Source organism: Paeniglutamicibacter gangotriensis Lz1y (genome assembly GCF_000348945.1).
Lineage (GTDB): Bacteria > Actinomycetota > Actinomycetes > Actinomycetales > Micrococcaceae > Paeniglutamicibacter > Paeniglutamicibacter gangotriensis.
In genome coordinates this window covers 1-115,343 of record NZ_AOCK01000007.1, presented here as the reverse complement: position 1 = coordinate 115,343, position 115,343 = coordinate 1, and the positions used below count along the sequence as shown (strand labels likewise).

Sequence of the window (115,343 nt, the reverse complement as noted above, 5' to 3'; positions counted from 1 at the left end):
CGTGCCCGACGCAGTGATCGCCATGGGGCAGATCGCCGCCGCCATCGTGTCCCGACTCAAGGCCGCCAACGGCATGCGCGTGGTGGGTATCACCGGTTCGGCTGGGAAGACCACCACCAAGGACCTGCTCGCCGCGCTGCTGAGCGAACTGGGCCCGACCATCGCACCGGTGGGCTCCTACAACGGAGAGGTCGGCGTCCCGCTGACGGTCTTCCGGGCCACCGCAGAGACCAAGTACCTCATCGTGGAGATGGGTGCCACCGGCATCGGACACATCCGCTACCTCACCGACATGGTCCACCCCGAGGTGGGGGTGGTGCTGGGCGTCGGTTCGGCACACGCCGGGGAATTTGGCGGAATTCAGAACATTGCCAAGGCCAAGGGCGAAATGGTCGAGGCACTATCGGCCACTGGACTGGCGGTGCTGAACAACGACGACAACCTGGTCGCCGCGATGAAATCTCGCACCAGCGCCCCCGTGCTGCGCTTCGGCATCCAGCGCACTGCCACCGACACTCCAGGGGTATGGGCCCAGGACCTGGACGTCGATGCCGACGGCCACCCGGTGTTCACCCTGGTCTCGGCCGACTCCTCGAAACACCACGTCGTCTCCGGGCTCATCGGACGCCACCACGTGGCCAACATCTTGGCGGCCGCCGCGGTGGCCGAATACTTGGGCTTGGATGCCGCCCGCGTCGCAGCGGTGCTGCAGGGCCTTGGTCCGAGTAGCCGCTGGCGGATGGAACGCATCGAGCGGGCCGACGGGGTGAGCATCATCAACGACGCCTACAACGCGAACCCGGATTCGATGCGCGCCGCGCTTGTCACGCTGGCCGAACTCGGCCTGCCCGACGCCCACGGCAACGCCCGGCGCACCTGGGCGGTACTGGGGGAGATGCTGGAACTCGGCGATGAATCCCGCCACGAACACGACATGCTCGGCCGTATCGCGGTGCGCATGAACATCAAGAAACTGCTTGTTGTGGGTCGCGGCGCGAAGTTGGCTTACAACTCCGCGGTGCTTGAAGGTAGCTGGGGAGACGAGGCGTACTACGTCGAAGACACCCAGGCCGCAGCCCGCATCCTGAAAGAAAACCTGCTCCCGGGGGACATCGTGCTGTTCAAGTCCTCCAACGGATCGGGATTGCGCTTCCTGGGCGACCAGATCGCTGAAACCACTAGCGGCCCAGCCGCCGCAAAGGAGGGCTCCGCGCAGTGATTGCCCTCATCCTGGGATCCGGCATTGCCTTGATCTTCACAATGGTCACCATGCCGTTGTTCATCCGCCTGCTCAAAAGCAAGCAATACGGCCAAGTCGTCCGCGACGACGGGCCGACCAGCCATGCCACCAAGTCCGGCACCCCCACCATGGGCGGGGTCGTGGTCATCGCCGCGGTGATCCTGAGCTACTTCGTGACCCACGGGCTCCTGAGCCTGATGGGCCGGCCCTCTTACGGGATTACGGCCAGCGGGCTGCTGGTGCTGCTGCTCTTCGGCGGCATGGGCGTGGTCGGGTTCCTCGACGACTTCATCAAGATTGCCAAGAAACGCTCCCTGGGCCTGCGTGCCTGGGAAAAGATCGTGCTGCAGGCCGTGGTGGGCATCGGCTTCGCCGTGCTGGCCCTAAACTTCCCCAACGGTCAAGGTCTGACGCCCGCGTCCACGGCGATCTCGTTCCTGCGCGATACCAACATCGATCTCGCCTTTGCCGGCCCGGCCCTGGGCCTGGTGCTGTTCGTGATCTGGTCCAATCTGATCGTCACGGCCACCACCAACGGTGTGAACCTCACCGACGGGTTGGACGGGCTGGCCACCGGCGTTTCCATCATGGTCTTCGGCGCCTACACGCTCATCGGCATTTGGCAGCAGAACCAGGCCTGTGGCCTGGATATGTCAGCCAACGTTTGCTACACCGTGCGGGACCCCATGGACTTGGCACTGCTCGGGGCCATCCTCAGCGGCGCACTGATCGGCTTCCTCTGGTGGAACGCGAAGCCGGCAAAGATCTTCATGGGCGATACCGGTTCGCTGGCCATCGGCGGGGCCGTGGCAGCGTTTGCCATACTTTCACGCACGCAGATCCTGTTGCTCGTGCTGGCCGGCCTGTTCGTGATGATCACCCTCTCGGTGATCATCCAGGTCGGGTTCTTTAAACTCTCCGGCGGCAAACGCGTCTTTAAGATGGCGCCGCTGCAACACCACTTCGAACTCTCCGGCTGGGCCGAGGAGAACGTCGTGGTCAGGTTCTGGATTCTCGGCGGGCTCTTCGTGGCCGCCGGGCTTGGTATCTTCTACTCCGAATGGGTTGTTGCACTGTGACACACACCAATCTCGATCACCTCGTGCGCTGGGAATCTGACTGGGCCGGACTGCGTGTGGTGGTCGCAGGCCTGGGCCTGAGTGGGTTCTCCGCTGCCGACACCCTGATTGAACTCGGAGCCAAGGTTCTCGTCGTGGACGGTTCGGACACCGAGGTAAACCGCGCGCGGGCCGATACCCTGAAAATCGTTGGAGCCACCGACGTGCTGTTGGGCGGCGCACACAACGATGCTCTGCCGCTCATTGACGGGCAAGCACCGCAGCTAGTCATCGCTTCCCCGGGCTGGAACCCGCGCCAGCCGCTGCTGGCCGCCGCCGCCGAGGCAGGGATCGAGATCTGGGGGGATGTCGAGCTGGCCTGGCGCGTACGCGAAAAAGAGGGGCGCAAGCTCGCCGAATGGGTGGTCATCACCGGCACCAACGGGAAAACTACCACCGTGGGCATGACCGAGTCGATCTTCCGCGCCGCCGGCCTGCGTTCGATCGCCGCCGGTAACGTGGGCACCCCCATCCTGGATGCGATCCGGGACCCCGAGGGCTTCGACGTCATTGCCGTGGAACTCTCCTCCTTCCAGCTGCACTACACCCACAGCATGTCGCCGCTGGCCTCCGTGGTGCTGAACATCGCCGAGGACCACGTGGACTGGCACGGCGGGTTCGAGAACTACAAGGCCGACAAGGCCAAAATCTACGAACGCACCCGCCTGGCGGCCATCTATAACGCCGAAGAATCGGTGGTGGAGTCAATGGTGGAGAACGCAGACGTTGTTGAGGGCTGCCGCGCCATCGGATTCACCACCGGGGTCCCGTCTCTGAGCATGGTCGGGATCGTCGAGGATCTTCTGGTGGATCGCGCCTTCATCGAGGACCGCAAGAACTCAGCCACAGAACTTGTGCCGCTGGACTCCATCGGTGAGATCGTTCCCCGGCACACCGCCGCTAACGCCGCCGCCGCAGCGGCGCTGGCCCGGGCCTTCGGGGTTGAACCCGAGGCAGTTGCCAAGGGACTGTCCGGCTACGATGCCGGGGACCACCGCATCCAAGCAGTGGCGCGCCGCGACGACGTGCTGTGGATCAATGATTCCAAGGCCACCAACCCGCACGCTGCCAATGCCTCGCTCGGTGCCTTTAGCTCGGTCGTGTGGATCGCCGGCGGCCTGTCCAAGGGCGTTGACTACAACGAGCTGGTCTCGAGCAATGCGACGCGGCTCAAGGCCGTGGTGCTGATCGGCACCGACACCGCGGGACTACGCGAAGCCCTTCAGCGACACGTGCCGCAGGTACCGGTGATCGCGGCCGATGTGCGAGAAACTGAAGAAGAGGCAGTAGCAGGCGCGGGCGCCGGCTGGTCCGTGATGGCAGCTGCTGTCAGGGCCGCTGCGGAAATTGCCGCCCCGGGGGACACGGTGCTGATGGCACCAGCAGCTGCCTCAATGGACCAATTCACCTCATACGCCCAACGCGGAGAGGCCTTCATTGGCGCCGTCGGTGCGCTCATGGGGGAGACCAGTAAGTAAGGAGAAACCATGAGCGGCACATCCCGGACCCCGCGCGGCAAGGGCGCCAAGGCTGGCGCCCCCGGCCGCAAGCGCGGCCGGGGCGCTGAAGCACGCGGTGTCGCTACCTGGTTCAGCCGACTCGAGGACCCGTCGCTGCGTGGGGCCCAGATCAACTACTACGTGGTGCTCGGCACCACCCTGGCGTTGGCGTTCATGGGCCTGATCATGGTGCTGTCTTCCTCCTCGGTCGAGGCCATTGCGCGGAACGAATCTGCCTTCTCCGACTTCTCCAAGCAGTCGCTCTGGGCACTGGTCGGCGTTGCCTGCATGCTGGGTATGCAACAAGTTGCCCCCAAGGTGCTTAAGTCGCTGGCATGGCCGGCGATCATCGGCGCCATCGCCCTGCTGATCCTGGTGCTGGCCATCGGCACGGAGATCTACGGCAACAAGAACTGGATCCGCTTCGGCGCCTTCTCTGTGCAGCCCTCGGAATTTGCCAAGGCCGCGCTGGCGCTGTGGGGGGCAGCGATCGTCGAGCGCAAGACCAAGCTGATGGGCCACTGGAAGCATGCGCTGGTCCCGCTGCTGGTCCCTGTCGGCGGGCTGGTGCTGCTACTGGTGTTGATCGGCAAGGACCTGGGTACCGCCCTGGTCCTGGGCTTGGTCCTGGTCGTGGTGTTGTTCGTCGGCGGTGCGCCCCGGAAGATTTTTGTCATCGGCGCAGGGCTTGCCGCGGTCGGGTTGACAGCTGCGGTGCTGCTGGCTCCCACGCGCCTGGGCCGCGTCACGGCCTGGCTCTTTGGCTGTGCCGCCGGCCCGCCGGCCGCCGGCTCCCAGGACTACTGCTACCAGGCACAGCAGGGCATCTACGCGCTGGCCTCGGGCGGTTGGTTCGGCGTGGGCCTGGGCCAGTCGCGGCAGAAATGGTCGCACATCCCCGAGGCGCAAAACGACTTCATCTTCGCGGTGCTCGGCGAGGAACTGGGCCTGCTGGGCACGCTCTTCGTGATCGTGCTCTACGGGATGCTGGCCGTGGCCATGTACCGGATCGCGGTGCGCACCGGAACGATCTTCGGCCGGGTGGCGATCGCCGGCATTATGTCCTGGATCATCGGCCAGGCATTCATCAACATCGGGATGGTCATCGGCCTGCTGCCGGTCATCGGCGTCCCACTGCCCTTCATCTCCTCCGGCGGCTCGGCGCTTCTTGCCACGTTCCTGGGCATCGGGGTGGTACTGTCCTTTGCCCGGGAACAACGTGTTCGGCTGCAGCCGGCAGGAACGCCGCGCGGCATCGCCGCCCTGCTGGCCAGACGCCGTACGCGATAGCCGCAGCACCGGAAAATCAGATCCTTTTTGTGAAAGTGGTACAGGTATCCAAATGAACGACGCCTTACGCGTGGTGGTTGCCGGCGGCGGCACCGCCGGACACATCAACCCGATGATCGCCATTGCCGATGCACTGCGCCAGGTCGAGCCCGACACGCAAATCACCGCCGTGGGGACACCCGGGGCACTAGAAACCACCCTGGTGCCCGAGGCCGGCTACGAGCTGCGCACCATCAATAAGGTCCCGATGCCACGGCGGCCCTCGGTGGACCTGCTCAAGCTGCCCTTCCGGTTTTGGTCGGCGATCAAGGCCGCAGGGAAGATCCTTGATGAGACGCAGGCCCAGGCGGTGCTTGGGGTCGGGGGATATGTCTGCACGCCGGTCTACCTGGCGGCCAAGATGCGTAAGCTGCCGATCTTCGTGCACGAGGCCAATGCCCGGGCCGGGCTGGCGAACAAGGTCGGCGCCCGCTGGGCCGCCGGCGTGGGTGCAGCCTTCAGCGGCACGTCCCTGCCCGGGGCCCAGGTCGTGGGCATGCCGATGCGCGGGTTCGTGGCCACCATGGACCGTCAGGCCCTGCGCGAAAGCGCCCGTGCTGCGATGGGCTTCAGCGCTGAGGGGCCGGCGCTGGTTGTCACCGGTGGTTCTTCAGGTGCTGCATCGATCAACTCCACCATCGCCGCAGGGCTCGAAACGCTCATCGCGGCGGGAGTCCAAGTCCTGCACATCACCGGTCGAGGCAAGACCATCGCCGACGCGCATGGAAACCCGTTGACTGCCGAGGGCTACCGACAGGTCGAATACGTGGATTCCATGGACCAGGCCTACGCCGCTGCTGACCTGTTGGTGGCCCGTTCCGGGGCCGGCACGGTGTGCGAGCTCGCGGTGGCAGGAACCCCTTCGGTGCTTGTTCCGCTGCCCATCGGCAACGGGGAGCAGCGGCTCAACGCCGCCGACCTGGTGGCCGCCGGGGGAGCGGTGCTGGTGGAAGACTCGAAGTTCACCACGCAATACCTCGCCGACACGGTGCTGCCACTGCTGCAGGACCCGGCGGCGTTGGCCGCCATGGGTGCGGCGGCCAAGACCCAAGGTAAAACCGACGCCGCCGAGGTCATGGCGGAGATGATCCGCCGCACGCTGGGCCGCGCGACACCGCAACATGGAACGGGAAGCTAAGGGACATGCAGGAACTACACACACTCGAGAACCTGGGAAACGTCCACCTGATGGGCATCGCCGGGGTCGGGGTATCGGCCGTGGCACGACTGATGCTGGCCCGCGGGCTGAAGGTCTCGGGCACCGACGCCAAGGAACTTCCCGTGCTCACGGATCTGCGGGAGGCAGGGGCCCGGATCTGTGTGGGATACGACGCGAAGAACCTGGGTGATGCCGACACCCTGGTGATCTCGTCGATCATCAAGGAAGGCAACCCGGAATATGACGAGGCGGTGGCCCGCGGGCTGCGCATCCTGCACCGTTCACAAGGCCTTGCCGCGACCATGGAGGGCCACCGGGTGATCACCGTGGCAGGAACCCACGGCAAGACCACCACCACCTCGCTGATCGCCTTCATGCTGCGCGATGCCGGGCTGTCCCCGACCTTCGCGGTCGGGGCGAACATCGCCTCGCTGGGCGTGAATGCCGAATATGGGCAGGGCGGACTGTTCGTGGCCGAGGCCGACGAATCCGATGCCTCGTTCCTGAACTATTCCCCGGATGTCGCGGTCATCACCAACATCGAGGCCGACCACCTCGACCACTACGGGTCGGTGGAAGCGGTGCACCAGGCTTTTTATGACTTTGCCTCGCTGCTTCCGGAATCCGGGCTGTTGATCTGTTGCGCGGATGATCCCGGTTCCCGGGCCCTGGCCGTGCGGATGCGCAGTGAACGTCCGGACCTGCGCGTGCAGACCTACGGTTTCTCCGAACAGGCCGACCTCCGACTGGCCAACGCCCACCCGCGCGGCCAACGATTCGCCTGCGATCTGCACTGGGGCAGCGCAGAAGCAGCCGAGCTCGAACTCGCCCTGCCGGGAAACCACAATCTGCTTAATGCCGCTGCCGGCTTTGCCGTGGGCCTGGATTGTGGAATGGATCCCGCGGCGGCAGTGGCCGGACTCGGTGCCTTCAGCGGTGCTGCGCGCCGCTTCGATTTCCGCGGCGAGTCCGCCGGGGTGCGGGTCTACGACGATTACGCCCACCATCCCACCGAGGTGTTGGCAGCCTTGCGCGCCGCCCGCGCAGTGGCCGGGGAAGGTGCAGTTCATGTGCTGTTCCAGCCGCATCTGTTCTCCCGCACGCAGGAATTTCACCGCGAATTCGCTTCCGCATTGTCGTTGGCCGATTCGGCCCACGTGCTGGAGATCTATGCCGCGCGCGAATCCCCGATCCCGGGAGTGACCAGCGAATTGGTGACCAGTGAACTGGATACCGCAGGTGGCCCGGTGTCGATGGCCGAGGCTGCCGTCGTGCTGGCTGCCTCGGCGAAAGCCGGGGACGTGATCATGACCATTGGTGCCGGGGACGTCACCGAGCAGGGCAGCGCCATCCTGGCAGCTCTGGAAGAACGCCTGGTCCGCTGATGATGGCAAACGCTTCGCGCCGCCCAGGATCCAGCAATGTTCTGGACCTGCCCGAAGATCCTGCGCTGCGTACCAAGAAGCGTTGGCTTATCGGCGCCGGTGTGGTGGCCGGATTGGTGATCACGCTGGTGCTCGTGCTGACGTTTTCCCCGATCCTGGCGATCAAGTCGATCACCGTGAGCGGTAATTCGTTGGTCAGTGAAAAGAAGATCCAGACTGCGTTGGAGCCGCTGCACGGGGTCCCACTCTCACGGGTCGGCACCGGCAAGGTGATGGAACTGCTCTCTGGAGAGCCCGGGGTTAAGGACGCGATTGTCCAGTCCGAGGCGGAGAACGTGTTGCACGTCCAGATCGTGGAACACGTTCCGGTAGCGGTGTTGCTTGAGGGGAAGAAGCGTTCGCTGGTCGGCCCAGAAGGGCAGCGGTTGGCGGTGTTGGGTGGCAAGGACAAGCCAAAGCTTCCTACTATTCGCTCCTCGAAGGCGGCCAAGGACCCCAAGGTGTTCTCGATGCTCACCAGCGTTCTCTCGGAACTACCGGATAAGCTGTTGAAGTCGGTAGACCACGCATCGGCCTCGAGCAAGGACTTTGTTGAGCTCAAGCTTAAGAGCGGGACACGGGTGATTTGGGGTAACGACCAGGATCCTGCGCTCAAGGCCAAGGTCTTGGAGGCGCTTCTGGCAGCCCCCAAGGACAAGAGTTCACCGATCAAGGTCTACGACATTTCCAGCCCGAACCACCCAGTGGCTCGGTAATGGTGCGCCCAAGGCGTAATTACAGGATTAAACAACGACTTTGCGGCGACACGCGGCCGTGGTCGTTGCATGTAAGGACTACGAAACATAGCGTTTTCATAGCGGTTGCTTGACATAACTATAACCTTCCAGTTGAGGGTTAGGGTTGGTCCGGTTGAGCTTCCTCGGTCAGCAGCACATCGAACAAGGGAAACAGGACGTGGCAGCTCCACAGAACTACCTCGCCGTCATCAAGGTCGTCGGCATCGGCGGTGGTGGCGTCAACGCCGTCAACCGCATGATCGAAGTTGGCCTGCGAGGCGTCGAATTTATTGCAATTAACACGGATGCGCAGGCATTGCTCATGAGCGATGCCGACGTCAAACTCGATGTGGGACGCGAACTTACCCGTGGCCTCGGCGCCGGAGCGAACCCCGATGTGGGTCGCCAGGCGGCAGAGGATCACGCGGAGGAAATCGAGGAAGTGCTTCGCGGGGCCGACATGGTCTTCGTGACAGCAGGCGAAGGCGGCGGCACCGGCACCGGTGGCGCACCTGTCATCGCCCGCATCGCCCGAGGACTCGGCGCGCTGACCATTGGTGTGGTCACCCGCCCGTTCACCTTCGAGGGACGCCGCCGCGCCACGAGTGCCGATAACGGCATTGAGGCGCTGCGCGACGAGGTCGACACTCTCATCGTCATCCCCAACGATCGACTGCTCTCGATTTCCGACCGCAACGTCTCGGTGCTTGACGCATTCCGTCAAGCCGACCAGGTGCTGCTTTCCGGCGTTCAGGGCATCACCGACCTGATCACCACCCCGGGTTTGATCAACCTTGACTTCGCGGACGTCAAGTCCGTCATGCAGGGTGCAGGCTCGGCCCTCATGGGTATCGGTTCGGCTCGTGGCGAGGACCGCGCCGTCAAGGCCGCGGAACTGGCCATCGCCTCCCCGCTGCTTGAAGCATCCATCGATGGCGCCCACGGCGTCCTGCTGTCCATTCAGGGCGGCTCGGATCTGGGTCTGTTCGAAATCAACGAGGCGGCCCGCCTCGTTCAGGAAGTGGCCCACCCCGAAGCCAACATCATCTTCGGCGCCGTCATCGACGACGCCCTGGGTGACGAGGCCCGGGTGACGGTGATTGCCGCAGGCTTCGATCAGGTTGATGCCACCAGTGCCGCACCGGCACCGGTGCATGTGCCGCGCTCGGCTCCGGCGGCACCTGCAGCAGCTCCAGCGGTACCGGCCTCGGCTCCGGCCCCTGCTCGTGAAGAGGCCCACGCGGCCGTCGCCACGGCAGAGTCCGGTTTTGAGGAACTGCCGGCCATCGTTGAGCCGGACCTCTCGGCAACCAATGACGACCTGGATGTCCCTGACTTCCTGAAGTAGGAGTCAAACACCTGGAGAAGGGTTCCCCGAGGCCGACCATGTTGCGATATCAATCCACGCTCGCACCGAGCGTGAACATTGCCTTCACTTCCGTGGCCGAGGGGAACCTCGCCTTCCACGTCCCGGATGATCGCGACGCCGTGCTGCTGCGGCGTCGCGACCTGGAAGATGCGTTGGAGCTGGGCCCGCAGCGGTTCAGCTACATGGACCAAATCCACACGGCCACGGTCCTCGAGGTGAATCGGGCCCCGGAGGAATCCGTGATCCCCACCTGCGATGCGTTATTCAGTGCCGATGCCAGCCAGCCGCTGGCCGTGATGGTCGCCGATTGCGTGCCGGTCGTGTTTGTTGGAACGGCGGGAGAGCGCACCATCAGTGCTGTCGCTCATGCCGGCCGCCGCGGTCTGCTCGACGGAATCCTTTCGGCCACCATCGAGAGCATGCACGCCGCCGGGGCAACACGCCTCGAGGCGTGGATCGGGCCAGCGATTTGCGGGCGCTGCTACGAGGTCCCGGCCGAGATGGCCGCCGACGCCGAAGCACAGCGACCCGGAATCGCATCGAGAACCACCCAGGGAACCTCCGGACTTGATCTGCCGGCCGCTGCGGCCGCAGAACTGCGAGAGCAGGGTGTGGCGGTCACCGAGTCCGGGATCTGTACCCTGGAGAACAAAAACTACTTTTCCTATCGCAGGGATCCTGCCACCGGACGGTTGGCGGGACTGGTCTGGGATAGGATAATCACCACTTTGCACGCAGCCCCGGAGTACACGACCGATCTGCAGCACCCAAGCCCCTAGGGGCGACACACCGCGCTAAACGTCTCGATGTCCTCGGGCACCATCACATGGTGCTGTAGCGTCGAGTTAGCGGAGAGACTTGCGGTACGGCACATCCGTCGACCGCGCACGATTAAAGGAGAAGACCATGGCTGGCGCATTGCGCAAGACAATGATCTACCTGGGACTCGCCGAGGGTGACGAGAACTTCGAGGCCGAAAAGCACGACATTGAAGCGCGTGAAGAAGTGCGCGTCGTCGAGCCGGTCCGCGAAGAACCGGTTGCCGCACAGCCTGCTCCGGTAGCACCAGTGGCACCACGCCCTGTCATCGATAACGAATACCGGGCTCCGGTAACACCCATCAAGCGCGCTCCTTCAGCACGGGACGAGGACTCTTCATTGCGTCAGATCACCACCGTTCATCCACGGTCCTACAATGATGCAAAAATCATTGGGGAGAATTTCCGTGATGGCATTCCAGTCATCATGAACGTCACGGACATGGGTGAAGGCGACGCGAAGCGTCTGGTCGATTTCTCGGCTGGCCTCGTCTTTGCCCTGCATGGCAGCATCGAGCGAGTCACCAACAAGGTGTTCTTGCTCTCGCCGTCCTCCGTGGAGGTCCTGGGTGAGGACAAGAATCAGTCCGAAGACCAGGCCACCTTCTTTAACCAGAGCTAAGTCCAAGGGTTCTAGGCATAGTGGAGCTTATTTTCGCACTGCTGTATGTGGTGCTGACGGTCTTGCAAATCATGTTGCTTTTGCGCATAGTGCTGGATATCACGGAGTCCTTTGCCCGCTCGTGGCGGCCCAAGGGCATGGCATTGGTTTTGGTCTCGATGATCGCCAAGACCACCGATCCGCCAATGCGTTGGTTGCGATCCCGCATTAAACCCCTTGATTTCGGGGGAATACGCCTTGATTTGGCGTTCATCATTTTGTTCTTAGCCGTCATTGTTCTCAAGATCCTGGTCAACAACCTGGGCATTGGCGCAATGAACGGATAGGCCTTGCAAGAGGCATGAATTAGGTTGCGACAAGGGTTGAAGCAAGAGGATTTCCACAAGAAACTCTCCGTCCTTTAGCCTTTATCGGTTCAGTCGTTATAGTGTTGTCACATTAGGCGTAACGACTGCACCGGGTTACGCACCAGTAGACGGTAAGTGTACTCGGGCCGCACTTCAGCGGTTCGAGGATAGAACCAAGTATTCGAGGTGACCAGATGGCTCTCACGCCAGAAGATGTAGTCAACAAGCGATTTCAGCCGACGAAGTTTCGTGAAGGCTACGATCAGGATGAAGTTGACGATTTCCTAGACGAGATCGTTGTCGAGCTACGTCGTCTGACGCAGGAGAACGACGAACTGCGTCGCCGCCTGTCGGAAGCCGGCATCAGCGAAGGCGATCAGGCAGTTCCAGCTCCTGTGGCAGCTGCCCCGGCAGCCAAGCCGGCAGAGGCCGAGAAGCCCAAGGAAACAAAGGCTCCCGAGGTCAAGAAGGAAGAGACCAAGGCCGCCGAAACTCCGAAGGCAGCAGAGCCAGCCAAGGTTGTTGCAGCAGCCCCGGCAGCAGCTCCCGCATCGGGTTCCACCGCAGAATCCGCAGCCGGCGTTCTTGCCATGGCCCAGCGTTTGCACGACGAATACGTCTCCGCAGGTGTTGAACAGCGTGACAAGATCATTGCCGAAGCTCAGGTCGAGGCCACCGGCCTCGTCACCGATGCTGAGGAGAAGAGCCGCAAGACCCTGTCGGCCCTGGAACAGCAGAAGACCGTTCTGGAGCGCAAGGTCGAGCAGCTGCGCGGCTTCGAGCGCGACTACCGTGCCCGTTTGAAGACCTACATCGAAGGTCAGCTACGCGACCTCGAAGCCAAGGGCTCCATGGACACGACAGAAGCCAAGGACAACGGCTAATCTGCTTCACCACACGCCTCATAAATTGATGGCTTAGGATTGTTGGCGGTCGGGTAACCGGCCGCCAACAATGCGTTAAAGGACATGATGGACTACAGCTCTGAACCACCGGCTTCGCAGGATGCTGCCCCACACGCGAGGGGCGGCGAGCTCCGGCGACGTATGGTGCTTGTCACGGTGCTTCTTGCCGCCGTGGCACTGGTCCTGGACCAGCTCACCAAACGCGTGGTCGAGACCACCATGGAGGTGGGGCAGTCCATCGATGTTTTCGCGCCGCTGTTGCGTTGGTATTACATCAAGAACTCCGGTGCAGCCTTTTCCATGGGGGAGGGCTTCACCTGGATTTTCACCATCATCCAGGCAGCGGTATTGATCTATGTCGCGGTGTTCTTGGTACGCAAGATCCGTGTCTGGCCCTGGGCGCTGGCCCTGGGTGGTCTCATGGGCGGGGTCGCCGGAAACCTTACCGATCGGCTCTTCAGGGAACCGTCCTTCGGCAACGGGCACGTGGTCGACTTCATCGCGCTACCCAACTTCGCCATCTTCAACGTGGCAGATATGTTCATCGTGTGCTCGATGATTGGCATCTGCCTGTTGCTTTTCACCGGCAGAGAGCTTGATGGCAGCAAAAGCGGGGCCGTGAAACCGAACCCAAAACTTAACGGAAACGACGGGCAGGAAACGCCGTGAGCGAACCACGCACCGAACAGCTGGTGGTCTCCCCTGACGAAGCAGGGACCCGGATCGATGCCCTCCTGACGCGTCGACTCGGGCTCTCCCGGGTCCAGGCGGCTTTACTGTGCACCGAAGGCAACGTCACGCTGGCCGGAAAGGCACTGGGCAAATCCCGTAAGGCCCCCGCCGGGGCGACCATCGAAGTCTTCATCCCACTTCGTCCGGACCCACTGGAAATTAGGGTAGAAATCGTGGAAGACCTCAAGATCATTGCTGACGAGGATGACTACGTGGTCATCGACAAACCCGTCGGAGTCGCAGCGCATCCCTCGCCGGGCTGGGTCGGGCCCACAGTAGTCGGCGCGTTGGCCGGGGCGGGCTACCGCATCTCGACCTCCGGCTCCGCCGAGCGCCAAGGCATCGTGCACCGCCTCGATGTGGGAACCAGCGGACTGATGGTGGTCGCCAAGAGCGAACGAGCCTACACTGCGCTCAAGCGCGCCTTCAAGGAACGAACCACGAAGAAGATTTACCATGCGGTGGTCCAGGGCCTTCCAGACCCGCTCGAAGGCACCATCGACGCACCCTTGGGCCGGCACCCAGGTCACGACTGGAAGTTCGCTGTCCTGGAGGACGGGCGTGCCTCGGTCACCCACTACAAGGTCCTTGAAGCCTTCGGCCGTGCCTCATTGGTGGAGGTCGTCTTGGAAACCGGGCGCACCCACCAGATCCGCGTACACTTTTCCGCGATGCGTCACCCCTGCGCCGGAGACCAGACCTATGGGGCAGATCCAAAGCTTTCCGCGGCACTCGGGCTGACCCGGCAATGGCTGCATGCCCAGCGTCTGGGCTTCAACCACCCGGTCACCGGCGAATGGGTCGAATACACCAGCGACTACCCGGTGGATCTTAATAGCGCCTTAGAAAAGCTCCGCGACGGAGAATTCTAGAACGCACCCGCACGCCCTGCACCTGGTGTGCGGGTGCTGCTGTTCACATCACCTGCATGCGGCGGGCAACGCTTGACGAGACGGCCTAGACTGGATCGGTGGCTAGCTCTAATCGCGATGGATTCGTACACCTTCACACGCACACCGAATACTCAATGCTTGACGGTGCTGCACGACTAACAGAACTCTTTGAAGAGACCAACCGGCTCGGGATGACCGCCCTGGCCACTACCGATCACGGGTATCTCTTCGGAGCCTTTGATTTCTGGAACAAGGCGACCCAAGCCGGCGTCAAGCCGATCATCGGCATTGAGGCCTATGTCACCCCAGGCACGGCTCGGGACGACAAGACACGCGTGAAGTGGCGCACCGATGAGAGCCAGAAACGAGATGACGTCTCAGGTGGTGGCCTGTATACGCACATGACGCTGCTGAGCTACAACAACACCGGGATGAAGAACCTCTTCAAGGCCTCCTCGATCGCCTCGCTCGACTCGGTATTTGGCAAGTACCCGCGGCTGGACCGCGATCTGCTGGACACCTATCACGAGGGCGTCATCGCTACCACCGGCTGCCCCTCGGGCGAGGTGCAGACCAAGCTCCGACTGGGCCAGTATGCCGAGGCTAAGGCCGCCGCCGCCGATTATCAGGACCTCTTTGGCAAAGAAAACTACTACTGCGAGTTCATGGATCATGGACTGGACATTGAACGCCGGGTCACCAAGGACCTGCTGCGACTGGCCAAGGAACTGGACATCCCGCGGCTTGCCACCAATGACCTGCACTACACCCACGAACATGACGCCCCGGCGCACGAGGCATTGCTGGCCATCAACTCCGGCTCCACCCTCGATGAGCCGACCTACGATCAGGGCGGTTCGCGCTTCGCGTTCTCCGGAACAAGTTTCTACCTCAAGTCGCCGGCGGAAATGCGGCACCTGTTCAGAGAAATGCCCGATGCCTGCGACAACACCTTGGAAATTGCCGACCGTGCCGAGGTCTCCTTCGACACCAGCGCCAACTACATGCCGCGTTTCCCCTGCCCACCGGGCGAGGATGAGACGAGCTGGCTCATCAAGGAAGTCGAGACCGGGCTGCACTACCGCTACCCCAACGGCATCTCCGACGATGTGCGCCGCCAGGCCGACTACGAACTCGATGTCATCATCAAGATGGGCTTCCCCGGATACTTCCTCGTGGTGGCGGACTTCATCAACTGGGCCAAGAACAACGGCATCCGTGTGGGTCCCGGACGCGGCTCCGGTGCAGGATCCATGGTCGCGTACGCCATGCGCATCACCGACCTGGACCCCTTGCACCACGGGCTGATCTTTGAGCGCTTCCTGAACCCCGAACGTGTCTCCATGCCCGACTTCGACGTCGACTTCGATGATAGGCGCCGCTCGGAAGTGATCAAGTACGTCACCGAGAAATACGGTGACGAGCGCGTGTCGATGATCGTGACCTACGGGTCGATCAAGACCAAGCAGGCGCTGAAGGACTCCTCTCGTGTGCTCGGCTACCCGTTCTCCATGGGCGAGCAGCTCACCAAGGCGCTGCCCCCGGCAGTGATGGCCAAGGACATCCCACTCAACGACATCGACGACCCCAAATCCAAGCGTTACTCCGAAGCCGGGGACTTCCGCCAACTGGTGGCCACCGATCCGGAGGCCGCCCGCGTCTTCGAGACCGCCAAGGGTATCGAGGGGCTTAAGCGCCAGTGGGGCGTGCACGCCGCCGGGGTCATCATGAGCTCGGACCCGATCATCGACGTCATCCCGATCATGCGCCGCATCCAGGACGGCCAGGTCATCACCCAGTTCGACTACCCGACCTGTGAAGGCCTGGGGCTGATCAAGATGGACTTCCTGGGGCTGCGAAACCTGACCATCATTTCCGACGCGCTGGACAACATGAAGGCGAACCAGGATGTCGACCTGGACCTTGAGGTCCTGCCCCTGGACGATCCGGGCGCCTACGAGCTCATGGCTCGCGGCGACACCCTGGGCGTGTTCCAGCTGGACGGCGGGCCCATGCGCGCACTGCTCAAGCTCATGCGCCCGGATAACTTCGAAGACATCTCCGCGGTGCTCGCGCTGTACCGTCCGGGCCCGATGGGCGCGAACTCGCACAACAACTACGCGCTGCGTAAAAACAAGCTCCAAGAGGAAACACCGATCCACCCCACGCTCCTGGAGCCACTGCGGGAGATCCTGGGCGGGACCTACGGCCTGATCGTGTACCAGGAGCAGGTCATGTCCATCGCGCAGAAACTAGCCGGCTTCTCACTGGGCCAGGCCGACATTCTGCGTCGCGCGATGGGAAAGAAGAAGAAGTCCGAGCTGGACAAGCAGTTTGTTGGCTTCTCCCAGGGCATGATCGATAACGGATACACCAAGGAAGCCATCAAGGCCCTGTGGGATATTCTGCTGCCGTTCTCCGACTACGCCTTCAACAAGGCGCACTCGGCCGCCTACGGGGTCATCTCCTACTGGACCGCGTACCTCAAGCACCACTACCCGTCCGAATACATGGCGGCGCTGCTGACGTCGGTGGCCGACGACAAAGACAAAACGGCCATGTACCTCAACGAATGCCGGCACATGGGCATCACCGTGTTGGCCCCGGACGTCAACGAATCCGCACTGAACTTCACCCCGGTGGGCAAGGACATCCGCTTCGGCATGGGCGGAATCCGCAACGTCGGCGCCAACGTGGTCAACGCACTGGTCGAGTCCCGGACGGAAAAGGGCAACTTCGAGAGCTTCGCCGACTTCCTGCAAAAGGTCCCCGCGGTGGTCTGCAACAAGCGCACCATCGATTCCCTGATCAAGGCCGGGGCCTTCGACACCATGGGACACGCCCGACGTGCCTTGGTGGCCATCCACGAGGAAGCCGTGGACTCGATCATCACGGTCAAACGCAACGAGGCGGCGAACCAGTTCGACCTCTTCAGCGCGTTCGATGACCCCACGGCGGCGGCAGGCATGGCGGTGTCGATCCCCGATCTGCCCGACTGGGACAAGAAGGACAAGCTGGCCTTCGAACGAGACATGCTCGGGCTCTACGTCTCGGACCACCCGCTCAAGGGCCTCGGCGGGCTGCTGGCGCAAAACGCCGACCTGTCCGTGACCCAGGTGCTCTCCGATGACGGGCCGCAGGACGGACACAACGTGACCATCTGCGGCATGATTACCTCGTTGCAGCGCCGGATCGCCAAGAAGAGCGGTAACCCCTACGCGCGCTGCGAGATCGAGGACCTCTCCGGCTCCATGGAGGTCATGTTCTTCGGCAATGCCTACGCGCCGATCGCCAACGTGCTGGCCGAGGACCTCATCGTGGTCGTCAAGGGCCGGGTCCAGAAGCGCGACGACGGTTCGATCACGCTCAACGCGCAGGAACTCACCGTCCCGGAAATCAGCGAGGACGGCGAGGGTGGACCGGTGGTGATTTCCATGCCCAACCACAAGGCCACCGAAGAAGTCATCAGCGCACTCGGAGACGTGCTGCGCGTGCACCAAGGCACAACCGAGGTGCGGGTGAAGCTGCACAGCACCCGCGGGGTCTCGTTGGTGCGCCTGGGCATCGAGTATCGGGTCAACCCGAACTCCGCGCTCTTCGGCGACCTGAAGGTGTTGCTGGGCCCCACCTGCCTAGACGGTTAAGCGCACACCTATTGCACTGCGTCCCGGAAGGCTACTGCTTTCCGGGCGCGGGGGAGTCGGCGGCGGCCAACTCCGGATGGAAGTCTTCCCACCTCACCGAGTCGGGATCAACACCCAGCGTGAATTCGATGGCCGGTTGACGGGCGTACGTCCGGTCCGGGCGCCTGATGCCCGAAGCAGTGCGCAGCAGCCCGATCCAGTTGGTCCACATGAGCCTGGATGTGTGGCCGGGTTACGGCCTCCGGAGCCCGTATGGCAGCCAAGGCCGGCGGGAGCGTGCACCCGCGATAAACTGGTGCGGTGACTTCCAACGTGAGCCCCCAGATATTTTCCGCCCTCCAAGATCTCGATCTGCGCGGCGCGGCACTGAACCATGCAAGCCTCAAGGCGGTGCTGCCGCGCCCGGAACTGGACTTCTCCACCGCCGCAGCGGCCGTGGAGTCGATCATTGGGCGGGTGCGCACCGAGGGGTTCACCGCGCTAGCGGAGCTGGCTCAGAAATTTGACGGCGTTCTCCAGAGCCACACCCGGGTCCCGGCCGAGGCCATGGAACGCGCCCTGGTCGAACTTGACCCCGAGGTCCGTGCCGGGTTGGAGGAATCCATCACCCGGGCACGAGCCTTTGCCGCAGCCCAGGTCCCCGGGGACACCGTGGTCGAATACGGCGTCGGTGCCACCGTCACCCAGCGCTGGGTTCCGGTGCGCCGGGTGGGCCTGTACGTGCCCGGCGGATTGGCCGTCTACCCCAGCTCGGTAATCATGAACGCCGTGCCCGCCTTGGCCGCAGGCGTCGGATCCCTGGCCATAGCCTCGCCGCCGCAAAAGGAATTCGGCGGCCTGCCGCACCCCACGATCCTGGCCGCTGCCCTGCTGCTGGGTGTGACGGAGGTGCATGCGATCGGCGGCGCACAGGCCATAGCGGCCTTCGCCTACGGCGTTCCGGTCGGCGAAGGCATGGACCCGGCCCTGGCCATCGAGCCGGTCGACGTGGTCACGGGCCCCGGCAACCTGTTTGTGGCAACCGCCAAGCGCCTGGTCAAGGGCGTGGTCGGCATCGACGCGGAGGCCGGCCCCACCGAGATCGCGATCCTGGCCGACGCCGCCGCCAACCCTGCCTTCGTGGCGGCGGACATGATTTCCCAGGCCGAACACGACCCGAACGCCGCGGCGGTGCTCATCACCGACTCTCCCGAGCTCGCCGAGTCTGTGCGCAACGCGTTGGAGGACCAATGTGCCACCACCAAGCACTCCGAACGCGTGCGCGAGGCCCTGGGCGGCAATCAGTCGGCCATCATCCTGGTTGACGACGTGGAGGCGGGGATCGCGGTCTGTAATGTGTACGCCGCCGAGCACCTGGAGATCCATACGCGCGATGCCGCGGCCGTCGCCGCCAGGATCACCGCGGCCGGCGCCGTGTTTGTGGGTCCCGACGCCCCGGTGAGTCTGGGGGACTACTGTGCCGGCTCCAACCACGTGCTGCCCACCAGTGGAACCGCCGCGTTCGCCTCGGGCCTGAACGTGAACACTTTCCTCAAGGCCATCCAGGTCATTGACTACGACCGCGGCGCACTTTCCGTGGTGGCTCCGCACGTGATCGCGCTGGCCAACGCCGAGGACCTCCCGGGGCACGGCGACGCCGTGGCCCTGCGCTTTTCCTAGCCCGGTCTGGCATCGTCATGAACGCTGATATGTGACTTGACCACGAGTTATGGTATTGGCTTTGTTGTGAATAAACTGTAGGTGGCCCTAAACTAATCCTCAGCACAAGTGTGCTTTGTGAAAGACCCGAGGAAGGGGTGCCATGTACTGTCCCTATTGCAGGCACACCGATTCGCGTGTTGTAGACAGCCGCCTCACCGACGACGGAACCGCGATCCGGCGACGCCGCCAATGCGCAGCATGCGGTCGGCGATTTAGCACCGCGGAAACCACCAGCCTGAATGTGCTCAAGCGTTCCGGGGTGGCCGAGCCGTTTAGCCGCGCCAAGGTCATCAACGGTGTGCGCAAGGCCTGCCAAGGGCGGCCCGTCACCGACGACGATCTGGCGATGTTGGCCCAGGAAGTTGAGGAAGCGGTGCGCTCCAGTGGGGCCGCGGAGATCAACGCCCGCGAGGTCGGGCTGGCGATCCTGGCGCCGCTGCAACGCCTCGACGAGGTCGCCTACCTGCGCTTCGCCAGCGTCTACCAGGACTTTGAATCGCTCAAGGACTTTGAAAGTGCGATCGCGAAGTTGCGCGCCGAGCGTGATACCCGGCCGGTGGGCCATCAGCGTCCATTGGGCGCACATTAGCTTTCGGCAGATTTATGGGCTCCGGCGCCCAACAGAAACGGCGGGTTCCCCGCGCTTGGTCCAGTAGTGGACAGCGCAGCGGGAACCCGCCGTTTGGCTTTGCGAATACGGCTAGGAGACCGCCGACTGCAAGGCTCCACCCACGATTCCGGCATTGTTCTTCGACTTCGCCACGGTGATTGGGGTGTTGATCGAGAGCTGGGGCAGATAGTCTTCGGCCCGCTTGGAGATCCCGCCGCCAATGACAAACAGGCTGGGGGAGAAGAGGAACTCCACGTGGGAGAAGAAGCGCTGCAACCGTTGCGCGTATTCGTCCCAGGACAGGTTCTCGCGTTCGCGTGCGGAGGCCGAAGCGCGGGATTCGGCGACGGCCGAGTCTAGCTCCAGGTGTCCGAGTTCCAGGTTCGGGACCAGCACGCCGTTGTGGATCAACGCCGAGCCGATGCCGGTGCCCAGGGTGATGACCAGTACCGTGCCGTCGACCCCCACCCCGGCACCGAAGTGCACCTCGGCCAGGCCTGCAGCATCGGCATCGTTCATCACATGCACCGGGCGACCCAACTGGTTGGTGAACAGTGCATCGACGTCGGTGCCGATCCAGGACTTGTCCACGTTGGCCGCGGAGCGGGCCACCCCGCGGTGGATGATTGCCGGGAAGGTGACGCCCACCGGGGAAGCGGTTCCCGGGGCGTCTTCGCGGGCATCGAGCTGCTCCACGATCTGCGCCACGACCTGGGCGACGGCCGGCGGGGTCGCTGGCTTCGGGGTGTCGATGCGGACGCGTTCCCCGACCAATTTCCCGGTGGAGAGGTCGACGATGCCTCCCTTGATTCCGGTGCCGCCAATGTCGACCCCGATGGCAAGGGAAGCGGCCGGGAGGTTTGCGCTATGTGACATGCAGTGATGTTTCCTTCTCGAACGGGACTATTGGCAGACGGCCAGCAGCTAGGGCAGGGTGAGTATTTCTGCGCCGTCCTCGTTGACGAGCAAGGTGTGTTCAAACTGGGCGGTCCGTTTCCGGTCCTTGGTGGTGGCGGTCCAGCCGTCCTCCCACATGTCCCACTCGATGGTGCCCAGGGTCAACATGGGCTCGATCGTAAAGGTCATGCCTTCCTCGATGAGCTGGCTGTAGGCCGGTGCGGCGTCGTAGTGCGGGATGATCAAACCTGTATGAAAGGATTCTGCCACGCCATGCCCTGTGAAGTCACGCACCACGCCGTAACCGAAGCGCTTGGCATAAGCGGAGATGGTGCGGCCGATGACGTTGATCTCCCGGCCAGGCATCACCGATTTGATGGCTCGACGCAGCGATTCCTGGGTGCGCTCCACCAGCAGGCGGGAATCCTCATCCACGTTTCCGGCCAGGAATGTCGCATTGGTGTCCCCATGCACCCCGCCAATGAACGCGGTGATATCGATGTTGACGATGTCCCCGTCCTGCACCACGGTGGTGTCGGGGATGCCGTGGCAGATGACCTCGTTGATCGAGGCACACAACGACTTGGTGAAACCGCGGTAGCCCAGGGTTGAGGGGTAGGCCTTGTGATCCAGCAGGAACTCGTGACCGACCCGATCCAACTCATCGGTGGTGACCCCCGGGACTACGGCCTTGCCGACCTCAACCAGCGCCTGCGCGGCGATTTTCGAGGCCACGCGCATCTTAGCGATGATCTCCGGCGACCTGACTTCCGGGGCATCTGACTTGCGTGGGGCCGGGCGCCCGACGTACTCGGGGCGGGGGATGGAATGCGGGACGGTTCGTTGGGGCGTCGGGGTCCCGGGGGTCAGGGAGCCGATGGGTGCTGTTGTTGCTGAAGACATGGTTTCCATTCTAGCGCCGAGAACACGGCCTCGGACCATGGGGAACTATCGTTTCGCACGGACCAAGAGGCCCGCCCGACGGTAGGGTAGGTGGCACAAGGATCTAGGCACTAACGAAAGGTGGGTCAGTCCCGATGAGTGGAGCATTGCCCGGCGAGGGCGAATTCTGGTTCAACATCACCACCGGCCAGGTCGAGTCGGGCCCGATGGCCGACTGGTCGAAGCTGCTGGGCCCTTACAAGTCCCGTGCCGAGGCCGAACTGGCCATGTCCAAGGTGCGCGAACGCAACGAACAGTGGGATGAAGAGGACGAGGAAGAAGAGGACTAGCTGCGAGTTAGCTACTGCCCGAACTCGTGCTCGGCGGAGGGAAATGCCCCGTCGAGCACCTCGCGGTGGTAGGCGGCGGCTGCGCCGGCGACCACCGAGCGCAGGTCCGCATACTTCTTCACAAAGCGTGGGCTCTTGCCCTCACCGAGCCCGAGCATGTCCTGCCACACCAGCACCTGGCCGGTCGTGGCGCCGCCGGCCCCGATGCCCACGGTGGGCACGTGCAGGGCCGCATCGACCCTGGCCGCGGTGTCGGTGGGAACCATTTCCATCAGCACCGTGAAGGCGCCGGCCTCTTCTAAAGCGCGGGCATCGGCGAGCATCGCCTCCGCGGCATCCCCACGGCCCTGCACCCTGTAGCCGCCCAGGGCGTGCTCGGCCTGCGGGGTGAAACCGATGTGTGCCATCACCGGCACACCGGCAGCGACCATCGCCCGCACATGCGGGGCGTAGTAGGCCCCGCCCTCCATCTTCACCGCGTGCACCCCGCCCTCTTTCATGAGCTTCACCGCGGAGGCCACTGCTTGTTCGATGGAGACCTCGTAGGAGCCGAAGGGCAGGTCACAGACCACCAGGGCACGCTTGGCACCGGAGACCACGGACTTGGCAAAGACCACCATCTCCTCGAGCGTGATCGGCAGGGTCGAGGAGTAGCCCATGACGGTGTTCGCCGCAGAATCGCCCACCAGCAGCACCTCGATACCCGCGGCATCAAAGATGGAAGCCATCATGGTGTCGTAGGCGGTGAGCATCGCGAATTTCGTCCCCTCGTCCTTGGCCTTTTGCAAGTGGTGCAGCCTGATGCGGGGGCCCGAACCGGTGCCGGGGGTGGGAGGAATGACGGGTGTGGAAGGATGAGCACTCATGGGCACGAGACTAATGCACTTTCCACCGAAGTTGTGGTTCTGTGTCGCCCAGCCAAAGCGTATAAAGTGAGTCAGTGGGGGCGGGAACCGTCGCCAGATAACCCCTTGTGGAAGGACCCTCCGTGGATCGTCAGCAGGAATTCGTCCTAAGGACCATCGAAGAGCGCGACGTTCGCTTCGTGCGTCTGTGGTTCACCGATGTCGTGGGTTCCATGAAATCCGTGGCCTTGGCGCCGGCCGAGGTCGAGGGGGCCTTCGAAGAAGGCCTGGGATTCGATGGTTCCTCCATCGAGGGTCTGTCGCGCATTTACGAATCGGACATGCTGCTGCAGCCCGATCCCTCCACATTCCAGATCCTGCCGTGGCGCGGCGAGGTGGAACCCACCTCCCGGATGTTCTGTGACATCCTCACCCCCGACGGACTGCCCGCCGTGGCCGACCCGCGCCACGTTCTCAAGCGTCAGCTGGCTGCCGCCTCGGAGATGGGCTTCACCTGCTACACCCACCCGGAGATCGAGTTCTACCTGCTGCGTTCTTCCGAACTGGGCCCCGACGGCTACCCGGTGCCGGTTGACCGCGGCGGATACTTCGACCACGTCACCGGCGGGGTGGCCCAGGATTTTAGGCGCACCGCTGTCACGATGCTCGAGGCCGTGGGGATCTCGGTGGAATTTTCCCACCACGAAAGCGGTCCCGGGCAGAACGAGATCGACCTGCGTTACGCCGATGCGCTGCAGACCGCCGACAACGTGATGACCTTCCGGACGGTGATCAAGGAAGTTGCGATCCAACAGGGTATCTATGCCACGTTCATGCCTAAACCGTTCTCCGATGAGCCAGGCAGTGGCATGCACACCCATTTTTCGCTCTTTGAGGGCGACACCAATGCGTTCTTCGAGGCCGGACGTGAATTTCAGCTCTCGGACACTGCGCGGCAGTTCATTGCCGGGATCTTGCACCACGCCCCGGAATTTACGGCCGTGACTAACCAGTTTGTGAACTCCTACAAGCGTCTCTGGGGCGGGGGAGAAGCCCCCAGCCACAGGTCCTGGGGCCACAACAACCGTTCGGCACTGGTGCGTGTGCCGCTGTACAAGCCGGGCAAGGGGCAGAGCGCCCGCGTGGAATACCGCGGAATCGACTCCGCCACCAACCCCTACCTGGCCTACGCCTGCCTGCTGGGTGCCGGACTAAAGGGCATCCAGGAAGGCTACGAGCTGGAGCCACAGGCCGAGGAAGACGTTTGGGGGCTCAGCAGCGCTGAACGTCGGGCCTCCGGGCACGACCCGCTGCCCGGCTCACTGCACGATGCCATCCGCGCCATGGAAGAATCCGAGCTGGTCGCCGAGATCCTGGGCGAACAGGTGTACACCTCCTTCCTGCGCAACAAGCGCGATGAGTGGGAGGGCTACCGGCAGAACGTCAGCCCGTTCGAGCTGCGCCGCTACCTGGGGATCCTCTAGAACCGAAAGGAGGGTGCAATCCACGTGCAGATTTCCACGCGGCAACTGATCTCCTCCGGGTTTGACGACCTGAAGCGGGCCAAACGGTTCCTGGAGGACCAGGAGCTGGAGGGCATCGACCATGCAGCCTTGGTGCGCCACCTGGCCTACGCCGCGGACCCGGACCAGGCGCTGCTGGCGCTGATCCGGATCATCCCGCATGCACCCGCGGCCCTGGACCTGGCGAAGAATGCGCCTACAGCCCCGGGCTTCCTGCGGCTGCTGGGCGCCTCCGACGCACTGGCCAACTTCCTGATCCGTGCCCCCGAAGCCCTGGAAATCTTCGAAAAACCCGCCCCGGCAGAAATCGTCGGGCGCGACGGACAACAACTGCGGGCCCAGATGCTGCGGGCCGTGGGCGCCGATCCGGCATCGGGTATCCCACCGGTCGCCACGGTGAGCGGCGAGGAAGCCTACCGGACGCTGCGTGTGGCCTACCGTACGGCCCTGCTGTCCCTGGCCCACCGCGACCTGGGCGCCGCCGACGCGCTCGCGGCGATGCCGGTGGTGGGTCGGGAACTGGCGGACCTGGCGGCAGCCGCGCTCGATGGCGCGCTGGCCATTAGCCGGGCGGAGGCAGCCGGACGCTTCGAGGCCCAAGACATTGCCGAGGTGCGCCTCGCGGTGATCGGCATGGGCAAGTGCGGGGCCAGCGAACTGAACTACGTCTCCGACGTTGATGTCATCTACGTCCACTCCAGTGAAGGCCTTGAAGAGCAGCTGGCCTTGGGCATTGCCCGGGAACTGGCCACCGGGATCTCGCGCGCCATCGATGCCCCGGGCATCGAGCCGGGGTTGTGGGAAGTGGATGCGAACCTGCGCCCCGAGGGCAAGGATGGGGCGTTGAGCCGGACCCTTGAATCCCACGCCGCCTATTACGCTCGCTGGGCGGCCTCCTGGGAGTTCCAGGCGCTGCTCAAGGCCCGGGCCATCGCCGGGGATGCGGAGCTCGGTGCCGCGTATGAGGCCATGGTGGCGCCGCTGATCTGGAACTCCTCGGAACGCGAAGGCTTTGTGGAATCCGTGCAGCGCATGCGCCGGCGGGTCACCGCAAACATTAAGCCGGCCGAATTGGCGCACCAGCTTAAGCTGGGCCCCGGAGGGTTGCGCGATGTCGAATTCACCGTGCAGCTGCTCCAGCTGGTGCACGGACGCATTGATGAAACCCTGCGGGTGCGCTCCACCACCGGGGCCATCGCCGCGCTGTCCCTGGCCGGGTACATCGGTCGTGACGATGCCGCGAAGTTCGATGATTCCTACCGTTTCCTGCGGGTCCTGGAGCACCGCATCCAGCTGGTGAACCTGCGCCGGACCCATCAGATGCCTCACAAGGAGTACGGGCAGCGGGTGCTGGCGCGCGCGTTGCGCTCCACCCTGGGCGTGGAACTGTCCACGGCTGCCGGGTTGCTGGCGCGCTGGGGCGAGACCAAGCGCCTGGTCCGCCAGCTACACGAACGGATCTTCTACCGCCCGCTGCTGAGCAACGCCTCAAACCTCTCGGCCGATGAGGTGCGGCTCTCGCCCGAGGCCGCCCAGTCGCGGCTGCGTGCCCTGGGATACATCGACCCCAAGGCAGCGATGCGGCACATCGAGGCACTCACCGGCGGCATGCGCCGCCGCGCCTCCCTGCAGCGGCAGCTGCTGCCGGTGTTGCTGGGCTGGATCGCTGAGGGGGTGGATCCGGATGCCGGCCTGCTGGGCTTCCGGCGGTTGAGTGAATCGCTGGGGGAGTCGCACTGGTACCTGGGGATGCTGCGTGATTCAAAGGGCGCGGCCGAGCGATTGTGCAAGATGCTCTCCAACTCCCGCTTCGTCACTGACCTGTTGGAAGTCTCCCCGGAGTCGACGGCGTGGCTGGGGGACGACAAATTGCTGCGTCCTTTGAGCTATGAGGCGCTCTCGACGGAGATCTCCTCCAAACTGAAGCGCAATCTCGCTCCCGAGCAGGCGATCCGGTTGATCAGGGTGATTCGTCGCCGTGAGATCCTGCGGATTGCGCTGGCCGATGGTGCGGCGGTCGTCGACCTGGAACAGATGGGCCGGGCCCTGGCTGATAACGACCGTGCCGCGGTGCGCGGCGCGTTGGAGGTGGCTCAACGCACCGAGTTTGCCGTGAACCCGCAGTTGGGCGAGTTTTTGGTGGTGGCCATGGGGCGGCAGGGCGGGCACGAAATCGGTTATTGCTCGGATGCCGATGTGCTGTTTGTGCAACGGGCCTTTGACGGTGCCGACCCCCAGGCTGCCCAGGAACAGGCCATCCGCATCGCGACCTCGCTCGGTCCACTGCTGGGCAGACCCATGGTCCCGGCGATCCAGGCGGAGCCGCGGCTGGAGATCGATGCTGCGCTGCGCCCGGAGGGCAAGAGCGGCCCGCTGGTGCGCTCTCTTGACGCTTATGCAGAGTATTACCGGCGTTGGTCCCAGCTCTGGGAACAGCAGGCCTTGCTCCGGGCCACCCCCATGGCCGGTTCCGAGGAACTGGGAGTGGACTTCATGGCCTTAGTTGATCCGCTGCGCTACGAACAGCATATGGGCCCGGAGCAGGTCACGGAGATCCGCCGGATCAAGGCCCGAGTAGAGGCCGAGCGTCTGCCGCGAGGTGCGGAGCCCGAACGGCACCTGAAGCTGGGGCGCGGCTCGCTGAGCGATGTCGAGTGGCTGGTCCAGCTCATGCAGCTGCAACATGCCAAGGTCCATCCGGAGTTGCGCACCACTTCCACGTTGCCGGCCCTGGCGGCGATTGCCGAGGCCGAGATTATTCCGGCGGACGAGGTGGAGCTGCTGGAACAGGCATGGTCGCTGGCCAGTCGGATCCGGAGCGCCGGGCTGATTTGCACCGGCAGGATCAGCGATGTGTTGCCCAAGTCTTGGCGGGACATGGAAGCCGTCGCCCGTTGGTGCGGTTACGCGCCGGGGGAGGCCTCGGTGATGGAGGATGATTACTTCAAGGCCACTCGCCGGGCACGGCAGGTCTTCGAACGGTATTTTTACGGATTTGAAGATTAAGGATCCGGGGCCGGAACATCCGGCCCGGGGCAGGAATTTATTGTTGTTTTTTGAAGGGACAGGAAATAGCCATGCATCTCACCATCGCCGAACTTGATCAGATGGTCGCCCAGGAATGGGCGAAGGCTTCTGCTTCGAATAATGGGCGCAGCGCCATTGCCGTGCTCAAGGACGGGCGACTGCGCCATACCCTGATCACCTTGCTGACCGGCTGCAAGATGAATGACCACGAGAAGCCCGAGTCGGCGACCTTGCAGGTGTTGCGCGGAACCATCGTGGTCAGCTGGGGCGGGGAGTCGAAGACCATCGAGCACGGCGGTCTCTACGTGCTCCCGGATGCAATTCACAATGTGGTGGCCATCGAAGACAGTGCCTTCCTGCTGACTTCCCTGGCTGGCTAGGTACCCGCAAAGATACTTTCTGCACAAAATGCGTCAAGAAACCTTGACACAGATTTTGTTGTCAAGATAAGTTGACGCATGGAGGGTGATGTGTGCGATGGACAAGACCAGTCTCGAGCAAGCCGAGGGCGGACCGATCAAGGCGCTGCAAGCCGTTGCAGAGCTGCAACGCGATGCTAGACGGCAGGAATCGGTCCTGGTGCGCCGGGCACGCGCCGAGGGCTTGTCGTGGGAAGCCATAGCCCAATCGCTCGGGGTCAGCCGCCAGGCGGTCCACCAGCGCTACGGCAAGAAGTCCTAGGCAGCCCGGTAGTTCGGGAAACCGAATAGTCACTCCGCGATGGACTCACTCCTCAGGTTTCGTCAGATGCTCGCGAAGACATCGCGAGCACTAACTTCATGCGTTGAAACGATGGGCGTCGACGCTAGTCCCCACCCCATGCCTATCGCACTACTGCCACCATCTGGGCCCAGCGCTACCTTGCGTTTTGCCGGCCAGCTATGCCCGGGCATGGAAAAGTCCGCACGTGCCGCCTTCGAAAACGTTCTGGCGGCCCGTGCGGACTTTACGTGGACTAAAGACGAATCAGCCCCATGACGTGGCTAGCAGCCGTAGTAGAGCTCGAACTCGTAGGGGTTCGGACGCAGCGACAGCGGCTTGATCTCGTATTCGCGCTTGTAGTCGATCCAAGTACGGACCAAGTCCTCGGTGAACACGTCGCCCTCGAGCAGGAAGTCGAAGTCGGCTTCCAGCGCTTCGAGTGCCTCGTCCAGCGAACCCGGTGCCTTCTGGATGTCCTTGGCCTCTTCGGCCGGGAGCTCGTAGAGGTCCTTGTCGATCGGGTCTGCCGGCTCGATGCGATTCTTGATGCCGTCAAGGCCAGCCATCAGCTGGGCTGCGAAGGCTAGGTACGGGTTCGAGGCGGCATCCGGTGCGCGGAACTCGATGCGCTTGGCCTTCGGGTTCGAGCCGGTGATCGGGATACGGATACCGGCGGAGCGGTTGCCCTGCGAGTAAACCATGTTGACCGGAGCCTCGTAGCCCTTGACCAAGCGGCGGTAGGAGTTCACCGTCGGGTTGGTGAAGGCCAGAACGGCGGAAGCGTGCTTCAGCAAGCCGCCGATGTACCAGCGGGCGGTATCCGAGAGGCCGGCGTAACCCTTCTCGTCGTAGAACAGCGGGACGCCGTTGGCCCACAGCGACTGGTGGCAGTGCATGCCCGAGCCGTTGTCACCGAAGATCGGCTTCGGCATGAAGGTCGCTGACTTGCCCCAAGCGTCGGCCACGTTCTTGACGATGTACTTGAACTTCAAGAGGTCATCGGCCGAGTGGGTCAGCGTATTGAACTTGTAGTTGATCTCGGCCTGGCCGGCGGCGCCGACTTCGTGGTGGCTGCGCTCGACCTCTAGGCCGGCTGCCTCCAGCTCGAGGCAGATGGCGTCGCGTAGGTCGGCCTGCTTGTCGGTGGGGGAGACCGGGAAGTAGCCGCCCTTGAAGGGGGTCTTGTAACCCTGGTTGCCGCCCTCTTCCTTCTTGCCGGTGTTCCACGGAGCCTCAATGGAATCCACCTTGTAGAAGGAACTCTGCGGCTTCGACTCGTACTGCACGTTGTCGAAGATGAAGAACTCGGCCTCGGGGGCGAAGAATGCAGTGTCGGCGATGCCGGTGGAGGACAAGTAGGACTCGGCGCGTTCGGCCACGCCACGTGGGTCGCGGTGGTACGGCTCGCCGGTGCGGGGGTTCACGATGGAGAAGTTGAACGCGAGGGTCTTCTCGAGACGGAACGGATCGATGTATCCGGAAGTGACATCGGGGATCAGCTGCATGTCGGAGTCGGAGATTCCGGCAAAGCCATGGATCGAGGACGCATCGAAGAGCTGCCCGTTGACGAAGAAATCCGCGTCGACGGTGCGTGCCGGGACGTTGAAGTGCTGCTGAATGCCGGGGAGATCGGTGAACCTGACGTCAACGAATTTGACGCCTTCTTCGGCAATATATGCGATGACTTCTTCTGGACTCTTGAACATGCTCAGGGACTCCTGTGTGGGATTTCTGCCAGGCAGGCTTGGATGCCATGCCGTGAAACGTTTACCAACGTTTATTTCCTGTGTTATCAACACTATCCCGAAGCGATTACTCTGCTGTGTCTCGATTGTTTCCATTACGTTACATAGTCGGGGAATTCGCCTTAAGTGACGTTGGCTAAATCACATCCTATGGGGGCTGCGCGCCTAAGGGCTCTGTGCCGGGCGCGAAAGCGATTGCGGGGCGGGGCGGTCGGTCGTTTGCCCCGGTAAGCTGGGGCTGTGGAAAGAAAAGATTTCGGCTCGTGGCTCGAGGGCCCACCGCAGCTAAGCAACCAGGAATGGCCCGGCAAGAGAATGGGGCGCCCCGAAAAGGGGGCTGGTTCCGTTGCGCGCATCGGTCGGCGTGTCGCGGCCATTGCATTGGATTGGGGTATCGCGATGCTGATCTCGATGTTCTTCTTCAACTCCGATCCCACCGCGAATATGATCATCTTTGCGGCAACCCAGATGCTCTTTGTCGGGGTCACCGGACACTCGATCGGGCACCGCGTCTTTGGCATGCAGGTCCAACGTCTCGATGGTACCGCGATCAAACCACTCGGAGGGGTCGTGCGCACGCTGCTTTTGTGCCTGATCATCCCGGTCTTGTTCAGCGACTCCGACCAGCGCGGCTATCACGATCGGGTCGGCCAGACGATCCTGGTACGCATCTGATTCCCTCTGCGCAGCGGGCAAGGTTGACCGCTGCGCAGAGGCAGGTACTTCGGGGATGAAAGAAGGTGGGTGTTGGAACCATATGGTTCCAACACCCACCTTCTTTATTGGTGGTTCTATATGTCTAGCGTCCGCGCATTGACTTGCGGTCCGGGCGTGCCCGGTTCGGGTCGATGCCCTTCGGGATCGGGAGCCGTGCGCTGCCCAAGGTGGCTAGGCGCTTGTCAACGGCGCCGATCTCCAGCTTGGTGATCGACTTCGGGAGCTTCTTCATCTTCTTGCCGACTTCTGCCAGGGGGACCTGGCCTTCGTCGCTTCCTGCGTTGATGACGTGGATCGGGACATTGGGCAGGACGCGGCCCATGCGCTTGCGCTCCGCGTCGACCAAGGCGCGAACGCGGGTGCTCGGTCCTTCGGACACCAGCACCACACCTGCGCGGCCAATGCCCATGAAGACTAGGTCCTTGGTGCGCGGGTTCACGGCAACCGGTTCGTCCTTCAGGATCCAGCCGCGGCGCAACACGCTCATGGCGGCGCCGGCGGCGCCGGGGCGTCCCTCCAACTGTTTGAAGGCAGCCTTTTCCGCGCGGCGGGAAAGAATCATGGTCGCTGCCAGCAATGCCAGCGGAAGCGAGATCAAGACCGTGGTGATCCAGTTCTTGATCAGCAGACCGACCACCAGACCCACGACAATGATGCCAAGGGCAGCCAGAAGCATCAGCCAGACGACCATCGGGTCGTTCTTCCGGGTCATCTGGAAGACTTCGCCCAGCTGTTTCAGCCGACCCGGCTTCTTAGGGGCCTTGTCGGCCTTCGGCTTGCGCGAGAACAGTCCGCGCTTAGGACTTGCAGCCTCGGACGAGGCGTTATCGGTGTTTTTGGCCATAGTGATTCAATTCTACCTTGATGTCGAGAGCCTCGCGTGAACCATCGGGATTCTTGGCTCAGCGCGAGCGGCGCCTCAACGGCCTCGGAAATATTCTGCGGCCATGAGTGTGCTCCGGCAGCTACCAGCGAAGCGTTAACGATCCGGACCGCCGCGCAAGCGGCGGCCCGAAGTTCCCCTGCCAAATCAGCAGCAGGGGAAGGTATTTCAGTTGGTTCGGTGGATGGCTAGGAGCCGACCAGCGATGAGGCTTCCTGCCGAGTGTCGCCGGAGCTGGCGATGTGGGACAGTTCCTCGGGAATCGGCAAACCCTTGCGGCGCATGGCGCCAGCCCACAGCCGGCCGGCGCGGTAGGAGGAACGCACCAACGGGCCGCTCATGACACCGATGATGCCCAGCTCTTCGGCTTCCTGCTGGAGATCCACGAATTCCTGCGGCTTGACCCAGCGATCCACCGGCAGGTGGCGCTCGGTGGGGCGCAGGTACTGCGTGATGGTCAACAGGTCGCAGCCCGCCTCGACCAGATCCTTGATGGCCTCGGTGATTTCCTCGCGTGTTTCGCCCATGCCCAGGATCAGGTTCGACTTGGTGATCATGCCATTGGCCCGGCCCTGCGAAATGACATCCAAGGACCGTTCGTAGCGGAAGGCCGGACGGATGGACTTGAACAGGCGCGGCACGGTTTCGAGGTTGTGTGCATATACCTCGGGGGCGGAGGCGCAAATTTCGTCCAGGTGTTCAGGCTTGCCGGAGAAGTCAGGAATCAGCAGTTCCACACCGGTGCCGGGATTCAGCTGGTGAATGCGGCGCACCGTCTCGGCGTACAGCCAGGTGCCCTCGTCTTCGAGATCATCGCGGGCCACGCCGGTGACGGTTGCGTAGCGCAGGCCCATTTTCTTCACGCTCATGGCGACCTTGAATGGTTCGGCACGGTCGATGGCTTGGGGCTTGCCGGTGTCGATCTGGCAGAAGTCGCAGCGACGGGTGCACTCGGAGCCGCCGATCAAGAAGGTGGCTTCCTTGTCTTCCCAGCACTCGAAGATATTCGGGCAGCCTGCCTCTTCGCAGACCGTGTTCAGCCCCTCGGACTTGACCAGCTTCTTCATTGCCACATATTCGGGGCCGATGTCGATCTTTGCCTTGATCCATTCAGGCTTGCGCTCGACCGGGGTTTGGGTGTTTCGCTGCTCAATGCGCAGCAGGCGGCGACCTTCGGGTGCGGCACTCATGATCGGGCTCCTTCGAGGGTGGTAGCAGTCGACGCCACGAGGGGGCCGAGCAGGGATTCAAGTTCTTGTTCGACACGCTCAAGCACGTCGGCCGGATCGATGGTGGTTCCGGTCTCCATGCTGAGGGTTGTGACCCCTGCGTCAGTGATCCCACAGGGGATGATCTGGTTGTAGGGTGCCAAATCGTTGGAGCAGTTGAGCGCGAAACCATGCATCGTGACACCGTGGTCCACACGGATCCCGATGGCGGCCAGCTTGCGGTCCTGGGAACCGTCGCTGCCCGCGACCCATACTCCGCTGCGGCCCTTGATGCGGACCGCGGGAATGGAGTACTCCACCGCGACGTTGATCAGCGCTTCTTCGAGGGTCCAAACGTATTCGCGAATTCCCTTCATATCGAGCAGCCGCACGATCGGGTAACCGACCAACTGGCCTGGACCGTGCCAGGTGAGCTTTCCGCCGCGATCGACATCGATCACGGGTGTGCCGTCGATCGGAAGATCCTCTGGCTCGGTTCGCCGTCCTGCCGTGTAAACGGCCGCATGTTCCAGTAGGAAGACCTTGGGACCGGCTTCGCCCGCGGCCACTTCATCGTGGACACGGCGCTGCAAATCCCAGGCCTCTTGATAATCGACCAGCTCCGGGGCATGACCGATTCTCTCGAAATTGATGCTCATGGCGACAACAGTACGCCGTTGACAGGGCCCTTTCGAATCGTGAAGCGGATTGTTGCTTGTGGATAACTTAAGCACGCTATTTCTATGAGGCGTAGAAAAGGTTCATGGAATCTTTTGAAGAATCAATGGTATTCCCGATCATTGGCGGGTTTCGTACCGTTAGACATCTGGATGAGGGATCGGGCAGTACGGTTTGGGTGGTTGAAGACGACTCCACGAAGGAAGAATTCGCCCTCAAGATCCTGCCACGCGGGGCGACGGACGAAGCCGCGGCAGCGGAATCGCCGGCTCTGCGACATGAATTTCTGGTCGACGGTCTCGGTCTAGTGTCCACCTCGTTGGGACCAGGAATACTCATGGAGTACTGTCCGGCCGGGTCTGCGGCACAGGTGGTGGCGGTCCGCGGGCCATTGGGCGTAGGAGAAGTCATCACCGTCATGGCACCTATCGCGGCGGCACTGGCCTTCCTGCATGAGCGTGGGCTCATGCATGGGGATCTGAGTCCACGCAATATATTGTTTACCGCCGAGGGGAAACCCAAGCTCTGCGACTTCGGGACACATCGAATCGTCGGGCAGTCGCCCACGGAGTTCGGCACCCAGGGTTTCTGTGCTCCGGAAACCGCCTCCGAAGGCGCGGCCGGAACCATTGAACCCGCGCGTGATATCTATGCTCTGGCGGCGTGCACTTGGTACCTGCTGACCGGACGGCCACCCAATGCAACGGCCAGCAGGGTACCGCTGGGCTCCATGGTTCCCGAAGTCAACGACGAATTTGCCAAGCTGCTCGAACAGTCGTTGGCGCAAGATCCCGCCATCCGTCCCAGCGCCGAGCAGTTTGGACAACGGATCTTTGTTGCCGGGGAACCCCTGCCGGTGGAGCTGACCGATGCCGTTGAGCATGATGCGCTCAAGCACATGCTCACCACCCGGCAAACCCCGAAATCAGGCGGTCCTCGACGCCGCGGCGCGCCGAGCGCAGCAGACAAGCAACTGCTCAAGGAACGCAAAGTCCAGATCAAGGCGCAGCAGAAACCCGTTCCTCGTAAACTGCGTGCTGCATTTGCCGGTAACGGCACAGCGGAGTCCACAAGTCAGCGGAGCAGCGCCGCGGAATGTTGGGCCAGCGGGCACCGCATCCACAGGTTGAAGCGCGGAAACCGCCGAATCCTCGTTGCACTGGGTAGCGGTGCCCTGCTGGTGGCGGTTTCGGCCGGGGGAGCGGTCTGGATCAACGGCAACGCCGCGTCCACCACTGCCCGGGAAACGCAGGCACTGGTGGACGCGGCGGCCGTGGCACCAGTGACCAGCGAACCGCGAGGGGATCCGGCCTTGGGGCAAACGGACCGCGAGTTGGTGCTGGTGGCCGCAGATCTGTCTGCGCGTCGCGACAGTGGCTTGATGAATGGAAAAATGGCCGCGCTCAGCGAGGTCCATGCACCGGGCTCACCGTCGCTCGGAGTCGACGAAAAGGTCATGGCCGCGATGAAGAAGATGGGGTTTCGATTGGAAGGGTTGGAAACACGGCTGATAAATGTTCAGGTGCTACCGGGAGACGTGCAGGGACGCGCGACGCTGCAAGCAGACAGCCAACAAGCTGGATACCACTACCTCGATGCCACGGGCGCGGTGGTGGTCAGTGCCGGGAAAACCGAGAGTCAACGAATACAGATGGTCCTGAAGCTGACCGATGGAAGCTGGCGGCTGTGGGAAGTTTCGGCTGTCGAATGAAGGATCGCCGGGGCGGTGTGTGGGCGCCTGCCCGCACACCGCACCCGATTAGACCCCTAGCTGAGGCTTGCCGTCAAGGTGATGGATGGGACTGAAGCCAGAGCGACCGAGACCGGGCACCCTTCCTTGGCTGCCTGGGCGTGCTTCTGGAACTCGGTGTCCTCCAGCCCCGGGACGGTTGCCTTGAGCGTGAGCCGGATTGCGCTGATCTTCGGTCCATCACTGGTGTCAAAATCCACTTCGGCCGTTGTCTCCAGTTTTTCGGGGACGTGGCCTGCCTCCTTCAGGACGTTGCTCAATGCCATGGTGAAACAGGAGGCATGTGCGGCGGCGATTAATTCTTCGGGGCTGGTCTTGCCCTCTGCAGCCTCGGCGCGGGCCCGCCAGGTCACCGGGAATGTGCCGATTCCTGAGGTGTCAAAGGTGGTTTCCCCTGAACCTGAGACCAGATCGCCGGACCAAACGGTGCTTGCGTTTCGTGTTACTGCCATGGTGACAACTCCTTGAACGTGCAGCGTGATGGAGGCAGATGCCTCCACTACTCATCCTAGGGCGGGCAGCGGGCGAATCGAAGCCTAGGGGTTAAACACGCATGCGGTGCTTCGCCAGAAATCCTGGCGGAGCACCGCATGAGCACCGGCCTTGGCCGGGATGCACGGTTGTTGGGTCTAGACCCAGAGGACCGCGACGGCGATGGCGATCAACGCGGTGCCGCCGGTGCCGTGTGCCAGTCCGGTCGGAACCTCGAGGCCGTTCTTGATCTTCTTGCGGCCCAGCAGTGCTGCCACGAAGATGCCAATGGCCAGGAGGGCCTTGACGCCGATCTTCACGTGGTTGACGTCGCCGTCGCCCATTTCGGCCATGCCCACCAGCAGCAGGCCGGTGACTAGCTGGGAGATGGCTCCGTACCACTGCCAGATGTTCACGGTGGGGGTCTTGAAGTTGGCGAGCCAGCCACCGAAGATTGCGGCTGCGCCCAAGATGTGCAGGAATACGAGGATTGCAGTCAAGAAAGTCATGATGCAAGCCTAGTGGAGATTTGACGTGTTGTAGAACTTTGCTCAGTCCTTGGTGGTGGAGAACATACAGGTGAGGGCGGCACTCTCCGTGGAGTACCGCCCTCACCTTGACTGCCTAGGGCTTAGCGGCCCAGATCGGCTTCGAAGGCGCCTTCCTCAAGGCGTGCCTTCAGCGTCTGCAGGAAGCGTCCTGCATCGGCGCCGTCGACCAGACGGTGATCGTAGGTCAGCGACAGGTACATCATGTGACGGATGGCGATGGTGTCGTCTCCGTCAACGCCGTTCACAACAACCGCACGCTTCACGATGGCGCCGGTGCCCAGGATAGCGACCTGAGGCTGGTTGATGATCGGGGTGTCGAAGAGTGCGCCAACCGAACCGATGTTGGTGATCGAGAAGGTTCCGCCGGACAACTCGTCCGGACCGATCTTGTTGTTGCGCGTGCGCGAAGCAACATCGGCGATCTTACCGGCCAGGCCAGCAAGGTTCAGGTCTCCAGCGTTGTTGATCACCGGAACCAGCAGGCCCTTGTCGGTGTCGACCGCAATCGCCAGGTGCTCGGCGTTGTGGTACGTGATCTCCTGCTTTTCCTCGTCGTACTCGGCGTTCAGCTTCGGGTGCTGCTTCAGGGCCTCGGCCACTGCCTTGGCGATGAACGGCAAGAAGGTGAGCTTGGAACCGTTGATGGCAGCGAACTCGGCCTTGGCAGCGTTGCGCAGGTTGAACACGCGAGTCATGTCGACCTCGTGGACCTGGGTCAGCTGAGTGGAGGTATCCAAGGACTCGCGCATACGGCGGGCAATAACCTGGCGGATGCGTGGTGCCTTGGCAACGGTGCCGCGCAGCGAGGAAGCCTCGACTGGTGCGGCAGCCTTGGCAGCCGGTGCTGCAGGTGCAGCCGCGGCGGCCGGAGCGCTGGAGGCTGCAGCAGCCTCAACGACGTCCTGCTTGCGGATGCGTCCACCAACGCCGGTGCCGGTCACGGTGGACAGGTCGACGTTGTTCTCCTTGGCCAAGCGGCGAACCAGCGGCGTAACGTAGCCGTCGTTGCCAGTGGCAGGAGCAGGTGCAGCTGCGGCAGGAGCCTGTGCCGGAGCTGCTGGAGCTGCCGGAGCTGCTGGAGCTGCCGGAGCGGCGGCGGCAGGAGCCTGTGCCGGAGCTGCCGGAGCGGCGGCGGGTGTAGCAGCCGGTGCAGGTGCAGCAGCTGGCTCGGCAACAGGTGCGGCAGCGGCTGCCTCGGGTGCTGCAGGGGCAGCTGCGCCCGCGGCACCGATGACGGCCAGTACTGCGCCAACTTCGGCGGTATCGTCTTCCGGAACACGGATTTCCAGCAAGGTTCCGGCCACGGGGGACGGGACCTCGGTGTCGACCTTGTCGGTGGAGACCTCGAGCAGTGGCTCATCCATGGCGACTTCGTCGCCCACGGCCTTGAGCCAGCGGGTGACGGTGCCTTCGGTGACGGATTCGCCCAAAGCCGGGAGAGTGATCTCGGTACCGGAAGCCGGATCGGCATCGGCGGCAGGTGCGGCAGGGGCCTCTTCGGCGGCAGGCGCTGCCTCGGCCGGGGCTTCTTCAGCCGGGGCCTCTGCGGCGGGTGCTTCAGCTGCGGGTGTCTCTTCTGCAGGTGCTTCGGCGGAGCCGGAGCCATCGCCGATGCGCACCAGTGCGGCACCGACTTCTGCGGTCTCATCCTCGGCGACGAGGATCTCTTCGATAACACCGGCCACCGGCGAAGGGATTTCGGTATCGACCTTGTCGGTCGATACTTCCAGCAGCGGCTCGTCGACCTCGACGCGGTCGCCGACCTGCTTCAACCAGCGCGTAACGGTGCCTTCGGTGACGCTTTCACCCAGTGCGGGCAAGTTCACGGTTTCAGACATCTTGTTCCCGTTCTCCTAAAACTAAAAAATTTGTGTGCGAGAGATCCGCGGTTTCCCGCACATCCCATGGGAGGTCAGTGCCTCCGAGCTTAGTGCACCGGGCACGCATTCCTGCAGGGAATGCGTGCCCGGCCATGCAAATGTGACTAACCGTGCAGCGGCTTGCCGGCCAGAGCCATAGCGGCCTCGCCGAGCGATTCGTTCTGCGTCGGGTGTGCGTGGATGAGCTGAGCAACATCCTCCGGGTAGGCTTCCCAGTTCACGATGAGCTGTGCTTCACCGATCTGCTCGCCGATTCGTCCGCCGATGCCGTGGACACCGACGATCGGGCCATTCTTCACGCGAACCATCTTGATCAGGCCGCTGGTGCCCAGGATGGAAGACTTGCCGTTGCCTGCAAGGTTGTATTCGGTGGTTTCGATCTGGTCGGCACCGAACTTTTCCTTGGCAGCGGGTTCGGAGTAGCCGACCGAAGCGATCTCCGGCTCGCAGAAGGTGACCTTCGGGATGTTGATGTCCTCGACGACCACCGGCTTCAGGCCGCCGATTTCCTCGGCCACGAAGATGCCGTGCTGGTAGCCGCGGTGTGCAAGCTGCACGCCCGGGACGATGTCGCCGATGGCGTAGATGTTGCCCACGCCGGTGTGGCAGCGCTCGTTGGCGAGCACGAAGCCGCGGTCCATCGGGATGCCGACCTCTTCGTAGCCGAGGTTCGCGGTGACCGGGCCGCGGCCAACGGCCACGAGTACGATCTCGGCTTCCAGGACCTTGCCGTCTGCCAAGGAGACCTTGACACCGTTCTCGTCCTGCTCGACCTTTTCGAAGAAGACACCGGTGTTGAACTTGATGCCGCGCTTCTTGAAGGCACGCTCCAGGTTCTTGATGATGGCCGGGTCCTCGTTCGGGACCAGCGAAGGCAGGCCCTCCACGATAGTCACCTCGACGCCGAAGGACTTCCAGACCGAGGCGAACTCGACGCCGATGACGCCGCCGCCGAGCACGATGGCGCTCTTGGGCAGGGTGTCCATGTTCAGGGCCTCGGTGCTGGTGAGCACGCGTCCGCCGATTTCCAGGCCAAAGGTCTTGGACTCGGAACCGGTGGCGAGGATGATGTTCTTGCCCTTGTAAGCAACTCCGTCAACGTCGATGGTGTCCTGCGAAACCAGGCGGCCGTTACCTTCGATAACGGTGACCTTCTTCATCTTCAGCAGGCCGGTCAGGCCCTTGTGCTTGCCGGCGACGATGCCGTCCTTGTAGCTGCGCACGGCACCTAAGTCGATGGAGTCGAGGGTGGTGTTGATGCCGTACTTGGCACCTTCACGAGCGTTCTCGGCCAATTCGGCGGAGTGCAGGTACGCCTTGGTGGGGATGCAGCCGGTGTGCAGGCAGGTGCCACCGAGCTTGGCCTTCTCAATCAAGCCGACGGTGAATCCCAGCTGGACGGCGCGCAATGCTGCCGAGTAGCCAGCGGAACCGCCGCCGAGAATGAGGATGTCGAATTCTTGCGTTGCTGCCGATTCGGCCACGTGAACGCTCCCTCGTTAAGAGTTGTGGCCGACGTTGTGGTCGACCGGGGGTCTGTTGGGTGTACGTGCGTACCCGTTCGGGCGTGCACAAATACGGTAATGCAAGTGATCTATCAGCATTACCTTATCCCCCCGAAACGCCCGCGGCCACATGCGGTGAGGCAGATTGCGTTGGCGTGTGACGGGCTACACAACGCCCGGGGCCCCTTCGATGGTGTTGAAGGTGCCCCAGGCGTTATGTACGCGGATAACTACTACAGGAAGTAGAAATCCTCGAGGGGTCGGACGAAGCTGTGGGCTACTTGCCCGTTGCCATGTCCTCGGCCAAAGCGACCAAGGTGCGCACCGAGGAGCCGGTGCCGTTCTTGTGCGTGTAACCAAACGGAGCCTGCTCATTGAAGGCCGGGCCGGCGATGTCCACGTGGGCCCACGGGATCTTGACGCCATCGGTCTCGCCGACGAACTCGTTGAGGAAGACCGCTGCGGTCATCATTCCGCCCATGCGCTCACCGATGTTCGCCAGGTCCGCGACCTGGGAATCGATCGTGGGTCGCAGTTCCTCGGGCATCGGCATGGCCCATGCGGCTTCGCCGACCTTGTCGGCGGCGGCGACCACGGCGTCACGCAGGGTTGCATCGCCCATGACGCCGGCGGTACGTAGTCCGAGGGCAACCATCTGGGCCCCGGTCAAGGTGGCAACGTCGATGAGCGCGTCGGGGTTCTCGGCGCTGGCGGCAACCAGGCCATCGGCCATGACCAAGCGTCCCTCGGCATCGGTGTTGAGCACCTCCACCGTCTTGCCACCGAACATGGTCAGGACATCGCCGGGGCGCGTGGAGGCACCGCCGGGCATGTTCTCTGCCAGGCAGAGCCAGCCGGTTACCTTGATCGGCAGACCGAGCTCGGCGATCGCAACGATCGCCTGGAAGACGGTTGCGGCCCCGGCCATATCGCACTTCATTGCGTGCATGCCCGCGGCAGGCTTGATGGAGATACCGCCGGTGTCGAAGGTGATGCCCTTGCCCACCAGGGCCAGATGCTTGGCGGCCTTGGTCGGGGAGTATTCAACCTTGACCATGCGCGGCTTGCGCTCGGAACCGCCGCCGACGCCCATGAGGCCGCCGTAACCATCCTTCTCCAGCTTCTTTTCGTCGAAGATCGTGACCTTCAGCGGCTGGCTCTTGACCGAATCCTTGACCTCCTGGGCGAAAGTGGCGGGGTAGAGCACGTTGGGGGCGACGTTGACGAGGTCCCGGGTGGCGCGTACTGCGCGGCCCAAGATTGCGGCACGCTTCAGGGCTGCCGGAAGTGCCTTGTCGGCGGATGCCGCGGTGGCAATGATCGCTTCGCTGACCGGCACCTTGGTGGCCGGCGTCGAGCGGTGGGAGTTGAACTGGTAGGCGCCAAGGGCAACACCCTCGGCCACGGCCGCTGCCTGGTCCACCGTGGCGGCGGGCAGAGCGAAGACGACAGTGGAGGCTCCGGCGAGCTGGCGTGCGGCCGATCCGGCGGCACGGCGCAGCGCTTCGGTGCTGAGTGTCGATTCCTCAAAAGAGCCCAGGCCGGCGAATGCCAGCAGCTGGGCCTTGGTCTCGGCGGTGGCCGGCAGTCGGACCAATTCATCGGCTGCACCGGTGATGTTCAGTGCGGCCAGCGAGTTCTGAAGGGTCTCGGTGACTTTGGCGCTAAACGGCGAGGCCACCAAGACCGGTCCGTCGGTGCCCTTGACGACACCGACTACCAGTGCGTCTGCACCGATGCGCTTGATGTCGGTCGAAACAGCTGTCAGCTTGAGATCCATGGAGTTGATCACGGAACGATTCCTGTTCGTTGGATTTGTACATGCATGTCAGATGCCCATGCATCGAAGGAGCCAAAAAGGCGCTGCGGGTTCGGAGTCTCCGGACCGCAAATGCCGATTGGTCTTTATCGATCGTATCGTTGAGACGGAGCACACACCGCATCGAGCCCTCATCCGGCCTAGAATGTAGGTCAGTGCCATGGGAAGAAAATCCCCTCCAGCGCGGTTGACCATCGGTAGTAGGCAACCGAACGAATCAATATTGGGTTCACTTCCCGCACTCCTTTTGCTTGGCATGCAGCCCCAGAATCCGATACGCAGCGAAAATCTGCGCCGGTAACAGGAGCGTCGTGGCGCCAGCCGGAACACGTTTCCGCTGGCTGGCGAAGGGTGTGACCGTGTGGAACCCCAGGAGACAACACGAAAGGAGCAGCGGCAATGATTGATCCCCAATCCCTGATCAGGTTCGAAAACTTCGACATCGACGCCATCGAACTACAGGGCCTTGACCTGCTCATTGGCCTTCGTGGCCACGCCGATGCCGGCCACGCGCTTGCTCAGGTGCGCACCGAACTTCTTGACTCGCTGAACCCGCGGCTGATTGCATCTTTCGATGCCGACCAGCTGGTCAACTATCGCGAGCGTCGCCCCCAGATTTCCTTTTTGGGCGACCACTTTGCCGCCTATCAAGGCCCGAGCATCGAGCTCTACCTTCTCACCGATGGGCTGGACCGCGACTTCCTCTTCCTCAGTGGACCCGAGCCGGATTTGGCGTGGGACAGGTTCACCCGATCGGTCATTGCTCTGATCAACGCGTTCAACGTGCAATTGACAGTGTCCTTTGACGCGGTGCCGATGCCTGTTCCGCATACCCGTCCGCTGGGCATCACCGCCCACGGAAACCGCAAGGACCTGATCGAGGGGATTTCCACGTGGTCCCCGACGGCCGAAATTCCGGCAAGTCTGACCGCCTTGCTCGAGGTCCGATTGATCGAATCCGGTCGGGACGCGGTGGGATACTCCATCCACGTGCCGCACTACCTCTCCGAGGCCGAATACCCTCAGGTTGCTGTGGGCATCCTTGAACACATCGGTGCGGCCATGGAATTGGGTTTGCCCACTGACAGGCTGCGCGAGGCAGGGCGTGACATCGAATCCCAGATCGCCGAACAGGTTGCCGCGACCCCGGACGTGGCACGCATGGTGGAAAACTTCGAAAAACGCTTCGACAAGCACGTTCCGGAAATCGAACGGCGATCCTTGCTGGTCACCGTCGATGCGGAACTTCCCGATGGCGATGAAATCGCCCTAGCCGCTGAGGAATTCCTCTCCGGTTTCCCCGATTCAGGTGGCACGGCTGCCAAGGAAAAGTAAGTGACAAAGGTCGATCATCTCGACAGTGCCAAATCCTGGCTGGTGTGGATCGCCAGTGTCTGCGCCTACCTCATTGCTGTAACGCAGCGCACGAGTTTCGGTGTGGCAGGGCTCGAGGCAACCGACCGCTTTAGTGCGTCGGCCTCGATCCTGGCCACATTCTCGGTGGTGCAGCTGGTGGTCTATGCAGGACTGCAGATTCCGGTGGGAATCTTGGTGGACCGATGGGGTCCGAGGGCAATGATCACCGGGGGAGCGGCTCTGATGGTGATCGGCCAGTTATTGCTGGCCATGGCAGACTCTGTTGGTTCGGGTCTGGTTGGAAGGTTCTTCGTCGGGGCGGGTGACGCGATGACTTTTGTCTCGGTGATGCGTCTGCTGCCGAATTGGTTCTCCGGACACCGGATTCCGATGCTCACCCAAGCCACCGGCATGGTGGGCCAACTCGGGCAGTTGTTGTCGCTGATTCCCTTCGTGGCCCTGCTTCACCTGTGGAGCTGGACCCCCGCGTTCCTTTCCTTGGCCGCATTTTCGGTTCTGGGGCTCGTCCTTGCACTGGTCCTCGTTCGCAACGGCCCACGAGTAGCGGAGGTACCAGCCGTCCCTACGAGGGCCCGTACCCTGCTGTCCGTCGCCTGGAAGGAACCGGGCACTAGGCTCGGATTCTGGACGCACTTCACCACGCAATTCACGGCCAATGTCTTCTTGCTGACCTGGGGCTATCCCTTTTTGGTCTCCGGCCAAGGCATCAGCCCGGCCACGGCATCGGGGCTATTGTCGATCTTCGTCGTGGTGGCGTTGGTGGCTGCCCCCATCTTGGGTGCCGCGGTCGCGCGTCATCCTCACCGGCGCTCGGCGATAGCCTTCAACGTCATTGGGATGATCGCGCTGATGTGGCTGGTGGTGATCTTGTGGCCCGGTCCGGCCCCCATGTGGCTGCTAATCATACTGATCGTTTGCATTGCGACCGGCGGACCCGCCTCGATGATTGCTTTCGACTTCGTGCGCACCTTCAACCCTTCCCATGTCATCGGTACGGGCACCGGAATTGTCAATGTCGGCGGGTTCCTGGCCGCGTTGGTGACTGTCTACGTGGTCGGGTGGCTGTTGGATCTCCAACAGCGGGCAGCGGGGCCGGGCGCCGAGCTCTACACTCTTGACTCATTCAGGTGGGCTCTCTCCTTTCAATTCATCGTCATCGCCGGCGGAGTGATCGGGATGGTTGTCACCCGAAACAAGGCGCGCCGGGCCATGGCGCTGCGCGGGGAATACCCGCCGCAGGCCGAGCGGCGCAATGCTCGGGACATCCAAGAACGCTAGATTGCCCTGCTTGGCGCGGAGGAGATGACTCCGTTTGCGGCGCACTGTTCCGCACAGCTCGAAGCATCTCGAACCCTCTGGGGACCCGCATCCACAGATCTCATGCGGCAACTGCCGCCGGCACCGTGGCGCGGAGCAAAGTGGGGTGCATGACTACAACACCTTCAGCTTCCGGTTTTTCCCTGGTCAGCCCCGAAGAGGTACTGGCCTATATTCCCCACGCACTGGGGTTCTACCCGCGCAACGCCGTGGTCCTGCTGATCATGCAAGGCCAGGGTCTGGCGGCGACCCTGCGCGTGGATCTGCCACGGCCAGAGAACGGAACCGATCAGGCGACGCGATGGGTTGCGCAACTGGTGCACCTGGTTCACAAGGTCCCCGCACCCACCGCGGTTTTCGCGGCGATCTACACCGGCACCACCCCTACACAGGGCCACGGTTCCCTGCCGAAGCACGAGTTGGTCGACCGGCTAGCCCCTGCCTTAGTACGTTCGGGCGTTCACGTCCGCGATGCCTGGTACGTGGGGGATAAGAGGTGGCACAGCTACTTCTGCGCGAGCGATGATTGCTGCCCGGCCGAAGGGTTTGACCTGCCGGACCTAGCGCTGACCGAGACCCATCTGCGGATGGTAATCGCCGGATCGGCACCCGAAGCGGAGATTTGGGACGGCAGCGGCGTTTGTGCATGGTCCAACAAAGCCGCCATCAGGGAAAACACCGAGATCCTGTGCAAAGAATATGCAGGGCGGTTGCCGCGAGAATCCTTGATGAGGGACTGGGCTGAGCTCTTAGCAGCGGATCCGGCGGTTGCTGAACACAAGATGCGCTCCGAAGAAGTCTTCTGCGCCTCGTTGTTGGTCTCATTGCAAGATCGGATGCTGCGCGACATCCTTCCCTATCTGGCTGGCCGCGGTGCGGTCCGGGCAGCCGGCGCGCTCCAAGAAGTGAACCGGCCCTCGGATTTCGGGACCGCAGCCAGCGATTTCTCGGGATTCTTGCTGGGGACATCGAACTGCACCCCGGACTGGGACCGTCTTGACCACTTGTGGTATCTCTGTCGGGACCTGCTCGGGGTCGCGGAAGGTCAAGAAGAGTCCGCGCTGTTGTGTCTCTTGGGATGGATCAACTGGGCCAAGGGCAAGGGAAGCTCGGCGTTGCGGCTCTTTACCTCCGTGTTGGAGAAAGATCCGGAGTACCGCCTCGCCCAGCTCATGGTGAAGCTGTTGGAAACAGGTGAAATGCCCTCGTGGGTGGCAGATCCGCAACGTGCCTGGCGTCTTCGCTTGGAGGGGCGGCTCAGCGCCTGAGCATGTAGGCGTGTGTCGTAGCGACTCGATGAATCTCCATGCGGTCGAAACGTGAGAGACTATTAAGCAACAGACCCGGTTGGGTTCGTGATCCATGGCTACCAAGCCAGCACTGCCGAGACACTCGGTGGGAACAAATGGCGGGATAAAGGCGTTCAATTTACTGGACCCGGATTCCCGACTCGCCTCTAGCAGGCGGGACGCGGACTTGACAGGGTCATAGTGGTGTTACCGGTAGGTGGCATCGCGGACGAACCGTGAGAAAGGTATTTCGTGTCTTCTGAGACGACCACCAATGGCAAGGCAGCAGACACTGCCGCCGAACCGCAGGCTGCTGCAACTACGGCTAAGGCCGCTGCAAAGCCAGCTGTCGAAAAGGCTGCCACCGCGAAGAAGCCTGCTGCCAAGCGGGCTCCTGCAAAGTCCCGTGCCAAGGCCAAGGCCGAGGATGACGTCGAGAGCGAGGACGTCGAGACGGACGAAGACGCCGAGGAAAAGCAGAAGACCCCGGCCATCGATCCAAACTCCAAGGGCTTCATCCTTGCCGCCGACGAAGACGATGCCCCGCAGCAGCAGGTCATGGTTGCTGGCGCCACCGCGGACCCGGTTAAGGACTACCTGAAGCAGATCGGCAAGGTTGCCTTGCTGAATGCCGAGCAAGAAGTCGACTTGGCACTGCGCATTGAAGCCGGGCTTTTCGCCAATGAGAAGCTTACGGCCGATACCGGCAGCAAGAAGATGGACAAGCGTCTGCGCTGGGACTACGAGCAGATCGTCCATGACGGCAAGATCGCCAAGAACCACCTGCTCGAGGCTAACCTCCGACTCGTCGTGTCGTTGGCCAAGCGCTACACCGGACGCGGCATGCTCTTCCTTGACCTGATTCAGGAAGGCAACCTCGGCCTGATCCGTGCCGTCGAGAAGTTCGACTACACCAAGGGCTTCAAATTCTCCACCTACGCAACTTGGTGGATCCGCCAGGCGATTACTCGCGCCATGGCTGATCAGGCCCGCACCATCCGTATCCCGGTGCACATGGTCGAGGTCATCAACAAGCTCGCCCGCGTGCAGCGTCAGATGCTTCAGGATCTGGGTCGCGAACCCACTCCCGAAGAGCTGGCCAAGGAACTAGATATGACCCCCGAAAAGGTCGTTGAAGTCCAGAAGTATGGTCGCGAACCGATTTCGTTGCACACACCGTTGGGTGAAGACGGCGACTCTGAGTTCGGTGACCTCATTGAGGACTCCGAAGCCGTTGTCCCGGCCGATGCCGTGTCCTTCACCTTGCTGCAGGAACAACTGCACTCGGTCCTCGATACGCTCTCGGAGCGCGAAGCCGGCGTTGTGGCCATGCGCTTCGGCCTGACCGATGGTCAGCCGAAGACGCTGGATGAAATCGGTAAGGTCTACGGTGTGACCCGCGAGCGGATCCGTCAGATCGAATCGAAGACCATGTCGAAGCTGCGTCATCCCTCGCGTTCACAGGTGCTGCGCGACTACCTTGATTAAGAAGTATCGGGTCGCTTGACCCGAGCCTGGCTGCCGGTGTGGTGTCTCCTTCACGGGGGACACCGCACCGGCAGCTTTTGTTTCTGGCCTTCGCCCTTCGGCGGTGCGCTGTCGTCAACCTAGGTTAACGACAGCGGGGCCCCGGCATGATGCCGGAGCCCCGCTATACGGACTGAACGTCGCAGACTTTTTAGTCTTGGTCGTCGTAAACGGGCTTCTCGTAGAGACGCGCCGTTTCGTCTTGCCACTCAATGGTCATGGGGCGGAGCTTGGCTTCCACAGCACGTCCGTGGTGTCCGCAGAAGAAAAGTTCACCACCAGAAGTCTCCAGAACCGCGCGCACGAAAGCCTGCGCACCGCAGCGGTCGCAACGATCGAGTGCGTTGAGCTCTCGGGTTACCGTCGTCGTTGTCATGATGACCTCCTTCATTCGATGTGTACTCAATACAACCAGCAATCGCAGGATTTCCGTCTCGATATTCTTCCCTTTCGCTCACCGCGTAGCCCCACGACGGGTGAGCTGCCGCTCAATGGATGCAGATTCAGCGAAATGACGGGGCCAGAGACTATTGTGGATAGCGTCGTTCCGACGATTTGAGGAGTTTTAACAACCTTGGCCAAAAACGCTGACTATAACGCCCGACACCTATCCGTCTTGGAAGGTCTCGAGGCGGTACGCAAACGCCCGGGCATGTACATCGGTTCCACCGACTCGCGTGGACTCATGCACTGCCTGTGGGAGATCATCGACAACTCCGTTGACGAGGCCCTGGCTGGCTATGGTCAGTCCATCAGGGTTGTTCTTCACCCCGATGGGTCGGTCGAGATCAATGATGACGGCCGTGGCATCCCCGTGGATATTGAACCCAAGACCGGGCTCTCCGGCGTTGAGGTGGTCTTCACCAAATTGCACGCCGGCGGCAAATTCGGTGGAGGTTCATACACCGCATCCGGTGGCCTGCACGGGGTGGGCGCCTCGGTGGTTAACGCCTTGTCCTCGAGGCTCGACGTCGCGGTTGACCGCGGGGGGAAGACCTACGGGATGCAATTCCGCCGTGGTGAGCCGGGCCGTTTCACCGACTCGGGAAAACCCAAGCCGGACGTCCCGTTCGAACCTTTCTCCACGGCGTCGGTGCTGGATGTCGTTGGCAAGGCTAAGCGCGGCGTCACCGGCACACGCGTTCGTTACTGGGCCGATCGCCAGATCTTCACCCCTGACGCAAAATTCTCCTACACCGAGTTGCAAGCTCGTGCCCGCCAAACCTCGTTCCTAGTCCCGGGGTTGAAAATCACCCTGCGCGACGAACGTGGTCTGCCTGACACCCTGGGCGCGGACGGTCCCTACGAAGAAGTCTTCCACCACGACGGAGGAATTTCCGAGTTCGTCGAGTACCTGTCCAACGATCCCGCGGTGACCGACATCTGGCGATTTCACGGTTCGGGCACCTTCAAGGAGTCGGTCCCGGTACTGGACGAGTCGGGGCATAGCCGCATCACCGAAGTTGAGCGGACCTGTGAGGTCGACATCGCTCTGCGCTGGGGCATTGGCTACGAGACTTCCTTGCGTTCGTTCGTGAACATCATTGCCACGCCCAAAGGCGGTACGCACCAAACCGGATTCGAACAGGCGCTGCTCAAGACCTTCCGCAAGGTTATTGAGGCCAATGCCCGCAAGCTCAAGGCCGGAAACGACAAGATCGAACGCGACGATGTGAGCGCCGGGTTGACCGCAGTGCTCACGGTCAGGTTGGCTGAACCGCAGTTCGAGGGGCAGACCAAGGAGATCCTTGGTACCTCCGCGGTGCGCCAGATCGTTGCAAAGGTCGTGGAAAAGGATTTGACCGCGAAGCTGAATTCCTCGGCCAAGGGGGAGAAGACTCAAGCGGCGATGCTGCTTGAGAAGGTCGTCAGCGAGATGAAATCCCGTATTTCCGCGCGAGTCCACAAGGAGACTCAACGCCGGAAGAACGCGCTTGAAACCTCATCGCTTCCCACCAAGTTGGCCGATTGCCGCAGTACAGAGACTGAAAAGACCGAGCTGTTCATTGTCGAGGGTGACAGCGCCTTGGGCACGGCCCGGTTGGCGCGTTCCTCGGATTTCCAAGCACTGCTGCCGATCCGTGGCAAGATCCTGAACGTGCAGAAGGCCTCGGTGGCAGATATGCTCTCGAACGCCGAATGTGCGGCACTGATCCAGGTCGTGGGCGCAGGCTCGGGCCGAAGCTTCGATATTGATGCGGCGCGGTACGGCAAGATCGTCTTGATGACCGATGCCGATGTTGACGGCGCCCATATCCGCACGCTGCTGCTGACATTGTTCTTCCGCTATATGCGTCCCATGGTTGAAGCGGGACGGGTCTATGCCGCGGTGCCGCCACTGCACCGCGTGGAAGTGATCAATCACGGTTCCAAGGACAATGAGATGGTCTACACCTACTCGGAGACCGAACTGCATGAGGTGCTGGCTGGGCTGGAAAAGGCTGGGAAGCGCTACAAGGAGCCGATCCAGCGTTACAAGGGGCTGGGAGAGATGGATGCTGACCAGCTGGCGGAAACCACGATGGACCCGCGCCACCGTACTTTGCGACGGGTAGGACTAGAGCATGCCGAATCGGCCGAACGCGTCTTTGACCTATTGATGGGATCCGATGTGGCTCCCCGCAAGGAATTCATTATTTCGGGCGCCGAGTACCTGGAACGCGACAGGATCGACGTCTAACGCAACAAAGGCAACAACCAAAGGTCGGCGGGCACTCCCTCAGGGGTGTCCGCCGTTCTTTGCGCTTGGTGAAGGGTCTCTGAGGTGTACCTAGTCTCAGGCAAAGAGCCCCGGGGCGATCAACATCGTGGTCGGCAACGCCAAAAGTAGCACGGCGGCCGAAATGATCATGGCCCGCAACGCCGTCGACAGCGGTGGCTGGGGGGTGAGCAGTCGGCGCAGGCGGTACGAAGACAGTTCCTCGGTCGGGGCACCTCCCGTGGCAGTGGAGGGGAGAGCTGCGGGATTGCTCATGTCCGATTCCCCCAAGGCCCCGGTGGCCACCGTGAGCAGTGCTCGCAACAGGACCTGGGGAGTGACTTCGCGCAGGGCTGCATCGTCGGCAAGCATTTCGACAAGTTCCTGGACTGCTGCCATCGAATGCTTTGAGGTCGGCAGCCAGGGAAGTGCATCGTTCCAAGACGTGAAGGCCAGCAGCAGTAGGTCGTGGCGTTGCTCCAGATGAGCTTTTTCGTGTGCGAGCACTGCCCGTAGTTCTTCCGGGCTCAGGCGTTGAACCAGCCCACGGGAGAGCACCGTGATTGAGCCGCTGAAACTGGGAAGGCAGTATGCGATGGGGGTCTCGTGGTCAAGTACGAGCGTGCCGGGATTCGAGGTGGATTCTTCGGTGAGCAGCCTGAGGATGTTCCGATGTCGGGATCTCTGGCGGGTGATTCGCCAGGCTGCCCTGATCAACGTCAGTATCAAGTGGAATCCGAGGAGGGTCGCTGTACTCAAGGCGAAGATATGGACGATGCCGGGGGAATTCGCGGCGGGGTTTCCCGAGATGAGACGGATGCCGCCATCAAGTGCATCAAGCAACGTGCCGCCCAGCGGCTCAAGACCCCAGAAAAGCATCGCACCGATCATCGACAGCCCGCCAGCAAGTGCGATGGACTGCCAGACGACCATCGCTGCGAAGGGGGATCGGGCCGTCCACCGGGCGCGCGAAAGCGCCACGGGTATCGGCCAAGCCAACAGTATGGCGAGCCCCGCCAGAAGATAGGACGTCAGTAGCACGTTGGTTGCTCGTGCCGATCGTCGCTAGGCGTTACGTGGTGTATCGAGGAGCTGGCGCAATGCCTGTGCTTCTTCGGCGGAGATTCCGCCAATGAAGCGAGCCAGAACGGCTTCGCGATCCATCACGGTGCCTAGTGCTTCGTTCATGAGGGAGACTGTGTGTTCCTCGCGGCTGGTCACCGAAGAGTAGCGGTGCGGTCGGATATCGCGTTCGCGGGCAACCAGACCCTTTTTCTCCAGTCGAGCGAGAACTGTCAACACGGTGGTTACGGCAAGCTCCCTGCCATCGACTCCACCCGGTGCCGCAAGCAGGTCGCGGAGTTCATTGGCCGTGAGCGGGGAATCGGCATCCCAAAGGAAGTCCATTACTGCACGTTCAAGGTCGCCAAGAGTGGCCAATCTATTTCCTTACAAAGTGTTCCAAGGCCCGTGCAGCTAACGCAGGGGCCAACGAGGTACGCCGTAGACGCCCCTCGCTAATAGCAGTTTACCGTGTTTCGCAGAAATGTTCTACAGTGGGTAGAAATGAATTCTACGGAGCGTAGAATTCGTTTCGGGCGGACGACCAACGCTCGTGGACTCCTGCCTCGAAGGGTTTCTCATGGATGTACTTGAAATTGCCAGGTGGCAATTTGGCATCACCACCGTCTATCACTTCCTGATGGTGCCCTTGACCATCGGCCTGGGGGTGACGGTGGCCGTCATGCAAACGGCCTGGCACCGCACCGGCAAGGCCGAGTACCTGCGGATGACCAAATTTTGGGGGAAGCTGTTCCTCATCAACTTCATCATGGGCGTGGCCACCGGGCTGGTCCAGGAATTCCAGTTCGGCATGGCTTGGAGCGAGTACAGCAGGTTTGTCGGCGACGTCTTCGGTGCGCCGTTGGCCATGGAGGCGCTGCTGGCCTTCTTTGTTGAATCGATCTTCCTCGGACTCTGGATCTTCGGCTGGGACCGGCTCCCCAAGCGGATACACCTTGCAACTATTTGGTGCGCATCCCTGGCAACCGTGTTTTCCGCCTATTTCATCCTCGTGGCCAACTCGTGGATGCAGCACCCTGTCGGCACCGAAATGATCGACGGCCGCGCCGTGATGACCGATGCCTGGGCCGTATTTACCAACAGCACCGCGATGGTCACCTTCCCCCACACCATCTTCGGGGCCTTTGCCGTTGCCGGAGGGTTCCTCTTGGGAATCTCCTGGTACCACCTCTACAAGCGACGCCACGCAGGAATCGACACCGTGGATGCCACCGGCCGAGTCATCGTGGGGGAATCTGCCACATTGGGCAAAAACCGCGACAAGGTCGATTACAAGGTGTGGATCAAGTCCCTGCGCATCGGCGCCGTCGTGGCCATGATCTCCTTCGCCGGCGTCGCCCTGTCCGGGCACGCACAGGCCCAGCTGATGATTGAGCAGCAGCCGATGAAAATGGCAGCAGCCGAAGCTGCATGCCACGACGGCACAGGTTTCTCCTTGCTGTCCATCGGTGACCTTCGCAGCGGGGGCGCAACGACCTGTGACGACGTGGTGGGAGTGTTCGAAATACCGGGGCTGCTCTCGTTCTTGGCACACGAAAACTTCACCACCGAAGTCAAGGGCGTGAACACCCTGCTGCCCGAATACCAAGAAAAATACGGTACACACCTACCCGATGACCCGATGTATGGAGACCGTGCCGGCAGCGAAATCAACTACCTGCCGGTCATGGAAGTCACCTACTGGGGATTCCGTCTGATGATCACCCTGGGAGGGCTCTCGGCAGTTGCAGCAGCAGTGGCGCTGTGGCTCACCCGCAAGGGAACCGTTCCACTGAACAAATGGATTTCCCGCCTCGCCCTGTTCGGGATGCTGGCACCCTTCGGAGCAAACTCCGCAGGCTGGATCTTCACCGAAATGGGCCGCCAACCTTTTGTGGTGGCTCCCAACCCGAGCTTCGAAGGCATCGACCAGGTGTTCATGTATACCGCCGCGGCGGTCTCCCCGGGGGTGAGCGCCGGAGAGATGCTCTTCTCGCTGATCGCATTGACCTCGATCTACGCCTTCCTGCTGGTCGTTGAGGTCGTCCTGCTCACCCGCTACATCCGCGGCGGCATCGGATCGGCCATGCCCGAGTTCCATGAGCGCCCCGGCGACGGGGATAACGACCAGGACACCGACGCGTTGTCCTTCGCCTACTGACCCGCCGATTCACGAGAAAGGACCAAATCCATGGATTTCCTGCCCACACTGTGGTTCATCCTGATCGCCATCCTCTGGACCGGCTATCTGTTCCTTGAAGGCTTCGACTTGGGCGTCGGCATGCTCATGAAGCTCTTCGCCAAGAACGAGAAGCAGCGGCGCGTGCTGCTGAACACCGTCGGACCGGTCTGGGACGGCAACGAGGTCTGGCTGATCACCGCCGGGGCCGCAACATTTGCCGCGTTCCCGTACTGGTACGCCTCGCTCTTCTCGGCCCTCTACATTCCGCTGACCTTGGTGCTCGTTGCCCTGATCTTCCGTGCCGTCGCCTTCGAATACCGCGGAAAAGCACATACACTCGCGGTGCGAAACGCCTGGGACTGGGCCATCTTCCTTGGCTCCTTCATCGCGGCCTTCGGCGTCGGGGCGATGCTCGCGCTGAGCACCACGGGACTGCCGCTGAATGCCAACGGCGACCGAGTGGGCGGGCCCTTCGCCTGGTTCAACCAATACGCAGTCCTGGGCGGCATCGGTGTGGTGGCCTTCAGCCTGATCCACGCCCTGGCCTTCCTCGGTTTGAAAACCGACGGAGACATCCGGGACCGAGCGGCCAAGCTACTGGCCCGCTGGTTGCCGGTGGCGTTGCTGCCGTTGGCCTGCTGGGCCATTGCGGTGGTGTGGATCAACGCCAGTCTCGCCGCATTGGCACCGTTGCTCCTGGCCGTGGTGGCGATGGTCTTCGCCTGGATACAGGCCCGCGCCCGACGTGAAGGATGGGCATTCATCGGCCTTGGAGTCTTCCTGCTGGCCGGAGTTGCAGCAATCTTCACCGCCGCGTACCCCAACGTTCTGCCGTCGACCATCGATGCGGCCTACAACCTGACCGTATCCAACGCGTCGTCGACGCCGTACACGCTGCGGTTGATGAGCATCGTGGCGGCCTTCGGCCTGCCGGCGGTGCTGGCCTACCAGACCTGGACCTACTGGGTGTTCCGCAAACGCATCACCGAATCCCACATCCCCGCGGCCCACCCCGTCATCCCGATTATCTAAGCGGACAAAGAAAAGACTCACACCGTGAAACCAGCACTCCTTGCCGGAACCGGCTCCCGCATGATCCTTGCCTTGCTCGCCGGGCTTGCCGCCGCAAAGGCCGTGGGAGTGATCCTGATCGCCGATGCCCTGGCCACTGGGATCTCCCAGCTGGCCGCCGGTACCACCCTTGATGCCACGCGCCTGCTGACGCTGGGTCTAGGCGGGACAATCCTGCGTGCCGGAGCGGTGTGGGCCACGGAATTTGCTGCCCACCGGGCAGGCCTCGGTGCCAAAGAATTGCTACGTTCCCGGCTCGTGGCCGTGGGACTGAGCGGTCGTGCGGCGGCGGGCGACCCCGGACACGGTGCCCTGTCGGCACTGGCCAGTCGCGGGCTGGACGGACTGGATAACTACTACACCAAGTACCTGCCGGCGCTGGTCTCGGCGATGGTCATCCCCGTCCTGATCGGTGTCAGGGTGCTGGTGGCGGACTGGGTCTCTGCCCTGGTCATCGTCCTGACGGTGCCCCTGGTGCCGATGTTCATGATCCTGATCGGGCTGCACACCCAAGACCGGGTCAAGGCCGCGGCCGCCGGATTGGACAGGCTCTCCAACCAGCTGCTGGAACTGGCCCAGGGATTGCCGGCGCTGATCGGGCTGCGCCGTGCCGAGGGCAAGGGCCGCGCCTTGGCCAAGGTCTCCGAAGACTACCGCAGCACCAGCATGAGGACGCTGCGCACGGCCTTCCTCTCCGGACTGGCCCTGGAACTTATCGCCACGATCTCCGTGGCGCTGGTCGCGGTGTTCATCGGTGTGCGTCTGGTCTACGGGCAGATGGGACTGGAAGCAGGGCTGCTCGCCCTGATCCTCGCCCCCGAATGCTACCTGCCGCTACGCACCCTCGGAGCGGCCTTCCACTCTTCCGAGGATGGTGTCGAAGCGCTCGAACGCAGCGAAGAATTCATTGGTGCTAGCGCCGAGCGGACCGCCCCGGAAACTAACCCCGCAGCTGCAGGCACCCACCACATCTTGGTGGTGGAGAGCCTCTCGGTCCGGTATCCCGGGCGCACCGAACCGGTGCTCGACGACGCGAGCCTGGTGCTGAGTGCCGGGTCGGTGCACGTCCTGGATGCCGCCAGCGGCAGCGGCAAGAGCACACTGCTGCATGCTGTGCTCGGACGGCTCGGACAGGGGGCCGAAATCACCGGCCGGATCCAGGTGGATGCGGCGCGCACAGCATTCATCTCCCAGCATCCCAGGTTCACGGAAACCACCGTCGAGCAGGAAATTGTGTTGCACGCCGGGGAAACACTGGATCCTGCGATGCTCCAAGCGGTGCTGCACGATGCGAACATCGCGCACCTGGCCCAGCGGAACCTGGTGGATTGCAGTCCGGGGGAGTTGCGCCGTATCGCCGTGGCGCGGGTGCTAGCCAAGGTAGCAGCAGACCCACAGATCAACCTGATACTGGCCGATGAACCCACGGCACACCTGGATACGGAATCCGCCGGGCACATCCGTCGGGCGCTGGCCGGATTGGACCCCCGATGCGCCATGCTCCTCGCCTCTCACGACCGTGCCCTGGCAACCATGCTCCGTCAGCCCGAAGACCGCGCACACCCGGGCTATGAGCACCAGGACACGGCTACGGTTCATGACCCCGTGATTCCGGCAGCAGCATCCGCGGCGGCCGAACCCTTCGCTCCGGCGGGCGGGCGCACAGCGCACTGGCGGCTGCTGGGCTCGATGCCGTGGTTCCGCAAGGGACTGGTGGCCGGGTTGTTGCTCGCCGCTGCTGCGGCGATCTTCGGTGCGGGGTTGACCGGGATCTCCGGCTGGCTCATCGTCACCGCCAGCCACCAACCCCCAATGCTGCACCTGATGGTCGCGATCGTGGGCGTGCGCGCCTTCGGCATCGGCCGCTCGGTGCTGCGCTACGCCGAACAGCTGCGCGTGCACGACGCGGTGCTCGGCTTTGCCTCAAGCCTGCGCGAACGGCTGTGGGACGCGCTGGTGGCCCAGCCGCGCAGCTGGGGCAGGATCACCCGCTCCGGCGCGGCCCTGGGCCACCTGGTCGCGGAAGTCGACGAGGTCCGTGATGCGGTGCCGCGGGTGCTGGTGCCGCCGGTGGCCGGAATCGGTACCTGGCTTGCTGTGAGCGTGGGCATCGGCTTCTGGGCGCCGGACGCCCTGCCGCTGGCGCTCGGATTGGGCCTGCTGGCCTTCATCGGCTTGCCGCTGGCCGTGCTTGCCGTGGAAAAACGAAGCACCACCGAGGTTGCCGAGCACCGCATCTGGCTCGGATCCAGGGTACCCACGCTGCTGCGCGCGGCCGGGGACCTGGGCGCCAACCAGGTAACGGCACGCGCCCTGGACGGATTTGCCCGGGCGGATTCGGCCGCCACCCACTCGCTGCGGGCAGCGGCCCGCGGTGCCGGTCTGGCCCAGGGTGGTGCCGCGCTGCTTTCTGCCTTGGCCGCGGTGCTGGCCGTGCTGGCGGTGGGCACCGGCGGAGAACAGGCCGCGGTGGCCGCACTGCTGCTGTTGGCCCTGGGCGAGCCCATCGCCAACACCGCCGTCTCCATTCAACAGCTGCCGCAGCTCGATGCGGTGCTGCGCCGCGTCTGGGCCAACATCGGGGAGGAAAAGCCGAAACCCGTCTGTGCCCCCACCGGTACGAAGGCCGCAGCACCCGGCGCCCAAGGCGCCCTGTCGCTGCGTCTGGAGAACGCAGATATCGGCTGGGCCCCGGGCCGGCCAGTGGTCACGGATCTGGGGCTGGAACTACTCCCGGGTCAGTGGACGGTGCTGACAGGACCCTCGGGCGCGGGCAAATCAACGCTGCTGGCCGCCATGCTCGGGGCCCTAGAACCATTGTCCGGAACCCTGCAGGCCCGCCGCGGGGACGGGCCGTGGCAGCACGCTAGCGCCGCCGATCTGGCCCAGGTGGCCTGGTGCCCGCAGGAAGCCCACCTCTTCGATTCGACGGTGCGCTCCAACCTGGGGCTGGGCCGGGAAACCTGGGACCAGCCCGGGGACGCGGAGCTGCAGGAGTTGCTGGCCAAGGTCGGGCTTGATCGGTGGCTGGCCACGCTGCCCGCGGGTTTGGATACCCGCATCGGATCGGGCGGCCACCATCTCTCGGGCGGACAGCGCCAACGCCTGGCGGTGGCTCGTGCACTGGCGGCCCGGGCCACGGTGCTGCTGCTGGATGAACCCACCGCGCACCTGGGCGCCGACGAGGCTGTGGATTTGGTTGCCGACCTGCGTATGGCGCTGGCGGACACCGCGGTGTTGCTGGTCACCCACGATGCGGCGGTCGCCGCGCTGGGGGATAGCGTCCTGGACTTGGCCCGGCCCGCGGAGAGGGTATCGGTGCCGGCCTAAGCCTGGCTCACGGTCCGTGGGCCGGAAGGGGAGAGCCGTCCTGGCGGCTAGGAGCCGTTGGCTTGGTTCCGTTGGAGTGCGGCGAAGACCCCGGAGAGCTCGAAGGCGGCGGAATTCAGCTGGATCACGGTCCCGTCGTTGCCGCACAGCTTGAGCATCGGCACCTTGCCGTTGCGGTACTGCCGGAACTTCTTGATCTGGTCGTAGCGGATGGTGCGCAGCTGGCGCCAGGCGGTGCGTTGGATGATCTCATCGTCGCGGATGATGACGTACCAGTTCGCGTAGATGGCCACCAGAAGCGACGCCGTCAGGAACAGCACGATGCCGCAGATGAGCATCGGCAGCCGGTCATCGGGGTCCGGGGAGCCGGAGCGTGAGAAGAGGATGAGCAGCAGCCCGATCGGCGCTATCACCCACCCCACCACTGCGATGATCTTCGGCTGACGGATCGCTTCGGGGTTTCTTCGGTCCCGGTTTGGCCGATGCTTAGACCACCCAGCCAATCAGCGTGACCATGAGCAGGACAAAGACCCCGATCCCCAGGCGGATCAGTTCTTCCTCGGTCATGGGGAATCCTTAGGTCTATCGGGGGAAACACTCGGTATGTCATGGCCATCGCACCCTGGTCAGGGGCCCACCGTGTGGTCCGGGACAGCCCCGGACCACACGGTGGGCGGATTCGCCCGGTGCTACTCGTCCAGCAACGAATCCTGGATGGCGACCCGGTGGGCGGGTTCGACCTCGACGACCCCCGAATCGGCAAACGGCTTGCTGTCCTCAACCGCTGCTAAGGGTGCACGCTTCGAGCTGCCGGGCAACGGCAACTGTCCCTCGGGTACCGTGGCAACATCGCCTTCGGTTCCATCCAGAAGTGGCGTCCCGCCCAGCACATCGATGCCCTGGGCCAACGGCACACCGGAGCCGTCGCGCTTGGAAAACTCGGTGGGCAGGGCACGGACCACTCCCGCGGACGAGGAGGCCCGGGCCGGGCCGGGACCGGCATAGGCCAGCTCCAACCGGTCTTCGCCCTTCAGGAAGCGGTGTGCCCGCACCCCTCCGGTGGCTCGACCCTTGAGCGGGTATTCGGCGAAGTCCGTCACCTTCACCGAATGCGATGCTGTGCCGGGCAGCGTGTTTGAGCCGGTGGCGATGGAAACGAACACCGGTGCGGGGGCATCCTCGGCCACCACACCAAAGAAGATCACCTGGTCCCCGGCACCCAGCTTGATCCCTGCCATGCCGCTGGCGGTGCGGCCCTGCGGACGCACCGCGGTGGCCGGGAAGCGCAGCAGCTGCGCGCCGGCAGTGGCGAAGACCAGATCCGAGCCGTCGATACCGACCGCGGCACCCACCACGGTGTCCTTGTCCTTGAGCGAAATGGCTTCCCACTCGTCGCGGTTCAACGGGTATTCCGGGCTGAGGCGCTTGACCACGCCATTAGCGGTGCCCAGTGCCACGACGGCATCCAACGGCACCAGGGCCACCATCTTTTCGCCCTTGCCCAGCTGCGCGAATTCGTCGACTTTCACCCCACCGGTCAACTGCGGGAAGCCGTGGGATGCAGGAAGCAACGGCAAATCCACGACCTGCAGGCGCAGCATGCGCCCGGTGGAGGTGATCCCGCCGATCTCGCCGCGCGCGCTGGTGGACACCACCGAGGAGAGCACATCGTGCTTCACCCGTGCTCCGGCACCATCTAACGGATCGAGCGACCCGGTGCGGGCCACCTGCCCGGTGGCCGAGAGCAGCACCCGGCACGGGTCATCGGCGATTTCCAGGCTCAGCGGGGCCTTCTTCCCGGGGCCCACGGCCGCGGGCATGATCGTGCCCTTCAACGGGGTGCCGGACTCCGATTGGAGCAGGATCGTGCGGCGCGGGGTGGCGAACTTCTCGCTCATCTCCGCCAATTCCCCCGAGACCAGCGCGCGCAACCGCTCGTCGGAGGCCAGAATTGCCTTGAGCTCGTCGATCGCGCTCTGCAGTTCGGCTGCTTCTTTCTCCAACTCGATGCGGGAGAACTTGGTCAGCTGACGCAGGCGCAGCTCCAGGATGTGGCTGGCCTGCAGCTCGGACAGGTCGTAGATGGTCATCAAGCGCTCGCGGGCCTGGGCCGTCTCGTCCGAGGAGCGGATGATCGCAATGACCTCGTCGATGTCGACTATCGCAATGAGTAGGCCCTCGACCAGGTGCAGTCGGTCGAGCTTCTTCGCCAGCCGGTGTTCGGTGCGGCGGCGCACCACCAGCAACCGGTGATCCACGTACACGGTGAGCAGTTCCACCAGCCCCAAGGTGCGCGGCTGGCCGTCGACCAGGGCCACGTTGTTGATGCCGAAGGAATCCTCCATCGGGGTGAACTTGTACAGCGCGGTGAGCACGGCATTGGGGTTGAAGCCGTTCTTCAGCTCAATGACCAGGCGCAGCCCGTGGTTCCTGTCGGTCAGATCCACCACGTCGGCGATGCCGGTGAGCTTCTTCGCCGTGACGGCGTCCTTGATCTTCTCGATGACCTTTTCCGGTCCGACCATGTAGGGCAACTCGGTGATCACCAGGCCCTGCCGGCGGGCGGTGATTTGCTCCAGCTCCACCTTGGCCTTAGTCCGGAAGGTGCCGCGGCCGGTGCGGTAGGCGTCACGGATCCCGTCCAGGCCCACGATCTTGCCACCGGTTGGCATATCGGGTCCGGGAACGAACTTCATGATGGCCGCCAGATCCGCATCCGGGTGCTCGATCAGGTGCCGGGCCGCTGCGATGACCTCGCCGAGGTTGTGCGGGGCCATGTTGGTGGCCATGCCCACGGCAATGCCGGTGGTGCCGTTGACCAAGAGGTTCGGGAACGCGGCCGGGAGCACCGAGGGCTGCAGGAACTGGTTGTCGTAGTTCGGGACGAAATCCACGACGTCCTCGTCGAGGTTCGCCGTCATCGCCACCGCGGAGGCTCCCAGACGCGCCTCGGTGTAACGCGGGGCGGCCGGGCCATCATCTAGCGAACCGAAGTTTCCGTGCCCGTCGATCAGCGGCAGGCGCAGCGCGAAGCCCTGGCTCATGCGCACCATCGCGTCGTAAATCGCGGTGTCGCCGTGCGGGTGCAGCTTACCCATGACTTCGCCCACCACGCGGGCGCTCTTGACGTGGCCCTTGTCCGGGCGCAGGCCCATCTCGGACATCATGTACAAAATGCGCCGCTGCACCGGTTTCAGCCCGTCACGGGCGTCGGGCAGTGCCCGGGAGTAGATCACCGAGTAGGCGTACTCCAGGAAGGAGCCTTCCATCTCCTGGGTCACATCGATGTCAACGATGTGCTCCACGAAGTCTGCGGGCAGTGGTTCAGGCTTTTTGCGCGCCATATTTGGTGTGAATCCTCGATTCGGTACTGATCCTGTCCCTAGGGCAAGGGCAGGAGCCATGTGCTGCTGCGGTCCCGGCGCGTCGTATCAACTGCACTCGTCGCTGTGGCCGTTAGGCTAAGCCTATGGTGGATGGTCGTAAACCCGGTGAATATCCGTCCCATTGGGAAGCAGACGTTGTCTTGCGCAATGGTTCGACGGCACATCTACGCCCGATTCAACCCGGTGACGCCGACAAATTGCAAAAAATGCACCGGAGTCAGTCGGAATCCTCCGTCTACATGCGCTATTTTACGTACAAATCTGCGCTCACGGCCAAAGAGCTCAAACGCTTCACCGAAGTAAACCACATGGACAGGGTTGCTTTCGTGGTGGTTCGGGGCGAAGACATCATCGGTGTGGGGCGCTACGACAGACTCGATGACCCGACCGACGCCGAAGTCGCTTTCAACATTTCCGACGCCTACCAGGGAATGGGCGTGGGCTCCATCCTGCTTGAACACCTGGCCGCCGCGGCCCGCGAAAACGACATTGAGCGCTTCTCCGCTGAGGTGCTGCCGGAAAACCGGAAAATGCTGACGGTCTTCGCCGAGGCTGGCTACGCGGTGCGCCGGCACTTCGACGAGGGCGTGGTGATGCTCGAATTCCCCATCGACCCCACCGAAAAATCGCGTGCCGTGATGGAATCACGCGAGCACCGTGCCGAAGCCAAATCGTTGGCCGGGCTGTTGGCCCCGAGCTCGATCGCCGTGATCGGTGCCAGCCGCGAATGGGGCACCATCGGACACACGCTGCTGCACAACCTCATCGAGGGCGGCTACACCGGCACTGTCTACGCCGTGAACCCGCAGGCCTTCGAACTGGGCGGGATGAGAAGCTACGCCTCGGTCGCCGAGCTCCCCGGGCCCATCGACCTGGCCGTGGTCGCGGTCCCGCGCGAAGGAATCGGGGCGGTCATCACCGAATGTGCGGCAGCCGGAGCCAAGGGGCTGGTCATCGCCACCGGAGGATTCGAGAAGGACGGCGAAGCAGGGATGGCGCAGCAGCGCGAACTGGTGCGTCAGGCCCGAGCCAACGGCATGCGCGTGATCGGCCCGGCCTCCCTGGGCCTGGTGAACACCGATGAAGCAACCTCCATGAACGCTTCGGTCGCCCCGGGCATGCCCAAGGCCGGGGCGCTGGGGCTCTTTAGCCAATCGGCGGCCGTGGGCGTGCTGCTCTACGCCGCCTCGGTGCGCCGCGGCGTCGGAGTCTCCTCGATCGTCTCGGCCGGGAACCGGGCCGATGTCTCGGGCAACGACGCCATGCAGTTCTGGGAGGACGATCCCTCAACCCGTGCGGTGGGCCTGTACCTGGAATCCTTCGGCAACCCGCGCAAGTTCTCCCGCATCGCCCGCCGGCTCTCACATTCCAAACCGGTGATCGTGGCGAAGTCCGATGTGATGGGGTTGCGACTGCCTCCGGGCCACGCGGTGCGCACCACCCAGGCACCCACCGCCGCTGTCGATGCGATGCTGCGCCAATCGGGGGTGATCCGGGTGAGCACCAACGAGGAATTGATGGAAATCGCCCAGGTGGTCGCCTCCCAGCCGCTGCCTGGCGGAAACGGGCTGGCGGTGCTCTCCAACTCCGAGGCCCTGGCCTCGGTGGTGGCGGACTCCGCCGAACAACACGGCCTGGACGTCACTCTCTCCCATGCGGAGATCGAACTCGATGACGGGGCCTCCAGGGCCCTGCCGCGACTTGCCGCGATCTTGGCTACGGCGTTGGAGGACCCCGCGGTGCACTGCGGGATCATCACGCTGCTGCCCGTGGCGGGGTTGAACAAGGCCTCGGTGGCCAAGACCCTCCGCGAGGCCGCCGCATCCTCGGGCAAGCCAGTGGTTGCGGTGTTTACCGGCATCCTGGAACCTGGTTCGGTGGTTGATGGGCTGTTGGATGATGGGAAGCATGAAGACGGCAGCAACTACGGACTGCCCTGCTATTCGAGTCCGGGAACAGCGGTGAAGGCGTTGGCCGCGATCGCGCGCTACGCCCGCTGGGTAGCCCGCGAACAGGGCGAGGTCATCGAGCCGGTCGGCATCGAGGTGCCGGCCGCCGCAGAATTCATCGAGGACGCACTGGGTGCCATCGACGGCGTGGAACTGCTGCACCTTTCCAAGGCGCAGGCCGCGACGCTGCTGGGCCACTACGGCATCTCCGTGCTCGAATCGGCGAACTTTGAGGATGCCGATGAGGCCGTAGCCGCCGCGCACCGGCTCGGCTGGCCCGTTGCCCTCAAGGCGCGGGACGAGAACCTGCGCCATCGCCTGGATCTGGGCGGGGTGCGGCTGAACATCCCCGACGAAGCTTCGCTGCGCTCGAACATCTTGCATATGCGCGAGGTTCTGGCACCGTACTCGGCCACCGACCTGGAGATCCAGTCGATGGCCCCGGCAGGGCAGGGATGCGTGATTCGGGCCGTCGAAGACCCGCTGCTGGGCCCGGTGGTTTCCTATGGGCTGGCCGGGGACGCGGTGAACCTGCTCGATGACTGGGCGCACGGCACCCCGCCGTTGACCAACACCGACCTGGCGGACCTGCTCAACGCCCCGCGCGCTGCGGCGCGCCTGCGCGGCTACCAGGGCCTACCGGCAGTGGACCTGGCCGCATTGCAGGACCTGCTGAACCGGATCGCGACGCTCAAGGACAACCATCCGGAGGTTTCGCTGCTGGAAATCAACCCGGTGATGGCCACCACCACCGGGACCTGCGTGCTTGGTGTGGAAATCTGGTTGGGCAATGCGCAGCAGCGCACCGATTCGGCCCGGCGGGCCATGCGCCACTGATCGATTCGCACCCCGCAGGTAGACTGGGGACATGACCCCCCTTTCTTCGGCCTCGGCCCCCGACCTGCACACTGCTCTGACCCGCGCGGGTTTCTACCCCAAAATCCTTGCCGACGTCATCGACGAGGCACTCGACGGCCGGGAACCCGGTGGGCATCTGGTGCACCTGGAGACGCATTTCGACCAGCACGAGGTGCACCGGCACATCACGGTGCTGGTGCTGGCCGAGGACGTCTTGTTGGTCACCCACGTCGATGACCAGCAACTCGATGAGAAGGGCAAGGAAGTCATGGCCCAGATCTCCACCGAGCTGGTCCAGCTTTCCAAGGTCACCACCGTGGCCACCAGCTACGTCTACCACCAGCCGCAGAATTACCGCAGCGGCGATCTGGTCAAGGAACTGACCCTGGGCATCGCCTGGGCCGGAGCGCAGCGCATCGACCTCGCACCGGCAGGCTGCCCCGACCCGGAATGCGATGCCGACCACGGCTACACCGGAACCTCCCAGCAGGAAGACCTGGTCCTGCGCGTCAGCGCGGAAGCCGACGGCGCCAATGCTGTGGCCGCTGCCCGCAGCTTTGCCTTGGCCATGCGCCGGGCCTCGGCCCCGCGTGTCACCGAGACCCGCGTACCTGCCCCGGCATCGGTGTCGACCACCGAGGTCCGTGGCCGGGTTGGCTCGCGCTTTGGCCGCAACACCCACCAAGGCTAGGCAGAGCCCCAGGGAAACGGTCGCCGATATGAAAACCACTACGAAGACATCCCCTGCGGCAGCACTCCCAGCAGCCCCGCCCTATGGCAGCAAAACCATTGCCGAGCTGCTGCCCAGTGCTGCAGCGGCGCTGGGCGTGCCGGGCTTCGAAAACCCGCTGGGGCTGCCACGGGCCAACCGCATCGCGGTGGTCATGGTCGACGGTCTGGGCAAGGCGCTGTTGAAGGCGCGCGGGGGACACGCACCGTTTTTGCGCAAGCTCATGGAGAATTCGCAGACGCTGTCCGCTTCCTTCCCCTCGACCACTGCCGCCTCACTGACCTCCCTGGGCACCGGCCTGCCTCCTGGCCAACACGGGGTGGTGGGCTACGACGCCGTTGATCCGGAACGTCGCCGCGTGGTGAACCAGCTCGGTGGATGGCCCAAGGACCTTGACCCGCTGGCCTGGCAGCCGCATGCGACGGTGTTTGAACGGGTCGCGGCCGACGGTGTACATACCGCCACGGTGTCGCTGTCCCAATTCAAATCCTCGGCGCTGACCCAGGCCGCGCTGCGCGGTCCGGAATTTGTTCCGGCGGAGTCCCCGCATGCGAGGGTGCGTGAAACCTGCGAGACCCTGGCCGCAAACCGGCGGGCCCTGGTCTACTGCTACTTCAACGAACTCGACAAGGCCGGGCACCGCTTCGGTAAGGATTCAGCCCAGTGGGGCCACGCGTTGGAGGAACTGGATTCGGTGATGCGCACGCTGGCGGCCCGGGTGCCGGCCGGTACGCTGCTGTTGCTGACCGCGGACCACGGCATGGTCGATGTCCCGGAGAGCTGGCGCATCGATTACTCCCAGTACCCGGAACTAGTTGATGGGGTTGAGCTGACGGCCGGGGAACCGAGAGCCGTGCAACTTCATTTCCACCCGGAAACCCCGGTGGCCAAGCGCGAAGAAGTCGCCCAGGCTTGGCGTGGGCGTTTTGGTTCCAAGGCGTGGATCATGACCCGCCAGGAGGCCATCGACCACGGTTTGTTTGGCGAGGTGGCCGACACGGTGCGCGCACGCATCGGGGATCTGTTGATCCTGGCCGCCGAAGACGTGGCCTTCTTAGATGGGCGCCGGGTCAACCCCGCAGCGTTCTCGATGGTGGGCCAGCACGGCTCCCTGACGCGAGCCGAATGTGAAGTCCCGCTGCTGACCCTGGCACGCGCGGCCAGCAAGAAGTAGCGACAGCGCCCCAGTGCGCCGCATCCACCCCGCACCGATGCTGATCGGGTTCTGAACCCGTTACTGCTGGCATGCTTGCGGAGTCGTAGGTCTCAGCGAAGTGGACAAGAGTGCTGGCTCAGACAAAAAACATCGGCCCGGCATGTGCCAAGGTCCAAAACCTTGGCACATGCCGGGCCGATGGTGTCAGCGCAGGTGCATATTCCGTCGGGAACGAGCGCGCGTGTTAGTCGTTGTTGTTGCGGCGCCCGAAGACGATCTCGTCCCAGCTGGGGACCGAGGATCGCTTGGCCTTCTTCTTGGCGTTTGCCTCGTCCTCGGCACTGGACGTCTCCGAGTCGGCGGATGAATCCTTGGCCTCGTCTTTTTCCGGTCGAGGGGCGGGTACCAACGAAATGGATGTGGTGCGGGTGCTGACTCCGTCATAGAGTCGCGGCAGCCCGTCTTCGGTCGGGGCTGGACCGGCCAGGCGCGGGTCGTCGTCGGGGTGCGGGTTGCGTGAAAGCATTGCGGCCAGCGCGTCGTCGCTCTCCTCGTCGACTCCTAGGCGTTGTCCCCGGCGTGCGCTGAGCACGTCCAGGAGCTCCTCGGAATCGGCAGCCGGAGCCTCGGCGCCGGCTTCTTCGCCGTCGGCCTCGACATCGAAGGGCTGATCGGCAACTGCCGTCAGCCGGCGGGCACCGACCGGTGCGTCGAGTGGTTCAAGCTCGCTGAGCACCTGTGCCCAGCGGTTGGCGTTCTGCAGCGACTTGCGGTTGGGGTGGAAGGACCACTTGGCGGTCGAATCCTCGTCGCCGGAATCCAGAGCGATGCTCGCATCGGTTTCGGGCAGCTCAAACCGTGCCACCACGTCCCATGAGCCATCGGAAGCGCGCCAGGCATCCCAGGTGAGCGATTCGTTGTCGATGCCCAGCGAGTGGATGCGGTAGGCCACCATTTCACCGAGGTTTGCCGGTTCTTCGCCGAAGATGCTGCGGTAGCCATCGTGGGTCTGGGGGGCTGAGACCTCGATATTGCGAGCCTGGGAGGCGATGTATTCGCGTTCGGCCAGCACCGGACCTTCGTAACGCATGACGCGTTCGAGCGGCATACCAGACTCTTGTGAGACTTCCTCGGCGGTGGCTCCGGAACGAATCCGGGTCTGGATGTCGCGCGGGGAAAGCGGTGCAGCCGGTGACTCCGAACGATCTGCACGGGCAGCCCGGGTCAAGGCACTGCGTAGTGCTTCATCGACGGGCAACACAAAGCTGTTCCCGTCGTCGCTGCTCAGGTGCAGGCTCTCGCCGTTCTCGTGGATTCCCACCAGTCGTAGTTGACGCATGACTATCCTCCACAAACCGTCGTGTTATGCCTAAAACTCTGCCACTTGTGCCGCCAAATACCTAAGAAGCGCGGTGGTGTGGCGTGGACCTGCTTCATGATTATTCCCTCAGCGGAGCGAAATGGCGGTAAAAGGGCGGTAAAAAATCTTGTCTTTGGCCTCTAAGATGCAATGATGATCAGGCCGTGGCGAACCGGGCACAAAAACGACCGCTTCTGCGTTGAATCATAGGCGCATCCAAGTGCGTGGATTTACCCCCGGGGCAGAGGCACCACCTTGCTGGGGGCGCCCCAGACGAACGACAGCTTGAACCAAGCGGAGTGTGAAGCAGCAATTATGGCAACCGATTACGATGCACCTCGACAGCATGCAGGGGACGATGAGAAGGCCGAGGCACTGCCGGAGCTCAAGGCCCAACGCAATACCAACACCAATGCCTCGAACCTGATCGACGAAGACGAATCAGCGCTGGCTGACAGCTACGAGTTGCCCGGTGCGGACCTCTCGGGTGAAGAACTATCGGTGATGGTCCTTCCGGCGCAGGCCAACGAATTCACCTGCGCCTCGTGTTTCCTGGTGCGGCACCGTTCACAGATCGCACTTGAACGTGACGGTCAGCTCTACTGCGCCGATTGCGAAGGCTAAGTACCAGCGCCGATAACAAAGCGCCCGCCCCCGACCCGTTGAATCCCTGGAACTAGGGAAGCACGTGGTGGAGGCGGGCGCTGTGTTTGTGCTGCGTCGGTTGGCTCTTTAGACCGAGTCGGCCTCGGCCGCGGAGTCTGGGGAGTGTGCACCGGTGGCCTGCTCCTGCTCCAGGGCTGCTTCGCGGAACTGCACCATGACCCCGCCCAGCGCCGCGGTGAGTTCCTCGGGACGACGGGTGGAGGTGATCCAGTACGGGGTGGTATCGCGCTCGTCGGTGATTTCGATGCGCACCACCGGGTCGATCCAACCGCGGATGCACATGAAGGCAATGCCGTTCAGGCCCGGGCCGCGCTGGTGGTAAGCGGCGGCGGCACGGTAACCGGTGACTTCGCCGATGAACTTGCGTTCGATGGTGGCTCTGCCCACGCGCACGTTGTCTTCGTCGACTTCGATGAGCGGGGTGTTGTTGATCAAGGCGAAGGCAATCAGCGCCAGCGCGACGAGGCCGCCAATGACGCCCCATTTGATGCCGATGGGCATGAAGGCCACGGCGGCGGTGCCGGCCAGACCCAGGGTGACCAGCCAGATCCACCAGGCGGGCCACAACTTTTCGCGGAAGTGGGCGGGGGCAGGATGCGTGGGGGAAGGGTTCTCGGCCATACCACCAAGCATAAGCGGTGGGCGTTGAGCGCCCTGCCATCGCCGCCGGAGCCAAGGCACTAGAGTTAACCCCGGAACCCGAGCTGCCGCACGACGGCACGCACCCTTTCTTGAACCCCTGGAGTGGAAAACATATGTCCGAATCGAGTGTCGATATCGCCCTGAAAATGCTTGATCCAGAGCTCCCTGTTCCAAGCTATGCACATGAGGGTGATGCCGGAGCCGATCTGTGCGCCCGCGAGGACGTCACCCTGGCGCCGGGGCAACGGGCTTTGGTTCCCACCGGTGTTGCGCTGGGCCTGCCGCTGGGATTTGTCGGGTTGATCCACCCCCGCTCCGGACTGGCCACCAAGCACGGTCTGACCGTGGTCAATGCCCCCGGAACCGTCGATGCCGGGTACCGTGGTGAGTTGAAAGTCACGTTGTTGAACACGGATGCAAGCACCCCGATCGTGTTGAAGCGCGGGGACCGCATCGCCCAGCTGGTTATCCAGAAGGTTGAGCGGGCCCGTTTCCTCCAGGTCCAGGAACTTGATGACACAGCCCGCGGCGCAGGCGGTTTTGGGTCCACCGGTGGATTCGAAACCGCGTCCACCAGCCACTAGCTCCGACCGCAGCATCACCACGGTCGACATAGCAAGAAAGCATTTTCCATGATTTTCAAGCGTAAGAAGAAGGCCGACGCTCCCGCGCAGCCCGAGCAGACGATCTCCGGACTCAACGCGGAGGCCACCTCCACCCAGGCCGCGGCCGCTGCTGCCACGCCTCCGGCCACGGACGCCGAAGCCGCAATACCGGCACCGGCCGGCGCCTCCGAGAAACCTGCTTCCGCGGTGGACCGCAACGAGGGCCCCTTCGACGGGGATGACTTCGGGGACCACGACAGCTACCTGGACCTCGGCGCCCTGTTGATCAAGCCGGTTCCCGGGCTCCAGCTGCGCCTCGAGGTCGAGGAATCCACCCAGCGCGTCATCGCCGTGGCCCTGGAGATTGGTGGCTCACGCATGCAGCTGCAGGTCTTCGCGGCACCCAAGACCGATGACTTGTGGCCGGGGATCTCCTCGCAGATCGCCACCGGTATCGCCGACCAGGGTGGGGAAACCGAAACCATCCCGGGCCGCTTTGGCAACGAACTGCTGGCCCGCGTGCCGCAGCAAGCACCCGATGGCCGAGCCGGCCACGTGGTCCTGCGCTTCCTGGGCATCGACGGCCCGCGCTGGTTCCTGCGCGCAGTCATTGGCGGTGCGGCACTGACCGACCCGGCCGAGTCCAAGACCATGGAAGACGCACTGGCGCAGGTGGTGGTGGTGCGCGGGGACACCCCGATGCCACCGACCGAACTGTTGCCGCTGACCGTCCCGGCCGGTGCCTTGGCCCGTGCCGACTCGGATAACGTGGCCGACGAGGAAACCACCGGCACCGAGCGCCCCGAACGCGGCCCGGAAATCACCCAGATCGGCTAACCACGGTGCCCAAGGACAAGACTCCCAAGGCCAAGCGGGGTACGAAGGAAGCGGCAGCGGCCACAAGTCTGACGCAGGGACCGCAACCCGGGACTCAACTGTTGACCTCGCTCAGCGAGCTTCCGCAGCGCGGGCGCATCGACCACCACGGGTATGTCGAATCCATGACGATCCTGCCCCCGCAGCAGGCCCCGGCCTTCAGCGTCACGGTTGTGGACCATCCGGCGCCTCCGGGTGGGCGCCGCAGCGCGGTGCCGCACCTGCGCCTTATCTTCGTCGGCCAGCGCAGGGTCCCCGGGCTCGTGGCAGGGGCCCGGCTGCACTACGTGGGCATGGTGGCACCGATCGATTCGGTCCCCACGATCTTTAACCCGCGCTATGAGATCCTGCCCGCCAAGTAATCCACCGCCCCGACGCGACCCAAGGACAAAACATCGCCATGAGCGAGCACAACGAAGAAACCCCCCGGCCGGAGGACTCCGGCCCCAACGCCGAGGACGTGGCCCACCGGATCGGTGCCAACTCCGGGATCGAGCGCCGCGGCGACGGGCAGATCGACGTGCTCAAGACCATTGGCGGGGTGCGCGGGCTGATCGAGTCTTTGCTTCCGGGGCTCGTGTTCCTGGTCGTCTTCACGATCTGGCAGCAACTGAACCCGGCACTGATCGCCTCCGTGGCGGTGGCCATCATCTTCACCGTGGCACGGTTGGTGCGCCGCGGAACTCTGACCCAGGCACTGACCGGGTTGGTGGGCGTGGCCATCTGTGCGATCTTCTCCCGGGTCACCGGGGAAGCGAAGGACTACTACGTGCCGGGCTTCTACACGAATCTGGCCTATGGTGCCGTGCTGGCGATCTCGGTGCTGGTCAGGTGGCCGCTGATGGGCGTGATCTTCGGGTTCATCCGTTCAGAAAACACCAACTGGCGTGAGAGCAAGACCCGCACCAACGCCTATGCCTGGGCCACCTGGATCGTGGTGGCGGTCTTCGCCGCCAGGCTCGCGGTGCAGGTCCCGCTGTACTTCGCCGACAACGTCCCGGCACTGGGCGCCGCACGCCTGGCCATGGGGGTCCCGCTGTACGCGGCGGGCCTCTGGGTGGCGTGGATGATCTCGCGTCCGCAGCCTTCAGCAAAGACGCCCGACACAGCATAAGAAAAAGGCCCCCGCCGCGGCGGGGGCCTTTTACGCTGGGTACAGCTATGGGGTGAAGCCTAGTCGGTGCGGTTGCGCAGCACCGTGCGCAATGCGTCCTCGGCCAAGATAGTGGTGACGAAGAAGAGTTCGTCCCCGCCCTCGATGACATCGTCGGGGCTGGGGGTCAACGGCACGTCGTCGCGCAGGATCGCGACCACCGTGGCATCTGGGGGCCACGGCACCGAGCCCAGGGTGCGTCCGATCATCGTCGAATCATGCGGAACGGTGAACTCCACCATGGAGACCACCCCGGACTGCAGGGTCATCAGGCGCACCAAGTCGCCGATCTCCACCGCCTCCTCGACCAGGGCCGTCATCAGTCGCGGGGTGCTCACCGCGACATCAACGCCCCAGGCGTCATCGAACATCCAGTCATTTTTCGGATTGTTCACCCGCCCCACGGTGCGCCCGACCCCGAACTCGCTCTTGGCCAGCAGCGAGACGACCAGGTTCACCTTGTCATCTCCGGTGGCCGAGACGACCACGTCGACCTCGTCGAGCTTGGCTTCCTTGAGGACGGAGATTTCGCAGGCGTCCCCGAAGAGCCAGCGGGCGCCCTGCACCCCGGCCCGGGCGACGACCTCTGGCTTCTCGTCGATCAGCAGCACCTCGTGGCCGTTGGTGATCAGTTCCTTGGCAATCGATGAGCCCACGGATCCGGCCCCGGCAATCATGACCTTCATTATGTGTTCTGCTCCGTGGTTGGTTTGGGTGCGGCAGAGAGGATCTTTTCGATGTCCTTGCCCGCGTTGACGGGCATCATCGCGTGCACGATGTCGCCTTGCTGCAGGCGCATGCCCGGTACCGGTAGCACACCCTCGCCGAAGCGTGAGAGGTAGGCGATGCGGATGGGGGCTGCCGCCTCGAGGTCTTCGAGCGCATAGCCGGACCATCCCTCGTGCACGTTGACTTCGCCGAGGATCAGCCGGCCGGAGGCCTCGCGGAAGTCTCCGTTCAGTGAATGCTCGGGCAGGATCCGGCGCAATACCTGATCCGAGCTCCAGCGCACCGCCGCGACCGTGGGGATGCCCAGGCGCTGGTAGATTTCCGCGCGTCCGGGGTCGTAGATCCGGGCGACCACGTGCGGGACATGGTAGGTCTCGCGGGCCACCCGGGTGGCCAAAATGTTGGAGTTATCCCCGCTGGAGACCGCGGCGAAGGCGTAGGCCTTGCCGATGTCTGCACGTTCCAGGGTCTCGCGGTCGAAGCCGACGCCGGTGACCTTCAAACCCGAGAAATTACGCCGCAGTCGGCGGAACGCGCGATCGTCTTGATCGATGATCGCCACCGAATGCCCGGCATCGTCGAGCGTGTGGGCCAGGGTCACCCCGACCCTGCCGCAACCCATGATGACGAAGTGCGCCATGTTCAATCCTTTGGTTCCGCGTGAGGTACCCGAAACGTTTCCCGGACACTCTCCGAAGACCAGTGTTTCACGCTTCAGGGCCCCGATGCGTGATTCTTCACGTTGCGTCCAGCGGTGTGGTGTATGACAGGGCAGGGCAAAGGGGCTAGCTTTGGAGCGTGCTTTCATTCCTTGCCGCCCTGAAGCGGATCCTGGTGGGGCGCCCGTTTAGGACCGAGAAACTCAAACGGGCGCCGCTTCGCAAGCGCTTGGCGCTGCCCATTTTCTCTGCGTCGGCGTTCTCCTCGATCGCTTATGCCCCGGATGAAGTGATCTTGACCCTGGCGCTGGCCGGGCTCAGTGCGATGGCGTTCTCACCGCTGATCGGGCTGGCCGTGATGGTCGTGATGCTGGTGATCATCGCCTCCTACCGGCAGTCGGTGAAGGCCTACCCCTCGGGCGGTGGCGACTATGAGATTGCCTCGGTGAACCTCGGGCCCCGGGCCGGGACCACGGTGGCCGCCGCGCTGCTGGTGGACTTTGTCTTGACCGTGGCGGTGTCGATTTCTTCGGCCTCACACTATGTGGTGGCGGCGTTGCCCGCGCTGGCCGGATCTCAGACCTGGATCGCGACCGGGGGAGTGGTGGTCCTGACGGTGCTGAACCTGCGTGGCCGCGGCCGGTCCCGGTTGGGCACCGCGGCACCGGTGTATCTCTTTGTCGGGGTGGTGCTGGTGATGCTGGCAGCCGGCGGAATCCTGGCCGCGACGGGAAACCTGGGCAGTGCCCCGTCTGCAGGCTTCGACGTGGTCCCCGATCCCCAGTACCCGCACGGGCTCACCGGGCTCGCGGGGGTATTGCTGGTGCTGCGTGCCTTCTCCACCGGTTCGGCGGCGCTGACCGGCGTCGAGGTTCCGATTTCCAACGTCCACACCCTGGCGGCACCCAAGGCCCGCAACGCGGCCAGCGTGCTGCTGCTCTTGGGGTTGATCGCCGGCGCCCTGACGCTGGGCACCATGTACCTGGCCCGGGCCGTGAAGGTGCACGTGGTCGAGGACCCCGCCACCGGGCTGCAGCTGAACGGCGGGCCGATCCCGGCGGACTACATCCAGAACCCGGTCTTGGGCCAACTGGCCCATGCGATCTTCGGGGCCGGCTCGCTGGGCCTGTACCTGGTGCTGGCCTTGACCGTGGCGGTACTGCTGATGGCCTCGCACACCTCCTTCAATTCCTTCCCGAACCTCGCCTCGCACCTGGCCACCGACGGCTACCTGCCCCGGCAGTTGCGCACCCGCGGGGACCGGCTGGGCTTCTCCAACGGCATCCTGGCCCTGGCGATTGCCGCGATCGTGTTGATCTGGGTCTTCGAAGCGCACGTGCCGACGCTGATCCAGCTCTACGTGGTGGGCGTCTTCGTCTCCTTCACACTCAGCCAGCTGGGCATGATCAGACACTGGGGCCGCGAACTGGCCCAGACTCCAGACAAACGCGTGCGGGCACGTATCCACCGTTCCAGGCTGCTGAACCTGGTGGGCCTGGTGCTGACGGCCGCGGTGCTCGTGATCGTGCTGGGCACCCGGCTGGTCCACGGCGCCTGGCTGGCGGTGCTGGGCATTGCGGTGCTCTTCATCATGATGGACTCGCTGCACCGGCACTACAAGCAGGTTGACGCGGAGCTGTCGATCGGTGGCGAGGAATCTGCCACCGCGCTGCCGGCCCGGGTCCATGCGCTGGTGCTGGTCTCCACCCTGCGCAAGCCGGTGCTGCGGGCAGTGGCCTTCGCCCGGGCCTCGCGCCCCTCGAAGCTCGACGCGATCGTGGTGGACTCGGACTCCGAGCGCACCGAGGCGACACTGCGCGAATGGGAGGCACTGGGCATCCCGGTGCCGATCACCGTGCTGGCCTCCCCGTACCGGGAGATCCCCGCCCCGCTGATCGAACACATCCGCTCCATCAAGCGCGATTCCCCGCGCGATTTGATTGTTGTCTACATTCCCGAATACGTGGTGGGGCGCTGGTGGGAGCAGCTGGTGCACAACCAGACGGCCATGCGGATCAAAAACCGCCTGCATTACGAGCCGGGGGTGGTCGTGGCCTCGGTGCCGTGGCGTTTGGCCTCCTCCGAGGACTCATTGGCTCTGGGCTCCCCGAACACACTCCCGATCTCCAACCCGAAAGAAACTCCATGAGCATGCAAGAAAACATCATCACGGTGCGCCTCGAAGCACCAGCCCACGGCGGACATGTTGTCGCCCGCCACGACGGCCGGGTGATCTTCGTGCGTCACGGAATCCCCGGCGAGCTGGTCTCCATCGCGGTGCGTGATGACGCAGAAAAGGCCCGCTTCTGGCGCGGCGACGTGGTTGAGGTCCTTGAACCATCCGAACACCGGGTGCCGCACTTCTGGCCGCTGGCCGATGCCCTGGCCTCGGCCTCCCGCGGTGTACTGCCGGTGGGTGGGGCCGAATTCGGGCACATCGCCCTAGCCGCTCAGCGCGAGATCAAGGGTCAGATCTTCCTCGAGCAGATGCAGCGTCTGGGTGGCATCGATGCCACCGAGCACGGATTTACCGGTGTGCGGGCCCCCGAGGGCGAAGCTGCGGACGCCTTGGGCTGGCGCACCCGGATGGCGTATGCGGTGGATTCCAAGGGTCGCCTGGCGATGAACGCGTTCCGCTCAGATGAGCAGATTCCGGTCAAAGAAATGCCGCTGGCGCACCCGAAAATCAACGATCTTAGGCTCTGGGAACTGCCGTTGGCAGGGATCAGCCGCGTCGAGGTTGCCGTGGGTTCGGGTGCCGAGGAACCGGTGTTGGTGCTCTTCATCGAGGACGGAAGCATTGCCGGGGCCGCGGGCCGCGCAGCCAAGCGTCTACCGGAGGGAACCAACGCCGCAGCGTTGACCCAGGTTGCTGGATCGGTGGCCGATGGCCGCGGCGCCTTGCAGCGCCTGCGTGGGCGCACCTGGTTGACCGAAACCGTGGCCGGGCACGATTACCGGATTACCGGTGAGGGTTTCTGGCAGATCCACCGTTTGGCTCCGGCGGCGCTCATTGAGCGGGTCATGGCCCAGCTGGAGCCGAGCTACGGTTCGCGCATCGCCGACCTGTACGCCGGGGCGGGTCTCTTCAGTGCCCCGCTGGCCAAGGCCGTGGGCGACGACGGAATGTTGCTGTCCATTGAGGGTGCCCCGGGCACCAGCAAGGACGCCTTGAAGAACCTGCGCGAGTTGCCGCAGGCAGTCATTTCCCAGGGTCGTGTCGAAAAAACTCTGTCCAGGGAATTGAACACGCGCAAGACCAAATTGGATTCGATTGTGCTTGATCCGCCACGCACCGGTGCCGGCAAGATCGCGGTCTCGGCGATGGTTCGTTCGGGCGCCAAAAAGATCTCCTATGTTTCGTGCGATCCGGCATCCTTTGCCCGTGACACCGCCGATCTGTTGGCTGCCGGGTTCCGGCTGAGCGAAATCGATGTCATTGACCTGTATCCGCACACCCACCACATGGAAACCGTGGGGTTGTTCATCCGCAATTAATGCGCGGATATGACAACGTTCGAGCCCTGAATGTCGGGCTGGCGGCGTTCGATGTGCGGCGGGGGATAGACTGTCTATAGCTCTGCCGCAATAAAACACAAGTCGAACTCAGTTAGGACCGCCTAACTGGATTTCCTTGTGGCGTGCAACGAAGATGAAAAATCCGGCGAGAGGAGTCCCCGTGAGCAATGTGGACAGTTTTGGTGCCAAGGGCGTATTGGACGTCAAGGGCAACGAATATGAAATTTACCGGCTGAACGCCGTCGAAGGCGCGCAAAGCCTTCCGTACAGCCTGAAGGTTCTCTTGGAGAACCTGCTTCGCACCGAAGATGGTGCGAACATTACCAAGGATCACGTCAAGGCCGTAGGCCAGTGGGATCCGTCATCGGAACCCGACACCGAGATCCAGTTCACCCCGGCACGCGTCTTGATGCAGGACTTCACCGGTGTTCCGTGCATCGTGGACCTCGCTACCATGCGCGAAGCCGTGAAGGACCTGGGGGGAGACCCCACCCGTGTGAACCCGTTGGCGCCTGCCGAAATGGTCATTGACCACTCCGTGCAGATCGACGCATTCGGCAACGCCGGTGCGCTCGAGCGCAACATGGAAATCGAATATCAGCGCAACGGGGAGCGTTACCAGTTCCTGCGCTGGGGCCAGACGGCATTCGACGACTTCAAGGTCGTCCCGCCAGGCACCGGCATCGTGCACCAGGTGAACATCGAGTTCCTGGCCCGCACCGTGATGACCCGCGAGGTCAACGGCGTGCTGCGTGCCTACCCGGACACCTGCGTCGGCACCGACTCCCACACCACCATGGTCAACGGCATGGGTGTGTTGGGCTGGGGTGTGGGCGGCATTGAGGCCGAGGCAGCAATGCTCGGCCAGCCGGTCTCCATGCTGATCCCGCGCGTCGTAGGCTTCAAGCTCAAGGGCTCGATCGCCGCCGGCGCCACCGCGACCGACGTCGTGCTGACCATCACCGAGATTCTGCGTAAGCACGGTGTGGTGGGCAAGTTCGTGGAATTCTACGGCGAAGGTGTTGCCGAAGTTCCGCTGGCAAACCGCGCGACCATCGGCAACATGTCCCCGGAGTTCGGCTCCACTGCGGCCATGTTCCCGATCGATGACGTCACCCTGGATTACCTGCGCCTGACCGGCCGCTCCGAGGAGAACGTGGACCTCGTTGAGGCCTACGCCAAGGAGCAGGGCCTGTGGCACGATCCGAGCCGTGAAATCCGTTTCTCGGAATTCCTCGAGCTGGATCTGTCCACTGTGGTTCCCTCCATCGCCGGCCCGAAGCGTCCCCAGGACCGCATCGAGCTCTCCAGCGCGAAGGAGCAGTTCCGCAAGGACATCCACAACTACGCCGCAGGTGCAGCCGACGAGCTGAACATCGGTCGCCCGTCGACCAGCGTCGAGGTCACCACGGCCGATGGCACCAGCTTCGCCATCGACCACGGTCTGGTCTCGATCGCTTCGATCACCTCCTGCACCAACACCTCCAACCCCTCGGTCATGCTTGCCGCAGCTCTGCTGGCACGCAAGGCAGTGGAAAAGGGCCTGGTGTCCAAGCCGTGGGTCAAGACTTCGGTCGCCCCCGGCTCGAAGGTTGTCACCGAGTACTACGAGAAGTCCGGCCTCATGCCGTACCTGGAGAAGCTTGGCTTCTTCATCGTGGGCTACGGCTGCGCAACGTGCATCGGCAACTCCGGTCCGCTGGAAGCCGAGATCTCCGAGGCCATCCAGGCCAACGACCTCGCGGCTACCGCGGTGCTCTCGGGTAACCGTAACTTCGAAGGCCGCATCAACCCGGACGTGAAGATGAACTACCTGGCCTCACCGCCATTGGTCATCGCTTACGCCCTGGCCGGCACCATGGACTTCGACTTCGAGAACGATTCGCTGGGTACCGACGAGGCAGGCAACGAGGTGTTCCTCAAGGACATCTGGCCGACCCCGACCGAGGTCCAGGCAACGATGGATTCTTCCATCGACGCCGACATGTTCGCTCGCGGCTACGAAGGCGTCTTCGACGGCGACGATCGCTGGAAGGCGCTCGACACCCCGGCAGGAAACACCTTCGAGTGGGCCGAGGATTCGACCTACGTCCGCAAGCCCCCATACTTCGAGGGCATGCAGGCAACCCCGGAGCCGGTCACGGACATCACCGGCGCTCGTGTGCTGCTGAAGCTGGGCGATTCGGTCACCACCGACCACATCTCCCCGGCCGGTTCGTTCAAGTCCGATTCCCCGGCGGGGCAGTACCTGCTCTCGCACGGTGTGGATCGCAAGGACTTCAACTCCTACGGCTCACGCCGTGGTAACCACGAGGTCATGATTCGCGGCACGTTCGCGAACATCCGCATCAAGAATCAGCTGCTGGACGGCGTCGAGGGTGGTTTCACCCGCGACTTCAGCCAGGAAGGTGCACCGCAGGCCTTTGTCTACGATGCAGCGGAAAACTACAAGACAGCCGACACCCCGCTGGTTGTCCTGGGTGGCAAGGAATACGGTTCGGGATCCTCGCGTGACTGGGCAGCCAAGGGCACAGCATTGCTGGGCGTCAAGGCCGTCATCACCGAGTCCTTCGAGCGCATCCACCGCTCGAACCTGATTGGCATGGGCGTGTTGCCGCTGCAGTTCCCGGCCGGCGAAAACGCCGAGACCCTGGGCCTGAGTGGCACCGAGACCTTCTCCGTCGAGGGAGTGACCGAACTGAACAACGGCACCACCCCCAAGACCCTGAAGGTCACCGCCGTGGCTGAAGACGGCAAGACCGTCTCCTTCGATGCCGATTTGCGCATCGATACCCCGGGCGAAGCAGATTACTACCGCAACGGTGGCATCCTGCAGTACGTCCTGCGTCAGATCTCCGCCAGCTAATCAGCTAGCGCGACTCAACGCACCGCAAGGGCGGATCTTCCCGGAGCAATCCGGTGAGGCCCGCCCTTGCGGCATTTAACCACCACGTATCTGCTGCCGGTAGGACCTGACGAATACATGGTGTTCTGGAGAATCGCTTCACGGGTCAACTTGCGGTTTCGGGACCGCATACGGGAATCGCATAGCCTGGCCCGGAGGTCAACGAACTGCTGGAGCGGGATAGTTGCTCGGACAACCGGTCCCGCCGGCGCACCACTGAGCCAGCGGGGTGTAGCTGCGGTCAACTGCAGCAACCAGCACGGGGCGCACCTCGCCCGTGCTGGTTGCCTTCAAGACCCATGGCCCCGGGCAAGGCGAAGCGTTTTAGAGCCCGAGCAGGGCCGTTGCTTCCTCGCGGAGCTGGATCTTGCGGATCTTGCCGGTCACCGTCATCGGAAAGTCATCGACAAGGACCAGATACGACGGAATCTTATAGTGGGCGAGCCTGCCGTCGATGAAATCTCGCAGCGTCGGCAGAGTCAGCGGCGCGGTGCCCGCCTTCATCTTGATGCAGGCACACAGCGCCTCGCCGTACTTCTGATCGGGCACCCCGATGATTTGGACGTCTTCGATGTCCGGGTGGCGGTACAAGAACTCCTCGACCTCCCGGGGATAGATGTTCTCACCGCCGCGGATGACCATGTCCTTGATTCTGCCTACGACGTTGCAGTAGCCGTCCTCGCGCATCTCGGCGAGGTCCCCGGTGTGCATCCACCCCTCGGCATCTATCGCCTCGTGGGTTTTCTGCTCATCGTTCCAGTAGCCGAGCATCACCGAGTACCCGCGGGTGCACAATTCGCCGGGCTGGCCGCGATCCAGGGTCTCGCCCGTGGCAGGATCAACGATCTTGATCTCCAGATGCGGGTGGACGCGGCCGATGGTGGAGGTGCGGCGCCCCAGATCGTCATCGACCCGGGTTTGGCATGAGACCGGGCTGGTCTCGGTCATCCCGTAGGCGATGGACACCTCGGACATGTTCATCTCGTCGATGCAGCGTTGCATGACCTCCACCGGACAGACCGAGCCGGCCATGATCCCGGTGCGCAGGCTCGAGAGGTCATGAGTGCCGAAGCTGGGGTGGTTCTGCATGGAGATGAACATGGTTGGCACCCCGTAGACGGCGGTGCAGCGTTCCTCGGCGATTGTGCGCAAGGTAGTTTCGGCGTCGAAGCCGGGGGAGGGGATGACCATGGTGGCCCCGTGCGTGGTGCAACCGATATTAGCCATGACCATGCCGAAGCAGTGGTAGAACGGGACGGGGATGCACAACCGGTCGGAGGCCTTCAGCCCGATCAGTTCCGTGGTGAAGTGGCCGTTGTTCAGGATGTTGCGGTGGCTGAGGGTCGCCCCCTTCGGGAAGCCGGTGGTCCCGGAGGTGTACTGGATATTGATCGGATCATCCGGTGAGAGGGTCTCCAATCGACGAGCCACCGCATCAGGTTCAAGGTGTTTGCCCGATCCGATGAGTTCGGCCCAATCGTCGGTGTCGAGGTAGACCACCTGTTCCAGCCCCGGGGTCTCGTCTGCGGCCTGTTCGATCATTGATCTGTTGTCGCTGGTTTTGAAGCGTGAAATGGCGATGAGCATCCGCAGTCCGCTGTGGTTGGCGGCGTAGGCGTACTCATGGGTGCGGTAGGCGGGGTTGATATTGACCAGGATGACACCGATCTTCGCCGTGGCGAACTGGACCAGCGTCCATGCGGCGCAGTTGGGCGCCCAGATTCCGACGCGATCGCCCGCGCTCATCCCTGCTGCAAGTAGGCCCCTGGCCAAGTCGTCGACGTCTCGGTCAAGTTCCGTCCAGGTCCACCGACGCCCGGTGGAAACCTCGACCAGGGCATCGGAGGGGCCATGCTGACGCACTGTCGATTCGAAAGCGTGGCCGATCGTTTCGGTCAGCAGTGGTACCTGAGTCTCACCTTTCGCATAGGATTTCATGCTCGTTCCCCCATTGCGCGCGGGAGGATCTTCGCGCCCCGATGAGGGAAACTCGTGTGGGCAGGGCTCGTGAGGCCCTGCATTATCTGAGTAGTCGCAGCGCTCATGGGTGCATCCAATCGTGCTAGGGGCCTCGAGGGGAGACCACGGTAGGGAGGGGATCGGGCTGGGTGGAATCCGGCCGAGGAATTCTTTGTTCGGTGTCGCCCATGTGGGCGAATGCGGATGTCAGTTGCGTGTTGGTCTCAAATCGGGCAATTACACGGGGGTCTGCCAGCACGCTTGCGGTGTGCTGAAAATCACGGTTAATGGAGACTAACCCAAATCGGCGTCAAGCGAAACCATGCAGTCTCTTTTGGTCGGCGGAGTGTCTTCGGCCGAAGCTTTAGGTGCCTTGCCGCAGCGAGCGGGAATGATCGTCCCGTTGCGCCGGGTCCGCCTCGGGGACTGAGCCCTGGGAGTGCGCCCGTGTGGTGATCTAAGGCAGGGTCTAGGAGTGGCGGGGGCCTCGAGCCCGCTCATCGTCGGCCAGCTGTGATCCGTTCGGGCACCAATATGGCGTCGTGGGTGACGTCGGAATCGAAAGCACCAACTCAGCCCCACAAACTCTCGATCACGTTTCGTGAAGCACCATTTGAAACACTGGCGGATAAAAGTCAGGTTTCGTGTATGACTGTGGTCATGTCGCTCTCATCTCTCACCTGCCGGAGGTCCCCGTGATCAAACATCTACTTTCCACTATGGCCGAGGTTGACACGGTTGCGCTGGCCTTGACGTTGTTGCCTGCCACTGTCGACGCGAAGCCAGCCCTGGCCTCGGAAACAGTCACTACGGTGACGTCCACGCTTCCTGTTGCCAAGAATGCCGCATCCACCACCGACGAGCGTTCAACGGGCCCGTCATCGACTTCGAGCGTCCGTCTGGACGTAGCCACGCCGGCGCTGGTGCCGATTATCGGGTTCATACTGGGGATGGTTGTCAGGTACGGGATCAAGCACGTCATCAAGGTATTCGGGAAACAGGACTAAAGAAGGCCCTGAGGCAGAAGACGCTGAGCCTGAACGCGAACAAGTGGAACCACATTATGCAGAAGAGGCACAACTGGCATAAGTTTGGGGCTCAAGGTAACAGGGGCAAGGCCGCAGACCTCCTGACGAATGCAGTGGCAAACGGTTAGAGGTACAACCGCGGTACGCAGGCTTATGAATACCGCTGGGTGCACAAGGGAAAGCCGATCATCGCCGTGGTATCCAAGAAAACCGGCGAGATCTCAGACGGATGGGTGACGTAATGTCAGTAGCAGTCACGCCGATCATCGAGGCCATCGAGGCCAAGGATCCGAAGACGGCTGCAGGTCTGGCGATCGAACAGAAACCAGAGCTGCTCGTGGAGGCATTCGACTACCACCGGATCGCCGAGGACACGTAGCCCTACCTGGAGTTTGTCCGGGAATGAATCGCTGTCGCCCATCCACTGGACAAGCCGCATATCGCCAGCTGGATTCTCAACGGATCCGTCGCCGACTTCTCTTACCTCGAAGTGCAGACTGAAGCCGCCGCACTTATGGCATCATCGGTACGAACCGCAAAGGATCACCTGGCGGATCTCCTGGAGGAAACGAAGCTCTTGTCGCGAAGCCCCGAAGCGGGATTTACTAAGGACCAGGTCATCGAATACCGGGACGCGGCAGCTAGGCTGCGCGAGTTGTCCATCCCGTAAGCGTCACTCCAACAAAAGCGGCGCTAAACGGCGCCGCTTTTGCGTTGCTGGGCCCGATCCTCATCGTGGCACTATTTGCCTTCCCCGATCACACGGCCGGCTGACCCAAGGAATCTTTCCGCGGCCGCAGCTGTACGGATGCTTCCCGTGCGCAATCCAAGGTTGCGCTCGACGGGTCAGCCGAGGACTCGATCCGCATTTCAGGCTTGCTTACTAGCCAATCGCGTGCTCCTCGTTTTTCGGCACGGTCGATCGGGCCTTCCTCGTTGATGGGGAAGTAGGGGTATCCAGACTCCGGATATGGGGCGGACCGTTGGCTTGTAGTCCTACTCGGCGGCGGAGCCCAGCTCCTTGGCCAGTTCCGAGACTCGGGCGGCAAGATCCTCGCGTAGGAACTCCATGCGCTCGTGATCGGTGGCCAGTGAGGCCGGGGCCTCAGCCGGTACCCAACGTTCCATGGGGACCCCCTCGAGTTCTGGGACCTGGGCCTCGCCCACAATGATCACCTTATCGGCAGCCCGCAGCGCCTCATCGCTCAGCGCGCTGGGAACCTCGGAGCGCATATCCGCGCCGACTTCCTCCGCCACTGAGGCGACCAACTCGTTGACGTGGTGCGCAGGGATGAGCCCGGCGGACTGGACCTGCACGGAATCGCCCGCGGCTCGGCGAAGCAACGCGGCGGCAAGCTGGGATTTGCCACCGTTGGTGTTGCAGACGAAGAGGACCGTGGGCCCGGAACTGTTCGACGAAGTCATGGTGCGGTGCGTCCTTAGAATTGTCGGTGGAAGGGGGAAACGGGAAGGGTTCCCATGAAGTGATCCTATGCGCGGGCAATGAACGTTGCCCAATACCTGTCCACCGACGAATGCACAGGGATGTGGCGTACACCGCGATGGTGTCCGGGTCCAAATCCTGAGCGGTAGGATTGAGTGGGTATTTGTCATCTTGAAAGGACTGCATCCGTGCCATTGCTTCAGACCATTAAGGAACCGCGGGACCTTCGTGGCTTGGACGCGGCCCAAATGCAGCAGCTTGCCCAGGAAATCCGCGATTTCCTGATCAAGAACGTGGCCCGCACCGGCGGGCACCTGGGCCCGAACCTCGGCGTGGTCGAACTGACCCTGGGAATCCACCGGGTCTTCGATTCACCCACGGACTCCATCATCTTTGATACCGGGCACCAGTCCTACGTGCACAAGCTGCTCACCGGACGCCAAGACTTCTCCACCTTGCGCCAGGCCGGAGGCCTCTCCGGGTACCCAGAGCGCGCCGAATCGGTGCACGACATCGTCGAGTCCTCCCACGCTTCTTCCTCGCTTTCATGGGCCGACGGAATTTCCCGGGCCCGCAAACTCACCGGGGAAGCCGAACGCTACGTGGTCGCGATGGTCGGTGACGGTGCGCTGACTGGCGGCATGGCCTGGGAAGCGGTGAACAACATTGCCGCGGACAAGGATCGTCGCGTGGTGATCGTGGTCAATGACAACGGTCGCTCCTACGCCCCGACCATTGGCGGGATCGCGGACCAGCTGGCAGGGCTGCGCCAGCGTCTGGACCAGTTCCGTACGCACCCTGCCTACGAAGACACCATGGACAAGCTCAAGACGCGGCTGAAGGACTCGGGCGCCGTGGGCCAGTTCGCCTATAAGTCCTTGCACGCCACCAAGAAGGGCATCAAGGACTGGTGGGCACCCCAGGGCCTCTTTGAAGACCTGGGCATGAAATACATCGGCCCGATCGACGGGCACAACCAGGCCTCCGTGGACGAGGCCCTGCTCCAGGCAAGGAAGTTCGCCGGCCCGGTGATCGTGCACGTGCTGACAGAAAAGGGTCGCGGCTACGCGCCGGCCCGCGCCAACGAAGCGGACCAGTTCCACGCCGTGGGCGTGATTGACCCGCAGACCGGTGAGCCGATTTCCAAGGCCTCGGCACGGTCCTGGACTTCCGTCTTTGGTGAGGAAATCGCCGACATCGCCGACGAGCGCGATGACATCGTTGCCATCACCGGTGCGATGCTGCAACCGGTGGGCCTGAAGACCATGTCCGAGCGACACCCCGAGCGGGTCTTGGACGTGGGCATCGCCGAACAGCACGCCATGACCTCCGCCGCCGGTCTGGCCTTCGGCGGCCTGCACCCGGTGGTCTGCGTCTATGCGACCTTCCTGAACCGCGCGTTTGACCAGCTGCTCATGGACGTGGCCCTGCACAAGGCAGGGGTCACCGTGGTGCTGGACCGCGCCGGTGTCACCGGGCCGGACGGGCCCAGCCACCACGGGATGTGGGACATGGCGCTGATGCAGATCGTGCCCAACCTTCACCTGGCAGCCCCGCGCGACGCGGTGCGGTTGCGCGAGGAACTGCGCGAGGCCGTGGCTATTTCCGATGCACCCTCGGTGGTGCGCTTTTCCAAGGGCAACGTCGGGGCGGAAATTGTGGCTACCGCTCGCCTGCACGACGGGGTCGACGTTCTGGCCAAGCTCGGTGCCGGGGAGGAACGCGACGTGCTGATCGTCTCTGTCGGCGCGATGAGCGAACTCTGCCTGGATGTTGCCGGGCGGCTGAACGCCCAAGGCATCACCGTCACCGTGGTCGATCCACGCTGGGTGTTGCCGGTGCCGCGCTCCATCATCGGCCTGGCCGCACGCCACCGCATCGTGGTCTGCGTCGAGGACGGGGTCCGCGCCGGTGGCGTGGGCTCTCGCATCCGCCAGGAAATGCGCGCAGCGGGCGTCGACACTGCCCTGAACGAGGTCGGCCTGCCCACCGAATTCCTGGCCCATGGCAGCCGCGACCAGGTCCTGGAGCGGGTCGGTCTGACCGCAGACCGGATCGCCAACGACACCCTGGCGCAGGTGCTGGGCACCAAGGTCCCCTTCGCGCGGCCGTTGCCCGGGGCCGAAATGCCGACCGGACAGATTCCTCAGCTGTGAACGCGGCAGCACCGGTGCCAGCAAGCCTTCCGCGGGACCTCACCGGAGCCATCCCCGGGGACCTGGTGGTCGCTCGAGCCTGGAAATACGACGGGACCCCGCACTGGGTGGTTCCCGGACGCTACCTAGGTGAAGACGATCACGGCCAGTGGGTCTATCAGCCGACCGGATCCCTGGTCTCGCGCCCCGGCCACGGCCATTGGGCCGAGTCCGATGCCGTCTGCCTCATCCCACACACCGGATCGTGGCTTGGGACCTTCTACGACGACGCGGACGAGGACTTCCGCACCTACCTGGACCTCTCCACTCAGATCGGCTGGCGGACCCTGGCCCGCGGCGGCTGGGAAGTGAACTCGGTGGATATGGACCTCGACGTCGTCGACTCGCGTTCCCGCGGCCTCTACCTGGATGACGAGGACGAATTCGCTGAACACTCCGCGCTGATGCGCTATCCACGCCGTCTGGTGGAGGCCATCGACGCCGAGGCCCGCACCTTGCTTGACGCCGTCGGCTCGCATCTGGCGCCCTTCGACGGCACCGCCCATGGCTGGCTGATACGCGGCCGCACGGAATTTTCACGGACATCATCCCGCTAAGGAGCACCACCACATGTCAATCATCCGCACCTACCGCCGCGACGACGCTGGAACCCTACTCTTCCGCGAGGCCTGGTTCACCAGCTACGAGGGCGAGGAAGTGGGCCAGTTCGTGGTCAACCACGGAACCGTCGGGAACCTGTCGAAGACCGAGACCGCCAAGGACGTCAACGAGGCCACCGCAGAGGGGCTGCTGGCAGCCTTTGGTGAAGCCTGCATCGAAGATGGCTTCGCTGCCATCACGGACGCCGACCAGGGCTGGGTCATCGTGCAGTACGCGCTGAAGACCGCCGAGGGCACCGACCGTGACCGCTACCTGGAATCCACTGCCAAGGAAGCCCTGACCGGGCACCTGGCCTGGCGTGGCCTGGGCACCGTGGAGTCCTCGGATTTCGCCCCCCGCAAGCTGAACATCCGCATCCTGTCCCCGGAACCCAAGAAGGCAGTCGCGGCGATCAAGACCTGCCTGCGCGGGGCCAAGCTCGACTTCACCAAGCTCTCCATCGCCACCGCACCGTTCGAGGACGTGAACAAGCTGCGGCAGGCCTACCCGTTGCCGGCCAAGACGCCGTTCACCCTGGAATAAGCATGCAACGACTACGCCCGGCCACGAGGAATTGTGGCCGGGCGTTGTGCTGTGTTGTGTGCCTCCAGATTCCTCCGGCGGTGTGCTGAACCCCTATTCGAGGGTTGCATCGGAGATGACCAAGCCCTACTCCGGGTCCGCTGCCAACCTCGTGTTCCTTAGCTCCCGGATCATCCAGAGGAAGTTCTTCCCCGACTCGTGAGAGACGAAATGACTGCCAAGGGCCTGTACCCCAATCAAGGCTGTCGGGCTGCGACCCCACCCCCGGGGCATCACGTCAGGCCCTGGTACACCGGGCAAACAGGGTATCGACGCCGTCTCCGGTGAGCTGCTGGCAATAGGCTCCACGCCCGGCCACGGCCATCACCAGCGCCATAGTGATGCCGGTGACCAACGGGCCGGTGTCGCCGGAGGTGAACGGGCCGTCGGTGGCTTGGAGCCGCAACCCGGCACTGGTCGTCTTGCTCGGAACCGTGAAGTCGCCCTTGACCAGGAATCGGGCGACCGCTGTTGTAGCGTCGATATTGGCCTGGTGTTTGATGCCCAGCGGATGGCGGATGTCTTGGCCGTGGATGAGTACTTCGCCCACCCAGGCCTCGATCGGCCCAAACGTCGAGGTGGTACTGGTGCGTATCGCGTGGAAGCGCGCGAGCGTTTCGGTGGGTCTAGCTCCGAGGTGCTCGGCCAAACGCCGGTCGTTGTGCAGATCGAAATTAAACTTGGCGGCCACGGCACTGGTGACCCAACGTGCCGGACCGATGCTTGCCGCCGCAGTCAGGTGCGCCACGACCTCTTCCACGTTCCACCGTCCGCACAGTGAGCGGGATGCCCATTGCTTTTCGTCGAGGTCGGCAAGGTCCCGGGCCAGGGCCGCGCGCTCAACGTGAGCCCAGGACCAGAGCTGATTCCGTGCAATCTTCTGCGGCAAAGTGTCTCCGAACGTGGGCAACGTGGTGTGTTCAGAAAGTCTAGCAACTAGGTGCTGGTCGAGGCCTTCAGCTGCCACCGCCTGGGTGATAGCGTGGGTCCGCGGCCACCGCGCCCCATCTTGCCAGCCGGCCAGTACGGGGGAGCGCACCTACGGGAGAAATAGGAACCCCCATGGCAGTCTTCGATTGACATGATGACTTGCACGGAGCGCGGTTCAAGGATGTGGACCTGAGCGGGTCCAGGTACAGCGACTGCATCCTCACCGACGCGGTGATGCGTGGGGTCGACGCGCGGGGAATCGACATCGATGACCCATGGCTGCTTCGGGACGGGGGAGTGCTGAGGGTCAATGGCGTCGACGTCGTGCCGTTCGTGCGGGACCAATTGTTGCGTCGCTTCCCGGGGATGGCTCTGATGCGGGCGGCGGACCCCGAGGGTTTGCGCGCCGCATGGGCGGCCGTCGAGCATGCTTGGGAATCCACGCTGGAACGCGTGGCGGCAATGACGGCCGGGACCATCGGGGCGTCGGTGGACGGGGAATGGTCGTTCGCGCAGACGCTGCGCCACCTGGTGATGGCCACCGACATCTGGCTTCGCCGGACCATCTTGGGCATCGAAGCTCCGTTCCACCCGCTGGGCCTGCCCTTTGACGGCTACGCGGAGGCCGGCTATGACGCCTCCGCCTTCGCGCCAGGTGTTCCCGAATACGCCGAGGTGCTCAAGGCCAGGGCCGGGCGCTTGGCCATGGTGCGGGAATTCCTGGCCGAACTCGACCACGATGAGTTGGGCGAGGCGAAGCAGAACCCCTGGAACCCGGAGAGCAGCGAGAACACGCGGTCCTGCCTGCACGTGATCCTGTTGGAGGAGTGGGAGCACCTCCGCTTTGCCGTGCGCGACCTTGACGCACTCGAAAATCGTGGTTGACGCCGGACACAAAAAACGGGCGAGGCCTTTGACCGATTTCTCGGTGAAAAGCCCCGCCCGCTTTGGCAACCTCATGAGGTCACCGGTGTTGCATTTTTAGTCAGTGCCCGAATCGAAGGCTGCGCGCTCCAAGGCGCGATCGGTAGCCAGGTCATCGGCGTCGACTGCCTCGGCGTCGACGATTGCCGAAGCTCCGCCTGCCTCAAGCTCTCCGACGAGTTCGACGGTCTTGTTGCCCAACAGGCCCTGGGCCGCGTACTGCTCCAGGCGCGAGCGGGAATCGGCGATGTCTAGGTTACGCATGGTCAGCTGGCCAATGCGGTCCAGCGGGCCGAAGGCCGAGTCGCCCACGCGCTCCATGGAGAGCTTGTCCGGGTGGTAGCTGAGGTTCGGACCCTCGGTGTTCAGCACCGTGTAGTCATCGCCGCGGCGCAGGCGCACGGTGACGGTGCCGGTGACGGCGGAGCCGACCCAGCGCTGCAAGGACTCGCGCATCATCAAGGCCTGCGGGTCCAGCCAGCGACCTTCGTACATCAGACGGCCTAGGCGACGACCCTCGGTGTGGTAGTTGGCCACGGTGTCTTCGTTGTGGATGGCGTTGAGCAGGCGCTCGTAGGTGATGTGCAGCAGTGCCATGGCCGGGGCCTCGTAGATGCCACGGGACTTCGCTTCGATGATGCGGTTTTCGATCTGGTCACTCATGCCCAGACCGTGGCGGCCGCCGATCTTGTTGGCCTCGTCGACCAATGCCACGGCATCGGCGAATTTCACGCCGTTGATCGCGACGGGGCGGCCGGCCTCGAAGGTCACCGACACGTCTTCGGTCTTGATGGCGACCGATTCGTCCCAGTAGCGCACGCCCATGATCGGCTGGACCGACTCCAAGGAGGTGTTCAGCAGTTCGAGGGTCTTGGCCTCGTGGGTGGCGCCCCAGATGTTGGCGTCGGTGGAGTAAGCCTTTTCGGCCGAGTCACGGTAGGGGAAGTTGCGCTCAATGAGCCATTCGCTCATTTCCGAGCGACCGCCGAGCTCCTGCACGAATGCTGGGTCGAGCCACGGCTTGTAGATGCGCAGCTTCGGGTTCGAGAGCAGTCCATAGCGGTAGAACCGCTCAATGTCGTTGCCCTTGTAGGTTGAGCCATCGCCCCACACGTCCACGCCGTCTTCGCGCATGGCACGCACCAGCAGGGTGCCGGTGACGGCGCGGCCCAGCGGGGTGGTGTTGAAGTAGGCCTTGCCGCCGGAGCGGATGTGGAAGGCGCCGCAGGCCAGGGCCACGAGCCCCTCTTCGACCAGGGCAGGCTTGCAATCGACCAGGCGAGCGGCTTCGGCTCCGTACTCCAGGGCACGGCCCGGGACTGCATCAATATTCGGTTCATCGTACTGGCCAAGGTCGCCGGTGTACGTGTAAGGGATGGCACCCTTTTCACGCATCCAGGCAACGGCTACGGAAGTATCAAGGCCACCGGAGAACGCGATACCTACGCGTTCGCCAACGGGCAGGGAGGTGAGGACTTTAGACATGGTCCCCATCCTATAGCGTGTTTGGGGGTTTCCGAGGAATAATGACAAGACTGCCGGGCGACATGCGACGCCCCCGAAAGGCAGGTCATACTTGGATTTTCCAGGCACGTGGTTGCAGATCCGTGTAAGCGGGACCTTCGCGGGTAGCACTGGATGCATAATTATTTGAAGGGATGAATCCTTATGAGCACTGTGGAGTATCGCCGTTTGGGCAATTCTGGGCTGGTGGTTTCGGTGGTGGGGCTGGGCTGCAATAACCTGGGCAGGACCGGCACCGCGACCGCGGAGCAAGCCGGAACTGATGCTGTCATCAATGCCGCCCTTGAGTCGGGAATCACATTCTTCGACGTGGCCGATACCTACGGTAAGGAACCGGGACTGTCCGAAACCATGCTCGGCAAGGCACTGGGAAAGCGCCGGGACGAGGTAGTCATCGGCACCAAGTTCGGGATGGACATGGGGGGCGCCAACGGCAACGACTTCGCAGCACGCGGTTCGCGGCGCTACATCATCCGTGCCGTGGAAGCTTCGCTGCGACGCCTGGGCACCGACTACATCGACCTCTACCAATTCCACACCCCCGACCCGCTCACCCCCATCGCCGAGACCCTGACGGCACTCGATGACCTGGTGACCGCCGGGAAAGTGCGCTACCTGGGCCACTCGAACCGCGCCGGATGGCAGATCGCCGAGGCCGAGTTCACCGCCCGCGCCACCGGCACCGCACCGTTCATCTCCTCGCAGAACCACTACAACCTGCTGGACCGGCGTGCCGAACTCGAGGTGGTGCCGGCCGCGGAAGCCTACTGCCTAGGGCTGCTTCCCTACTTCCCGCTGGCCAACGGACTACTGACCGGCAAGTACTCCGCCGGGGCGGCCCCGGACGGGTCCCGGCTGACCCACGCACGCCAACACCTCATGGACACCGTGGACTTCGGACAGTTGCGCCAATTTTCCGACTTCGCCCGTGGACGCGGCTTCACCGAACTCCAGATCGCCTTCTCTTGGCTGGCCGCGCAGCCGGCGGTGGCCAGCGTCATCGCCGGGGCCACCCGCCCCGAACAAGTGAGGCAAAATGCCGCGGCGGTTGCTTGGTGCCCAGGAGCCGAGGATCTGGCGGAGCTCGACGAGATCTTCCCCCAGGTCCCGAAGATCGCGCTGTTCTAGCTGATGGGCGCTGCGCGCAGCAGGATCCTGCTGGATAACGACACTGGGATCGATGATGCATTGGCATTGGCCTATCTGGCCGCCTGTGAGCACGTCGAGATCGTGGCCGTCACCTCCTCACCGGGGAACGTGGACGCCGAGGCTGTCGCTGCCAACAACCGGGCACTGCTGGCCCTGTGCGGGCAGCCGGCGGTGCCGGTGCTGATCGGTGCGCGGCAACCGCTGCGCGTCGCGCTGGTGACCACCCCGGAAACCCACGGCCCACAGGGGGTGGGCTACGCGACGCTGCCCGCACCTCCCGGACCGGGGGAGGAGAGCCTTGACGCGATCGACTTCTGGATCGAGGCGGCCCGGGCCGAACCCGGGGAACTGATCGCGCTATTCACCGCCCCGCTGACCAACTTCGCGCTCGCCCTGCGCCGCGAGCCACGCTTACCCTGGTTGTTGGGAAAAGTGGTGATCATGGGCGGTGCCTTCTACCACCAGGGCAACACCACCCCGACGGCCGAATGGAACACCCACGTGGACCCGCATGCCGCCGCCGAAGTTTTTGCCGCTTACAGCGCCGCGGCCGAGGCCGGTCTGGACACCGAGAAACTCCCTATTCTTTGCTCGCTGGACACCACCGAACGCTTCGAGATGCGCCCGGAACTCCTCACCGATCTGGCCGCTGCGGCGCACTGCACCGCCCCCGAGATTGTCAGCGAGGCTGATCCGTCCGGGACCCGCAGCGGCGCCTCGAACCCGCTGGTGCGCTACCTCAGTGATGCGTTGCGTTTCTACTTCGAATTCCACCGTGACTACGACCAGGGTTACATCGCCCACGTGCACGACTTCTTTGCCGCAGGTATCGCCGCCGGCACCATGGAACACCGCACCCGGGCCGCGACCGTGGCCGTGGAGACAGAATCCCCGCTGCTGATCGGCACCACCGTGGCCGATTTTCGCGGGCTCTGGGGCAAAGCCGCCAACGCCCACGTGGTGTCGTGGAACGACCCGGATGCCGGATTCGCCGAGCTGGTGGACCGGCTCGGCGCCCTGGCCCGGCAGCTGGATCCGATGGGCTGAGCGGTCGGCTAGAATCGTTGATCGGGTCGAGGTGACATAGGCTCGTTTCCTGCTCCCCGAGCGCCACGGACCTGTTCCCGGCGCCCCCGCACCCGAGGAATGTCCTCCGCCATGTCACAGTCTCTGCTCCTGCCCGAGAATCACACCGGGCCCCTGCTGCGCCGCCGCTTCCTGGCCGTCGCCGCCGTATTGCTGCTCGCCGGCACCTATACCGTCCTGGTGCTGACCCACCCGGCCGGACTCACCGATGGTCTAGGCCAAACCGTCGCCCTGGCCACCTTCGCCGCCTACCTAGCCGCGGCGCTGATGCTGCTGGCAGCGGTGCTGCCCGATCTGCCGGTGGCCACCCTGAGCCTGATCCCGGTGGCCTTGGCCCTGAACATCGTGCTGGGCCAATTCGTCGGCTCGGTATTCATCCCGCTGTACCTGGATTCCCTGGGCACCGTGCTGGTCGGCTTCCTGGCCGGCCGCCGCGCCGGGGCAGCCACCGGTGTGCTGGGCACGCTGATCTGGTCCCTGTTCAACCCGACGGTACTTCCCTTCGCCGCCGGGGCCGCGCTGGTGGGATTCCTGGCCGGTACCGCAGCCCGCTTCGGTGCGCTGCGCCGCCCCTACCTGGCTCCAATCGCGGGCCTAGGCGCCGGAGTGCTGGTCGGAGTTGCCTCCGCCCCGGTGGCAACCTTCGTCTTTGGCGGAACCTCCGGGGTAGGCACCGGTGCGGTGGTGGCGGCGTTCCGCTCGATGGGCGACTCGTTGCTGTCCGCGGTGACCAAACAGGCACTGATATCCGACCCCGGGGACAAGGCCATCGTCTTCCTGCTGGCCGCGCTGCTCATTTACGCACTGCCGGCCCGGCTGAATGGCGGATTCGCGTTTGTGCGCCGCCACCGGGTGCTTGGTTCGCGGGGCTCGCGCTAAGTGCACCAGTTGCCCCGCACCGGCCGGTTGCACCCGTTCACCGTGCTGGTGCTGGCCGCGGCCGTCGTGGCGATCACCACCGCGGCGGGCCGCTGGTGGCTTCACACCGCGGTGCTGGCCGGCTGCCTACTGCTCGCGGCCAGGGCCAAGCGCGCAGGGAAGCTGGTGCGACTGGGCGCGGTGATCCTGGTTCCGGCGTGGGGGTCGCACTTGCTGATCCACGGGCTGATCGACACCGGCGGAGGCCACGTGCTGGCGGCGGCAGGTCCGTTGCGGATCACCACCGAGGGATTGGTGACCGCCGGGCAACTGGGGCTGCGCACCGGGGTACTGGTGGTCGCCGGGTTGCTGTGCTCGATGCTGATTGACCGCCACGATCTGGTGGCCGCGGTGGACCTCTCGAGTGCCCCGCCGCAAGCCGGCTACCTGTTGGCCGCCACGCTGTCGTTGCTGCCCCGCTTGGCGCAGCGGCAGCGTGCCATCGGGCAGGCTCAGGCGCTGCGCGGGATACCTCTGGCTGCCGGGCCGCGTGGCTGGTGGAGGAGCGTGCGCTTACGCTCGGTGCCGTTGGTCCTCTCCTCGGTGCAGGATGCTGCCGACCGTTCCGCCTATCTGGCCGCACGCGGCTTCCCCGCGAAGGGCGCGCATACGCGCCTGCGCGAGGTTCCGGACTCGCCCGCCCAGTGCTGGGTGCGTCGAGTGGCGCTGGGAGCGATGGTGCTGGGACCGGTGGCGCTGCTGGCACCGACCTGGGTGGGACAAGGATGAGTCGCGGAAACCCGCTGTTCGAGGTTGAACTGGAGCGGTTCCGCTACTCCGGGGATGGCGACGATACACTGGCGGGCATCGGGTTGTCCTTGGAGGCAGGCTCGCTGACGGTCATTGTGGGAGACTCTGGCTCGGGCAAATCAACGCTGGGGGCCGTGCTGTGCGGGATGCTGCCGCGGCACGACGGCGAGGAACTGGAGGCAGTGTTCGAGATACAAGGCCAAACCATTCGACACGGCACCGGCAAGAGTGTGCGCATCGATCCGGTGGGATGGGCACGACATGTGGGCATGCTGCCCCAGGATGCTCGCCACTATCTCTCCGGGGTCCGCGAAACAGTGGCCGAGGAGCTGGCCGTGGGGCTGGAGAACGCCGGGGTGCCGCGCGCCCAGATGCACGCACGGATCACCGCGCTCGCCCACAGGTTGGGCCTCGGAGAATTGCTGGACCGTGACCCTGAGACGCTCTCCGGGGGCCAGGAGCGTCTGGTGGCACTCGCGGCGCTCACCCTGGATGGTGCGCCGGTGCTCATCTTGGATGAGCCGCTGGCCGGACTAGATGCCGCGGCTTCCGCGCGCGTGGCGGCCCTGCTGCAGCAATTACGCGCCGAGGGTACGGCGTTGGTACTGCTCACCCGGGCCGTGGACGGCTCGGTGGACGGAGCGGACCACATGCTGCGGCTGCGCGCCGGACGCTGCGAATCGGTGCCGGGCGAGCAAATCAGTATCCCGCGAAATGAGGTTTCTGCGCCGGACCGCCGGCACTCGCCCGGCACTGCGGCCTTGCTCGAATTCAGTGCCGCCGAGCTTGGTTACCCCGGCTCCGCGGCGTCTGCGGTGACGGGTCTGGATCTGTTGGTGCACGCCGGGGAATGCGTGGGGTTGGCCGGACCCAACGGCTCGGGCAAATCCACGGTGCTCAAGACCGCCGCGGGACTGCTGAACCTGCGAGCCGGAGTACTACGCCAGGGAACCAAGCGTGGAGCCGGCGTGGGGCTGTTGCTGCAGAACCCCGCCGACCAGCTTTTCGAGCGCACCGTCCACCGGGAGGTCGCCTTCGGTCTGCCGCGCAGCACTGCGGTGAAGATCCCCGAAGTGCTCGAATCACTGGGGCTTGCCGGCACGGGTGAAACCCACCCCTATGAGCTTCCCGCAGCAGCCCGCAGGCTCGTGGCATTGGCCACGGTGCTGATCCGCAGGCCGGCACTGTTGTTACTCGACGAACCCACAGAGGCGCTGGATGCCGGGGGACTTGAGGTGCTGCGAGCGGTGATTGGAAAGGTGCTGGACCGCGGTGGCGCGGTGCTGATTGCCAGTCACGACGAGGGGTTTCTGATCGGGGTGGCAGGGCGGATCCATCGGATGCAGCCCGTTGCGCAAGCGGCGCGATGACGTACTCTCCGGAAATTCTGAGCCTTTGGCCATGACGCGCAGGTAGGATCGAACGTTGTGGGGGACGGTTTTGATTTTATGGAGGGTACATTGTTCACGGATTTTGAGCGTTGGGAAGTGCTGGTCAAAGACCAGCGGCGCATTGGGGTGCGCTACCAATCGATGGCCTCAAATGTGCTGTTGACTCGGATGTTGGTCGACGAAGAGCCAGAGGTCTATCGCGCCGAATCACGGATTCGTTTGGATCCGAAGACCGATAACTGGGAAGTGAATCAGTTCCGGGACCAGAACCTCGATCGAGCGCAGATCATGCACCGGGATTCGGTCCGCTTCCCGACGCGGTCGATGCCGAGTTTCGGAGACATCCTGATGGTCATGAAGGCCGTGGAAGCAGCCGAGGAACAGTTCACATATTGGCGCCTGAGCGAGGTTTCGCGCGCAGCACAGGAGCCGGTCATCAACCAGCCCGATGAGCCCAATGCCTGGGTGAAGCGTGTGGGCCACTTCGAGGAGCTTCCCATCCCGCTGGGCATCACCCTGAAGGCCGAGCGCTATGAAGCGTGGGCCGATGGGTTGTTGGTGGCCACCCATTGGGTGAACAAACACAAGGAAGTAGTGTCTACCAACTGGGGCGACAGCCTGATCGCTTACCGTGTGCCAGGGTCCGCGAGCGAAGCCGGATGGCTTTCGCTCTCGGGCCTTGACGAGGGAGTCGTGTCATTCATGTCCCACGGATTCGACACCAACGGTTAAACCGTCAGTAGCCGCGCGAGGTGTCGGCTAGGTCCCGGGACGATTCCATCGTTGCAATGAACGCGTCGCTGGTGGTCGGGGTCGAGAACATCGGATAGTTGAAGCGCACCGCTGACTCGCCTTCCTCCACGGAGGTTGCTGCGACGGCATCGGTGAGCGTCACGACCTCGAATCCGCGCTCGTAGGCCGTGCGCATGGTGGACTCCACGCAGCAGTTGGTCAGGAAACCGGCCAACACTACCTTGCCGATTCCCTTGGATCGCAGGATGAAGTCCAGGTTGGTGCTGCCGAAAGCATCGAGTCCGCGTTTGCCCTCGATGACGATGTCGGTTGGCTGCGGGGCGAATCGTGCATCAATTTCCGCGCCCCACTGACCCTTAACGAACGCCGTCGCGTCGACCACGCCCTTGAGGATCCCGTACGGATGGGAAGAAATCTCGTTGTAGCCGGGGGCGAAACTGATGGGGGAATGGATGACGACAGCCCCATGCTCTCGTGCCGAGGCCAAGACTCTTGCGGCGTTATCGAGCGTCGAGTTTGCTTCGATCGAGTCCTTGACCGCGTCGTGCAGGACGCCGCCGGGGGATGTGAAGTCGTTTTGGAATTCGATGAACACGACGGCAGTTGACTCATTGGACATGGCGGTGCGGCTCCTTCAATCACGGGGAAATGAAGCGGGTAGGCACCCGGTGGGAGCCTACCCATGAACCTATGTTGCCCGGCAGTCCAAGGGAAGAGCCGGGACGGAAATCGTGCTAAACGTAGATCAGAACGTCGTCGTCCTTGATTTCTGCGGCGAACCGCTCCAACGCCTCTCGGGCGGGCCCCGCAACGGCCTTGCCATCCTCCGGCTGGAAGTAGGACCCATGGCAGGGGCAGTAGAAGTTATCCCCGTCCGGGGCCTTGACTGTCACGGCGCATCCCTGGTGCGTGCAAATAGCCGTGTAGGCCAACACGGTCTGCTCGTCTGGACGGAACAGCAGGAAGCCAGCCTGTTTGCCTGCCTCATCGCCCTGGGTACGTACTGCCGCCACCGACAGGCGTGTTCCCACCGGCAGCTCGGCCACGGTGGCCACGACGGTTCCCTCACCGGAGACTTCGGGAGCAGTAGAGGGCTCGTTATTCGGTGCAGCGGAGGAACCGTCGCCGCAGGCGGCCAGAGCGAGAGTGGCGCCGGTGGCCACGGTGGTACCGACAAAAGCGCGGCGCGAACAGGGCGGGATCGTGAAACTCATGAAACCCATCATTCCATGTCGGAATGGCTCTACGGCCCCATGGCCTGTGCGATGTCACTTACAGCAGCCCATTGCCACGAGCAGACTCAGAGGAAGATCCTCACCTCGGTGCTACCGACCTCCGTGGCGTAGCGGACCAACGGTGCCTTGGCGGGGCCTTGGATCACCGAACCGTCGAGCTTCGAAAACTCCGAGCCGTGGCAGGGGCATTTGAAGGTGGTGCCGGTTCCGGTACCAACGGAGCAACCCTGATGCGTGCACACCGCCGTGTAGGCCAGTACCGTCGCCTCGTCGGGACGATAGAGCAGGTAGTCGTGGCCCTGCACCGAGACCGAGGCGGTACCCTCCACGGGTAGTTTCGACAGTTCGACGGCGTTTTGAGCGGAGCCGCTGGGCTCTGGGACGTCTTGGGGTTTATTGCCCGATCCGCAGGCAACCAGACTTACCGAGGCTCCTGCGACCAGAGAAGCCCCGATGACGCTTCTGCGGGTAGGCATCAATTCGATGAACTGTTTCATAGCCACATTCTCGCGCAGAAACCTTGCAAGGTCGATGGATGGGCGGCTCTTACCCGTCGATGAGCGTCGTAAACACCATCATTGAGCGCGGAGTGCGAAGAAGATGAAGCTCAAGAACGAGTCTCGGTCTTTGAATTGTGGCGGGATGATCCCCGCAGGAGCATCAGAGGAGTATGGGGGTTCGCTGATGGTCTCGATTTGGAATCCTGCTTTGCTAAACGCGTCTGTCATGGCGTGCAAGGGCCGGTGCCAATACGTGAGGGTGCCCCGTTGGCCATTGAAAGAGTGCTCATCGGAGTACTTCGTGAGGTTGAAGTAGCCTTTTCCGGGATTTGTCAGTGGATAGAGGAGCGGATGGTTTACGGACATGATGAGCCTGCCTCCGGGCCGTAGAACGCGGCGTATCTCCTTGAGGGGGCTTACCCAGTCTGGCAAATAGTGGAAAACCAGTGAGGCAACAACATCATCAAACGAGTCATCTTCGAACGGAAGGGGCTGACCTAGATCGGCTACGAGTAGGTCGGCCTCGTCGCCAAGCCGCTGTCGAGCCAAGCGGATCATCTCTTTACTCGCGTCAAATCCCGTCATGATGGCACCGCGACTGCCGAGTGCTTTGGTTAGCGGTCCCGATCCACAACCGGCATCAAGAATTCGACGGTTTCGTGCGTCGCCTACAAGATCCAACACGGCCGGTCGTTCGTAGAATGCATTGATCAGACTGGATTCATTTTCGGTCGAGTACGCTTCGGCAAAAGAGTCGTAATTAGTGTCTGGCAACATTTACCGTTTCCTCCGGGGAACGCAGAAGTGGAGCACGAATTTTTATGAGACTAACAGTCTCATCTCACTTTTACCGGCATGAATCGGTACTTTCACCTGCCTGTTTCGGTCGCGGCAGGACCCTTCAGGAAGATCTCCGTCTGAACATCTTGAAACTCTATCGCCCGCAGGAGACCTCTACACGTGCAGAATACCTATCGGCTCCTGGCGAACAGACACGTGGGAGAATCGCCAGAAACGCATATGAGTTGGATGGTGAATAAAAATTCTCGTTGTGAGATTAGGCAGCCTAGCTCCGCCCAGCGGCCTTAGAAATCGGCCCGAGTCCTGACATGACGCAGGCGGTGTCGGAAAGGGGAAGCCCTTCCCGACACCGCCTGCGGTGCTGCTGTTGCGTCCTAGTTTTGGTGGAACTTCTTGCCGTTGACCCGTTCGGAGGCGCCGACGGCATCAAGGTAGGGGGTGATTCCGCCCAGGTGCATGGGCCAACCGGCACCCATGACCATGCACAGGTCGATGTCTTCGGGACCAGCGACCACGCCCTCTGCCAGCATCAACCCGATTTCCTGGGCCAGTGCGTCCTGAGTGCGAACCAGCAGTTCCTCAGCGGTGCTCGGAGTGTTGCCGAAGGAGAGCAGTTCCATGGTGGAGGCGGGGATCTCCTGCCCGCCGTCCTCGGTGGGAACCCAGAGGGAGGTGATGCCATTCTCGATGAGTCGTGCGTAGTTTTCCGAGACGTGGAAGCGTTCGCCGAATGCTGCATGCAGGGACTCGGAGACGTGGTGCGCCACCGGTATCCCGACCATCGCCAGCAACGTGAACGGGGTCATGGGCAGGCCCATGGACCGCAGTGCCCCGTCGGCGGTGGCCGCGTCGGTTCCATCGTCGAAGGCCTTGGCGATCTCGCCCATCAAGCGCAGCAGGATCCGGTTGACCACGAAGGCGGCCTCGTCCTTGACCAGCACGCTGGTCTTGCGTAGCGCCTTGCCCAGCACGAAGGCGGTGGCCAGCGCGGTCTCATCGGTTTCTTGCGCTCGCACAATCTCCAGCAGCGGCATCTGTGCGACCGGGTTGAAGAAGTGGAAGCCGACCAGACGCTCTGGATGCTTCAAGTCCTTACCCATCTCGGTGACCGAGAGGCTCGAGGTGTTGGTAGCCAAGATGCATTCGGGCGAAACGACGGCTTCGACCTCGGCAAAGACCTGCTTCTTGACGCCAAGTTCTTCGAAGACCGCCTCGATCACGAAGTCCGCATCGGCGAATGCTTCCTTGGATACCGAGCCGGTGACCAATGCCTTGGTGCGGTTTGCCGCACTGCTGGAAATCCTGCCCTTGGCCAGCTGCTTGTCGACCTCGCTGTGGATGTGGGCCAGGCCCTTTTCGACCCGCGCGGCGTCGATGTCGGTGATGACCACCGGAACCTTCAGGTTCTTGGCGAAGAGCAGTGCCAGCTGCCCGGCCATCAGCCCGGCGCCGACAACGCCGACCTTGGTGACGGGTCGGGCGAGCTTCTTATCCGGTGCCCCAGCGGGGCGCTTGGAACGCTTCTGTACCAGGTCTAGGAACGCATAAACGGTGTTGTGGAAGGCGTCGGTCTGCATCAGCCCGGTCAGTGCGGCAATTTCTAGGGCAGCCGATTCCTTCTGGGTGATCGTGGCTCCGGCCTCAAAGACTTCCAGCACCTTGGCCGGTGCCGGTGCGGCGTTGGAGGTTTTCGCCTCAATGAAGGCACGCGCCTTGGCTGCGGCGGCGGCCCAACGAGCGGTGACCTCGGGGTTGCCGAGAGGTTCGACGGCGTTGGGCCGTGAGACCTCGGCACCGCCTAGCACTGAATCGGTCCAGAGCAGGGATTGCTCCAGGAAGTCGGCAGGCTCAAAGATCGCGTCGGCGATTCCGAGCTTGAATGCCGCGGGCCCGTTCAGCGAGCGGTTGTTGTTCAAGGGGTTCTCGATCATCACCGTCATCGCGGCCTCGGGCCCGGTCAGGCGCGGCAGCCGGTAAACCCCGCCCCAACCGGGGACCAGTCCAATGAAGGCCTCGGGCAGGCCGATACCGTTGGCTCCGGTGGACACGGTGCGGTAGGTGCAGGCCAGAGCGATTTCCAGCCCGCCGCCCAGCGCCACGCCGTTGATGAAGGCAAACGTGGGTACCCCCAGGTCCGCCAGCAGGTCGTAGGCGGCGTGACCCAAGGAGGCCATGGCCGAACCGTTTTCCTGCGAGGCGAGGTTCTTCACGCCGTTCAGGTCCGCACCGGCCACCAGGTAGTGCGGTTTGCCGATCAGAGCCAGTGCCGCGATCTCGCCGGCGGCGGCGCGTTCCTTCTGCGCGGTGAGTGTGGCGTGCAGTTCCAACAGGGTGTTGGGGCCCAGGGTGGTGGGCTTGGAGTGGTCGTAACCGTTATCTAGGGTCAACAGGGCGATGGTGGCGCCGCCGGGCAGCACCACGTCCTTGACCAAGGAATGGGTGATGATCTCGTCGGGGACCAGCGAGGCGAGGGAAGCGAAATTTTCAACGATGCTCTGACTCATGGCCCTAGGCATCCTTTCCGTAGTCGGCGTGGTGCGGGTTTTCCCAGATGACTGTGCCACCCATGCCCAAACCAATGCACATGGTGGTCAGTCCGTAACGGACCGAGGGGTCCTGTTCGAATTGGCGGGCCAGCTGGTTCATCAGACGTACGCCCGAGGAAGCCAGTGGGTGGCCCACCGCGATGGCCCCGCCGTAGCGGTTCACGCGCGGGTCCTCATCGGTGATGCCGTAGTAATCCAGGAAGGAGAGCACTTGGACGGCGAAGGCCTCGTTGATCTCGAACAGGCCGATGTCTTCGATGGATAGCCCGGCCTGGGCCAGGGCCTTCTCGGTGGCGGGGACCGGGCCGTAACCCATGATCGAGGGATCGACCCCGGCAAAAGCGTAGGAGACCAAGCGCATCTTCACGCTCAGACCCAACTCTTCGGCTGCCTGCGCGCTGGCCAGCACCGCGGCGGTGGCCCCGTCGTTCAGGCCCGCGGCGTTACCGGCGGTGACCCTGCCGTGAGCGCGGAAGGGGGTGCGCAGATCGGCCAGCGACTCCAGCGTGGTGCCCGGGCGCGGCGGCTCATCGGAGGTGTGCAGCGCGTAGCCCTCGGAGGGGCGGCGGGCCGCGACAGGGACCAGATCCGGTTGGATGTTCCCGTCCGTGTAGGCGGCGGCGAGCTTCGTCTGGGAGGCCACCGCGTAAGCGTCGGCGCGTTCCTTGGTGATGGCCGGGAACTTGTCATGCAGATTCTCGGCGGTGTTTCCCATGTTCAGTGCCGCGGGATCCACAATGCGTTCGGAGAGGAAGCGGGGGTTCGGGTCCGCGCCGGCACCCATGGGGTGGTTGCCCATGTGCTCGACACCGCCGGCGATGACCACGTCGTAGGCGCCAAAGGCGATGGAACCGGCAGTGGTGGTCACCGCGGTCATGGCCCCGGCGCACATCCGGTCGATGGCGAAGCCCGGGACCGACTGGGGCAGTCCTGCCAGCAAGGCGGCGGTGCGCCCGATGGTCAGGCCCTGGTCGCCGGTCTGCGTGGTGGCAGCGATGGCTACCTCGTCGATGCGTTCGGGTGGCAGGGCCGGGTTGCGGCGAACAAGTTCGCGGATACATTTAACGACCAGGTCATCGGCACGGGTGCCGTGGTAGATGCCCTTCTCGCCGGCCTTGCCGAAGGGGGTGCGGACGCCGTCGACGAAGACGACGTCGCGGACGCTTCGTGCGTTGGAAGTGTTCACTGGCTGAGGGCTCACCGGTACTCCTTGGATGGATATGGGGATGTGATCCACCCCATATGCTACTGATGAGTAACTTAGAGTGCAAGCCCCGACACACCGGAACCACAAAAAGGGGCGCGGGCAGGGTGCACGCATGTGCACCCTGCCCGCGCCCCAAGATGGATCAGCGCTTGGTCAGCTCGTCCGGATCCAGCAGGGCCACGGTGAGTACCGGCCCCACCAGCTCGATCTGCCAGGCGCGGGCGCCCAATTCCGCCAGGGCCGCAGCGACGGTGTCCGGGTCAATCTCCTGCGGCGGGTTCCAGCAGAGCCGGCGCAGGGTGTCCGGGGTCAGCAGGTTCTCCGTGGGGATGTTCAGCGACTCAGCGGTGCGGGCCACCCGGGCGCGGGCCGTGGCCAGACGTGCTGCAGCCACCGGGTCCCGATCCGCCCAGACCTTGGGCGGTGGCGGGGAATTCGAGGGCACCTGGTTGGGAGGCAGATCGGTGGTCGATGCCGCCTCCTGCAGGGCGCGCAGCCACTTCGGGGCGTCCTTGGACGCCGAGCGGCCGTGGAATCCGGGGGTTTTGAGCAGCGTCGGAACGCTCTTGGGCATGGCCTTGGCCGCGGCCACCAATGCCGAATCGGGGATCAAACGCCCCGGAGCGGTGTCGCGTGTCTGAGCCAGCGATTCGCGGGTTTCCCACAGGGCGCGCACCGCGGCCAGGGTGCGACGATCGCGGATCTGGTGCAGGCCCGAGGTGCGGCGCCAGGGGTCAACGCGCGGCGGTGCCGCCGGAGCGGTGCGCACTGCCTCAAACTCCTGCTCGGCGAAATCGAGTTTCCCGTCGGCCTCAAGGAGCTTGATTAGTTCAATTCGCAGCTCGGCCAGGACCTCGACGTCCAGGGCCGCATAGCGCAGCCACGGCTCGGGCAGCGGGCGGGTGGACCAGTCTGCGGCCGAGTGCTCCTTGGCCAGGCGCAGGCCCAGCAGGGCCTCGACAGCATGCCCCAGGCCCACGCGCGGCAGCCCGGCGATGCGGGCGGCAAGCTCGGTGTCGAAGAGGCGTGCCGGGTCCATGCCCAGTTCACGCAGGCACGGCAGGTCTTGGGAGGCCGCGTGCAAGATCCAGATTTCATCCCCGATGGCTTCCTGGAGCGGGTCCAGGTTCTCGAAGGGGACCGGGTCGATCAACCAGCTGCCGGATCCTTCGCGGCGCAGTTGGACCAGGAAGGCGCGTTGACCGTAACGGAAGCCCGAGGCCCTTTCGGCATCCACTGCCACCGGGCCGGTGCCCGCGGCGATGGCGCGTGCGGCCCGTTGCAGGCCCGCGGGGGTGGTGATGACCTCCGGGACGCCGTCGCGCGGGGTATCCAGCAGGACCGGTTCCGGGCGCTCTTCGGGCGTCGGCTCGAGCCCTTCGGAGGACTGCTGGGCCGCGGTTTCGGAGCTCTCGGCGCGGTCTTGGACGGGTTTGGTGGCGTGGGGGGTACTGGTCATGGTGTAAACGATTCTAGTACCGATTCCCCGGCACCCGGGTTTTTGGCGGCGTTGCGACAGGTTTTTAGGAGAGCCGGCGGTGCGGCAGCGCGGTGACTCCGCTGGGCAGCGGGGGCAGTCCTGCGAAGGTGCAGACCATGTCGGCCCAAGCCTCCAAGTGCGTGGCGACGTCCTGGTTCCCGGGGGTCCAAGAAGCACGCAATTCGATGTCGATGGTCTCGGGCCGGTCGGCCAGAATCCCGTAGCTTTCCGACAGGACCCGCGTGGTGGTCCCGCCGGCCTGACGGTAGTCGGCTCCGGATTCGTTCAGGGCGTCGAGCAACCAGGTCCAGGCTACTGAGCCGAGCATGGTGTCGTTGCCCATCTCCGAATCCATCCGGGCCCGGATGTATGTCACGATCCTGAAGGTGCCGTCCCAGAGTGGGGTGCCGGCCGGGTCGTGCAGCAGTACGAAGCGTCCGGTGGCCAGTTCCTCGGCGGGTTCCGGGGTGGTTCCATGCTCGGATTGGCGTGTGATGGGCTCGTGGACGTCCGCCGAGAGCGCCAGGGCATAAGGGGCCAAGCGTGCCGGCGCGGGGATCTCCTGAAGGTGGATTTCGCGGCGGCAACTGGCACGGCGAACCGCCGCCAGGGCTTCGAGGAAGGCCGGCGGCACTGCGGGGACTGGACCTTGTGAACTCACATGGCGAGTCTAAAGTGCGCCCGTGGCTTGGCGGCTTCGGCACGCCGGGGGCCCGCCGGACGGTTGTCCAACAGACCCTGCGGCGCTCGGCGGATCAGGCGCGGATCTTGGCCAGTTCCTGCTTGAGGGCCGCGAGGAACGCATCGATGTCGGCCTCGGTGGTATCGAAGGAACACATCCAGCGGACCTGGCCGGCGGCGCGGTCCCAGTCGTAGAAGGGGAAGCGCTCACGCAGGGCATCGGCGGCGGCATTGGGCAGGGCGGCGAACACGCCGTTGGACTGCGTCGGGTAGACCAATTCCACCCCGTCGGTACCTTGGACTCCGGCCGAGAGACGGGCGGCCATCGCATTGGAGTGGCTGGCCGAGGTGCGCCACAAATCGGTGCCGTACAGGGCCAGCAGCTGGGCGGAGATGAAACGCATCTTGGAGGCCAGCTGCATATTGAGCTTGCGCAGGTACTTCATGGAATCCACGGGGCCTTCGGACAGGGTCACGATGCCCTCGCCGAACATGATGCCGTTCTTGGTGCCGCCCAGGGACAGGATATCGATGCCCGTTCCCGTGGTCATCTCGCCCAGACCGACGCCCAGGGCCACGGCGGCGTTGGCGAGCCTGGCCCCATCCATGTGCACGCGCATGCCCAAGTTGTGGGCGTGCTCGGTGATGGCGCGGAGCTCGTCCAGGGTGTACAGGGTGCCCAGCTCGGTGGATTGAGTTATCGAGACGGCCAGCGGCTGCGCGCGGTGCTCGTCGCCCCAGCCCCAGGCTTCCTGATCGATGAGCTCGGGGGTGAGCTTGCCGTCGGTGGTGGGCACCGACAGCAGCTTCATGCCGCCGACGCGCTCGGGTGCGCCGTTCTCGTCGACGTTAATGTGGGCGCTGGCGGCGCAGACGACGGCTCCCCAGCGTGGCAGCAGCGACTGCAGGGCCGTGACGTTGGCCGCGGTGCCGTTGAAGACCGGGAAAACAGTGGAGTGCTCACCGAAATGCGAGGTGATGACGCGGCCGAGCTCGGCGGTGTACTGGTCCCCTCCGTAGGCGACCTGGTGCCCGCCGTTGGCCTCGGCCAAGGCAGTAAGGACCTCGGGGTGCACCCCGGAGTAGTTATCCGAGGCGAAGCCGCGCATGGAGGAATCGTGGAGGGCAGTAGTCATGGGGTGGGGGTCCTAACGACGGAGGGACTGAGGAGAGCTAAAGGGTGGGCAGATGGATCCGGGCGCCGTTGAGGTCGGCGGCATCGGAGGTAAACAGCTGAACCGCGGCCTGGCCCAAGGCCGTAACATCGGTGAACCCGGCGGTCTTGGCCTCGGGTTTTGCCGCGCGGGCCTCGGCGTTGGTGAAGGCCTTGATGACCCAGATCAGTGCCGCGGCCCGCTGTGGTACCGGATCGGTTTTGTGTCCGGATTGGGCGGTGCGCAGCTCGGCGGCCACCGAACGCATCCACGCCTCGGCTCCGGCCTTGGCGGTGGTGTAGTTGGCGTTGGATCCGGAGGGCGCATCGACCGCGGTGGCCGAGACGATTCCGACGCGCCCGCACTTCGAGGCCACGAGGTCGTCACGGAACACCCTGGTGGTATTGCGCAGCGTGGTGATGACCTGGGTGTGCAGGAACGCGTAGTCGTCGTCGGACTGGCCGGCCAGAGCCTTACCGCCGCGCCAGCCGCCGACCAGATGCAGGAGCCCGTCGATGGGTCCGCGTTCGACGTCGATCAGCGCGCGCAATTCGGTCACCGCGGCATGGTCCGCCAAGTCGACCTCGTAGCGTCCGTGGACGAAGGGCAGAGCCTCGTTCAGGCGCCCGGCGTTGGAGCCGGCGGCCAAAACCGTGGCCCCGGCCTGGCACAGGGCGTGCGCCGCCGCGACACCGGCGGCGGATGTCGCCCCGGCTATCAGTACCGTCAGATCCGTAAGGTCAGCCATGTCTTGGATTCTATCCCTTCGAGGTGTTGCTGCAGGTGGCGACCTAGATGTCGGCGGTGCCGGTGATGCCCAGCGTCGATTCGATCACGGGGCTCAGTTTCTTGGACAGCGCTTCGTAGAACATCGAGAGTGGAAACTCGTCGTCCATGACCGCATTGGTCATTTCGCGCAGCGGAGCTTGCAGCGGCAGAGCATCGGGGCCCTTGGACCACACCGAGGCCGGGTGCGGGGTCAGGGTTTCGGAGACCAATTCGTAGGCGGCGAGCCAGTGGGCGAGCTTCGGGCGGTCGATGGAACGCCAGTACAGCTCGTCGATCTTTTCGCCCAGGGCGCTGACGACCTCGGGGACCTGATCCCAGTCGATGGTCAGCTTGGTGTCGGTCCAGTGCAGTACGTGGTGCTGGTGCATCCAGGCGAAGAGCAGCTGGCCGCCGAGCCCGTCGTAGTTTCGGGTGCGGGATCCGGTGATCGCGAAGCGGAAGATCCTATCGAAGATCACCGCGTACTGGACCAGCTTGGCGTGTTTCCGGGTGGAATCATCGCTGCTGGTGTCTCGGGCGATCTTCACGCATTCGCGGAACGCCGTCAGGTCGCAGCGCAGTTCCTCGAGCGAGTACAGGAAGTAGGGCATGCGTTGCTTGATCATGAACGGGTCGAAGGGCAGATCCCCGCGCATGTGGGTGCGGTCGTGGATCAGGTCCCACATCACGAAGGTCGCTTCGGTCAGGGACTGATCCCCGAGCATCTCCGCGGCGTCGGCCGGAAGTTCGAGGTTGGTGATTTGTGCGGCGGACTTGAGCACGCGGCGGAAGCGTGCTGCCTCGCGGTCCTGGAAAATCGCCCCCCAAGTGAAGGACGGGGTCTCGCGGATGGCCACGGACTCGGGGAAGAGCACCGCGGAGTTGGTGTCGTAACCCGGGGTGAAGTCCAAGAAGCGCAGCGGCACGAAGAGCTTATTGGAGTAATCCCCGGCTTCGAGGGCGGCAATGAACTCGGGCCAGATGACCTCGACCAGCACGGCCTCGAGCAGTCGGTTGGTGGAGCCGTTCTGTGTGTACATCGGGAAGATCACCAGGTGGCGCAGGCCATCCTGTCGGGCCAGCTGCGGCGCGAAGGCCTGCAGGGCGTCGAGGAAGTCAGGGATCCCGAACCCTGACGCTTCCCACGCGGCCAGATCTGCGAGTACGGCTTGGAGGTACTGGGCATCGTGGGGGAACTGCGGGGCCAGTTCCTGCAGGGATGCGGTGACGGTGGCTAGCAGGGCAGCAGCGCGCGGGTGGTCCGCTGGATCGGTCACCGACCCGTCTTGGGCCTGAAGCCCCTGGAATTCGGTGGCTGCGGACTTCAGTCCCAGCCATGACTGGGATGAGACGAGCTCGTGGTTGGACAATGACTTGGGAAGTGTTTCCTGTGACATGTCGATACCCCTTTCGATACGGCCGAACGCGCCGTGGATGCTGTGATTCTTTCCTTGATTCCAGCGTATCGAGAGGTTGTTGTTGCTGATTGAAAATTGGGGCAAGCATAAGCAGTGCTATTGCATATGGTGCCCACGCGGATCACAAGGAGCACGCAGCAGGAGTGCTCGGTTCCCGGGACCGTGTACTAGCGCCCCGGGAAGATTCCGACAAAAGCCCCTGTTAGGTGGTCTTTAAGCGCAATGACACCGAGTTCATGCAAAAACGCTGATCGGTCGGGGTATCGAAACCTTCGCCCTCGAAGACGTGGCCCATGTGCGAATCGCAGGCGGCGCAGAGTACTTCGATGCGCGCCATGCCCATGGACTCGTCCCGGATGTAGCGCACACGGTCCTCGGCCAAGGGCGCGAAGAACGAGGGCCAACCGCAGCCAGCGTCGAACTTGGCATGGGAGGTGAACAATTCCTGGCCACAGGCCCGGCACTCGTAGACACCCTCGGTGGTCGAATCCCAATACTCGCCGGTGTAAGGGCGCTCGGTGCCGGCTCGACGCAGCACCTGATATTCCTCAGGGGTCAATTCGGTGCGCCATTGCTCGTCCGGTTTCACAATGCTTGGAACGGCGGTGGTGTCGCTTTTTTCTGGGATCTGGTTTTCACTCACACCACGGGTAACACCACGGGAGCCCTGCTCATTCCCGGCCCACGGAACCGAGCCAGGACGCCCCGAGATTTTCATCAGCCCGAAAACCCGGGCTCCGGTGCGGTTCTTTGCAATGATGGTACCCATGAAGGCATATACAACCCCGACGCCCCGGCCTACACCCTCCGCTGGCAAGGGCCTGAGCTGGGTCTTGCTGGGCGTTGGCATCGGAGCCGCGGCAGGATCGCTCTTTGCCGGAAGCGTCTCGGGACTCGCCGGCTACTTCGCACGCCGCGTGGTGACCCCGGATGCCGTCCCGGACCAAAGCCTGGAGATCCTGGCCCTGGTGCCAACGGCCGAAGGGCGGGACGTGATCCTGCCGGCCAACAAGGACTCCACCGCCCCGGGCAGCTACTCGTTGCTCTTCTCCGCCGACACCGGGCATGCCCGGCTGGGCGAGCCGAAGGGCTACCGCCCCGGGGACGGTACCGTCACCCGCGCGGTGGAGAAGGTTTACTTCGGGGACCTGAGCACAGCGGTGCGCGGTCGTCTGTCCGGGATCGTCTACGACTCGCCTGAGGACTTGGGCCTTGCCTACAACGAGGTTGAGATCCCGATCCTCGGGGGCATGGCCCCGGCCTGGCATGTCCCGGGGGCAGCCAACGCAGAGATCTGGGCCATCTGTGTCCACGGCCGCGGTGCGACACGCAAGGAAGGGTTGCGTGCCCTTCCGACGTTCCAGCGATTGGGGATCAGTGCGCTGCTGGTGTCCTACCGCAACGACGGGGTGGCCCCGGCCGCAGTGGATGGACGTTACGGACTTGGTGCCACCGAATGGCCCGACATCGAAGCTGCCATCGAATACGCCCTGGGCCACGGAGCCCGAGAGGTGCTGCTCTTCGGCTGGTCCATGGGCGGGGCGATCGTGCTGCAGGTGGCCGATAAATCGTCTTATGCCCGCAAGATCGGTGCGCTGGTGCTCGACGGGCCGGTGATCAACTGGATCGATGTGCTCTCCCACCAGGCCAAGCGCAACCGCATCCCCGAGGCAGTGGGCCACTTCGGCCAATGGCTGCTGGGCAACAAGGCCGGTCGCTGGATGACCGGGCTCGCCGCCCCACTGGATTTGAAGATTCTGAACTGGGTCGAACGGCACGACCAGCTGCGTTTCCCCACCCTGATCCTGCACAGCGAGGACGATGACTTCGTGCCGATCGGTCCTTCCGAACAACTGGCGGCACTTAACCCGCAAATGGTGTCCCTGGCGCGCTTTATCCGCGCCGGACACACCCGGGAATGGAACGTGGACCCGCAGCGCTGGGAGGCCGAAACCGAAGCATTCGTCAACACGGTACTCAACGCGCCTCGTCCAGGGGACGGCGCTGTCGACCGCAGCTAAACCGAGACGCCGGCGGCCACGGCCCACAACAGGAAGCTACGGCCCGGCGATGTGCTCCACGTGCGCCTCGGTCAACCGTTGCAGGTCCGCCGGGTCCAAGGCCAGCTCAAGGCCGCGGTGCCCGCCGGAGACATAGATGGTCCCGGCATCCAGGGCACTGGCATCAAGCACCGTGCGCGAGCGGTGGCGTTGGGCCAGCGGGGAGATCCCGCCTCGCACATACCCGGTACGCCGCTCGGCAGCGGCCGGATCAGCCATCTCCACCTTCTTGAGACCCAGCGCCGCGGCCATCGCTTTCAGGTCAAGAGATCGATGCACCGGGACGATTCCCACGGCCAGCGCCCCTGCCCCGGGCTCCCCGGTGGCAACCAGCAGGGTCTTGAACACCACCGCGGGCTCAACCCCGAGCGCTTCGGCGGCTTCCAACCCGTAACTGGGAGCCGCCGGATCATGGGTGTAGGAATGCACCGTGTAGGGGACTGCTTCACGGTCCAACAACGTCGTGGCCGGGGTGCCGGTCGAGTGCGTGTGCTTTTTCTTCGCCATGGCGGACCTTCCGAGGGCTTCGTGCTTAAAGATGTGTGGGTGCCGACAGTCGCCAGCACCCACACATTTGAAATACTTTCCGAAGCTTAGGCTTCGGCCGCGGCAACCTGCTCGCTGACTTGCCGTTTGATACGGCCGAGCATGGCAGTCATGCCGCGCAAACGCAACGGAGTCAGCGCCCGGGTCAAACCCAACTTGTTGGGCATGTCATCGGGGACCGCAAGAACGTCCGCGGCGGGCAACCCGTCGAGCCCTTGTGCCAGCACCGAGGCGAACCCGCGGGTGGTGGGAGCCTGCGGGGGAGCGGAGAAGAACAGCGAGACCTTGTGCTCCCCGGCCGGTTCCACCTCGATGGTCAGGAACAGCGGGGTCTGGCACTCCACAACCTGCTCCAGCAGGTCGGGATGCTCGGCAAAGCGGGCGGGCAGCTCGGGGAGTTCTTCGGAGAAATCCAGCAGCATCTCCAGACGCTGCTCCTCGGTGATCGCCTGGAAGTCCTCAACAATCTCGGCTAGGGCCGGAGGCATAGCACTCATGCGCTTACGCCCCGAATCCTGCGGGAATGGCGCCCGGTTCGATTCCCTTCACGATGGGAACACGCACGGCGTTGCCCCACTCGGTCCAGGAACCGTCGTAATTACGCACATTCTCGAAGCCGAGCAGGAACTGCAGGGCAAACCAGGTGTGGCTGGAGCGCTCGCCGATGCGGCAGTAAGTGATGATGTCATCGCCCGCAGACAGGCCGGCCTCATCCAGGTAAATCGCTTCGAGCTCGGCGCGAGACTTGAACGTCCCGTCCTCGGCTGCGGCACGGGCCCAAGGAACCGATGCTGCCGAAGGAATGTGCCCACCACGCAGCGTGCCTTCCTCAGGGTAGGCCGGCATGTGGGTGCGCTCGCCGGTGAACTCCTCGGTGGAGCGCACATCGATCATCGGCTTGCCGAAGTGCTCAAGCACCTGCGGAAGGAAAGCGCGGATGACGGAATCATCGCGCTCGATGACCGGGTAGCTGGAAGCGGTGATGGACGGCTTCTCACGAGTGGTCACGCGGTCCTCGGCCAGCCACTTGTCGCGACCGCCGTCAAGCAGCCGGACGTCCTCGTGGCCGAAGAGGGTGAAGACCCACAGCGCGTAAGAGGCCCACCAGTTGGACTTGTCCCCGTAGATCACCACGGTGGAATCCCTGCTGATGCCCTTGGCTGCCATCAAGGCCGCGAAACCTTCGCCGTCGACGTAGTCACGGGTGTCTTCGTCGTTGAGCTCGGTGTGCCAATCGACCTTGACCGCGCCGGGGATGTGTCCGGTGTCGTAGAGCAGGATGTCTTCGTTGGACTCGACAATCACCAAGCCCTCGGCGGACAGGTTGGCCGCCAGCCATTCGGTGGATACCAACCGTTCTGGGTGGGCATACTCGGCGAATGCCGGATTGGCGTCGATAGACAGGCTCATGTTTGATTGACCTCGCAACAAGAAAATGGGGGATGGTGCAACATCCAGCCTAGCCACCCTCGGCGCTCCGTGGGACGTGGCGAAGTCATCCAGCGCCATATTTCGCTCCGAGCGTCCGGGATTGCGATATAAGCCGCCGCTTCCACCAGCGCCATTTAGGGGATGTTCCGGGTGTGCGCATAAAATGGCCGAGGCGTGCCTTTTGTGCCTCGCCCGCCCGTCACCGCCTTTTCGAAGACTTTAAGGACCGTTCAGCCGTATGGCCACGATTACTCATCTTTCCCAACGGACCCCAACGGTCTCCGTTGACGATCTGCTTGCAGGCTTCCACCCGTCCTACCGGTTTGGGGAGGTCTCTTTCGAGACCTACCGGCCGGACCCGGCCTGGCCCACCCAAGCCGAGGCCGTGACCAAGCTTCGGAATTTCGCCTCGACCATTGGCAAGTCCAAGGGAGGCTTCCTCTCCAACCTCTTCGGCAAGAAGAAGGCCGAGAAGTCGGGCATGTACCTCGATGGCGGATTCGGCGTGGGCAAGACCCACCTGTTGGCCTCGCTATGGCACCTGGCTCCGGGCCGCAAGGCCTTTGGCACGTTCGTCGAATACACCAACCTGGTCGGCGCGCTGTCTTTCCGCCAGACCGTCGAGGTCTTGAGCACCTACTCGCTGGTCTGCATCGACGAGTTCGAACTCGACGACCCGGGGGACACCGTGCTGATGTCCCGGTTGATGCGTGAGCTTTCCGATGCCGGTGTGAAAATCGCTGCGACCTCAAATACGCTTCCCGGTGCACTGGGAGAGGGGCGCTTTGCCGCCGTTGACTTCCAACGCGAGATCAAAGTGCTTTCCGAACAATTCGATGTGCACCGCGTTGATGGCGTGGACTTCCGCCACCGCGGCCTGCCCGACGCGCCCACCCCGCTGGAGGACGATGCCATCGAGGAATACGCCATGGCACGCTATGGCGAGAAGACCTACGCTGTCGACGAGTTCGCTGAACTGGTGGCACATATCTCCAAGGTTCACCCCAGCCGCTACCGGGCCTTGCTGGCCGAGACCGACGTGCTGGTGCTGCACAATGTCGAAACCATCACCGAGCAGGCCGTCGCGCTGCGCTTCGTGGTGCTCGCCGACCGCCTGTATGACAAGGACGTGCCGATCGTTGCCTCAGGCAAACCGTTCTCTGAGCTGTTCACCCCGGAAATGATGGCTGGCGGCTACCAAAAGAAGTACTTCCGAGCAGTCTCCCGCCTCACCGCGCTGGCCCGCGAAGCCCAGACCGGCGAACCCGGGCAGTAACACCAACTGCTCAAAGGCCGTGGCACTGCACCTTTCCCTCCGCGCATCACAAGATCCGCCGGAAGAGAATAGAACCACGGCCTTTTTTGCGCCCGGAATCCGGGACGGTTAGTGGCGTTTGCGTTCGATGACAAATCGCACAGCGAGCCCTGCGAGCAAAGCCCAGAAGGCACCGCCGATTCCGGCAAAGCTCAGTCCCGAACCGGCAATCAGGAACGCAACCAGCGAACTCATCCGGCTGGTGGGGTCCGAGAGCGCCGAGGAAGCAGCTGCTCCCAGGGTCCCCAGCAGAGCCAAGCCGGCGGCGGCCTCCAGAAGACCCGTGGGGCTAGCGCTGGCCAGGGCGGTAATAGCTGTCGAGGCCAGACCCAACAGGATGTAGAAAATGCCGGAGGAGACTGCAGCGATCCAACGTCGAGAGCGGTCCTCCCCCGCTTCATGGCCGGCTGCCAGTGCGGCTGATATTGCCGCAAGGTTGATGGCGTGGCCACCAAAGAGCGCGGCTACCGAACTTCCGATGCCGGTCGAAATCATCGATGCCCGCCAAGGGGTTTTGTAGCCGAAACTGGCCAGCACCGCGACGCCTGGGACGTTTTGCGACGCCATGGTCACCACGAAGAGTGGCAGCGTGATCGCCATGAAGGCCTCGAGGCTGAAAACAGGGGCGGTGACGTGCAGGGTGGGCAGCAGCTCACCCACCAAGAATGTGGTTCCGGCTTGCCCCATTGCGAAACCGGCAATGCCCAGGGCTGCGGCCATGGCGGCGGGAACGGCCCATCGCGGGCTGAGCCGCAAGAAGATCAACCAGACCACGATGACCGGTGCGACATACACCGGGATAGTGGAAAGGGCCACGAAGGGCGCCAGGCAGAGTTGCAGCAGGACCCCTGCGAGCATTGCCTGGGCCAACGACACGGGGATGGCCGCTAGCAACCTGCCAAGCCAGGGAATGGCCCCGGTGGCGGCAATCAGCACGCCGGTCATGATGAAGGCCCCGACTGCTTCGGACCAACCGAAGTTTACGGCGGCAGCCCCGGCCAGCAGTGCCGCCCCAGGCGTCGACCATGCGATGGTGATGGGCCGCTTGGTGAACCAAGCCAGCCCGACGGCACAAATGGCCATGGCGATGGTCAGTGCGAAAAGACCCGAGGCTGCCTGCGCATCGGAAGCACCGACGGCCTTCAGCCCGGTGAGCACCACGGCAAAGGAAGAGGTGTATCCGACCAGCGAGGTGACCAGACCGGCAACTATCGGTTGGGTCCGGGAACCTTTTATTGGCGGGCGGGGGAGTGCTGTTGATGTCACGGCAGTTCTTTCCTTGCAAACAACAGGTGCCGGTCCCGCCTCACGGCGGTACCGGCACCCGCTTGTCGTGCCTAGGGCAAATGTCCTAGTGGACCAGGCTGGAACCTAAGCGGTAGGTGTGCCGTTTCCTTCGCCCTTGTTCAGGAAGCCTTTAGCGCCATCCTGAACCTTGTCGACGTGCTCGGCGAACTTGCCGCCGGTCTTTTCGTCAATGAAGTCGCCAGCGTTGTCGATGGCCCCACCGACCTTGTCCGAGTGCTCGTGGAGCAACTCGCCCGCCTTTTCCTTCAGTCCTTCGGCCTTGCCCTTCAGCTCGTCAAAAATAGACAAAAGGCACCTCCTCTCAATCGTGGGAGCCTGGAAAGCTCCCGTCTGCGTTTCATCTTATGCCGCATAGATGAGGTTTCAAGGTGAATTGTATGAATTTGTGAAGATTTCCGTGATGACTTGGTCTTGAACAGCTAAAAACGAACGCCGTGTGTAATTCGTGGAGCTCCCTAAAGCTCCCAAATTGCACCGTCAGCTGCGCAGCACTACCGGTCGCAAGTCCGCCTATAAACGGCCTGTGTATGGCCCATGGTTAAACGCGAAGGCCGTTTGGTTTAGGTAAACCAAACGGCCTTCGGAAGTGGAGTGGACAACGAGGTTCGAACTCGCGACCTCGACCTTGGCAAGGTCGCGCTCTACCAGCTGAGCTATGTCCACGTAGGCAATCAATACTATCAGTATGAATCGTCGTGGGCGATACTGGGATCGAACCAGTGACCTCTTCCGTGTCAGGGAAGCGCGCTACCGCTGCGCCAATCGCCCATTATGGGGTACTGCACCTGAACTATAGCCCGGATCAACACGCCGTAAAACCGTTGGCCATCAATTCGAATGTTAGTTCAAGAGTTGCGGTGTCCTGCAAAAGCAGGACTCAAGGAAAAGGACCTCTTTTCCATGGAATTGAGGTCCATTTCTTCAGAGTGGACAACGAGGTTCGAACTCGCGACCTCGACCTTGGCAAGGTCGCGCTCTACCAGCTGAGCTATGTCCACGTGAAAAACCTTGCACCTAGATGCGGGTTCTTCGTG

The 115,343-nt window shown here is 63.5% G+C and carries 100 protein-coding genes and 3 tRNA genes (1 of these 103 running past the window's edge); 57 read left to right on the top strand and 46 right to left on the bottom strand.

Translation table 11 applies throughout. The features are described from left to right. The 15 genes from ADIAG_RS12515 to dnaE all read left to right on the top strand — a co-directional run. A protein-coding gene (locus ADIAG_RS12515) for a UDP-N-acetylmuramoyl-tripeptide--D-alanyl-D-alanine ligase (protein ID WP_043474835.1) crosses the window boundary here: on the top strand, window positions 1–1,219 show its 3' portion. It extends 257 nt beyond the left edge of the window; only the last 1,219 of its 1,476 coding nucleotides appear in the window; its start codon lies beyond the left edge, outside the window; the stop codon is at window positions 1,217–1,219. Further along, on the top strand, window positions 1,216–2,319 hold the full coding sequence (mraY, locus tag ADIAG_RS12510) for a phospho-N-acetylmuramoyl-pentapeptide-transferase (protein WP_007271747.1): 1,104 nt from the start codon (window positions 1,216–1,218) through the stop codon (window positions 2,317–2,319). Before ADIAG_RS12515 ends, mraY begins: the two co-directional genes overlap by 4 nt. Continuing rightward, window positions 2,301–3,836 carry a UDP-N-acetylmuramoyl-L-alanine--D-glutamate ligase gene (murD, locus tag ADIAG_RS12505; protein WP_007271746.1) on the top strand — a complete coding sequence of 512 codons (1,536 nt, stop codon included), beginning with the start codon at window positions 2,301–2,303 and terminating at the stop codon, window positions 3,834–3,836. The genes mraY and murD overlap by 19 nt, the downstream gene beginning before the upstream one ends. 9 nt (window positions 3,837–3,845) lie before the next feature. Further along, window positions 3,846–5,147 (top strand): putative lipid II flippase FtsW, encoded by a 1,302-nt coding sequence (ftsW, locus tag ADIAG_RS12500; RefSeq protein WP_007271745.1) that lies wholly within the window; start codon window positions 3,846–3,848, stop codon window positions 5,145–5,147. A 52-nt stretch (window positions 5,148–5,199) separates the two neighbouring features. Then, window positions 5,200–6,324 carry an undecaprenyldiphospho-muramoylpentapeptide beta-N-acetylglucosaminyltransferase gene (murG, locus tag ADIAG_RS12495; RefSeq protein WP_007271744.1) on the top strand — a complete coding sequence of 375 codons (1,125 nt, stop codon included), beginning with the start codon at window positions 5,200–5,202 and terminating at the stop codon, window positions 6,322–6,324. 5 nt (window positions 6,325–6,329) lie between these two features. After that, window positions 6,330–7,730: a UDP-N-acetylmuramate--L-alanine ligase gene (gene murC, locus ADIAG_RS12490; RefSeq protein ID WP_007271743.1), complete on the top strand. Its 1,401-nt coding sequence runs from the start codon at window positions 6,330–6,332 to the stop codon at window positions 7,728–7,730. Then, the gene (locus ADIAG_RS12485) at window positions 7,730–8,485 is read left to right on the top strand and encodes a cell division protein FtsQ/DivIB (protein ID WP_007271742.1); all 756 of its coding nucleotides are present in this window, start codon (window positions 7,730–7,732) and stop codon (window positions 8,483–8,485) included. The genes murC and ADIAG_RS12485 overlap by 1 nt, the downstream gene beginning before the upstream one ends. Before the next feature lie 199 nt (window positions 8,486–8,684). Then, complete coding sequence (ftsZ, locus tag ADIAG_RS12480; RefSeq protein WP_043474905.1) at window positions 8,685–9,854, top strand: cell division protein FtsZ; 1,170 nt, start codon at window positions 8,685–8,687, stop codon at window positions 9,852–9,854. 38 nt (window positions 9,855–9,892) lie between these two features. Then, a complete protein-coding gene (gene pgeF / locus ADIAG_RS12475) occupies window positions 9,893–10,654 on the top strand; it encodes a peptidoglycan editing factor PgeF (RefSeq protein WP_007271740.1) in 762 nt (253 codons plus the stop codon). Between the two features lie 127 nt (window positions 10,655–10,781). After that, entirely contained in the window at window positions 10,782–11,315 is a 534-nt protein-coding gene (locus ADIAG_RS12470) for a cell division protein SepF (protein ID WP_007271739.1), read from the top strand. Between the two features lie 20 nt (window positions 11,316–11,335). Further along, window positions 11,336–11,641: a YggT family protein gene (locus ADIAG_RS12465; RefSeq protein WP_007271738.1), complete on the top strand. Its 306-nt coding sequence runs from the start codon at window positions 11,336–11,338 to the stop codon at window positions 11,639–11,641. Window positions 11,642–11,856: 215 nt separating this feature from the next. Next, on the top strand, window positions 11,857–12,546 hold the full coding sequence (locus tag ADIAG_RS12460; RefSeq protein WP_007271737.1) for a DivIVA domain-containing protein: 690 nt from the start codon (window positions 11,857–11,859) through the stop codon (window positions 12,544–12,546). A gap of 87 nt (window positions 12,547–12,633) precedes the next feature. Next, window positions 12,634–13,236: a signal peptidase II gene (gene lspA, locus ADIAG_RS12455; RefSeq protein WP_007271736.1), complete on the top strand. Its 603-nt coding sequence runs from the start codon at window positions 12,634–12,636 to the stop codon at window positions 13,234–13,236. Continuing rightward, complete coding sequence (locus ADIAG_RS12450; protein ID WP_007271735.1) at window positions 13,233–14,171, top strand: RluA family pseudouridine synthase; 939 nt, start codon at window positions 13,233–13,235, stop codon at window positions 14,169–14,171. Before lspA ends, ADIAG_RS12450 begins: the two co-directional genes overlap by 4 nt. A 98-nt stretch (window positions 14,172–14,269) precedes the next feature. Beyond that, the gene (dnaE, locus tag ADIAG_RS12445) at window positions 14,270–17,836 is read left to right on the top strand and encodes a DNA polymerase III subunit alpha (RefSeq protein WP_043474832.1); all 3,567 of its coding nucleotides are present in this window, start codon (window positions 14,270–14,272) and stop codon (window positions 17,834–17,836) included. Window positions 17,837–17,867: 31 nt separating this feature from the next. Here the strand turns inward: dnaE and ADIAG_RS12440 are convergent, their stop codons facing one another. Next, window positions 17,868–18,047: a hypothetical protein gene (locus tag ADIAG_RS12440; RefSeq protein ID WP_007271733.1), complete on the bottom strand. Its 180-nt coding sequence runs from the start codon at window positions 18,045–18,047 to the stop codon at window positions 17,868–17,870. Between the two features lie 101 nt (window positions 18,048–18,148). Here ADIAG_RS12440 and hisD point away from each other — a divergent pair, with 101 nt between their 5' ends. Both hisD and nrdR read left to right on the top strand, forming a co-directional pair. After that, complete coding sequence (gene hisD, locus ADIAG_RS12435) at window positions 18,149–19,495, top strand: histidinol dehydrogenase (RefSeq protein WP_007271732.1); 1,347 nt, start codon at window positions 18,149–18,151, stop codon at window positions 19,493–19,495. A 142-nt stretch (window positions 19,496–19,637) separates the two neighbouring features. Next, a complete protein-coding gene (gene nrdR / locus ADIAG_RS12430) occupies window positions 19,638–20,126 on the top strand; it encodes a transcriptional regulator NrdR (protein ID WP_007271731.1) in 489 nt (162 codons plus the stop codon). 111 nt (window positions 20,127–20,237) lie between these two features. Here nrdR and ppgK read toward each other — a convergent pair whose 3' ends face one another. Beyond that, a complete protein-coding gene (gene ppgK, locus ADIAG_RS12425; protein ID WP_007271730.1) occupies window positions 20,238–21,023 on the bottom strand; it encodes a polyphosphate--glucose phosphotransferase in 786 nt (261 codons plus the stop codon). A 48-nt stretch (window positions 21,024–21,071) separates the two neighbouring features. Beyond that, on the bottom strand, window positions 21,072–21,947 hold the full coding sequence (gene map, locus ADIAG_RS12420) for a type I methionyl aminopeptidase (RefSeq protein WP_007271729.1): 876 nt from the start codon (window positions 21,945–21,947) through the stop codon (window positions 21,072–21,074). A gap of 134 nt (window positions 21,948–22,081) precedes the next feature. Here map and ADIAG_RS12415 point away from each other — a divergent pair, with 134 nt between their 5' ends. Further along, window positions 22,082–22,276, top strand: a complete 195-nt coding sequence (locus ADIAG_RS12415; RefSeq protein ID WP_007271728.1) for a hypothetical protein — start codon at window positions 22,082–22,084, stop codon at window positions 22,274–22,276. Between the two features lie 11 nt (window positions 22,277–22,287). Here ADIAG_RS12415 and panB read toward each other — a convergent pair whose 3' ends face one another. Beyond that, window positions 22,288–23,142 (bottom strand): 3-methyl-2-oxobutanoate hydroxymethyltransferase, encoded by an 855-nt coding sequence (gene panB / locus ADIAG_RS12410; protein WP_007271727.1) that lies wholly within the window; start codon window positions 23,140–23,142, stop codon window positions 22,288–22,290. A gap of 122 nt (window positions 23,143–23,264) precedes the next feature. Here panB and ADIAG_RS12405 point away from each other — a divergent pair, with 122 nt between their 5' ends. The 4 genes from ADIAG_RS12405 (at window position 23,265) to ADIAG_RS12390 (ending at window position 28,352) form a co-directional block, all read left to right on the top strand. Further along, a complete protein-coding gene (locus ADIAG_RS12405; protein ID WP_007271726.1) occupies window positions 23,265–24,605 on the top strand; it encodes a glutamine synthetase family protein in 1,341 nt (446 codons plus the stop codon). A 24-nt stretch (window positions 24,606–24,629) separates the two neighbouring features. Next, window positions 24,630–27,650: a bifunctional [glutamine synthetase] adenylyltransferase/[glutamine synthetase]-adenylyl-L-tyrosine phosphorylase gene (locus ADIAG_RS12400; protein WP_007271725.1), complete on the top strand. Its 3,021-nt coding sequence runs from the start codon at window positions 24,630–24,632 to the stop codon at window positions 27,648–27,650. 71 nt (window positions 27,651–27,721) lie between these two features. Further along, window positions 27,722–28,051, top strand: coding sequence for a cupin domain-containing protein (locus ADIAG_RS12395; protein WP_007271724.1), 330 nt, complete (start codon window positions 27,722–27,724; stop codon window positions 28,049–28,051). A gap of 97 nt (window positions 28,052–28,148) precedes the next feature. After that, window positions 28,149–28,352 (top strand): helix-turn-helix domain-containing protein, encoded by a 204-nt coding sequence (locus ADIAG_RS12390; protein WP_007271723.1) that lies wholly within the window; start codon window positions 28,149–28,151, stop codon window positions 28,350–28,352. A gap of 302 nt (window positions 28,353–28,654) precedes the next feature. On the opposite strand, the gene glnA is transcribed toward ADIAG_RS12390, so the two are convergent. Continuing rightward, the gene (glnA, locus tag ADIAG_RS12385) at window positions 28,655–30,079 is read right to left on the bottom strand and encodes a type I glutamate--ammonia ligase (RefSeq protein WP_007271722.1); all 1,425 of its coding nucleotides are present in this window, start codon (window positions 30,077–30,079) and stop codon (window positions 28,655–28,657) included. Window positions 30,080–30,517: 438 nt separating this feature from the next. Between glnA and ADIAG_RS22520 the strand changes: the two genes are divergently transcribed. Continuing rightward, complete coding sequence (locus ADIAG_RS22520) at window positions 30,518–30,793, top strand: RDD family protein (protein WP_321162824.1); 276 nt, start codon at window positions 30,518–30,520, stop codon at window positions 30,791–30,793. 124 nt (window positions 30,794–30,917) lie between these two features. On the opposite strand, the gene ADIAG_RS12375 is transcribed toward ADIAG_RS22520, so the two are convergent. The 3 genes from ADIAG_RS12375 to lipB all read right to left on the bottom strand — a co-directional run bounded on the left by ADIAG_RS12375 (window position 30,918) and on the right by lipB (window position 33,585). Next, window positions 30,918–31,679 carry a DUF4191 domain-containing protein gene (locus tag ADIAG_RS12375; RefSeq protein ID WP_007271720.1) on the bottom strand — a complete coding sequence of 254 codons (762 nt, stop codon included), beginning with the start codon at window positions 31,677–31,679 and terminating at the stop codon, window positions 30,918–30,920. Window positions 31,680–31,906: 227 nt separating this feature from the next. Then, entirely contained in the window at window positions 31,907–32,908 is a 1,002-nt protein-coding gene (lipA, locus tag ADIAG_RS12370) for a lipoyl synthase (protein WP_007271719.1), read from the bottom strand. After that, complete coding sequence (gene lipB / locus ADIAG_RS12365; protein ID WP_007271718.1) at window positions 32,905–33,585, bottom strand: lipoyl(octanoyl) transferase LipB; 681 nt, start codon at window positions 33,583–33,585, stop codon at window positions 32,905–32,907. Before lipB ends, lipA begins: the two co-directional genes overlap by 4 nt. A gap of 104 nt (window positions 33,586–33,689) precedes the next feature. Here lipB and ADIAG_RS20305 point away from each other — a divergent pair, with 104 nt between their 5' ends. Then, on the top strand, window positions 33,690–35,315 hold the full coding sequence (locus tag ADIAG_RS20305) for a serine/threonine protein kinase (protein ID WP_007271717.1): 1,626 nt from the start codon (window positions 33,690–33,692) through the stop codon (window positions 35,313–35,315). Window positions 35,316–35,371: 56 nt separating this feature from the next. Here the strand turns inward: ADIAG_RS20305 and ADIAG_RS12355 are convergent, their stop codons facing one another. The 5 genes from ADIAG_RS12355 to ADIAG_RS12335 all read right to left on the bottom strand — a co-directional run bounded on the left by ADIAG_RS12355 (window position 35,372) and on the right by ADIAG_RS12335 (window position 41,553). After that, the gene (locus ADIAG_RS12355; RefSeq protein WP_007271716.1) at window positions 35,372–35,806 is read right to left on the bottom strand and encodes an OsmC family peroxiredoxin; all 435 of its coding nucleotides are present in this window, start codon (window positions 35,804–35,806) and stop codon (window positions 35,372–35,374) included. Window positions 35,807–35,983: 177 nt separating this feature from the next. Beyond that, complete coding sequence (locus ADIAG_RS12350) at window positions 35,984–36,334, bottom strand: hypothetical protein (RefSeq protein WP_007271715.1); 351 nt, start codon at window positions 36,332–36,334, stop codon at window positions 35,984–35,986. Window positions 36,335–36,456: 122 nt separating this feature from the next. Then, on the bottom strand, window positions 36,457–38,214 hold the full coding sequence (gene sucB / locus ADIAG_RS12345) for a 2-oxoglutarate dehydrogenase, E2 component, dihydrolipoamide succinyltransferase (protein WP_007271714.1): 1,758 nt from the start codon (window positions 38,212–38,214) through the stop codon (window positions 36,457–36,459). Between the two features lie 146 nt (window positions 38,215–38,360). Beyond that, the gene (gene lpdA / locus ADIAG_RS12340) at window positions 38,361–39,740 is read right to left on the bottom strand and encodes a dihydrolipoyl dehydrogenase (protein ID WP_007271713.1); all 1,380 of its coding nucleotides are present in this window, start codon (window positions 39,738–39,740) and stop codon (window positions 38,361–38,363) included. 298 nt (window positions 39,741–40,038) lie between these two features. Continuing rightward, window positions 40,039–41,553, bottom strand: a complete 1,515-nt coding sequence (locus ADIAG_RS12335; RefSeq protein WP_007271712.1) for a leucyl aminopeptidase — start codon at window positions 41,551–41,553, stop codon at window positions 40,039–40,041. A 426-nt stretch (window positions 41,554–41,979) separates the two neighbouring features. Between ADIAG_RS12335 and ADIAG_RS12330 the strand changes: the two genes are divergently transcribed. The 4 genes from ADIAG_RS12330 to ADIAG_RS12315 all read left to right on the top strand — a co-directional run bounded on the left by ADIAG_RS12330 (window position 41,980) and on the right by ADIAG_RS12315 (window position 47,051). After that, window positions 41,980–42,915 carry a proteasome assembly chaperone family protein gene (locus ADIAG_RS12330; RefSeq protein WP_007271711.1) on the top strand — a complete coding sequence of 312 codons (936 nt, stop codon included), beginning with the start codon at window positions 41,980–41,982 and terminating at the stop codon, window positions 42,913–42,915. After that, window positions 42,916–44,235 (top strand): MFS transporter, encoded by a 1,320-nt coding sequence (locus tag ADIAG_RS12325; protein WP_007271710.1) that lies wholly within the window; start codon window positions 42,916–42,918, stop codon window positions 44,233–44,235. A gap of 149 nt (window positions 44,236–44,384) precedes the next feature. Next, window positions 44,385–45,542: a DUF4192 domain-containing protein gene (locus ADIAG_RS12320; RefSeq protein ID WP_007271709.1), complete on the top strand. Its 1,158-nt coding sequence runs from the start codon at window positions 44,385–44,387 to the stop codon at window positions 45,540–45,542. Window positions 45,543–45,815: 273 nt separating this feature from the next. Continuing rightward, window positions 45,816–47,051 carry an RNA polymerase sigma factor gene (locus ADIAG_RS12315; protein ID WP_007271708.1) on the top strand — a complete coding sequence of 412 codons (1,236 nt, stop codon included), beginning with the start codon at window positions 45,816–45,818 and terminating at the stop codon, window positions 47,049–47,051. A 190-nt stretch (window positions 47,052–47,241) separates the two neighbouring features. Here ADIAG_RS12315 and ADIAG_RS12310 read toward each other — a convergent pair whose 3' ends face one another. After that, window positions 47,242–47,466 (bottom strand): DUF7455 domain-containing protein, encoded by a 225-nt coding sequence (locus tag ADIAG_RS12310; RefSeq protein ID WP_007271707.1) that lies wholly within the window; start codon window positions 47,464–47,466, stop codon window positions 47,242–47,244. A 198-nt stretch (window positions 47,467–47,664) separates the two neighbouring features. Between ADIAG_RS12310 and ADIAG_RS12305 the strand changes: the two genes are divergently transcribed. Beyond that, window positions 47,665–49,770 (top strand): DNA gyrase/topoisomerase IV subunit B, encoded by a 2,106-nt coding sequence (locus ADIAG_RS12305; RefSeq protein WP_007271706.1) that lies wholly within the window; start codon window positions 47,665–47,667, stop codon window positions 49,768–49,770. 96 nt (window positions 49,771–49,866) lie between these two features. Here ADIAG_RS12305 and ADIAG_RS12300 read toward each other — a convergent pair whose 3' ends face one another. Together ADIAG_RS12300 and ADIAG_RS12295 are read right to left on the bottom strand one after the other, a co-directional pair. Next, window positions 49,867–50,829 (bottom strand): M56 family metallopeptidase, encoded by a 963-nt coding sequence (locus tag ADIAG_RS12300; protein ID WP_007271705.1) that lies wholly within the window; start codon window positions 50,827–50,829, stop codon window positions 49,867–49,869. A 24-nt stretch (window positions 50,830–50,853) separates the two neighbouring features. Then, entirely contained in the window at window positions 50,854–51,228 is a 375-nt protein-coding gene (locus tag ADIAG_RS12295) for a BlaI/MecI/CopY family transcriptional regulator (RefSeq protein ID WP_043474824.1), read from the bottom strand. Window positions 51,229–51,430: 202 nt separating this feature from the next. Between ADIAG_RS12295 and ADIAG_RS12290 the strand changes: the two genes are divergently transcribed. From ADIAG_RS12290 to cydC, 3 genes are read left to right on the top strand one after another with little or no spacing between them, the layout of a single operon-like run. Further along, entirely contained in the window at window positions 51,431–53,011 is a 1,581-nt protein-coding gene (locus tag ADIAG_RS12290) for a cytochrome ubiquinol oxidase subunit I (RefSeq protein ID WP_007271703.1), read from the top strand. Window positions 53,012–53,041: 30 nt separating this feature from the next. Continuing rightward, entirely contained in the window at window positions 53,042–54,064 is a 1,023-nt protein-coding gene (gene cydB / locus ADIAG_RS12285) for a cytochrome d ubiquinol oxidase subunit II (RefSeq protein ID WP_007271702.1), read from the top strand. Window positions 54,065–54,088: 24 nt separating this feature from the next. Then, window positions 54,089–57,433 carry a thiol reductant ABC exporter subunit CydC gene (cydC, locus tag ADIAG_RS12280; protein ID WP_043474821.1) on the top strand — a complete coding sequence of 1,115 codons (3,345 nt, stop codon included), beginning with the start codon at window positions 54,089–54,091 and terminating at the stop codon, window positions 57,431–57,433. Window positions 57,434–57,480: 47 nt separating this feature from the next. Here cydC and ADIAG_RS12275 read toward each other — a convergent pair whose 3' ends face one another. Beyond that, window positions 57,481–57,846 carry a hypothetical protein gene (locus ADIAG_RS12275; protein WP_007271700.1) on the bottom strand — a complete coding sequence of 122 codons (366 nt, stop codon included), beginning with the start codon at window positions 57,844–57,846 and terminating at the stop codon, window positions 57,481–57,483. A gap of 276 nt (window positions 57,847–58,122) precedes the next feature. Next, entirely contained in the window at window positions 58,123–60,777 is a 2,655-nt protein-coding gene (locus ADIAG_RS12270) for a DNA gyrase/topoisomerase IV subunit A (protein WP_007271699.1), read from the bottom strand. Window positions 60,778–60,902: 125 nt separating this feature from the next. Between ADIAG_RS12270 and ADIAG_RS12265 the strand changes: the two genes are divergently transcribed. From ADIAG_RS12265 to ADIAG_RS12255, 3 genes are read left to right on the top strand one after another with little or no spacing between them, the layout of a single operon-like run. After that, window positions 60,903–63,605, top strand: a complete 2,703-nt coding sequence (locus ADIAG_RS12265; RefSeq protein WP_007271698.1) for a bifunctional acetate--CoA ligase family protein/GNAT family N-acetyltransferase — start codon at window positions 60,903–60,905, stop codon at window positions 63,603–63,605. Between the two features lie 31 nt (window positions 63,606–63,636). Then, the gene (locus tag ADIAG_RS12260) at window positions 63,637–64,317 is read left to right on the top strand and encodes a DUF5998 family protein (protein ID WP_007271697.1); all 681 of its coding nucleotides are present in this window, start codon (window positions 63,637–63,639) and stop codon (window positions 64,315–64,317) included. 28 nt (window positions 64,318–64,345) lie between these two features. Next, window positions 64,346–65,530 (top strand): alkaline phosphatase family protein, encoded by a 1,185-nt coding sequence (locus ADIAG_RS12255; protein WP_007271696.1) that lies wholly within the window; start codon window positions 64,346–64,348, stop codon window positions 65,528–65,530. A gap of 226 nt (window positions 65,531–65,756) precedes the next feature. Here ADIAG_RS12255 and sepH read toward each other — a convergent pair whose 3' ends face one another. Beyond that, the gene (sepH, locus tag ADIAG_RS12250; RefSeq protein ID WP_007271695.1) at window positions 65,757–66,851 is read right to left on the bottom strand and encodes a septation protein SepH; all 1,095 of its coding nucleotides are present in this window, start codon (window positions 66,849–66,851) and stop codon (window positions 65,757–65,759) included. A 336-nt stretch (window positions 66,852–67,187) separates the two neighbouring features. Here sepH and ADIAG_RS12245 point away from each other — a divergent pair, with 336 nt between their 5' ends. Further along, window positions 67,188–67,496: a DUF4193 domain-containing protein gene (locus ADIAG_RS12245; protein WP_043474817.1), complete on the top strand. Its 309-nt coding sequence runs from the start codon at window positions 67,188–67,190 to the stop codon at window positions 67,494–67,496. A gap of 108 nt (window positions 67,497–67,604) precedes the next feature. Here ADIAG_RS12245 and ADIAG_RS12240 read toward each other — a convergent pair whose 3' ends face one another. Then, on the bottom strand, window positions 67,605–68,159 hold the full coding sequence (locus tag ADIAG_RS12240) for a DUF3093 domain-containing protein (protein ID WP_007271693.1): 555 nt from the start codon (window positions 68,157–68,159) through the stop codon (window positions 67,605–67,607). 134 nt (window positions 68,160–68,293) lie between these two features. Between ADIAG_RS12240 and dut the strand changes: the two genes are divergently transcribed. The 4 genes from dut to ADIAG_RS12220 are packed head-to-tail and all read left to right on the top strand — an operon-like array spanning window position 68,294 to window position 70,775. Further along, window positions 68,294–68,764, top strand: coding sequence for a dUTP diphosphatase (gene dut / locus ADIAG_RS12235; RefSeq protein ID WP_007271692.1), 471 nt, complete (start codon window positions 68,294–68,296; stop codon window positions 68,762–68,764). Between the two features lie 48 nt (window positions 68,765–68,812). Then, entirely contained in the window at window positions 68,813–69,622 is an 810-nt protein-coding gene (locus ADIAG_RS12230) for a DUF3710 domain-containing protein (RefSeq protein WP_007271691.1), read from the top strand. 5 nt (window positions 69,623–69,627) lie between these two features. After that, complete coding sequence (locus tag ADIAG_RS12225) at window positions 69,628–70,023, top strand: hypothetical protein (RefSeq protein ID WP_007271690.1); 396 nt, start codon at window positions 69,628–69,630, stop codon at window positions 70,021–70,023. 38 nt (window positions 70,024–70,061) lie between these two features. After that, complete coding sequence (locus ADIAG_RS12220; RefSeq protein ID WP_007271689.1) at window positions 70,062–70,775, top strand: DUF3159 domain-containing protein; 714 nt, start codon at window positions 70,062–70,064, stop codon at window positions 70,773–70,775. Between the two features lie 59 nt (window positions 70,776–70,834). On the opposite strand, the gene ADIAG_RS12215 is transcribed toward ADIAG_RS12220, so the two are convergent. Further along, window positions 70,835–71,500 carry a potassium channel family protein gene (locus ADIAG_RS12215; protein ID WP_007271688.1) on the bottom strand — a complete coding sequence of 222 codons (666 nt, stop codon included), beginning with the start codon at window positions 71,498–71,500 and terminating at the stop codon, window positions 70,835–70,837. Continuing rightward, on the bottom strand, window positions 71,500–72,183 hold the full coding sequence (locus ADIAG_RS12210) for a potassium channel family protein (RefSeq protein ID WP_007271687.1): 684 nt from the start codon (window positions 72,181–72,183) through the stop codon (window positions 71,500–71,502). Before ADIAG_RS12210 ends, ADIAG_RS12215 begins: the two co-directional genes overlap by 1 nt. A gap of 158 nt (window positions 72,184–72,341) precedes the next feature. Here ADIAG_RS12210 and ADIAG_RS12205 point away from each other — a divergent pair, with 158 nt between their 5' ends. The 3 genes from ADIAG_RS12205 (at window position 72,342) to acnA (ending at window position 78,587) form a co-directional block, all read left to right on the top strand. Further along, entirely contained in the window at window positions 72,342–74,351 is a 2,010-nt protein-coding gene (locus tag ADIAG_RS12205) for an APC family permease (RefSeq protein ID WP_007271686.1), read from the top strand. Beyond that, window positions 74,348–75,700, top strand: a complete 1,353-nt coding sequence (locus tag ADIAG_RS12200) for a class I SAM-dependent RNA methyltransferase (RefSeq protein ID WP_007271685.1) — start codon at window positions 74,348–74,350, stop codon at window positions 75,698–75,700. Before ADIAG_RS12205 ends, ADIAG_RS12200 begins: the two co-directional genes overlap by 4 nt. Window positions 75,701–75,881: 181 nt before the next feature. After that, window positions 75,882–78,587 carry an aconitate hydratase AcnA gene (gene acnA, locus ADIAG_RS12195; RefSeq protein WP_007271684.1) on the top strand — a complete coding sequence of 902 codons (2,706 nt, stop codon included), beginning with the start codon at window positions 75,882–75,884 and terminating at the stop codon, window positions 78,585–78,587. Window positions 78,588–78,950: 363 nt separating this feature from the next. Here acnA and ADIAG_RS12190 read toward each other — a convergent pair whose 3' ends face one another. Then, a complete protein-coding gene (locus ADIAG_RS12190; protein ID WP_007271683.1) occupies window positions 78,951–80,564 on the bottom strand; it encodes an AMP-binding protein in 1,614 nt (537 codons plus the stop codon). Between the two features lie 716 nt (window positions 80,565–81,280). Here ADIAG_RS12190 and ADIAG_RS12185 point away from each other — a divergent pair. Beyond that, window positions 81,281–81,592 (top strand): hypothetical protein, encoded by a 312-nt coding sequence (locus ADIAG_RS12185; RefSeq protein ID WP_007271682.1) that lies wholly within the window; start codon window positions 81,281–81,283, stop codon window positions 81,590–81,592. A 262-nt stretch (window positions 81,593–81,854) separates the two neighbouring features. Beyond that, window positions 81,855–81,992 (top strand): hypothetical protein, encoded by a 138-nt coding sequence (locus tag ADIAG_RS21630; protein ID WP_161623959.1) that lies wholly within the window; start codon window positions 81,855–81,857, stop codon window positions 81,990–81,992. 617 nt (window positions 81,993–82,609) lie between these two features. Here the strand turns inward: ADIAG_RS21630 and ADIAG_RS12180 are convergent. Next, window positions 82,610–83,038 (bottom strand): arsenate-mycothiol transferase ArsC, encoded by a 429-nt coding sequence (locus ADIAG_RS12180; protein ID WP_007271680.1) that lies wholly within the window; start codon window positions 83,036–83,038, stop codon window positions 82,610–82,612. Between the two features lie 207 nt (window positions 83,039–83,245). Between ADIAG_RS12180 and dxs the strand changes: the two genes are divergently transcribed. From dxs to ADIAG_RS12165, 3 genes are read left to right on the top strand one after another with little or no spacing between them, the layout of a single operon-like run. Beyond that, window positions 83,246–85,213: a 1-deoxy-D-xylulose-5-phosphate synthase gene (gene dxs, locus ADIAG_RS12175; RefSeq protein WP_007271679.1), complete on the top strand. Its 1,968-nt coding sequence runs from the start codon at window positions 83,246–83,248 to the stop codon at window positions 85,211–85,213. Then, complete coding sequence (locus ADIAG_RS12170) at window positions 85,210–85,809, top strand: DUF402 domain-containing protein (RefSeq protein ID WP_007271678.1); 600 nt, start codon at window positions 85,210–85,212, stop codon at window positions 85,807–85,809. Before dxs ends, ADIAG_RS12170 begins: the two co-directional genes overlap by 4 nt. Before the next feature lie 13 nt (window positions 85,810–85,822). After that, a complete protein-coding gene (locus tag ADIAG_RS12165; protein ID WP_007271677.1) occupies window positions 85,823–86,395 on the top strand; it encodes a hypothetical protein in 573 nt (190 codons plus the stop codon). A gap of 277 nt (window positions 86,396–86,672) precedes the next feature. Here the strand turns inward: ADIAG_RS12165 and ADIAG_RS12160 are convergent, their stop codons facing one another. Beyond that, the gene (locus tag ADIAG_RS12160) at window positions 86,673–87,323 is read right to left on the bottom strand and encodes a maleylpyruvate isomerase family mycothiol-dependent enzyme (protein WP_007271676.1); all 651 of its coding nucleotides are present in this window, start codon (window positions 87,321–87,323) and stop codon (window positions 86,673–86,675) included. Window positions 87,324–87,523: 200 nt separating this feature from the next. On the opposite strand from ADIAG_RS12160, the gene ADIAG_RS12155 reads away from it, so the two are divergent. Beyond that, window positions 87,524–88,249, top strand: a complete 726-nt coding sequence (locus ADIAG_RS12155) for a DinB family protein (RefSeq protein ID WP_268744248.1) — start codon at window positions 87,524–87,526, stop codon at window positions 88,247–88,249. Between the two features lie 96 nt (window positions 88,250–88,345). Here ADIAG_RS12155 and argG read toward each other — a convergent pair whose 3' ends face one another. After that, window positions 88,346–89,773, bottom strand: coding sequence for an argininosuccinate synthase (gene argG / locus ADIAG_RS12150; protein WP_007271674.1), 1,428 nt, complete (start codon window positions 89,771–89,773; stop codon window positions 88,346–88,348). Window positions 89,774–89,956: 183 nt separating this feature from the next. Between argG and ADIAG_RS12145 the strand changes: the two genes are divergently transcribed. The 6 genes from ADIAG_RS12145 to ADIAG_RS12120 all read left to right on the top strand — a co-directional run bounded on the left by ADIAG_RS12145 (window position 89,957) and on the right by ADIAG_RS12120 (window position 95,838). After that, window positions 89,957–90,940 (top strand): aldo/keto reductase, encoded by a 984-nt coding sequence (locus ADIAG_RS12145; protein WP_007271673.1) that lies wholly within the window; start codon window positions 89,957–89,959, stop codon window positions 90,938–90,940. A 3-nt stretch (window positions 90,941–90,943) separates the two neighbouring features. Beyond that, window positions 90,944–92,008, top strand: coding sequence for a nucleoside hydrolase (locus tag ADIAG_RS12140; protein ID WP_007271672.1), 1,065 nt, complete (start codon window positions 90,944–90,946; stop codon window positions 92,006–92,008). A 111-nt stretch (window positions 92,009–92,119) separates the two neighbouring features. Next, window positions 92,120–92,926 (top strand): hypothetical protein, encoded by an 807-nt coding sequence (locus tag ADIAG_RS12135; protein WP_007271671.1) that lies wholly within the window; start codon window positions 92,120–92,122, stop codon window positions 92,924–92,926. Further along, on the top strand, window positions 92,927–93,694 hold the full coding sequence (locus ADIAG_RS12130; protein ID WP_007271670.1) for an energy-coupling factor transporter transmembrane component T: 768 nt from the start codon (window positions 92,927–92,929) through the stop codon (window positions 93,692–93,694). Then, window positions 93,691–95,085: an ATP-binding cassette domain-containing protein gene (locus ADIAG_RS12125; RefSeq protein ID WP_007271669.1), complete on the top strand. Its 1,395-nt coding sequence runs from the start codon at window positions 93,691–93,693 to the stop codon at window positions 95,083–95,085. Before ADIAG_RS12130 ends, ADIAG_RS12125 begins: the two co-directional genes overlap by 4 nt. A gap of 90 nt (window positions 95,086–95,175) precedes the next feature. Next, the gene (locus tag ADIAG_RS12120; RefSeq protein ID WP_043474812.1) at window positions 95,176–95,838 is read left to right on the top strand and encodes a hypothetical protein; all 663 of its coding nucleotides are present in this window, start codon (window positions 95,176–95,178) and stop codon (window positions 95,836–95,838) included. A gap of 4 nt (window positions 95,839–95,842) precedes the next feature. On the opposite strand, the gene ADIAG_RS12115 is transcribed toward ADIAG_RS12120, so the two are convergent. From ADIAG_RS12115 to msrB, 12 genes are all read right to left on the bottom strand, one after another. Then, complete coding sequence (locus ADIAG_RS12115; RefSeq protein ID WP_007271667.1) at window positions 95,843–96,478, bottom strand: cysteine hydrolase family protein; 636 nt, start codon at window positions 96,476–96,478, stop codon at window positions 95,843–95,845. 115 nt (window positions 96,479–96,593) lie between these two features. Beyond that, window positions 96,594–97,073 carry a QcrA and Rieske domain-containing protein gene (locus ADIAG_RS20300; RefSeq protein ID WP_007271666.1) on the bottom strand — a complete coding sequence of 160 codons (480 nt, stop codon included), beginning with the start codon at window positions 97,071–97,073 and terminating at the stop codon, window positions 96,594–96,596. 86 nt (window positions 97,074–97,159) lie between these two features. Continuing rightward, window positions 97,160–97,591 (bottom strand): Rieske (2Fe-2S) protein, encoded by a 432-nt coding sequence (locus ADIAG_RS12105; RefSeq protein ID WP_007271665.1) that lies wholly within the window; start codon window positions 97,589–97,591, stop codon window positions 97,160–97,162. A gap of 78 nt (window positions 97,592–97,669) precedes the next feature. Continuing rightward, window positions 97,670–98,371 carry a class I SAM-dependent methyltransferase gene (locus ADIAG_RS12100; RefSeq protein WP_007271664.1) on the bottom strand — a complete coding sequence of 234 codons (702 nt, stop codon included), beginning with the start codon at window positions 98,369–98,371 and terminating at the stop codon, window positions 97,670–97,672. Window positions 98,372–98,769: 398 nt separating this feature from the next. Further along, window positions 98,770–100,899, bottom strand: a complete 2,130-nt coding sequence (locus ADIAG_RS12095; protein WP_007271663.1) for a 3-hydroxyacyl-CoA dehydrogenase NAD-binding domain-containing protein — start codon at window positions 100,897–100,899, stop codon at window positions 98,770–98,772. 4 nt (window positions 100,900–100,903) lie between these two features. Then, window positions 100,904–102,142 (bottom strand): thiolase family protein, encoded by a 1,239-nt coding sequence (locus ADIAG_RS12090; RefSeq protein WP_007271662.1) that lies wholly within the window; start codon window positions 102,140–102,142, stop codon window positions 100,904–100,906. Window positions 102,143–102,290: 148 nt separating this feature from the next. Next, entirely contained in the window at window positions 102,291–103,607 is a 1,317-nt protein-coding gene (locus ADIAG_RS12085; RefSeq protein WP_007271661.1) for an HRDC domain-containing protein, read from the bottom strand. Window positions 103,608–103,671: 64 nt separating this feature from the next. Next, window positions 103,672–104,289, bottom strand: coding sequence for a DUF3000 domain-containing protein (locus tag ADIAG_RS12080; RefSeq protein ID WP_149618355.1), 618 nt, complete (start codon window positions 104,287–104,289; stop codon window positions 103,672–103,674). 94 nt (window positions 104,290–104,383) lie between these two features. Continuing rightward, entirely contained in the window at window positions 104,384–105,445 is a 1,062-nt protein-coding gene (locus ADIAG_RS12075) for a threonine aldolase family protein (RefSeq protein ID WP_007271659.1), read from the bottom strand. Window positions 105,446–105,482: 37 nt separating this feature from the next. After that, complete coding sequence (locus ADIAG_RS12070) at window positions 105,483–106,211, bottom strand: SDR family NAD(P)-dependent oxidoreductase (protein WP_007271658.1); 729 nt, start codon at window positions 106,209–106,211, stop codon at window positions 105,483–105,485. Between the two features lie 43 nt (window positions 106,212–106,254). Next, a complete protein-coding gene (locus ADIAG_RS12065) occupies window positions 106,255–107,628 on the bottom strand; it encodes a DUF6421 family protein (RefSeq protein WP_007271657.1) in 1,374 nt (457 codons plus the stop codon). Window positions 107,629–107,851: 223 nt separating this feature from the next. Next, complete coding sequence (msrB, locus tag ADIAG_RS12060) at window positions 107,852–108,292, bottom strand: peptide-methionine (R)-S-oxide reductase MsrB (RefSeq protein ID WP_235045904.1); 441 nt, start codon at window positions 108,290–108,292, stop codon at window positions 107,852–107,854. Between the two features lie 124 nt (window positions 108,293–108,416). On the opposite strand from msrB, the gene ADIAG_RS12055 reads away from it, so the two are divergent. After that, window positions 108,417–109,670 (top strand): alpha/beta hydrolase, encoded by a 1,254-nt coding sequence (locus tag ADIAG_RS12055; protein ID WP_043474809.1) that lies wholly within the window; start codon window positions 108,417–108,419, stop codon window positions 109,668–109,670. Between the two features lie 36 nt (window positions 109,671–109,706). Here the strand turns inward: ADIAG_RS12055 and ybaK are convergent, their stop codons facing one another. From ybaK to ADIAG_RS12040, 3 genes are all read right to left on the bottom strand, one after another. Beyond that, window positions 109,707–110,216, bottom strand: coding sequence for a Cys-tRNA(Pro) deacylase (gene ybaK / locus ADIAG_RS12050; RefSeq protein WP_007271654.1), 510 nt, complete (start codon window positions 110,214–110,216; stop codon window positions 109,707–109,709). Window positions 110,217–110,302: 86 nt separating this feature from the next. Then, complete coding sequence (locus ADIAG_RS12045; RefSeq protein WP_007271653.1) at window positions 110,303–110,743, bottom strand: SufE family protein; 441 nt, start codon at window positions 110,741–110,743, stop codon at window positions 110,303–110,305. A 13-nt stretch (window positions 110,744–110,756) separates the two neighbouring features. Further along, window positions 110,757–111,665, bottom strand: a complete 909-nt coding sequence (locus ADIAG_RS12040) for a sulfurtransferase (protein WP_043474870.1) — start codon at window positions 111,663–111,665, stop codon at window positions 110,757–110,759. 259 nt (window positions 111,666–111,924) lie between these two features. Here ADIAG_RS12040 and zapE point away from each other — a divergent pair, with 259 nt between their 5' ends. Then, entirely contained in the window at window positions 111,925–112,962 is a 1,038-nt protein-coding gene (gene zapE / locus ADIAG_RS12035) for a cell division protein ZapE (protein ID WP_007271651.1), read from the top strand. 108 nt (window positions 112,963–113,070) lie between these two features. Here zapE and ADIAG_RS12030 read toward each other — a convergent pair whose 3' ends face one another. From ADIAG_RS12030 to ADIAG_RS12010, 5 genes are all read right to left on the bottom strand, one after another. After that, on the bottom strand, window positions 113,071–114,267 hold the full coding sequence (locus ADIAG_RS12030) for a benzoate/H(+) symporter BenE family transporter (RefSeq protein WP_007271650.1): 1,197 nt from the start codon (window positions 114,265–114,267) through the stop codon (window positions 113,071–113,073). A 105-nt stretch (window positions 114,268–114,372) separates the two neighbouring features. Beyond that, the gene (locus tag ADIAG_RS12025; protein WP_007271649.1) at window positions 114,373–114,597 is read right to left on the bottom strand and encodes an antitoxin; all 225 of its coding nucleotides are present in this window, start codon (window positions 114,595–114,597) and stop codon (window positions 114,373–114,375) included. Window positions 114,598–114,896: 299 nt separating this feature from the next. Further along, window positions 114,897–114,972: transfer RNA gene (locus tag ADIAG_RS12020), tRNA-Gly, on the bottom strand. A gap of 33 nt (window positions 114,973–115,005) precedes the next feature. After that, a tRNA-Val gene (locus ADIAG_RS12015) sits at window positions 115,006–115,077 on the bottom strand. A gap of 157 nt (window positions 115,078–115,234) precedes the next feature. Further along, window positions 115,235–115,307, bottom strand: a tRNA-Gly gene (locus ADIAG_RS12010). Between the last annotated feature and the right edge of the window lie 36 nt (window positions 115,308–115,343).

What these genes read in the sequence shown, in the direction of transcription:
- murD (WP_007271746.1), top strand. Translation starts at nt 2,301, where the DNA reads ATGGGTTGTTGCACTGTGACACACACCAATCTCGATCACCTCGTGCGC.
- ftsW (WP_007271745.1), top strand. Translation starts at nt 3,846, where the DNA reads ATGAGCGGCACATCCCGGACCCCGCGCGGCAAGGGCGCCAAGGCTGGC.
- murG (WP_007271744.1), top strand. Translation starts at nt 5,200, where the DNA reads ATGAACGACGCCTTACGCGTGGTGGTTGCCGGCGGCGGCACCGCCGGA.
- murC (WP_007271743.1), top strand. Translation starts at nt 6,330, where the DNA reads ATGCAGGAACTACACACACTCGAGAACCTGGGAAACGTCCACCTGATG.
- ADIAG_RS12485 (WP_007271742.1), top strand. Translation starts at nt 7,730, where the DNA reads ATGATGGCAAACGCTTCGCGCCGCCCAGGATCCAGCAATGTTCTGGAC.
- pgeF (WP_007271740.1), top strand. Translation starts at nt 9,893, where the DNA reads ATGTTGCGATATCAATCCACGCTCGCACCGAGCGTGAACATTGCCTTC.
- ADIAG_RS12470 (WP_007271739.1), top strand. Translation starts at nt 10,782, where the DNA reads ATGGCTGGCGCATTGCGCAAGACAATGATCTACCTGGGACTCGCCGAG.
- ADIAG_RS12460 (WP_007271737.1), top strand. Translation starts at nt 11,857, where the DNA reads ATGGCTCTCACGCCAGAAGATGTAGTCAACAAGCGATTTCAGCCGACG.
- lspA (WP_007271736.1), top strand. Translation starts at nt 12,634, where the DNA reads ATGGACTACAGCTCTGAACCACCGGCTTCGCAGGATGCTGCCCCACAC.
- ADIAG_RS12440 (WP_007271733.1), bottom strand. Translation starts at nt 18,047, where the DNA reads ATGTGGACCAACTGGATCGGGCTGCTGCGCACTGCTTCGGGCATCAGG.
- nrdR (WP_007271731.1), top strand. Translation starts at nt 19,638, where the DNA reads ATGTACTGTCCCTATTGCAGGCACACCGATTCGCGTGTTGTAGACAGC.
- ppgK (WP_007271730.1), bottom strand. Translation starts at nt 21,023, where the DNA reads ATGTCACATAGCGCAAACCTCCCGGCCGCTTCCCTTGCCATCGGGGTC.
- map (WP_007271729.1), bottom strand. Translation starts at nt 21,947, where the DNA reads ATGTCTTCAGCAACAACAGCACCCATCGGCTCCCTGACCCCCGGGACC.
- ADIAG_RS12415 (WP_007271728.1), top strand. Translation starts at nt 22,082, where the DNA reads ATGAGTGGAGCATTGCCCGGCGAGGGCGAATTCTGGTTCAACATCACC.
- panB (WP_007271727.1), bottom strand. Translation starts at nt 23,142, where the DNA reads ATGAGTGCTCATCCTTCCACACCCGTCATTCCTCCCACCCCCGGCACC.
- ADIAG_RS12395 (WP_007271724.1), top strand. Translation starts at nt 27,722, where the DNA reads ATGCATCTCACCATCGCCGAACTTGATCAGATGGTCGCCCAGGAATGG.
- ADIAG_RS12390 (WP_007271723.1), top strand. Translation starts at nt 28,149, where the DNA reads ATGGACAAGACCAGTCTCGAGCAAGCCGAGGGCGGACCGATCAAGGCG.
- glnA (WP_007271722.1), bottom strand. Translation starts at nt 30,079, where the DNA reads ATGTTCAAGAGTCCAGAAGAAGTCATCGCATATATTGCCGAAGAAGGC.
- ADIAG_RS22520 (WP_321162824.1), top strand. Translation starts at nt 30,518, where the DNA reads ATGCTGATCTCGATGTTCTTCTTCAACTCCGATCCCACCGCGAATATG.
- ADIAG_RS12375 (WP_007271720.1), bottom strand. Translation starts at nt 31,679, where the DNA reads ATGGCCAAAAACACCGATAACGCCTCGTCCGAGGCTGCAAGTCCTAAG.
- lipA (WP_007271719.1), bottom strand. Translation starts at nt 32,908, where the DNA reads ATGAGTGCCGCACCCGAAGGTCGCCGCCTGCTGCGCATTGAGCAGCGA.
- lipB (WP_007271718.1), bottom strand. Translation starts at nt 33,585, where the DNA reads ATGAGCATCAATTTCGAGAGAATCGGTCATGCCCCGGAGCTGGTCGAT.
- ADIAG_RS20305 (WP_007271717.1), top strand. Translation starts at nt 33,690, where the DNA reads ATGGAATCTTTTGAAGAATCAATGGTATTCCCGATCATTGGCGGGTTT.
- ADIAG_RS12355 (WP_007271716.1), bottom strand. Translation starts at nt 35,806, where the DNA reads ATGGCAGTAACACGAAACGCAAGCACCGTTTGGTCCGGCGATCTGGTC.
- ADIAG_RS12350 (WP_007271715.1), bottom strand. Translation starts at nt 36,334, where the DNA reads ATGACTTTCTTGACTGCAATCCTCGTATTCCTGCACATCTTGGGCGCA.
- sucB (WP_007271714.1), bottom strand. Translation starts at nt 38,214, where the DNA reads ATGTCTGAAACCGTGAACTTGCCCGCACTGGGTGAAAGCGTCACCGAA.
- ADIAG_RS12330 (WP_007271711.1), top strand. Translation starts at nt 41,980, where the DNA reads ATGATTGATCCCCAATCCCTGATCAGGTTCGAAAACTTCGACATCGAC.
- ADIAG_RS12320 (WP_007271709.1), top strand. Translation starts at nt 44,385, where the DNA reads ATGACTACAACACCTTCAGCTTCCGGTTTTTCCCTGGTCAGCCCCGAA.
- ADIAG_RS12310 (WP_007271707.1), bottom strand. Translation starts at nt 47,466, where the DNA reads ATGACAACGACGACGGTAACCCGAGAGCTCAACGCACTCGATCGTTGC.
- ADIAG_RS12290 (WP_007271703.1), top strand. Translation starts at nt 51,431, where the DNA reads ATGGATGTACTTGAAATTGCCAGGTGGCAATTTGGCATCACCACCGTC.
- cydB (WP_007271702.1), top strand. Translation starts at nt 53,042, where the DNA reads ATGGATTTCCTGCCCACACTGTGGTTCATCCTGATCGCCATCCTCTGG.
- ADIAG_RS12270 (WP_007271699.1), bottom strand. Translation starts at nt 60,777, where the DNA reads ATGGCGCGCAAAAAGCCTGAACCACTGCCCGCAGACTTCGTGGAGCAC.
- ADIAG_RS12265 (WP_007271698.1), top strand. Translation starts at nt 60,903, where the DNA reads ATGGTGGATGGTCGTAAACCCGGTGAATATCCGTCCCATTGGGAAGCA.
- ADIAG_RS12260 (WP_007271697.1), top strand. Translation starts at nt 63,637, where the DNA reads ATGACCCCCCTTTCTTCGGCCTCGGCCCCCGACCTGCACACTGCTCTG.
- ADIAG_RS12255 (WP_007271696.1), top strand. Translation starts at nt 64,346, where the DNA reads ATGAAAACCACTACGAAGACATCCCCTGCGGCAGCACTCCCAGCAGCC.
- sepH (WP_007271695.1), bottom strand. Translation starts at nt 66,851, where the DNA reads ATGCGTCAACTACGACTGGTGGGAATCCACGAGAACGGCGAGAGCCTG.
- ADIAG_RS12245 (WP_043474817.1), top strand. Translation starts at nt 67,188, where the DNA reads ATGGCAACCGATTACGATGCACCTCGACAGCATGCAGGGGACGATGAG.
- ADIAG_RS12240 (WP_007271693.1), bottom strand. Translation starts at nt 68,159, where the DNA reads ATGGCCGAGAACCCTTCCCCCACGCATCCTGCCCCCGCCCACTTCCGC.
- dut (WP_007271692.1), top strand. Translation starts at nt 68,294, where the DNA reads ATGTCCGAATCGAGTGTCGATATCGCCCTGAAAATGCTTGATCCAGAG.
- ADIAG_RS12230 (WP_007271691.1), top strand. Translation starts at nt 68,813, where the DNA reads ATGATTTTCAAGCGTAAGAAGAAGGCCGACGCTCCCGCGCAGCCCGAG.
- ADIAG_RS12220 (WP_007271689.1), top strand. Translation starts at nt 70,062, where the DNA reads ATGAGCGAGCACAACGAAGAAACCCCCCGGCCGGAGGACTCCGGCCCC.
- ADIAG_RS12215 (WP_007271688.1), bottom strand. Translation starts at nt 71,500, where the DNA reads ATGAAGGTCATGATTGCCGGGGCCGGATCCGTGGGCTCATCGATTGCC.
- ADIAG_RS12210 (WP_007271687.1), bottom strand. Translation starts at nt 72,183, where the DNA reads ATGGCGCACTTCGTCATCATGGGTTGCGGCAGGGTCGGGGTGACCCTG.
- ADIAG_RS12200 (WP_007271685.1), top strand. Translation starts at nt 74,348, where the DNA reads ATGAGCATGCAAGAAAACATCATCACGGTGCGCCTCGAAGCACCAGCC.
- ADIAG_RS12190 (WP_007271683.1), bottom strand. Translation starts at nt 80,564, where the DNA reads ATGAAATCCTATGCGAAAGGTGAGACTCAGGTACCACTGCTGACCGAA.
- ADIAG_RS21630 (WP_161623959.1), top strand. Translation starts at nt 81,855, where the DNA reads ATGTCAGTAGCAGTCACGCCGATCATCGAGGCCATCGAGGCCAAGGAT.
- ADIAG_RS12180 (WP_007271680.1), bottom strand. Translation starts at nt 83,038, where the DNA reads ATGACTTCGTCGAACAGTTCCGGGCCCACGGTCCTCTTCGTCTGCAAC.
- ADIAG_RS12165 (WP_007271677.1), top strand. Translation starts at nt 85,823, where the DNA reads ATGTCAATCATCCGCACCTACCGCCGCGACGACGCTGGAACCCTACTC.
- argG (WP_007271674.1), bottom strand. Translation starts at nt 89,773, where the DNA reads ATGTCTAAAGTCCTCACCTCCCTGCCCGTTGGCGAACGCGTAGGTATC.
- ADIAG_RS12145 (WP_007271673.1), top strand. Translation starts at nt 89,957, where the DNA reads ATGAGCACTGTGGAGTATCGCCGTTTGGGCAATTCTGGGCTGGTGGTT.
- ADIAG_RS12140 (WP_007271672.1), top strand. Translation starts at nt 90,944, where the DNA reads ATGGGCGCTGCGCGCAGCAGGATCCTGCTGGATAACGACACTGGGATC.
- ADIAG_RS12135 (WP_007271671.1), top strand. Translation starts at nt 92,120, where the DNA reads ATGTCACAGTCTCTGCTCCTGCCCGAGAATCACACCGGGCCCCTGCTG.
- ADIAG_RS12125 (WP_007271669.1), top strand. Translation starts at nt 93,691, where the DNA reads ATGAGTCGCGGAAACCCGCTGTTCGAGGTTGAACTGGAGCGGTTCCGC.
- ADIAG_RS12115 (WP_007271667.1), bottom strand. Translation starts at nt 96,478, where the DNA reads ATGTCCAATGAGTCAACTGCCGTCGTGTTCATCGAATTCCAAAACGAC.
- ADIAG_RS20300 (WP_007271666.1), bottom strand. Translation starts at nt 97,073, where the DNA reads ATGAGTTTCACGATCCCGCCCTGTTCGCGCCGCGCTTTTGTCGGTACC.
- ADIAG_RS12105 (WP_007271665.1), bottom strand. Translation starts at nt 97,591, where the DNA reads ATGAAACAGTTCATCGAATTGATGCCTACCCGCAGAAGCGTCATCGGG.
- ADIAG_RS12100 (WP_007271664.1), bottom strand. Translation starts at nt 98,371, where the DNA reads ATGTTGCCAGACACTAATTACGACTCTTTTGCCGAAGCGTACTCGACC.
- ADIAG_RS12095 (WP_007271663.1), bottom strand. Translation starts at nt 100,899, where the DNA reads ATGAGTCAGAGCATCGTTGAAAATTTCGCTTCCCTCGCCTCGCTGGTC.
- ADIAG_RS12085 (WP_007271661.1), bottom strand. Translation starts at nt 103,607, where the DNA reads ATGACCAGTACCCCCCACGCCACCAAACCCGTCCAAGACCGCGCCGAG.
- ADIAG_RS12075 (WP_007271659.1), bottom strand. Translation starts at nt 105,445, where the DNA reads ATGACTACTGCCCTCCACGATTCCTCCATGCGCGGCTTCGCCTCGGAT.
- ADIAG_RS12070 (WP_007271658.1), bottom strand. Translation starts at nt 106,211, where the DNA reads ATGGCTGACCTTACGGATCTGACGGTACTGATAGCCGGGGCGACATCC.
- ADIAG_RS12065 (WP_007271657.1), bottom strand. Translation starts at nt 107,628, where the DNA reads ATGTCACAGGAAACACTTCCCAAGTCATTGTCCAACCACGAGCTCGTC.
- ADIAG_RS12055 (WP_043474809.1), top strand. Translation starts at nt 108,417, where the DNA reads ATGAAGGCATATACAACCCCGACGCCCCGGCCTACACCCTCCGCTGGC.
- ybaK (WP_007271654.1), bottom strand. Translation starts at nt 110,216, where the DNA reads ATGGCGAAGAAAAAGCACACGCACTCGACCGGCACCCCGGCCACGACG.
- ADIAG_RS12045 (WP_007271653.1), bottom strand. Translation starts at nt 110,743, where the DNA reads ATGCCTCCGGCCCTAGCCGAGATTGTTGAGGACTTCCAGGCGATCACC.
- ADIAG_RS12040 (WP_043474870.1), bottom strand. Translation starts at nt 111,665, where the DNA reads ATGAGCCTGTCTATCGACGCCAATCCGGCATTCGCCGAGTATGCCCAC.
- zapE (WP_007271651.1), top strand. Translation starts at nt 111,925, where the DNA reads ATGGCCACGATTACTCATCTTTCCCAACGGACCCCAACGGTCTCCGTT.